This window comes from Paenibacillus mobilis (assembly GCF_058267595.1).
In genome coordinates this window covers 346,030-459,547 of sequence record NZ_JBZCMS010000002.1, presented here as the reverse complement: position 1 = coordinate 459,547, position 113,518 = coordinate 346,030, and the positions used below count along the sequence as shown (strand labels likewise).

Here is a 113,518-nt window from a genome sequence, read left to right as displayed (position 1 = left end):
TAAGCGCCCGGTCGCCAGAACGGGCAGGGGATCCCCAAACCAAAGGAGACGATAAAATGAATCCAACTTCATCCGAGCATTTGAAAGAGAAATGGATATCGACGGAGACGATTTTTGAAGGGAAGATAATCAAGGTTCAATTAGACACGGTCGAGCTGCCTGACGGAACAAAAGGGACACGCGAAATCGTCAGACATCCCGGCGCGGTTGCCGTCCTTGCCGTTCATGAGGGCAAGCTGCTGCTGGTCGACCAGTACCGCCAGGCGATGGGGCGCTGCGAGCTGGAAATTCCGGCGGGCAAGCTGGAGAAGGGGGAAGACCCCATGGAAGCCGCCAAACGCGAGCTTGAGGAAGAGACCGGCTTCCGCTGTGAGAACATCCGTCTGCTCCATTCGTTTTATACCTCCCCGGGTTTTGCCGATGAAATCATTCACCTGTACCTGGCGGAAGGCCTGACGGAGGGCCAAGTGTCGCCGGATGAAGATGAGTTCCTGGAAATTTACAAGGTTACGCTTGGGGAAGCCAAACAATTGATTGCTGAAGGCCGGATCGCGGACGCCAAAACACTTCTCGCCGTTTACCTGTGGCAGTTTGGCGCTGCGGGCGGAGCGGGCGAACGCTGATGGTACAAGAGCTTAAGCCGTTTTATGCGGATATGCATATTCATATCGGCCGCACGAACGGAGGACGTCCGGTCAAAATTTCCGGCAGCCGGGATTTGACGTTTGCGGGAATCGCGAGGGAAGCGGCGGAGCGGAAAGGCATTCAGCTTGTTGGCATTATCGACTGCCAGGCCCCCGGCGTGCAGGAGGACATCCAGGCCAGTCTGGCCAGCGGTGAAATGGAAGAGCTGGAGGGCGGAGGCATCCGTTATAGGGATACGACCCTTCTGCTGGGGAGCGAAATTGAAATCAGGGAGCCTGGACAAGGCGCCGCACATGTGCTTGTTTATTTGCCGCATCTGGAAGATATGATCTCTTTCAGCGAATGGTTGTCCAGACGCATGAAAAATATCACCCTGAGCACCCAGCGGCTCCACGCCCCGGCACAAAGCCTCCAAAAGGAGGTGTTTCACAGGGGCGGCATTCTGATTCCGGCCCATATTTTTACGCCGCATAAAAGCATTTACGGCAGTGCGGCTGACCGCATGGCGGACGTGCTGGACCTGTCGCTGATTGATGCCGTTGAGCTGGGGCTTAGCGCGGACTCGGAAATGGCCGGATGGATCAGCGAACTGGACGAGTTTACTTACCTGACCAATTCCGACGCTCATTCGCTCGGCAAAATCGGGCGGGAATACAACCAGCTGCTGATGCAGCGTCCGACTTTTAAAGAATTCAGGAAGGTGATCCGCCGGGAGGAGGGCAGGCAGGTGCTGGCCAATTACGGCCTGAATCCCCGCCTTGGCAAATACCACCGGACTTTCTGCGGCAGCTGCGGCGAAGTGGTGGACGAGCCGCTGGATGCGGTTCTTCGCTGTCCATATTGCGGCAGTCCCAAAATCGTCCGCGGCGTGCTCGATCGGATCCGTTCGATCGCCGACCGTGAAACGCCTTATTTGCCTGATTTCCGGCCGCCTTATCATTATCAGGTTCCGCTCGAGTTTATTCCGGGACTCGGCAAACGTAAGCTGGACGCGCTTATTGCCGCGTTCGGCAATGAAATGAATATTTTACACCGCATTCCTGAAGAAGAACTTGCAGCTGTTGCCGGCAGCGGGCCGGCGGAAATCATTGCGGAAGCCCGTGCAGGCAAGCTTCTGCTTCAGTCGGGCGGTGGAGGAACCTACGGCAAGGTGATCAGGACGCGGGAATAACCTAACTGCCCTAATCAGCACTGAAACGCTGCCAGCCCAGCAAAAAGGCGAATGGCCGGGCGTTAGGCGTTTGTTTTTCCAGCCGCAAAGTCACCTTTCTCCTAAACTTGGTCTACCTTTTCTTTCCCTCTCATAACCTTTTACTAGCAGAGTGTGGACAAAAGGAGGAGAAGGCAGATGTTTCAACTGATCTCTCGTACATTAAAGGACCAGACGCCGCTGTACGCCTTCGTTGCAGTGCTGCTGCTGATGGGCGTGGTGTTCGGCGCTTTGATGGTCAATGCGCTGACCCTGGACCAGCAGCAGGATATTTCCCGTTATTTGGGCAACTTTTTCGTCAATATCGATCCGACTTCCGTAGACGGCAAAACTTCTTTCTGGCCTATTGCCCTTCTGCAGCTGAAGTGGGTCGGTTTGATCTGGCTGTTTGGTTTGTCGGTGATCGGACTGCCCGGCATCCTGATTCTTGATTTTCTGAAAGGGGTTTTGATCGGGTTTACGGTCGGATGCATGGTCGGCCAATTCAGCTGGAAAGGGCTGGTGCTGGCCCTAGTTTCGGTTGCGCCGCATAATTTGATCGTGATTCCGGTTCTGCTGGTCAGCAGCGTGGCGGCGGTCAAATTCTCCGTCGGCATCATACGCAGCCGGGTGTTTCTGAGCCGGCCCGGCGGGATCACCGAACCCTTTCTTTCTTATACGGGCTTGATCGTTTCGATGTCGGTCATTCTGCTTGGCGTAGCCTGCTTCGAGACCTGGGTATCCCCGGTGATGATGAGCTGGGTATCCCCTATGCTTGGACAGGTTTAATCCCTCGCCCAAACATGCAAAATGTTTGACTTATCGCGTTATATCCCCCTATAATGAAAAGAGCGATCACTAAAAACATAGGTTCGGCTTTTCCGAGGGGGAGGGGTAATATGGAAGCACGGATCGACAAAATTAAACAGCAGCTGCAATCCCACGGATACAAGCTGACACCCCAGAGGGAAGCCACAGTTAGGGTTTTGCTGGAGAACGAGGAAGATCATCTGAGTGCCGAGGATGTCTTTATGCTGGTCAAGGACAAAGCGCCGGAAATCGGCCTGGCTACCGTGTACCGTACCCTTGAACTGCTCAGCGAACTTCATGTTGTGGAGAAAATCAACTTCGGTGACGGGGTAGCCCGCTACGACCTGCGTACGGACACTTCGAAACATCACCATCACCATTTGATATGCGTGCAATGCGGAGCCATGGATGAGATTCGGGAAGACTGGCTGGGGCCATTGGAAGAACGGCTGGAACGTGAATTCAACTTCACGGTGCTGGATCACCGTCTTGATTTCCACGGCATTTGTTATCGATGCAAGGCTAAAGAGAAGGATAAGCAGAACAACGACAACGACGGCAATTCATCCCAATCTTCATAATGGATAGCTGAAGCTCCAAGCTCTCACGGTTAAGGCCGGGAGGGCTTTTTTGACTCAATAGGTTTTGATCCCGGAAACTTTGAACCACCGTTTGCCTGACTCTCCTTCATACATAATCGTTCCGGACTGCTTGTATACTCTAATACAGCCTTTTCTATCAGGGAAGGGTAAATTGGGGTAAGAAAGAGGGAGAACATGGTCATATCCATTCGGAAATGGTTTCGGGCAGCGCGGTTCATCCTTATATTCTTTATGCTTGTATATGTATTCAGCAAACTGTTCGGCATTTTTGAACATTGGCTGAATCCGGCGGATCCTTACCGTTATCCCGAAGGCTCCGCGGTGAAAGCCGGCAGCATGCCGGTTCAGCAGCAAGAGCAGGAAGATATGCTGGAACGGCTGAAACTATTTTATAGGCTCGGGGAATAGGAAGCCTGAATGAGAGGAGCTAGGCACCGATGGAGGAACAGATCAAGGCGTTTATAAAGGATCTTGAGGAACGCAAGGGACTAACGGAAGCAACGTTGTCTTCTTACCGGCGGGATTTGGAGCAGTTTGCCGGCTATCTGGCGGAGCGGGGCATTGATCAACCTGAATCGGTAACGAGGACGGTTTTGTCGCTTTATTTTTCCGGGCTCAAAGAGCAGGGGAAAGCCTCGTCCACCGTCACGAGGGCTTCCGTCTCGCTGCGGGCTTTTTTTAAGCATCTGTTGAGGGAATCGCTGATCCGCCAGGATCCGTTTCTCCATCTGGAATCGCCTAAGGCTGTCCGAAAAACGCCTGCCCCCTTGTCGCTGCAGGAAACGATGGCGCTGCTCGACATGCCGGATACATCGGCGCTGCTGGGTCAGCGCGACAAAGCCATGCTGGAGCTGCTGTATGCGACGGGAATCCGCGTGTCGGAGCTGATCTGCCTGAATGTAAGCGATGTGGATACCCGGTTGCGGTTTGTCCGCTGCGCCGAAGGGACGAGCCATGAACGGATCGTTCCGTTTGCCGCCAGCACCGGGGAATGGCTGGAACGTTATTTGAAGGACACCAGGCCGGCGTTGCTGCAGGAGCCGGATGAAACGGCGTTGTTTCCGAACCGGCTGGGCGGTAGGATTACACGCCAGGGCTTTTGGAAGACGATCAAGAAATACGGACAAGCCGCCGGCATTCAGGCTGAAATTACGCCCCATACGCTGAGATCGTCATTCGCCTCCCATTTGCTGAATGGGGGGGCTGACCTGAGAACGGTTCAGGAGCTTATGGGACATACGGACATTTCTTCCACCCAGGCTTACCTCAACCGGTCAGGCACGAATATCAAAGCCGTTTATGACAAGTTCCATCCCCGTGCCGCGGGAGCCCAGGCGCAGCCGGAAGGCTGAATGGTTTGCCATCCGGCAGGGATAACTATAGCTAGATAATCGTATTTTGTATCCACCAGAAGGAGTGACGCAAGATGAGTCAAGAACATCAACCCCGTTTCAGAAAAATATCCGTGATCGTCATGGACAGCGTAGGCATTGGCGAATTGCCCGACGCCCCGAATTTCGGGGATGCCGGAGCGCATACGCTGGGTCATATTTTAAGCACCCACCCGGAAACACAGCTGCCTAATCTGGCCAAGCTCGGACTGGGCAACATTGCGCCGATTCCTCCGGTTGAACCCGCGGCTGAACCGCTGGGCTACTATGGTAAAATGGCCGAGGTTTCCGCAGGAAAAGACACGATGACCGGCCACTGGGAGCTGATGGGCCTGAAAATCGAAACCCCGTTCCAGACTTATCCGGACGGCTTCCCGCGCGATCTGATGGCCCGGTTCGAGCAGGAAACCGGTCGTAAGACGATCGGGAACAAACCGGCTTCCGGAACGGAAATTTTGGACGAGCTGGGCGAAGAGCATATGCGCACGGGCGCATTCATCGTTTATACTTCGGCGGACAGCGTATTTCAGATTGCCGCGCACGAAGAAGTGATTCCGCTTGAGGAGCTTTACCGCGCGTGCGAGATTGCCCGCCGGCTTACGCTTGAGCCGGAGCATACCGTGGGCCGCGTTATCGCGCGTCCGTTCGTCGGATCTCCGGGCAGCTGGAAACGTACGCCGAACCGTCACGATTACGCGGTAAGCCCGCCTGAACCTACCGTGCTGAACGGGTTGAAAAACGCCGGTTACGAGGTGGTTTCCGTCGGCAAAATCAATGACATCTTCTCCGGAGAAGGCATCAACCGTTCCTATCCGACGAAAAGCAACGAGCACGGCATCGAAGAAACGCTCAAGCTGCTGCCTGAGCCGTTTACGGGCATGATTTTTACGAACCTGGTCGATTTTGATTCACTGTACGGACACCGCCGCGATCCCAAAGGATATGCGGGTGCCCTTGAAGTGTTCGACCGCGCGCTGCCGGAGCTGATGGCCGCCACCGGCGAGCAGGATTTGCTTATCATTACGGCCGACCACGGCAATGATCCGATCCATGCCGGGACGGACCATACCCGGGAATATGTGCCGGTGCTGATTTTCGGTCCATCCTTAAAGAAAAACGGCACGATCGGCGTTCGCGCCACCTATTCCGACCTGGCCGCCACGATTGCCGACAACTTTGGCATTCAGGGAACCGGCCTTGGCGAAAGCTTTTTGAAAGAGTTGCAATAATCGCAGCAGAACAGGAGAGAAACTTTAATATGTTCACTTTGAATCAAGGCATGGTGCAGGAAGCCTGCGTTTATATTCGCAAAGAAACCGACCGCGTTCCGGAGCTTGGGCTGATTTTGGGCTCGGGTCTTGGCGTGTTGGCGGATTACATTGAAGATGCAGTAACCATTCAGTACGAAAACATCCCGCATTTCCCGCGCTCCACGGTCGAAGGCCATGCCGGAGAGCTGATGATCGGGACGGTCGGCGGCGTCAACGTCGTGCTGATGAAAGGCCGTTTCCATATGTACGAAGGTTATGGTCCGGAAATGACGGCGTTCCCGGTTCGCGTCATGAAGGAGCTTGGCGTGACCAAGCTGCTTGTGACTAACGCGGCGGGAGGCGTGAACACGTCCTACCAGCCTGGCGATCTGATGCTGATCTCCGACCACTTAAACCTGACCGGACGCAATCCGCTGATCGGGGCGAACGACGCGGCGTTTGGGCCGCGGTTCCCGGACATGTCCGAAGCTTACAGCCGCCGCCTGCGCGGTCTGGCGAAGACGGTAGCCGAAGAGAAGGGATTCCCGCTGCAGGAAGGCGTTTATGCCGGCCTGCTTGGCCCTAACTATGAAACGCCTGCCGAAATCCGGATGCTTCGCACGCTTGGGGCTGACGCCGTAGGCATGTCGACGGTTTCGGAAGTGATCGTAGCCCGTCATACGGGCATCGAAGTGCTCGGAATTTCCTGCATCAGCAACATGGCTGCGGGCATTTTGGACCAGCCGTTGTCCCATAACGAAGTGATGGAAACGACGGAAATGGTCAAAGAAAAGTTCCTCGGACTCGTGCTTGCCGTTATCCCGAAAATGTAATGCTATAAAACAGGCACAAGCCGTGCCGGTTAACGTCTTCTTGAAGGCGGAACCGGCACGGCTTTTTTTGTTTCCGTACATGCCAAACAAGGAATAATTTCCAGCCTTTCGGCGAATACTAGGTTAGAAGAATGAGAGTTGCCAATTTTAAAGGAGGAGTACCCTTGAAGAAAAGGTTGTTAATCAGTATGCTTGCGTTCTGCCTGTTCGCAGGAATGGCGCTCCCTGGCAGCGCGGCTCCCGCCGGATCGCCGACCCAGGATCCCGCAACGGCCGGATTGGGCGCCAATGCCGCTTCCGCCGTTTTGATGGATGCCGATACGGGCACGATTATTTATGAGAAGGACAGCCATAAAAAACTTCCCCCGGCCAGCATTACAAAAGTCATGACGATGCTGTTGGCGGCCGAAGCTTTGGATAAAGGCACTTTAAAGCTGACGGATAAGGTAAAAACGAGCGAAAACGCCGCTTCCATGGGCGGATCGCAAATTTTCCTCGAGCCCGGGGAAGAGATGACGGTCGACGATATGCTGAAGGGCATCGCGATGGCTTCGGGGAACGACGCTTCCGTTGCGCTTGCGGAGCATATCGGCGGGACCGAAGCCGGATTCGTCAAAATGATGAACGATAAAGCCCAGGAGCTGGGGATGAAGGACACCCATTTTGTGAATCCGAACGGTCTTCCGACGGCTGACCATTACTCCTCCGCTTATGACATTGCCATCATGAGCCGGGAACTGCTGAAGCACGATTATATCACTAAATATACCGGCGCTTATCAGGATTACTTGCGCAAGGACAGCCCAAAACCATTTTGGCTGGTGAACACCAATAAGCTGGTCCGTTTCTACAGCGGCGCCGACGGCTTAAAGACGGGTTACACATCGGAAGCCAGGTTTTGTCTGACCGCTACGGCCAAACGGGATGGACTTCGGCTAATTGCTGTCGTATTGGGCGAACCGAATACCAAAACGCGGAATGCCGAGGTTTCCTCCATGTTTGACTATGCATTCTCCCAATATGCCATGCAGCCGCTGTTCAAAAGCGGCGAAGTGATCGGGCGGGTGAAGGTGACCAAAGGGGAACAAGCCGTGATGGATATCCCTGCCGACAAGTCCTACAACATCCTCGTGAAAAAAGGGGCCTCCCCGGAAGGCATTACGCACAAGGTCGTCGTTCCGGATTCGATCAAAGCGCCGGTGAAAGCTGGACAGCCTGTCGGTAAGCTGGTGGTTTACCAAGGGGACAAGGTGCTGAAGGAATTCCAGCTGACCGCACCGTCGGATATCAAGAAGGCCGGCTGGTGGAAGCTGTTTAAACGTACGACGGCCCGCCTGTTTTTTGTAGATTGATCGGAGTTTTCTTCTAGTTTTGTCGGAGGGCAGGAATGCCCTTTCGCCTTGTAGAAATGAGTGTTCATGACAGGGAGGAGAGTGAACAGACATGAAGGTGAATGTGGAATTGGAACAACGCAGGGATACGCTGATCGTCAGGCTGAGCGGTGAATTGGATCACCATGCCGCCGACGGCGTCCGTCTGCAGCTTGATGAGGAAATCGCCCGCGGAAGATGCCGGCATCTCGTGCTCAGCCTGGAGTCCCTTCAGTTCATGGATAGCTCCGGTCTTGGCGTTATTCTAGGCCGATACAAGCTGATCAAACATAAGGGCGGCCAAATGGCCGTATGCCACGTGAATGCACCGGTTTACCGGCTGTTTGAAATGTCCGGCTTGTTTAAAATCATGCCGATTTACGCCACAGAAGAAGAAGCTCTTACGGAACTGGAGGTTGCGCTATGAGCGAAAGCGGCCGTAATTTTATGAAGCTGCAGTTTGCCGCCAAGTCTGAAAACGAATCCTTTGCCCGGGTAACCGTAGCTGCGTTTGTGTCCCAGCTCGATCCAACCATGGAGGAAATTACCGACCTTAAGACCGTTGTATCCGAAGCGGTGACCAACTGCATCATTCATGGATACGACAGTGATCCGAACGGCGTAATTACGATAACGGGAGAAATCGAAGAGGACACGATTCTGCTGACGATCGAAGACCAAGGACGTGGGATCGAGGATCTGGAACTGGCCCAGCAGCCTCTGTACACATCCAAGCCGGAGCTGGAGCGTTCAGGGATGGGATTTACCATCATGGAGAACTTTATGGACGAATTTGGCGTCACCAGCGAAACGGGAAAGGGTACCATGATCCGGATGAAGAAAAGGATCGAATCCAAGAAAGCTTTGTATAACTAAGGTGATGCTCTATGGATGCTGATGTGAAGCAAACGCCGAGGGAATATCTGGACGACTCCGAAGTGAAAAGACTGATCGCCCTGAGCCAGTCAGGCGACAGCCTGGCGCGCGATACGCTGGTGAACTGCAATATACGTCTTGTCTGGTCCGTAGTGCAGCGGTTTATGAACCGCGGCTATGAGCCGGAAGACTTATTCCAGATCGGCTGTATCGGGCTGCTGAAATCCGTAGACAAATTCGACCTCAGCTATGACGTGAAGTTTTCCACCTATGCGGTTCCGATGATCATCGGGGAGATTCAGCGTTTTCTGAGGGATGACGGGACGCTGAAGGTGAGCCGTTCCCTTAAGGAAATGGCCAACAAGGTCCGGAAAAAGAAAGATGAGCTTTCCAAAACGCTTGGCCGCCTGCCTACCATCAAAGAAGTGGCCCAGGAGCTTGGCGTATCCCCTGAGGACGTCGTTTTTGCCCAGGAAGCGAACAAACCGCCGACCTCCATTCACGAAACCGTCTTTGAGAACGAAGGCGACCCGATCACCCTGATCGACCAGATCGCCGACGACTCCCAAGAGCGCTGGTTTGACAAGCTGGCGCTGCATGAAGCGCTGGACGGACTTACCGAAAGGGAAAGGCTGATTGTTTACCTGAGGTATTACCGGGACCAGACCCAATCGGAGGTAGCCAGCAGGCTGGGGATTTCACAGGTTCAGGTTTCAAGGCTGGAGAAAAAGATTCTCCAGAGCATCAGGGATCAGATTGCGCAATAAAATAGCTTTCCATCAAGAGCTTGACGGCCGCAGCGCCGCTTGGGAACGGAATTTCCGAACCCGGGCGGCGCTGCTTTTTTTTGCTGGAGGAACTTATCGGTTTGAGTAAAGGAAGCGAAGGCTTGGCATACTAGGGACAATTAGGCAGGCAAGGGGTGAGGATGTTTGGATCCAGCGAAGGAGACGGGATTGGTCTATATCAGGCTGAGGAAACATGTCAAGCTGATGAACGGCACGCGGATTGCTCTGGGGGACATTGCTCAAATTCTGGCGCCGGCGTCCTGCGAGGAGGAACTGAAGCAGCTGGTCGTGAAACAGCCGGTCCAACAAGACGGCAACCGGATCGTCATCGATATGATGCAGGTGATCAAAGTAATCCGGGAGGTTTTTCCGGCGCTTACGATGGAGTATATCGGGGAACCGCATACACTGGTGGAAGTGATGGGCCGCGAAAAAAGGCCGTCAATCGTGCTTTTTGTTGTGGTATGGCTGCTGCTTTTTTTCGGCTCCATGCTGACGATCATGAACTTCCATGCGGATGTAAGCATGCCTGAGGTGATCGTGCATATCGTCGAGATGATTACCGGCCGGCATGACGACCATCCTTATTTGTTTCAGACCACTTATTCCCTTGGCATCGGCCTGGGCATGATCATCTTTTTTAATCACCTGTTCCGCAAAAAATGGAATGAAGAACCCACGCCGCTTGAAGTGGAGATGTTCCTTTACCAGGAAAACATGGACCACTACGTGATTACGGAAGAATACAAAAAAATCCATCGCAAAGAAACCAAGGAAGGGGATGCCACGTAATGGTGCCGAACATCGTTCAGACGGTTTGTCTTGCTTTTCTTGGATTGGCCGGCGGGACGGCCGTGGGGGCCGGCGTGGTGGCCCTGTTTGTGGTTCTGGACATCGTCCCCAGGCTGGCGCAGCTTACCCGTACCTTTCCCAGAGTTCACTGGTACGAAGGAGCGATGGTTACAGGATCCTTGTTCGGGACGTTTGCCGATTTCTGGAACTGGAAGTTTTATATTGCCTGGAAGCCGGCGGCCGCGTTGGTCGGGCTTTTTAACGGCATTTTTGTAGGCATGCTGGCGGCGGCTTTAACGGAGGTACTCAATGTGTTGCCTATACTGGCTAAAAGGGTCAGACTGCAGCGGTATCTGTTTTTGCTGCTGCTTGCCATGGTGTTCGGCAAAATCGCCGGTTCTTTTTACGATTGGTTTATTTATCACCCCTAGCGAAATTACACAAGACGAAAAGATGCTGGCAGGAGGGACCAAGCTATGACTGAACGATTTTCTGATACGGATTCATCCAGGCATACGGATCATGGGGAACGCGAATCCGTTCCCGATTTTGACCCGGGCCGTGACAGCTGGGCCGAATTTGGCATCAAGCAGGACGAGCCGGACGAAGAGAAGGTGGATGCCGACAAAAAAGCCAATGAGGCCTCCAATTCCATTAAAGAATCGGTTCTTTATTGGCAGGAAAACGATAAGATCAGCAAAAAGCTGAAAACGACCAGAAAAACGCTGGAGCAGGTCGTCGGGCTGGGCCAAAGCTTTGACGTGGATTACCGCGAAATGTCGTTTGGAGGCAAACGGGCCGCCTTTTTCATGATAACGACGTTTGTGAAGGACAATATCCTTGTTGAAATCATGAAGCGGCTCACTTATTTGACGCCTGAATCGGTAACCGGGAATGCGGTTACGGCGTTTTTTGAAGAATATATTCCTCATATGCAGGTGACGACCACTGAAAAATTGAGCGAATGCATCACCCAGGTCTTGTCCGGCATGTGTGTGCTGTTCCTGGAGGGGGAAGATACCGCGATCCTGATGGATACCCGCTCCTACCCGATGCGGAACCCGGAAGAACCTTCGCTTGAAAGGGTAGTCCGGGGGGCTCGGGATGGTTTCACCGAAACGCTGCTGACCAATGTCAGTTTGGTCCGCCGCCGTTTGCGCGATCCGGGCCTGACCTTTGAAATCATGAAGGTCGGCCGCCGGACGGAGACGGATGTGTCGATTGCCTATATTGATGATATCGTGGATAAGGTCCAGGTTGAAGAGCTGAAGAAAAAGATCAGCAGCGTGGATCTCGAGGGAATTCCCCTTGCGGATAAACAGCTTGAGGAAGCGATCCTCCACAAGGGCTGGAATCCTTACCCTCTGGTTCGTTATTCGGAGCGTCCCGATACGGTTGCTTCCCATCTGCTGGAAGGGCGGGTCGTACTGCTCGTAGATACGTCTCCGAGCGTAATGATCCTCCCGACCACCTTTTTTGATTTATGCCAGCACGCGGAAGAAAACCGGCAGACGGCGTTTATGGGGACTTATTTGAGATGGGTCCGTTTCTTCGGGATTTTGGCGTCCTTGTTCCTGCTGCCGCTTTGGCTGCTGATTGTCGTTCATCCGGAGATCAAACCGCCCGCCCTGTCATTTATCGGGCCCCAGGCCCAGGCGAAAATACCGCTGATCGCCCAATTTCTTATCGTAGAGTTCGGGGTCGACCTCATGCGTATGGCAGCCGTCCATACACCGACGCCGCTCGCATCCGCCATGGGCCTTATCGCCGCGATCCTGGTCGGCGACATCGCCGTGAAGACGGGGCTGTTCGTCAACGAAGTAGTGCTTTACATGGCGGTGGCGGCTATCGGGATGTTCGCCACGCCGAGTTATGAGCTGGGACTCGCCAACCGGCTTGTGCGCCTGGTCCTGCTTGTGTCTGTCGCTATTTTCGGCGTTCCGGGGTTTGTTGTGGGAATCACGCTGTTTATCGTTCTGTTGACCATGCGCCGTTCGTTCAACTCTTCGTACCTGTGGCCATTTATACCATTTAATGCAAAGGCTATGGCTTCAGTTATTCTGCGCATGCCGGTCATGTATGCCAAATCACGCCCGTCCTTCAACAAACCGCGTGACCGCAGCCGGATAGCACAGGAATAGAAGCCGGAAATGGCCTGTACCAAAAGTGTAAATGAAATGTGCAAAAATCCATTTTTCCAAATCGCCATTAACTGATATACTGATTGCAAATCGGAAAATCGGAGGCTGCCTGCATGTATTTACACGGTACCAGCAAAATCAATGCCAAAGGCCATCTTGAGATCGGCGGCTGTGACACAGTAGAACTTAAGGAAAAATACGGGACACCGTTATATATAATGGACGAAGCCCTCATCCGCAAACGTGCCAGAGAATATACAGAGGCTTTTCAGCAGTCGGGTCTTTCTTTCCAGGTGGCATATGCAAGCAAGGCTTTTTGCACCCTGGCGATGTGCCGGCTGGTGGAAGAAGAAGGCATGAGCCTGGATGTGGTGTCGGAGGGCGAGCTGTTTACGGCGCTTAAAGCCGGCTTCCCGGCGCAGCGCATTCATTTTCACGGGAACAACAAAACGCCTGCCGAAATTCAAATGGCCATCAGCGCCCGGATCGGGTGTTTTGTCGCCGACAACTTTGACGAACTGCACCTGCTGAACACGCTGGCCGCTGAAAACGGGGTGAAAGTAAACGTCCTGCTCCGGATTACGCCCGGCGTTGAAGCGCACACGCATGAATATATCTCGACGGGCCAAACCGATTCCAAATTCGGCTTTGACCTGGCGAACGGAGCTGCCTATGAGGCGGTAAAGACGGCAATCGGGTTGCCGCAGCTTCATCTGCTGGGTCTGCATTCCCATATCGGCTCGCAGATTTTCGAGGTGGAAGGGTTCCAGGTTGCCGCAGAACGGGTTTCCGAATTTGCGGTGAAAGTAAAACGTGAGCTCGACTTTGTTTTTAAGGTGATCAATCTTGGCGGAGGTTTCGGCATCCGTTATACTGACGAAGACGCACCGCTTCATGCCTCCGTTTATGTCAAGGCGATTACGGATGCGGTGAAACGGCATTTCTCCGGCGTTTATGACCAGCTTCCCGAGGTGTGGATCGAGCCGGGCCGCAGCATTGTCGGCGATGCCGGGACTACGCTTTATACCCTTGGGTCCAGCAAAAACATTCCGGGGATCCGCAAATACGTATCCGTTGACGGAGGCATGACCGATAACCCTCGTCCGGCTTTGTACGGTTCGAAATACGAAGCCATGCTGGCCAATCGGGCCGGCGAGGCGGCGGCCGAAACCGTTTCGGTTGCCGGGAAAGCCTGCGAAAGCGGCGATATGCTGATCTGGGACCTGGAATTGCCTGAAGTGAAAGCAGGCGACCTGCTGGCCGTAGCTTCAACGGGAGCTTACAACTACTCCATGGCAAGCAATTATAACCGGATTCCGCGCCCGGCGGTGGTATTCGTTAACGAGGGCGAAAGCGATTTGGTCGTAAAACGGGAATCGTTAAACGATATTGTCGCAAATGATGTTATTCCCGAGCGAATCAGCAAACAGCATTCGCTGAAATAAGGAAGAGGGCGGGGGAAACCCGTCTTTTCTTTTGTTTTTTTGAGCTGAAAAGTTTCCAGGAGGCCTCATAAAGCTCTGGTATGCGCTTTTGAGCATTCTCTCGCATTGAGGGTTTGTTTTGCACTCCCTTTCTTTTCATAGTAAACTGGACATGTTGTACATTGAAACATAATCTGGAAGGGGCTTGAACACTAATGGCAAAACAAGCAAAAATCAAACTTGCGAACGGCGGGGAAGTCATTCTTGACCTGTTCGATAAAGACGCTCCAAATACGGTGGCAAACTTTGAAAAACTGGCGAACTCCGGCTTCTACAACGGCCTTGTTTTTCACCGCGTGATTCCGGGTTTCGTAGCCCAAGGCGGCTGCCCGAACGGCACTGGCACCGGCGGACCTGGCTACACGATCAACTGCGAAATCAATCCGAACAAACATGAACGCGGATCGCTGGCTATGGCTCACGCTGGACGCAACACAGGCGGCAGCCAGTTCTACATCTGCTATGAAGCGCAGCCGCATTTGGACGGCCAGCACACGGTATTTGGCAAAGTGGTTAGCGGCATGGACCAAGTGGACGCTTTCCAAGGACGCGACCGTATGGAAACCGTCGAAGTATACGAAGTGTAATAACGGGGATTTAAGGTGAAAAAGAGGCCTGGCATAAATGCTGGGCCTCTTTTTTTTAAAGGTTCGTCGCAAAGGAAATGGCTGCGTTTCTGAAAACCGTGTGAATTTGCATATTGCATTAGCTGACAATAAGTGCTACTATTCAAAACAAGTTAGCAGCCGAAGATTCGAATCCAGGCTGCTAACCTAACAATTTCATATCGTATCCTTCGGGGCAGGGTGAAAATCCCGACCGACGGTGATGGCCGGTCTGATAAGATCAGATCTTGCGCCTCAGTCCGTGACCCGCAATTGTCCGTTTAACTGACGGAAATGCGGCTGAGCCGGTGAAATTCCGGGACCGACAGTATAGTCTGGATGGGAGAAGGAGATACGGAAGCTTGCTGCTTTTTGATAAGCGTTTTGTGCAGGTTTCTTTAATGATCGATGATGAGTCTGAAACGGATAAATCCATTCGTTTTGTTTGGTGACGCCGTAAGACTCGGCTGATGGTTTTCCGGCAGCTTTTTTCCGGGAATTCAGTTGACATCGTTTTATTTGGTATCGTATTAAACTCCTGTTGCCCCGGCCATTGGCCGGGGTTTTTGCATTTTTAAAACTCCGCAGGGTTCGAAATTTTACGTGAAAGGAGCATCAGGACAACATGCAATGGGCACCTACGGGGGACGTGAATCTGCAGCCTGTGAATGACGAATATTATATGTCGCTGGCGCTGGAGATGGCCAGGCATACGCAGGGACAGACGGGCATCAACCCGGTTGTCGGTTCTGTGGTTGTGCGGGATGGGGCGATCGTTGGCATGGGGGCGCATTTAAAACGGGGAGAAGGACATGCCGAGGTGCAGGCGCTGAATATGGCTGGCGATCGCGCGGCGGGTAGCACGGTTTACGTCACCCTGGAGCCCTGCAGCCATTACGGCGCTACGCCGCCATGCAGCAAAAGGCTGATTGAAGCCGGGGTAACCCGTGTGGTGGTGGCCTGTCAGGACCCGAATCCACAGGTTTCAGGCAGAGGCATTTCCATGCTGAGGGAAGCGGGGATTGAAGTAACTGCAGGGATCCTAGAAAAAGAAGCCGTGCAGTTAAACAAAAAATTTATCAAGTTTATTACAACGGGACTTCCTTTTGTCACTTTGAAAACAGCCAGCACGCTGGATGGGAAAATCGCTACGCGAACGGGCGACAGCAAATGGGTCACCGGCGAAGCCGCCCGAAACCTCGTACACACGATGCGTCATCAGCATGCGGCCATTTTGGTCGGGGTAAACACGGTTATCGCAGACAACCCGTCGCTGGATACGCGCCTGGCCGTACCTGGATTGTCGCCGGTTCGCGTCATTGTGGATTCCAAGCTGCGTATTCCCGAGGACGCGAGGGTGCTTGAAGCCGGCGGCCGGGCTCAGGGCGAAACGCTAATCCTGACAACGGAGGCCCATGGGCTACCGGATAAACAGCAGAGGCTCGAAGCCAGGGGAGCCCGTGTTCTAATCTGCGGAGGCGGCGAACGGGTCGATTTGAAATCGGGTCTGGAACAGCTCGCTCAAATCGGCGTTTCTTCCGTGCTTGTAGAAGGCGGGGGAGCAATCAGCGGTTCCTTTCTTGCGGAAAAACTCGCGGATGAAATTCAGCTGTTCCTTGCTCCCAAGCTGATTGGCAGCGGGGGACGCGACAGCTTTGGTTTTGCCGGACCCGACCTGATGAACCAGGCCGTAACCTTAACCGATGTTCAGGTCACTCCGGCAGGCAACGATCTATTGATTACGGGAACACCAAGTTGGGAGGGATAAACCTTGTTCACGGGACTGGTTGAGGAAGTGGGCCGTCTGAAATCCGTAAGCCGGAGCGGCGAAGCGATGCTGCTTGGCATCGAAGCCCACAAAATCATGGAGGACATGGCTCTGGGAGACAGCATCGCGGTCAACGGCGTCTGCCTGACCGTAACCAGCATGAGTACCTCATCTTTTACGGTTGACGTCATGCCTCAAACGTATAAGCACACCAATTTGTCGAAGCTGTCCAGCGGGCAAAAACTGAACCTGGAAAGGGCGATGTCGGCCGGGGGACGATTCGGCGGCCACATCGTTCAGGGACATGTGGACGGAACCGGCATTATTATAAACGTCAAACGGGATTACAATGCGGTGGTATATACGGTTAGGCCGGAACCTGCGGGGCTGCTCAAATACATTGTTGCGCAAGGCTCCATAACGATCGATGGAATAAGCTTGACCGTGGCGGAGCTGGAAAACGAACAATTTTCGGTCTCCATCATTCCGCATACATTGGCCCAAACGGCGCTCGGGACTAAAAAAGCCGGCGATTCGGTGAATCTGGAATGCGACATTCTCGGCAAATACGTGGAACGATTGTTGCTTTTCCAACATCCTTCCGCAGCGGATGCCGGGCAGGGACGTTCAAAAGGGCTGGATTTGAAGGTGCTGGCCGATAACGGATTTATTTGAGGAAAGAGTTAGAGTTAGAAGTTAGAGTTAGAGTTAGGTCAGGATAGGCATTTTGATCTGAAAGGAAAGAAAGGGGGCATCCATATGGAGCAATTCGAACTGGATTCCATAGAAAAAGCGCTTGAGGCTCTCAAGCAGGGCAAGCCGATTATCGTGGTGGACGATGAAGACCGCGAAAACGAAGGCGACCTGGTCGCGCTGGCGGAGATGGCTACGCCTGAAGTGATTAACTTTATGATTACGCAAGCCAGAGGGCTTGTCTGTGTGCCGATTACGCAGGAACGTGCGGATGAGCTGGAGCTCAGTCCCATGGTCGCCCATAATACGGACTACCATGGCACCAATTTTACGGTTTCGGTGGACTACATCGAAACCACGACAGGCATTTCGGCCTATGAGCGTTCCCTGACGGTCAAAGGCCTGATGAACCCGGCAGCCAAACCGGAGGATTTCCGCAAGCCGGGGCATATGTTCCCGCTGATCGCCAAAAAAGGCGGCGTACTCCGCCGGGCCGGACATACGGAAGCGGCGGTGGATCTTGCACTCCTTTGCGGCTCTTATCCGGCAGGCGTCATCTGTGAGATCATCAAAGAAAACGGGGAAATGGCGCGTCTGCCCGAGCTGAAGCAGTTTGCGGAGCAGCATGATCTTAAGCTGATTAGCGTGCGGGACCTAATCCGCTACCGGAACGACCGGGAAAAACTCGTCAACCGGGAGGTCGAAGTCCGCATGCCGACCGATTTCGGCGAATTCCGGGCAGTTGCCTACACGAATGACGTCGACCATAAAGAGCATTTGGCCCTCGTCAAAGGGGAAATTCATCCGGATGAACCGGTTCTTGTCCGCGTTCATTCCGAATGCCTGACCGGCGACGTGTTCCATTCGCACCGTTGCGACTGCGGTCCGCAATTTGCTGCCGCCCTCCGGCAAATCGAGGAGGAAGGCAAAGGAGTGCTGCTGTATATGCGTCAGGAAGGACGCGGCATCGGCCTAATCAACAAACTGAAGGCTTACAAACTTCAGGAGCAGGGACTGGATACGGTTGAAGCCAACCTCAAGCTGGGTTTTCAGGCTGATCTGAGAGAATATGGAATCGGGGCGCAAATCCTCAAGGACCTCGGAGTCAGACAAATCCGCCTGATGACCAACAATCCGCGAAAAATCAAAGGTCTTGAAGGTTACGGACTGGAGGTCGTGGAACGTGTTCCGATCCAGATCAAAGAGAACGAAGACAACACCGCTTATCTGCATACCAAACAAGCCAAACTTGGGCATATGCTGGTTTTTAACGAGGAACGGGAGATAGACGACATCGAGCAGGACGAGCACGAGCAGGGACCCAAAGCTACATTATAAAAAATACTAATTTATGGAGGTTTATCATGGGACAAATTTTTGAAGGCAATCTTGTATCATCCGGACTGAAATACGGCATCGTAGTGGGACGTTTCAACGAGTTCATTACAAGCAAGCTGCTGGGCGGGGCCTTGGACGCCCTGAAGCGCCACGGCGTAACCGATGAAGAGGTCGATGTGGCCTGGGTGCCGGGAGCTTTCGAAATACCGTTTGCGGCGCAGAAGCTGGCGGAAAGCGGCAAATACGATGCCGTTATTACACTTGGAACCGTAATCCGGGGATCCACTACCCATTACGATTACGTTTGCAATGAAGTGGCGAAAGGCGTAGCAGCCATAAGCCTTAAAACTGGGCTGCCGGTCATCTTCGGCGTATTGACCACGGAAAACATTGAGCAGGCCGTGGAGCGGGCCGGTACCAAAGCCGGAAATAAAGGCTGGGATGCTGCAATTGCGGCAATTGAAATGGCAAACTTGACGAATCAGCTAAAATAGTGCTTATTTAATGTAGTGCTTTTCTTCGGAAAGGCGCTACATTTTCTTTTGTACGGGTGGTGGATCATAGAGTGACGGTACTTTACAAGCTGGAGACCTTTGAAGGTCCCCTGGATCTGCTGCTTCACTTGATTGACAAAGCGGAGATTGAAATCGAGGAAATCTCCATTAGCGAAATTACAGACCAATATATGGATTACTTGCATTCCATGCAGGAGCTGGAACTGGAAATCACAAGCGAATTTCTGGTGATGGCGGCAACCCTGCTGTCGATAAAAAGCAAGAAACTTCTCCCCAAGCCTCCCGTCATCGAATGGGAGGACGAATATGATTTGTATGATCAAGAGGAAGAAAATCCGGAAGACGAGCTGATCCGCAAGCTGATCGAGTACCGAAAGTTCAAAGGCATCGCGGAGCTTCTGCACGACAAGGAATGGGAGCGCAGCCTTATTTTTTCCAAAGAGCCTGAAGACTTAACGCCTTTCATGCCTGAAACGGCAGAAAATCCGGTGGAGGGACTTCACGTTTCCGACCTGATCAGCGTTTTTCATAAAGCGCTCCGCAAGGCGGTGAAGCGAAATACGGTCGCGAGGATTCAGCGGGACGAAATCTCCGTGAAGGACCGGATCAGGGAAGTGGTCAGCGTGCTGGAGCTGGCGGGCCGGGGCGGCAGGGTGCTTTTCTCCAAGCTGCTGGACGAAGAGATGTCCCGGCACGAAGTGGTGGTGACGTTTCTCGCGATCCTGGAACTGATGAAGATGAAGCTTATTTTGTGTTACCAGAATCATTTATTTGATGACATTGTGATGGAGTGGAAAGGGGAAAAAGCCGGTAATGGATTTTCCGAAGTTGAAATCGATTATTGAAGGAATGCTCTTCCTGGCCGGTGAGGAAGGGTTGACCGTAAAACAGCTGTGCGAGGTGCTGGATCAGCGCCCTGAAATGATTAAAGAAGTGCTGGCGGAACTGCAATTGGACATGTCCAAGGAAGGACGGGGGCTTCAGCTTTTGGAGATTGCCGGGCATTTTCAGATGGCTACGCTGAAGGACCACGCCCCCTATTTTGAAAAACTGGCCTATTCGCCGTCCAGATCCTCCTTGTCCCAAGCGGCGCTGGAGACGTTGTCGATCATTGCTTACCGCCAGCCGATTACCCGGATCGAGATCGAGGAAATCCGCGGGGTCAAGGCGGAGCGGGCGATCCATACGCTGGTTAACAAGGACCTGATCGAAGAGGTGGGCAGGGCCGAGGCGATCGGACGGCCTATTTTATACGGAACGACTAAAGCCTTCCTTGATTATTTCGGGCTGGCCAGCCTTAAGGATCTGCCGGATCCCGAGCAGTTTGCGGAAGCCGATCCGCTGGAGGATGAAACCCACGATTTGTTCGACCGCATCCGGAACGAACAGCTCACCATTGACGACATGAAGCAGTCTTAGGAAGGACAAGACTTGTCCTTGAAGGCTTTTTAAGAATTGTCAGCTTAAATGCATAAGGTTAAGGTATTTAGCCAGAACGGCCGATAAGGGGTTGCCCTTTCGGCCGTTTTTATTTATACGGACCGGGTTCTCGGCCGCAGGAATGATATGTAAGCCGGCCAGGCATACTAGAAAATGGATTTTTACCAGGGACGGAGGGTGGATATGTGGGTTTGGATCTGGACGGGTTTGCTGGTTCTCGTAGTAGTGGTGCTGCCTCTTGTTATTTTGTTCTCAAAAATCACGATTACGGTCCATGCGAGCAAGCGGAATAAGGATGAGCATATTAAGGCCGAAATAAAAGCCTTGTTTGGTATGGTGCATTTTCATTACGAGGTGCCAAAAATTGTTTTTGACAATCTGAAAAAAGGGTTCAAGGTGCATTCCGCTTCGGGCAGCGACCTGCCGGCTATGGTATCTAGGAAGGAAAACGAGCAGCATATCGGAACGGAGAAAATCCAGCATTGGAAAGAGATGTATCACAAGCTTCTGGAGGCTACAGAAGGTCTGAAGCGCTGGCTCGAAGCCACGCTCAAACATTTGGACGTCCTCAAGCTGGAATGGGCTACGGATTTCTCCATGAAAGAAGCGGACCATACCGCCGTAGCCAGCGGTCTGCTGTGGAGCGTCAAAAATTTTATCATCGGCGGGCTTTCGTTCCGAGTCAACATGAGAAAACCTCCCGAACTTAAGGTAAAGCCAACCTTTGGCGCTGCGCCGCATTTTGAGACCCAAATGGATTGCATAGCGAAAATCGGTCTAGGATATGCTATATATGCTGGACTGACTCTTATTACTCGCGTGCTCAAAGTGAAGGGAGGAACTAAACAATGGCTGAACATCCTATTCAAGGCTTGATGCGCACCGCTATGGAGAACATCAAGGCGATGGTCGATGTAAACACAATTGTCGGAGCTCCGGTGGAAACCAAAGACGGAAGCGTGATTTTGCCAATCAGCCGCGTCGGGTTTGGTTTTGCGGCAGGCGGCAGCGATTTTAATCTGTCGGGCGAACATCAACATGGACATGCTGAAAACAGCGAAATCAACCGTCCGTTTGGCGGCGGCAGCGGCGGCGGCGTTTCCATTAACCCGATTGCGTTTCTAGTTGTCGGCCCTCAAGGCGTAAACGTAGTGCCGCTGGACAACCAGACCCACGTGATGGAGAAAATCATCGACACCGTGCCTGGCGTCATTAACCAGCTGCAACACATGTTTAACGGCACCGTCAATTCAACTATGGTCGTATCCGAAACGCCGACGTTCCAATCGCGCGTCTAACCTGAAATGTGCGGACACCATGGATTTCCCTTCCGAATCGTGGAAGGGTTTTTTTATCTTTGGAGCAAAGATGGACAAACGGGGTCTATCCAGGCCCTCTCTATGCATATATTTACTATTAGAATAACGCTAACAAGACCAATCAGCTAAGGAGTAGGTTATGAAACTTGATTTGAAAAAAATAAGCCGTAAAATACCAGGTCTAGGTTTATCGCTTTTAGCTTGTTTGGGTTTGCTGATGCAGCCTGCAGCGGCCAAGGAGCCGAATGACGGGGGCGGTCTTCCTCAACTCAGCACGCACGCCCAGGCGGCGGCACTGATTGACGTGGAGTCCGGCCGGCTGCTGTACAGCAAGCAGGGGGATGAAAGGCTGCCGATCGCCAGCCTGACAAAAATCATGACCGCCATTGTCGCTATAGAAAACGGCAGCGGTCTGGATAAAAAAGTGAAGGTCAGCGCCAAAGCCTTCGGCAAAGAAGGCTCTTCGATTTATTTGAAGCTGGGCGAAGAAATGACGCTGGAAAACATGCTCTACGGCTTGATGCTGCGTTCGGGAAATGATGCCGCTACGGCCATTGCGGAGCATGTCGGAGGTTCCGAGGAAGGTTTCGTACATTTGATGAACCAGAAAGCGGAAATCATCGGACTTAAGAACTCCCATTTCGTTAATCCGCATGGTCTGGACCATAAGGACCATTATTCCACGGCTAACGATTTGGCCAAGCTTACGGCGTACGCTCTGCACAATCCGGTATTCCGGCAGATCGTTTCCACTAAGCAAAAAAAAGCGCCGAACCCGAACGAGTCCTGGGATTACGATTGGCTGAACAAAAACAAAATGCTTCGGTTTTATGAAGGAGCGGACGGCGTCAAAACCGGTTTTACCAAAATCGCACGACGCTGCCTGGTCAGCTCGGCAACCCGCAATGGTCAGCAGCTGGCGGCCGTTACGCTGAATGACGGGGACGACTGGAACGATCACGCTAAGATGCTGGATTTCGGGTTTCAGCATTTTCCGCTGCACACCTTGATCAAAAAGCAGCAGAACGTTTTGGTCAGCGGGACAACCCTTATAGCGGGCAGGACCTTCCAATATCCGCTTTACTCATCCGAATCACCTGAAATGAGACAGGAAATCAAATTAAACACCGCTTCCGAACCAGGGGCGCCAAAGGGGAAAATCGTGCTGAAGCTGCACGATCAGATTATCGGCAGCGTCCCTTTGTATGAAAACCAAGAAACGACTCAGAAAGAAGCAGAGCAGAAAAAAGGCATTCACCCATAGAAAGTCTGCTGTAAAGGGGAGAGGGGAAACATGGTTAATAAGATTTGGCTCGGCATGCTGCTGATCGGATTTGGTTTTGCAGCCTACAAAGGCGATATCAATGTGATTACCAAAGCGGCCTTTGAAGGAGCCGAAACGGGGGTTACCGTTTGTTTCGGGTTGATCAGCGTGCTGGTCTTCTGGATGGGCGTCATGCGCCTTGCCGAAGATTCGGGACTAGTCGCCAAAATATCGAAGCTTCTTGGACCGGTTGTCCGGTTTCTGTTTCCGGATGTGCCAAAAAACGATCCCGCTATGGGGTACATACTTTCCAACATGAGCGCAAATTTGCTGGGTCTGGGGAACGCGGCAACGCCAATGGGAATCCGTGCCATGCAGGAGCTGCAGCGCCTCAATCCCGACAAAACCACCGCCTCGCCGGCCATGTGCACGCTTCTGGCTTTGAACACGGCCAGCATTACGCTTATTCCGACCACCTTGATCGCGATAAGAAACACCTATCATTCAGCCAATCCTGCCGAAATCGTAGGCAGCACGCTGCTCGCCACGGCTATCGCCACGTTGGCCGCCATCTTTGCGGACCGGTGGTACCGCCGCAGGTCGCCGTATCCGCCGCCGCCGTCCGGCGTCAACAAGCAGCCCCGGGCTCTTTCGGCCCCGGTCGGACGAGGTGAGGGCACTTGAACTGGATTCATCAAATTTCCGCCTGGGCGGTCCCTGTCATGATCGCTTTTATCCCGCTTTATGCGTTCTTCCGCAAGGTTCCGGTGTATGAGACCTTTGTGGAGGGCGCAAAAGGAGGATTCTCGACCGCGATCGGAATCATTCCTCATCTGGTGGGGATGATGGTGGCGATCAGCGTCTTCCGCGCCTCCGGCGCCATGGACTTTCTGATTGGACTAGCTTCGCCGGTGGTGCAGTGGCTGCATATTCCGGCGGAAGTGCTGCCGTTGGGTTTTTTAAGGCCGCTTACCGGCACCGGATCTTTGGCCTTTACTACCGACCTGATCAAAACTTATGGTCCCGATTCCATGATCGGGCGCATTGCCTCCACCATTCAGGGCAGCACGGATACTACGCTGTATGTGCTTACGGTTTATTTCGGGGCGGTGGGGATCCGCAACGGCCGTTATGCGCTTAAGGTCGGATTGTTTTCGGATATCGTAGGTTTTGCCGCCGCCATTTTTGTTTGCTTGCTTATCTTTGGCTGATCTGCTGCAGACGCTCTCCTTGTGAGAGCGTTTTTAGCTTTTCTATTGTGATTTTTTTGTCAACTGGGTATCATGAATGAGAGGTGACTTGAAGATATGGAAAGATTGCAGAAAATTTTGGCTCAAGCGGGAGTGGCCTCGCGCCGCAAATGCGAAGAGCTTATTTTGGCCGGACAGGTGCAGGTCAACGGCGAAACGGTGACCGTGCTCGGGACCAAAGCGGATCCCGCTACGGATACGATTACCGTAGCCGGCAAAAACATAGGGGCGGAACAAAAGCTGTATCTGCTGTTCAATAAACCCAAAGGGGTTATTACGAGCGCCAGCGATCCGCATGGAAGAAAGATTGTCACCGACTATCTGAAAGGGATCAAGGAAAGAGTATACCCGGTCGGACGGCTGGATTACGATACGGAAGGTTTGCTTTTGCTGACGAACGACGGTGAATTCGCCCATCTGCTGACGCATCCGAAACATCATGTGCCCAAGACGTATTTGGCTACGGTGAAGGGGGTCCCGCATGGAACCGAGCTGGACAAGCTCAAGAAAGGGATCATGCTCGATGATGGAATGACGGCTCCGGCTGAAGTCGAATACCATGACGTGGATCCGGACAACAAGCAGGCGACCATCTCCATTACCATTCATGAAGGCAGGAACCGTCAGGTCCGCCGGATGTTTGAAGCCATCGGTCATCCGGTGACGCGGCTCAAACGGATTTCGTTCGGCAACCTGTTTCTGGGAACCCTGAAACGCGGGGTTTACCGTCACCTGACCAAAAATGAAGTCGATAACCTTCGCCAAAGCGCTGTTGTAGGGAGCAAAAAATAGTCCTAAATCGATTTTAGCAGCAGCCGTCGGCCCGTTTTCGCTGTTATCCGGGGAACGGGCGGCGTTTTGCCAAAATGTTTTCTTATTTGTACATAAAGGAATAGCCCATGGCCGGATTTGATAGCCCTGACGTTCGGATGTACAATGATTCAATATAGATATGCCGCCGCCTGTATGGAACAGGCAATCAGATGGAGGAGTTGTTAGGATGGCAGATCAGGTCAACCGTATTTTGGTCGTGGATGACGAGGAAAGAATCCGTCGTCTGCTTAAGATGTATTTGGAAAAAGAAGGTTATGAAATCGATGAGGCGGAAGACGGGGAAACCGCGCTCCGAAAAGCGATCGATCAGGATTACGATTTGGTGCTTCTTGACGTCATGCTGCCCGGCATGGACGGCATCGAGGTGTGCAACCGGCTGAGACAGGCCAAAGCAACGCCGGTGCTGATGCTGACGGCCAAAGGCGAAGAGGTTAACCGTGTCCAAGGGTTTGAAGTCGGAGCGGACGATTATGTCGTGAAACCGTTTAGTCCGCGCGAAGTCATTTACCGTGTAAAAGCGATTCTGCGCCGTTCCTCGGCAACCGCGTTTCTTTCTCAGGAGAGCGGCACCAGCAGCACCATCGTGTTCCCGAGCCTGACGATCGAACATGATGCGCACAGAGTGACCGCCGGGGGCGAGGAAGTCAGCCTTACGCCTAAGGAATATGAGCTGCTTCACTATTTGGCGGTGTCTCCGGACAAGGTGTTTTCCCGCGAAGAGCTGCTTAAAGACGTTTGGAATTATGAATTTTTCGGGGATCTCCGCACCGTGGATACCCATGTCAAACGCCTGCGGGAGAAGCTGAACAAAGTATCGCCGGAAGCGGCCCTGATGATTACGACCGTTTGGGGAGTAGGCTATAAGCTGGAGGTTGGAAAATAAGTGGCGGGCTTCTGGAGGTCACTTGTCGGCAAGCTTTGGCTGACGATCAGCGCCTTGGTTGCCTGCGTCCTGCTGACGCTGGGTTTATTCCTGCTTCCTTACATCGATACAAATTTCACAAACCCAGGTGCAATCAAGACCCTTTTTGTTTGGGTTTCCATAGCGGGATTTGCTCTGACTACTTTTTTTGCCCTGTTTTTATTTACAAAAATCACGCAGCCGATGCGGAGGCTCATCCAGGCCGCCGATGAAATCAGGACCGGCCATTACGATACCCGCTTAACGCTGAAAACGAGCGACGAAATCGGCGATTTGGCGAGCACCTTTAACCATATGGCCGAGGAGCTGGAAAATACGATCCGCAGCCTGAACCTGGAGAAGGAGCATCTGGCCAGCGTGCTGCGAAGCATGAACGACGCCGTTCTTACCATCGACCAGGGCGGGGCTGTTATCCTCACCAATCCGCCTGCCGAAGAGCTGCTTCAGCAGTGGGGCAACATCGAGCATGAGGAAGAAAATGACACCAGGGCGGGACAGGGATTGATCCCTGCTTCGATGCGCCTTGTGCCGGACCCGCTGGTCGCGATGTTTAATCGCGTTATTGGGGAGAAAGAAGATCAGCGCGAGGATGTTCACGTCAAACAAACCGTATGGTCCGTTCATATGACCCCTTTGACCTCGGAGGGGGATATCCAGGGGGCGGTAGCGGTGCTTCGGGATGTAACGGAACAGGCGCAGCTGGAGAAGATGCGCAAAGATTTCGTAGCCAACGTGTCGCATGAAATCCGCACGCCGCTTTCCATGATGCAGGGATACAGCGAAGCGCTGCTGGACGGCATGGCTTCCACTCCCGAGGAAGAACGGGAATTAATTCAGGTCATTTATGACGAATCGCTCCGAATGGGCCGGCTGGTTCATGATCTGCTGGATTTGGCCCGGATGGAAGCGGGACACACCGAAATGGTGATGCATGAAACGGATCTGAGCGAACTTATGGGCAGGGTTTACCGGAAGTTTGCCGTGCGGGCCAAAGAACGCTCGATCCAGCTCAAGCTTTCTCTGCCTGAGGAAACGCTGAAGCTTCAGGAAGCAAGCGAAGACCGTCTGGAGCAGGTGCTGACGAATTTGCTGGACAATGCCTTCCGTCATACGCCGGAGCATCATGATGTTTCCCTTGCCGCCCGGAGAATCGCGGAGGGCAGCCGGCACGAGCCCTGGGTGGAAATTACCGTCAGCGACGAAGGTCACGGCATAGCCGAGGAAGATTTGCCTTATATCTTCGAACGGTTTTATAAAGCGGACAAAGCCCGTGTCCGGGGGGAATCTGCAGGGACAGGTTTGGGGTTATCGATTGTTAAAAATATCGTCGTAGCCCATCACGGAACGATCTCCGCCGAAAGCAAGGTAGGCCGCGGAACCGTGTTCCGCTTGAAGCTGCCTGTCGAAAAAATGAGCTAGGAGCAGGCATTCTGCTCCTTTAGCAGACTTTTTGTTGAATCGGGAAGATAAATCTTGTTCTACGTGGAACAGAGGGATAGAACAGCATGTTAGACCATAAAAAAAAGTGCCGGCCGCGGCAGCTTGGGCTTAGCGGACAGCACTTTTTCTTTATTAGATGAACTTGCCGACGCTGATCAACAAACAAATAAACTGACTTAGGAATTTAGGAAAGGACGATTTCCTGGGCAGTTTTCAGCTCCGGCAGCTTGATCAACTCATCCAGTACAGGTTCCGGAACTTCTTTATCGACCGTCAGCACCATGATGGCTTCGCCGCCGACGACCTGACGGCCCACCTGCATGGAGGCGATGTTAACGTCGTTACGTCCAAGGAGTGTGCCTACGCTGCCGATGATCCCCGGTTTGTCGGTGTGGGAGATAACGATTAAATGACCTTCCGGAGCGATGTCTACCGGGAATTTATCGATTTGCACGATCCGATCCCCGTACCCGTTCAGCAGCGTTCCGGAAATTCTGGTATCCGTGCCGCTCGATTGGATCGTTACGGTAATCAGGTTCATGAACCCTTTTTGGGCAGGGGCCGAGGAAACGGCTACGCGGACATCCCGGGTTTTGGCCAGGTGCATTGAATTGACGATATTGACGTCGCTGCCGAAGTGGCGGGCCAATACGCCTTTCAGGATATAGCGGGTTAGCGGCTGGGTATCCACCTCGGACAAATCTCCGGCATAGTCGATTTGAATGCCTTGGATAGCTCCTTGATTAATTTGGGCGGCGATGGAGCCGATTTTTTCCCCGAGTCCGAAATAAGGCTGAAGTTTGTTCATGACGCTGGCGGCAACCGGCGGCATGTTAACGGCATTTTTAAACGGTTCGTCCCGTAAAATATGAAGCACCTGCTCCGACACGTCGATCGCAACGTTTTCCTGAGCCTCTACGGTAGAAGCGCCTAGATGAGGCGTTACGATGATATTCGGATGATGCAGGAAAGGATGGTCCGGCTGAGGAGGCTCTTGCTCGAATACGTCAAAGGCGGCGCCGGCCACGATGCCCTGGTCGACCGCTTCGATCAGCGCTCTTTCGTCGATGATGCCTCCGCGGGCGCAGTTGATGATGCGCATGCCTTTTTTCATTACTTCAAACTGCGGAGTGGAAATCATGTGTTTCGTTTCCGGTGTAAGAGGGGTATGAACGGTAATAAAGTCGGCATGACGAACGACGTAATCAACGGTAGCCAATTGAACGCCCATCTTTTCGGCACGTTCTTCCGTCAGGAAAGGATCGTAACCCAAAACGTCCATGCCGAAGGCTTTGGCCCGTTTGGCGACCTCGCTGCCGATGCGTCCCATACCGAGAACGCCCAGCTTTTTGTTGCGCAGCTCGACGCCAAGGAATTTGCGGTCCCATTGTCCGCTGACCGTTTTGGCATAGGCTTGAGGGATATGACGGGCGAGCGCCATCATCATCGCAAAGGCATGCTCACATGTCGTAATCGTGTTGCCGTCCGGCGCGTTAATGACAATGATGCCGGATTGGGTAGCGGCTTCCAGATCGATGTTGTCCACGCCCACACCGGCGCGTCCGATCACTTTAAGGCGTGTACCGGCTTTCATGATGGCGGGAGTTACTTTGGTCTGACTGCGGACAAGCAGGGCATCGTACTGCGGAATAATGGCAATAAGTTCGGCTTCGCTCAGACCGGATACCCGGTCCACGGTTACATCCTCGGCATCCACAAGCTGCTGAATTCCCAAATCGCTGATCGGATCCGACACTAACACTTTAAACATGATTTGACCTCCTAAAAGTTTTGTATAGCATAAGCTTCCTGAAAAGCATCGACAAAACTGCTACGGAAGCATGAGCTTAAAGTTTTGTATAGCATAAGCTTCCTGAAAAGCATCGACAAAACTGCAACGGAAGCACCGCTTTAGAGTAGCGCTGAATTGCCGCACCAAAGAACGAAGGCGAGCACTTGCTCCGATTGAGGCAGAAGGGGATATAAACAGGCAATAAAAAAAGCCCCGATCCGCATACTACTACCGTAGTAAGGGACGAGAGCTGTCGTGGTGCCACCCTTATTCGCCGCACCTTCGCAGATGCAGCCTCAATTTGTCTTGCGACAGAAATGGTAACGGATTTCATCCGGCCCGCCTACTGAATTTCAGCGAAGCACTCTGGAGGGCTAGGCATGTAATTCCGAGCTGCCGGTTCTCAGCAACCACCGGCTCTCTGAAAGCTCAAAATCGGCCTTTCTCCATCAACGTGTTTTTTCGATTAATTTTTCATAATGTAACACGGCAAGTAAAGACTGTCAATACCGCAAATTGGGGATCTTTTAAAACTTGTAAAACCCGCTGGAACGCCGGATATGCTCCCAAAGGCGCCTTGAATAAGGGTGTCCGAATCGGTTATGATTTTATGAAGGACAGCTTTCGACTATTTCTGAAGAAATGCGGTAAATAAAGATGAGAAAAAAAATAGAAAAGATCAAAATCAGGCGAATAAAACCAGAGGAACTTAATGACAGGCTTTTGTTGATTAATTTGTATTTTACTCAAGGGTTAACCCTTGCTTTGAGCCTGATCATCATGCTGGTTCAATGGCGCAATCCGCTTCAGCTGCTCAGGCTGCCGGAGAACGCTGATTTTGTCTGGTGGGGCTTAGGATTAGCGGGGGCTGCATTTATTATTGATTTGGTTTTATCCAAAATTATTCCTGAAACCTCGATGGACGACGGGGGCATTAACGAACTGCTGTTCCGTAAAAGGCCGCTGTGGCACATTGTGCTGATTGCGCTAATGGTAGCCGTGTGTGAAGAAATGCTGTTTCGCGGAGCTATTCAGCACTCCTTAGGTCCTTACTGGACAAGCATTTTATTCGCCGTTATCCATGTACGCTACTTGAGGCACTGGATTCCTACGGCTTGGGTGTTTGCGAGCAGCTATGGACTAGGATACATTTATCTGGCATCGGGCTCGTTGTGGGCTCCGATTTTGTCCCACTTTCTGATCGACCTGATTTCCGGGCTCGTGATCCGGTACCGGAGGGAAGCATGAATCAAAAGTTAAGCAGAGTAGACCGATTGGGTAAAAGACATCCTGAAAAAACGGACAAGAAATTAAAAACGGCGATAAGTTCGCCATCCGAACCGTCGCCCGAAGAAATAATGCTGAACACGGCCGTATACCAAGCAGCGGCAGCCAGACAGCTGCCCGAGCCGGTAACTCCGTCCAGGCAGCGCAGGCGGGATCAAACGTTTACCGCAAGCGGGAGAGAACCCTCCCGGCGGCAGACTTTTTCCAGAAAAGCTCCGCCAGACACGGCGAAGGAACTGGCCTTGCAAAGTGAATTCGCAAAGGAACGTGAGGCATGGGAGAATCTGGAATTTGACGAAGACCTGCGTAAGCAGGAAACGTATCCGTCCCGAATGGAGCTTTATCCCTCCCAGAGGATCAAATGGACACGCTGGTTTTTTAATGTGCTGCTTGTCGTCTTTATCGGACTGACCGTATGGCTTCTTTGGTGGGGATTTCATTCTTCGCCATGGAGCATGAAGCAAGGGGGCTGAGGACGGGCAGAGGATTTTTAATGCGGGCAAGGCAAACTCATCCAAGTGTGATTTCCTGTATTTATGTCGCATGAGACCGGTGCGCAGCGGCAACAATACTTGTGATCTTAAACTTAAAGGAGGCATCCCGCAATGAAAACTTCCTCATTTTTAATGGGCGTAGCCTTAGGGGCTGTCGGCGTCGTTTGGGCGTCTAGAAAAAGAAGAGGGCTGTTGTCCGCCGCATCGGGCGCCGGTTCCATGATTGACTTCGCCAATCTGGCTAAAAGCAAAAGCAAAGGGAATTATAACGGCATGCATACCGACACCCGCAAAACCGAGGATCACGGCCTGAATTTGGCTCAAAAGGCTGAATTGAAAGAGTCTAACCTCAAAACGATCAAGGATTTTATTAAAGGCAACCCTGACGTGCGCCGTGAAGTTGAAATGATCATGAAAGAAACCAATACCATTATTCCGGGTTTGTAATTGAAGAGCGGAGGGAATCATTTTCTTCTGGCCCAGCCAGGAAAATGATTCTTTTTTTTGACTATTTTATTGCGTGCAATTGAGTGAAATAAATGATAACATAATTACATAGAACCATTTCCAGCACATATTGCTGAGTGCTTCATAATCTGTTGTAACACGGATTGGAGAGGAGGATCCTGTATGAAGATAGAACGTTTGGGCCAGGATAAGATACGGATTTTCCTCACTTTTGATGACCTTAGCGAACGCGGCATCCAGAAAGAGGATATGTGGCAGGAAATTCCCAAAGTCCAGGATCTATTTACGGAAATGATGGATCAAGCATATAATGAATTGGGCTTTGATGCTACAGGTCCGCTAGCTGTCGAAGTTTTTGCGCTCCCTGCTCAAGGGATGGTCGTCATCGTGACGCGGGGCAAATATGATCGGAGTCATCCGTTTGGTTCGATGAACGAAGACGAGATGGCGGACGACGTATATGAGATGGAAGTTACGCTTGAACTTAGCGACTCCATTGTATATGCCTTCAGCGACTTTGAAGTGCTTATCGAAGCTGCTCATGTACTAAACCAATCACTTACCGGAGCCGGAAGGCTGTATAACTATAAAGGGAAATGGGTTCTTTACCTGGAACCTGAAGACGTCGAGGAGTCCAAACAGCAGCTGTTGATTGCAGTTTTGGCTGAATATGGAGAAGCAACCTCCGTTACTCCGGCAGTTCTTGAAGAATACGGCAAGGTCGTTATGGAAGAGAATGCTATTCAAACAATCGTATCTCATTTCAAACGCCAGTCCTGACAACGGGCAGGTTCAGGGGTCCGCGTCTTCCGTTAAGGTGATGCGGACCTTTCTTATTTTGATTAACACCGCGGCGTGAACCGAAGGAGGAATGCCGTTTGCTATGGTTTTCAATTGGTACGGCTGCGCTTGCTCCGGGGATCGCGCTGCTGACCTATTTTTATTTAAAGGACAAATACGACACGGAACCGCTGCACATGGTCATCAAGATTTTCCTTTTGGGATTTCTGATCGTTTTTCCGATCATGATCTTGCAGCGGGGTCTGATCCTCTGGCTGGGGGACAATTCATTCGTTTATTCCTTTCTGATCTCTGCGGGGATTGAAGAACTGGTTAAATGGTTTGTTCTCTACCACATGATTTATAATCATACGGAATTCGACGAGCCTTATGACGGCATCGTATACGCAACCGCCGTTTCCCTAGGGTTCGCTACCATAGAAAACGTCCTTTTTGGACTGACGCACGAGGCTTCCGTAGGCTCGCTTCTGATCCGCGCGCTGCTGCCCGTTTCCGGACATGCGATGTTCGGGGTGATCATGGGTTATTATATGGGCCGGGCGAAGTTTTCAAGCGGGTATAAAACCGGCCGGTATTTGCTGTTTTCCCTGCTGCTCCCTATATTCTGGCACGGCATTTATGATTGGGTCCTCGGCAACATCACGGAATATTGGCTTTGGTACATCGCACCGTTGATGGCTTTTCTCTGGTATGGCGGACTGGGCAAAATCACCCGGGCCAACAGCCGGTCCCCTTTTCGGCCGATGGAGATCAGCTCGAGAGACTAAATTATCCAATTATTGGGCATCCTGAACGAAAGGTACCTTCACAGGTAATTTTCGGGAAAGGGTGTTTTTTTATGCGGATTAAAGTGGCGATCACATGCAAAAGCTGCGGCGAACGGTTCATTCTCAGAGCCAGAAAAGAAAGAGGCAAGCTGGAGACGGGTTTTAAACAATGCATCTGCGACAATACGGAAGCTTTTGATATCGAGGAAATTCCAGTCTAACGGCCTGCTTAAAAAACATGCATAAAGTCCCTTTCTTCTTGTCAAACTAATGGCAGTTAATTGAAGAAAGGAGAGCGCATAGTTAATGTACAGACGGTTAAGCGGCGTATTGTTTCCCGTCATGACTATACTGCTGATCGGAGCTCTGGTTTGGGGATATCAGGAGAACCGGGATAAAAACTCGGTGCTGCTCAAAGCGGAGAACCAATATCAGCGAGCATTTCATGACTTGTCTTACCACGTGGACCGCATCCACGGAGAGCTTGGCAACACCCTGGCGGTCAATTCGGATTCTTCTCAGATGCACCGCAAAGGGCTGATGAATGTATGGCGTATTACAAGCGAAGCGCAGGGAGAGATCAACCAGCTTCCCTTGACGCTTTTGCCTTTCAATCAAACAGAAGAATTGCTGTCCCGCGTGGGCCAGTTCTCTTATTCGACGGCGGCCAGGGATCTGACCAAACAGCCGTTAAATGACAAAGAGCTCGGCAATTTGAAGGAGCTGTACAAAAGTACAGGAGAAATTTCGAAAAATCTGCAGCAGGTTCAAAACAAGGTTATCTCCAATCGTCTCCGATGGATGGATGTAGAGTCCGCTTTGGCGACGGAGAAGGCAGCTGCCGATAATACCATCATCGACGGATTCAAAACGGTGGATAAAAAAGTCGGCGAGTATCCTGAGCTTGATCTAGGACCATCTGTAGCAAGCGTATATAAGAAACGCAGTGTGAAACAGTTGGATACCAAACCCGTGTCCCAGCAAGAAATCCGCGACAAAGCGGCGAAATTCCTGGGGACATCGCCTTCGGACATCAAGGTGACCGAAAACGGAACGGGGACCGAGTGGGCTTCCTATACGGCAACCGCAACAAAGGGAGGGAAAAATTCACATACCGTGGCCTCCTTGGATTTCACGCAAAAAGGCGGGGACATGGTCTCCTATAACCTTTCCAGAGAAGTGGGTTCCCGTTCGGTTCCGGCCTCTGCAGCCAGACAGAAAGCTACCGAGTTCCTCAAAAGCAAAGGTTTTGACGGGATGACACCCGTAACCTACGACGAATATGACAACATGGGCAGCATGACGTTTGTCCGTTCTAAAGACGGCGTCTTGATTTATCCGGAGAAAGCTACGGTTCGGGTTGCTTTGGATAATGGCGAGGTAACTGGTTTGCAGTGCAGCGATTATGTTTATGAAAGAAACAAGGACCAGAAAGACGAGCTTCCAAAAGCGAAAATGACGGTCGCTGCCGCCCGCAAACATTTGAACCCTGAATTTAAGGAAAAATACCACCGTCAGGCCGTGATCGAAAACGATGCCGGCGAACGGGTGGCAGCCTATGAATTCAGCGGGCATATCAACGGATCCGACTACAGAATTTATTTGAACGGCAACACCGGCGAAGAGGAGAAAGTGGAAGAATTCCGCCAATCCGGCACCAGCCGCTCTTAAATACACCATTAAGGCAGCCTTATCGGGGATAGGGCTGTCTTTTTATTATAGAAAAATTGCTCAATTTTAAAGAAAGGACGTGCTATAATTCGAGTAGAAAATCAGAATGAGTAGCGGCGGTGAAAAAAAGTGTATCCAAAGGTTAATGAGTTTGTATACCTTCAGGTTGTATCCGGAGACGAGAAAGAAGACAACAAACCGGAATACAAATCACGCATTTCGGATATCGAAGATGAGGCTTTTCTAATTGAAGTGCCGTTGGAAATCGGTCAAAACCGTCTTAAGAGGCTGTATATCGGCGAGGAATTATCCGGTTATTTTATGAGTGAGTCAGGCACCAAAAATTATTTCAATACATACGTTTTGGGCTTTACTAATGATGTCGTCCGCCAGGTGCGGATCCGCAAGCCTGACCCTGACTCCATTACCCAGATCCAGCGCCGAAATTATCTGCGGGTCCCGGCCGAGCTAGAACTGGCGGCAGCCATGAAAAATGGGGAGCGTTTTTTGGTCTTTACCGACGATGTCGGCGGGGGAGGCGTCTCGTATTACGCAGACGGTGGCCATAGTCAAAAGGTTGAAGACGGCGATCACTTGGATTGCTGGTTGCTTGTCCCTTACAAAAACAGCACCATCGAACATGTTCATTTTGAAGCGGAAGTGGTCAGAAAGAAAAAGCTTGAAAACGGTAAGGAGCAGGTCATGCTCAAATTTATTGGCATAACGGATTTTGAACGTCAAAAAATCATCCGGTATTGCTTCGAGCGGCAGTTCGATTTCCGAAACCGTTAATTTTTTAAAAAAGTTCTTTGCGCACATATTCTTCCAACTTTTGGGTATTCTATAATCAGTTTAATGAAAAAAGGTGGAAGCTATGTTCGAGAAATGCGAATCGGATGAATATACCAAACTTTTTATCCAGTTCAGCAACGGTGTACAGCGGGTTTTAAAAAAAATGCTGATCGTGCTGCTGGTGCTGTTGTGCTTATGTCAGGGGCTGCTCAGAATTCCGGCTGTCCGCAGCGTTTTATCCTCGGCTGAAAGGTGGGAAGGAGACGAGCCGAAAGCCTTTGTGCTTCCCGTCCCCTTGCCCGAAGAAAACTGACTTCTTTTGCATCCTTCTTTTTTATGTGGTATAATTTTCACGTCGCAGGCAATGCCTGCTTTTTTCTTGAGTTTTACAGTTTGAGGAGGAAAACCCTTGTCAGGTCAATCGAAGGGACACACCAACTGCAAAATCAACATCGCGATCGACGGACCCGCAGGGGCAGGCAAAAGCACAGTCGCACGTATGGTTGCCGGCAAACTCGGTTACGTCTATGTTGATACCGGTGCCATGTACCGCGCAGTTACTTTGCGGATGCTCGAACTGGGCATTCAGCCGGAAAATGAAGATCAAGTGCTTCAAGTTGCCCGGGACATGGTTATTGAATTAAAACCAGGTGAAGAAGGGCAGAAGGTGTTGATCGACGGGGAAGATGTCACAGAGCAGATTCGTTCTTTTGAAATCAATGCGAATGTGTCGCGATATGCGCAAATCGAGGGGCTGCGGGCATTAATGGTTTCCCTCCAGCGGCAAATGGCTTTGCGCAAGGGCGTCGTTATGGACGGACGCGATATCGGGACCACCGTGCTTCCCTCCGCCGAAGTCAAAGTGTTTATGACCGCCGCTGTTGAAGAGCGGGCTCGCCGCCGGTTTGAGGAGATTAAGAATCCGGAGAGCACGTCACTGGAACAGCTGACCCGCGATATTGCCGAGCGTGACCGGCTGGATGCGGAACGTGAGGTTTCCCCGCTTCGTCAAGCCGGCGATGCTGTTCTGCTTGACACTACCAAGATGACAATCTCTGAAGTATCTGAAGCCATCGTATCTATGTGTGAGGCTCATGGGATGGAGAGTAGTGTAGAATGATCTACAGCTTTGCCCGAGTAATTGTAAAAGCTATTTATAAACTGCTGTTCCGGTTCGAAGCAGTCGGTTTGGAACATGTTCCGCTTGAAGGCGGAGTCGTGTTATGTTCAAACCATATCAGCAATTTCGATCCGCCTGCAGTTGCGCTTCTTCTGAAGCGCAAGGTTCATTTTATGGCTAAAGCCGAATTGTTTGAAGTTCCGGTTTTCGGAACGCTGATCAAGGAACTGGGCGCTTTTCCGGTCAAGAGGGGCGGAGTCAGCAAGGATTCCATCAAAACCTCCCTTAAGCTTTTACGCGAAGGGCATGTCATGGGAATTTTCCCCGAAGGCACCCGGAAAGCCGCAGCCGATGCCGCGATCAAAAAAGGGGCCGCAAATTTTGCGCTCCGCAGCGGGGCGGTTGTTGTTCCAGTAGCTATTATTGGCAATTATAAACTTTTTAAAAAAGTAAAAGTAGTTTACGGACCGCCGGTGGATTTGGACGAGTTCCGAAGTGATCCTTCCGGAGAAGCAGTCGAAATAGCAACGGAGAGAATTATGGCTTCGATCCGTAAGCTTAAGCAAAAGGGCGCCTGACGCCAGCCGGATGGACCGCATTCCTGAATGTATGAACCATCTGGGGAATTGGCAAGCTATAGCAGATAACATCATGTTTTGAACTACGCCAAGAGCGAGTTTAAATAAATGGGCTTATTGAACTGAGGAGGTTATTGAAATGTCGGAAGAATTCAAAGATCAACAAGAAGTTGTGGAAGCGACAAATCAAGACGAGCTGGAGCAAATCGTATCCTTGAAAAAAGGGGACACCGTCAAAGGAACGATTGTCAAGGTTGAAGACAATCAGGCTTATGTAAGTCTTGGATATAAATATGACGGTATCATTCCTATTCGTGAATTGTCTTCGGTGCACCTTGATTCCGCTAATGACGTGGTTCAAGTAGGACAAGAAGTCGAAGCGAAAGTAGTCAGCATCAATGACGAGAAAGAAAGCCTGGTGCTTTCCAAACGTGCGATCGACAGCGAAAACGCTTGGGACGACCTGCAATCCAAATTCGATAACAAAGAAACGTTTGAAGTAGTTGTAGCAGACGTTGTTAAAGGCGGCATCGTAGCCGACGTTGGCGTGCGCGGGTTTATCCCGGCTTCCATGGTGGAGCGTCATTTCGTTGAAGATTTCAGCGACTACAAAGGACGTACGCTTCGCGTAAAAGTGAAAGAGCTTGACCGCGAAAACAGCAAAGTCATCCTGTCCCAAAAAGACGTTCTGGATGAAGAATTTGAAGCGAACAAACTGAAAGTAATGGCCGATCTCAAAGAGGGTTCCGTGATTGAAGGTACCGTTCAGCGTTTGACCCAATTCGGCGCTTTTGTAGATGTTGGCGGCGTGGACGGTTTGGTTCACGTATCCGAAATCGCCTGGAACCACGTTGATAAACCTTCTGACGTGCTTTCCGAAGGCGACCAGGTCAAAGTTAAAGTGCTTAAAGTGGATCCGGAAAAAGGGAAAATCAGCCTGAGCATCAAAGCGGCTACTCCAGGACCATGGGAAACAGCGGCTGATCAGTTCAAATCCGGCGATATCGTAACCGGCGAAGTTAAACGCCTTGTTCCTTTCGGCGCTTTCGTTGAAATTGCTCCGGGCGTTGAAGGTCTCGTTCATATCTCCCAAATTTCCCATAAACATATCGGCACACCACATGAAGTGCTGAAAGAAGGACAAGACGTTCAAGTTAAAATCCTTGAAGTGAATCCTTCCGAGAAACGCGTAAGCCTGAGCATCAAAGAAACGGAAGAAGCTCCTGCTGAATCCGCTAAACCGGAAAGATCTTCTGCTCCCAACCGTGAAAGAAGAGATAGCGTGAAAGCAGAGGACTTGGGCAATAACCCTAACGTTTCCTTGAGCAATCAAGGGCTCAGCATTACGCTTGGCGAACGCTTTGGCGATAAACTGAGCAAATTGAAATAAGAAACAACCATTGGAAAGTTGGCGGCGAACGGCGAACTCGGTAGAGGGTTCGCCGTTTTTTAGTACCAAAGAGTTTTGGGCATGGCACGGGTGAAGCGTAAATTTCAAGTGTTCGCCAATCGCCCTATTTTTTGCTATGATGTTGTACGGATAGACAGGGTGTGTAAGTACGAATTATAACCTCTAGAACAGAGGTCAGGCTTTAGGAGGAATGTGAATGGCAAGACCAGTAGTGGCTATTGTTGGCAGGCCAAATGTGGGCAAGTCCACGATTTTTAACCGCATCATCGGTGACCGCCTCGCCATCGTAGAAGATAAACCCGGCATCACCAGGGACCGGATTTACGGTACCTCGGAGTGGAATGGAAAACCGTTCAGCATCATCGATACAGGCGGGATTGAAATCGATGGGGACGATATGATCATGAAATCAATCCGCGCCCAGGCAGAGCTTGCGATTGAGGAAGCGGATGTCATTGTATTTATGTGCGACGCCAAGGCAGGAATTACCCAGTCCGACGAAGAGGTCGGCAATTTGCTTTACCGTTCGGGTAAACCTGTTTTGCTCGCCATAAACAAAGTGGACAACCTGGGCCGCATGGATCATATATATGAATTTTACAATCTGGGCTTTGGCGATCCGATTGGCGTTTCCGGCAGCCACGGCACCGGCATCGGCGATCTCCTTGACGCTATTGTTGAACATCTTCCGGAGCTTCTTGAGGAGGAATACGATGAGGACGTTATTCGGGTGGCCTTGATTGGACGGCCAAACGTCGGAAAATCTTCGCTTGTAAATGCGATTCTGGGCGAAGAACGGGTCATCGTGAGCGATGTGGCCGGAACGACGCGTGATGCTATTGATACCCCTTTTGAAAAAGATGGCCAGCGTTATGTGCTGATCGATACGGCCGGCATGAGAAAACGCGGCAAAGTCTATGAATCTACCGAGAAATACAGCGTAATGCGGGCGATGAAAGCCATTGAACGGGCGGATGTCGTGCTCGTCGTCATTAACGGCGAAGAAGGTATCATCGAGCAGGACAAACATGTCGCCGGTTATGCTTATGAAGCCGGTAAAGCGACCGTTTTTGTCGTGAATAAATGGGACGTCGTGGAGAAAAACGATAAAACGATGCATGAGTTTGAGAAAAAGATCCGCGATCACTTTTTGTTCATGACTTATGCTCCGGTTGTTTTCTTGTCCGCTTTAACCAAGCAGCGTCTTCATAAGCTGCTGCCGGTAGTGCAGCATGCGGCTGAACAGCACGCAAGACGGGTGGCGACTCATTTGCTTAACGATGTGGTTTCGGACGCTATTGCGATTAATCCTCCTCCTACCGATAAAGGTCGCCGGATGCGGATTAACTACGTAACCCAGGTTGCGGTCAAACCGCCAACCATCGTGGTGTTCGTCAATGATCCGGAACTGATGCATTTCTCCTACGAGCGTTATCTGGAGAATAAAATCAGGGCCGCCTTTAATTTTGAAGGAACACCGATCCGTATCTTTACGCGACGCAAATCAGATAAAGAAGATTAGGGGAGAGACAAGTGATTCTTTCTGTATTGGCCGTAATTATTTCCTATCTGCTCGGGTCCATCAGCTTCAGCGTTTTGATGGCCAAAGGGATGAAGGGCATCGACATCCGCCATCATGGAAGCGGCAATGCCGGAGCAACAAACACATTGCGGGTATTGGGCAAGGGTCCGGGGATCCTTGTCCTGATCCTGGATATTCTGAAAGGCGTTATTGCCGTTTTGCTTGGCCACTGGCTGGGCTCCGGCAATGAATGGATCCCCGCTTTATGCGGTCTTGCATCTATTGTCGGCCATAATTGGCCGGTTTATTTCCGATTCCGCGGCGGCAAAGGCATTGCCACCACCATTGGCGTAATGGCCTGCCTGGCTATCATTCCCGTATTATGCGCGGCTGTTGTTTTAATCATCGTAGTAGCAATTACCCGATACGTCTCTTTAGGATCTTTGCTGCTTGTCCTGCTTACGCCCGTTTTTATGCTGATTTTTGGTTCGAATGCGGCTGATTTCTGGCCGAACTTTTGGGCAAGCGTTCTGATCTGTATTTTTGCCTTCTGGAGACACCGGTCCAACATTGTTAAAATTGTTCAAGGAAGAGAGAACAAACTGGGTTCCAAAGGAGGAATGTGATTTGTTTCGGAAAGCGGCGGTTTTAGTAGCGGGAAGCTGGGGGACGGCGCTGGCCACTGTACTTGCCGATAAAGGCATCGAGGTGTCGCTCTGGACCCGAAATGCAGACCAGGCCAATGGGATCAACCGCGATCATCAGAATCATTATTTGCCCGGCGTTAAGCTGCCCTCCAATATTATAGCGACAACGGATATGAGCGAAGCTGTCAAGGACGCGGAAGCGATTGTAATCGTCTCCCCTTCTTCGGCTGTCCGTCAAGTCTCCAAAGAACTGAAAAAGCATTGGAAGCCGGAGCAGCTGGTTATCCATGCCGTAAAAGGTTTTGAAACGGAGACGTTAAAAAGAATGTCCACCGTGATCGCCGAGGAGCTTGGCTGCGAAGAAGGCCGTGTTGTCGTGCTGTCAGGACCCAGCCATGCGGAAGAAGTCGTCAAGCAGTGCCCGACTACGGTTGTGGTTGCCTCCCTGGACGAACAGGAAGCGCAGCGCGCGCAGGATTTGTTCATGAACAATTACTTCCGCGTTTATACGAACCGGGATCAGGTTGGCGTAGAGCTGGCGGGTGCCTTGAAAAATATCATCGCCCTCGGTGCCGGTATGTCAGACGGTCTGGGATATGGCGATAATGCTAAAGCGGCTCTGCTTACGCGCGGGCTTGCCGAAATTACCCGGGTTGGCGCTCAGTTGGGCGCAAATCCGCTTACTTTTGCAGGACTGGCCGGCGTGGGCGATTTGGTCGTTACCGCAACAAGCCGCCACAGCCGCAACTGGCGCGCGGGTTCGATGCTTGGGCAGGGGATGCCGCTGGATCAGGTGCTTGAAAAAATGAACATGGTTGTTGAAGGGGTGCGCACCACGAAAGCCGCCCACGAGATGGCCGAAAAATACGGCGTTCAGATGCCTATAGCCAATCAGCTGTACAACGTGCTTTTTAGAGGACTGGATGCCCGCACGGCTGTGGAAGCGCTGATGGGCCGGGACAAAAAGACGGAGATGGAAGTCATGTCCCTCGAAACCTGGGAACAGTGGCATACATAGAAACAAGATCGGTTCCATTGATCTGAACGGGGAAAAAGGTTAGGCTCACCATTTACGGGACTCCTTCATATAGTGACAAAGAGCACTGCCGGAGGAGGGATGAGCATGAGCAAAAATGTTTCCAAAGAAGCCCTGAACTTGATTAACAAGAAGGCGGGGAAAAACATTACGGAAGGCGCCGTCAAGAAATTGGCCAGTACGGTCAAACCTTCGACACTGCAAAATGAAGCGCAGCTCCGTCAATTAATCAAATCGGTGTCTGCCATGGCGAAAGTACCGGTTTCGGAAGCAACGATTACGGAAATCGTATCTGCCGTCAAGAAAAGCGGCATGAACCCGCAAAATATGGAATCTTTGATGAAACTGATGATGAAAAAATAAGGTTTGCCTCCAGGTTGACCCTGGAACCCGTCAAGGACCTCGGCTTATGCCGCAGGTTCTTTTTTGGTTTTTTACGTTTCATTGATTCGACGTGATGGTATAATAAGGGCCAGAATAAGGACATGAAGAGTAGAAAGGGTCATAAAGCGGATGACGAGATTCGCTGTTATTATGAACATTGGTGGTTCTCATGGTCAACATGGACAGGCTCGACCTGCTGGGCAGCTACATTAGACAAGTAAACGTTCAGCCGAACCCGGTTTTGGAAGAGGCATTGGCAGTCCTGACAGAACTGCTGGAGCCGGTGGGAGTGAAGTGGCTGGCAGGCGGAAGCGTAGGCTTATGGCTGCAGGGGGTTCCTTTGGCCGCTCTTCCAAGAGATATCGATATTTACGCCGAAGAAGAGGCGGCTGTTCATATTCATAAGGCGCTAAAGGGATACGTTTTGGACGATCCCCAATGGGACAGAAGCGGAATTTATTCTTCTCTGCTGAGCCATTATGCGATAAAGGGCTATAAGCTTGAACTTGTAGGGGAGTTCGAAGTCCACGCATCGCTGGCCCGATACAAAGTCGAAGTTGAATCGGTCCTGGACCCGGCCGCTTTGGAAGTGATTCCCGGGCTGAAAATCATGCCGCTGGCCCATGAGTATGTCTTTAACCTGCTGCGGGGAAGACCTGACCGTTATATGGCGGTTGCGGTTCAAATGAATCTTAAGCCGGAAGAACCGGTCCGTTTGCTGAAGCAAATCGCCTACCGCAACGGCTGGTCACACGAACAGCAGTCCCTAATGAACGGATTTGCTCATATAGAGGGGTGGCTCTAACCGTGGATACAACGATTACCTTTGAGCCTGCGGGCAAAACGTATAAGATACGCGCGGGAGCTACGGTGCTGCTGGCCGCTCAGCAAAACCGCATTCATATTCCGACCCGCTGCAGCGGGCTGGCCAGTTGTCTAATGTGCAAGGTCAAAGTCAAAGCGGAGCATGCTGCCGAGCTTACGCCGCCGACGCCGTCTGAAAAAAGGAAGCTGGGACCGCTGTTGCGGGAAGGGACGCGGCTGGCCTGTCAGGCCAAAATCAACGGACACGCCGTCGTGGAGGTGCCTGAAGATCCGCTCAAGGCCGCTGTGCGTAAGCAGCTCGAAGCCCGGAAACTTCAGGACGAAGACTCCTTGTGGTAGAGGGAGCTCCGCATGGAATCTTTAACCCTAAAAATGGGGAATAGGAACGTAGAAAACGGACTGGAATATATCCAGTCTTTTTTCTTTTTTTTGTTGTCATAACAGATGCTAGATTATCATAAACATTCAGTACAGCGCGGGAATGCCCGTTCCTTTGCGCGCAGGAAGCGCCCGGCCGTCCTCTTGAATTATGCCGAGAAAGTTCAGACGAATCGAGACATAATTCAAGATCCGGTACATAAGATGATACTAGTCCAAATGCATGTACGAGTTCACGCCGCTCACTTGAATGCGCAGCTTCTGATTGCACGGCGGTGGACGAGGGAATAGGGAGGCTGCTCTGCCGCCTGCAACAGCTTGAAAGGAAATAAAGCGGTTCCTACAGCAAGGGCGGATGCTCGCAGGGCATTTATCCTTCGGCGAAATTTGAGGAGGGGATATCATTGGTATTGGAGAAAGTCGACATTTTTAAGGACATTGCCGAACGCACCGGAGGAGATATTTATTTGGGGGTTGTCGGGGCGGTCCGCACAGGGAAATCCACTTTTATCAAACGTTTTATGGAGACCGTAGTTCTGCCGAATATCGCTAGCGAAGCTGACCGTGTCCGGGCGGTCGACGAGCTTCCGCAAAGCGCCGCTGGCAAAACGATCATGACCACCGAGCCTAAATTCGTACCTAACAATGCGGTCCAAATCAAGGTGGACGAAGGTCTGGAAGTGAATGTGCGCCTCGTGGACTGCGTCGGATACGCCGTAGACGGAGCCAAAGGATATGAGGATGAAAACGGTCCAAGAATGATTTCTACGCCTTGGTTCGAAGAACCGATTCCGTTCCAGGAAGCGGCTGAAATCGGCACCCGCAAGGTGATTCAGGAGCACTCGACTTTGGGCGTCGTAATTACGACAGACGGAACCGTCGCCGATATCCCGCGTTCCTCTTATGTGGAATCCGAGGAACGTGTCGTCGAGGAATTAAAGGAAGTTGGCAAACCGTTTGTACTGGTAATCAACTCCACCAGACCGCGCAGTGAGGAAGCTCTACAGCTCCGCAGCGAGCTGGCGGCCAAATATGATATACCGGTGATCACGCTTAGTGCGGCCACGATGACGGAAGAAGACGTTACCGGCGTGCTTCGCGAGGTGCTTTACGAATTCCCGGTACATGAAGTCAACGTCAATCTGCCTAGCTGGGTCATGGTGCTGAACGAAAACCACTGGCTGCGCAGCAATTATGAATCCTCCGTCCGCGAAAGCGTTAAGGATATCCGCAGACTGCGGGACGTGGACCGTGTGGTCAACAGCTTTCTGGAATACGATTTCATCGACCGCGCGGGCTTAAGCGGTCTTAACATGGGCCAGGGTGTTGCTGAAATCGACCTGTATGCGCCGGATGATTTGTACGACAGCATCCTGACGGAAGTGGTCGGGGTCGAAATCCGGGGCAAAGATCACCTGCTTCAGCTGATGCAGGAGTTTACGCACGCGAAACGCGAATACGACCGTTTTGCAGAAGCGCTTGAAATGGTGAAGACGACCGGGTACGGCATTGCGGCTCCTAGCCTTGCGGAAATGGCGCTTGACGAACCAGAGCTGATTCGTCAAGGCTCCAAATTCGGCGTTAGGCTGAAAGCCACCGCACCGTCGATTCACATGATTCGGGTTGACGTGGAATCCGAATTTGCGCCGATTATCGGGACGGAGAAGCAAAGCGAAGAGCTTGTGCGTTATTTGATGCAGGACTTCGAAAACGATCCGATCAAAATCTGGGAGTCCGACATTTTCGGCCGTTCCCTGCATTCAATCGTCCGCGAAGGGATTCAGGGCAAAATTGCCCTTATGCCGGATAACGCCCGCTACAAGCTGCAGGAAACGCTTGGACGTATCATCAATGAAGGATCGGGCGGACTGATCGCCATTATTTTGTAAACGCAGGATTAAAACGATGTAAAGCCCAGCCGGCCGGGAGTGTAAAACACACTCCCGGCTGGTTTTTGTTAGCGGAATCTAGCATTTTTAACTTGAAATTAGAGATTGGCTGTATTACTATAAGTTTGTTCTCGGCTTCAAAAGGTACGCAAAGTCCGCGATTTTCACGGATTATTTAAACCTTTATTTGCTTAATTCAGGAAATTCGCGTATAATTTCGATCAAAACGGAAACAAATTATACCAGAATGCTATTTTTGTTGGGGAGGTGAAATAATGAATAAGTCTGAACTGATTACTCAGGTTTCTGAAAGCACTGAGCTTTCCAAGAAAGACGTAACGAAAGCAGTTGACGCTGTATTCGAAGCGATTTCCGAAGCTCTGCAAAACGGAGACAAAGTACAATTGGTTGGATTCGGAAACTTCGAGGTTCGTGAACGTTCCGCCCGTAAAGGACGCAACCCGCAAACTGGTGAAGAAATCGAGATTCCTGCCAGCAAGATCCCTGCTTTCAAACCAGGCAAAGCGCTTAAAGACGGAATTAAATAAAGCTTTCTACATATTTTTCCGTAAGAAGGGACGTGGGCTAATGTTCACGGCCCTTTCTTTTTCCGTTCATAAGATATAGAATATAAGCAATTTAAAACAAGACTCCGGGAGGGAGGACTCTCGATATGGAACAATCAGGCGGAGGCACCGGCCAAAGCAGCGCAAGCGGAGATTATTTTGTCATTAAAGCCAAAGAACAGGGAGTTCAAGTCATCGGATTAACCCGTGGCAAGGATACCCGCTTTCATCATACTGAGAAGCTGGATAAAGGCGAGGTGCTGATTGCCCAGTTTACGGATCATACTTCCGCCGTTAAAGTGCGGGGCAAAGCGGTCATCATGACCAAGCTGGGTGTAATTGATACGGAAGAATAACAAGCTGCAGGCATAGCCTGCTTTTTTTCGTTGTAAAATGAGGTATGGACCTGCTATGAATACCCCCGTTTTGTGGGTAAGAAAGAAGGGAATACCTTTTGATGCGATGGAAAATGATGGTGCTGCTCGGTTTCTCTGTCCTGGCTGTCGTAGGGCTGTCGGCCAAACTCCTGCAGGAAACGGAAGAGGGACAGCTGCGCCTGGCGGCGGGACAAAACATCACTGAGGAGTCCGCGCTGCGGATCACGGAGGAGAATCTGGTAGATGTGCTGTCGGCTTTGCCGCTCCACCTGCAGATCACCCGGGTTGATCTGAGGGGAACTCTGCTTGCGGTTGATTTGAAGATCCGGAGCAGCAGCGAGGGGGCAGCGCCGATCTATGAGGACATGGCCGAGCTGGCAGAGCTTGCGTTTGTGAGGAGCGATAACATCGGGCAGCTTCGGATCAGAATGGTGGCCGAGGAAGCGTGGACGGGCAGCAGACATCTGCTGCTTGCGTCGGAGATGAGCCGGTCCGAATTAGCGGGCGATGCGGATCAGGTGCTAAAGGAGCTTAAAACAGCAGGGAACGCCCCGCTTGAGCCATCTTTAAAAACAAGGCTTCACATCGTGGAAACCGCTTTGTGGAAAAAATCCTACCCCAAGCCTGATAAATAGGTCCCGTGCACCAAAAACGGAAGCCTCGCATCGTGCGCAAGGTATTAAATTGTGATATAATATACAACATTGTGGCAAACCGTTAATGTCATACTAGTTCGGCTCGGAGGCAAAACATGAAATTGTATCGTGTACCTGACTTGGCAAAAAAATATGTCGATTACGACATGATCTCTGCACATACGGAATTGGCGGAATTCCCGGATTCCCGAGTCCGTTTGTTATACACTTTCCTCAAACATCAGCAGCCGGACAACGAAAGCCAGCTTGAGATATGCGCGCTGGCCGTTTACCTGCTGCAGCTCGGTTTGGATACGCACGATCTGATTGATCCGGAGCCGGTCCGGAAGGAAGAGCGGCTGATGCGCTCCCGGCAGCTGAAGGTGCTGGCCGGCGATTATTTCAGTAGCCTGTTCTATCAGCTGCTCGCCAAAACCAACCAGATTCAGCATATTTCCCTGCTGTCATCGGCCGTATGCGAAGTAAACCGGGTGAAGGCGCTCTTTTACACGAAAATGAAAGACTTTCTGCTCAGCGCAGAGGATTATGTGAAAGAATCCGCTTTACTAAAAATGCAGCTGTTTTCTTTTTTCACCCCTATGCTGGACAAGTCGGCCCAGCACTATTGGCGGCCGCTGCTGGCCGAGGTGAGCCGGTGCGAAGCGATTGTGACGGAAATGTCCCTTACAGCGGGAGAAACTCCGGGACATTTGGGTTTCGCTTATTTGCGGATTATGGAATCCGGCAGCGCGGAAGACAAAGCCCTGCTCAGCCGGAGCAAACTGAACACGAGGGACTGGTCCTCGCTGCTGCTGAAGTATAAAGTGCTGGAGCAGCTCGCAGACAAGCTGCATCAGTCGGTCGAGCAGCTCCAGCAGCTGTTGAAGGAGATGTCCGGGGAGCGGTTTTACAAAGAATTAGCAGGGATTGCCGAACCTTTCAAAGCGCTGCTAAGCAAACCGAACACAGCATGGAATGAAGGGTAAGGTGCATGATTGATGGCGAACAAATCGCAAGGGAAAGAACAATTTGTACACTCCGTATTTGAGAGCATCGCTCCCAAATATGACTTGATGAACGATATTTTAAGCTTCCGGCAGCATAAGGCGTGGAGAAAATTTACGATGGCCAAAATGAAGATGGAACCGGGAAATACGGCCATCGATTTATGCTGCGGCACCTGCGACTGGACGATCAGCATGGCTGAGACTAGCGGGGGGCCGATTACGGGCCTTGATTTCAGTCCCAACATGCTGGCTGTCGGCCAGACCAAGGTGAAGGAGAAAGGACTGGAGGAGCGGATCTCCCTGATTCAGGGCAACGCAATGGAGCTTCCTTTCGAAGACAACCTGTTTGATTACGCCACGATCGGATTCGGACTCCGAAACGTGCCTGACCTGCGCAAAGTGCTGAGCGAGATGCTGCGGGTCGTCAAACCCGGAGGCATGGTCGTCTGCCTTGAATTATCGAAGCCGACCTGGCAGCCTTTCAAAGGCATTTATTATTTATATTTCAAACGGATTCTGCCTTTTTTGGGGAAGCTGTTCGCAAAAAGGTATGAGCAATACAAGTGGCTTCCGGATTCGCTGGTTCAATTTCCCGGCAGGCACGAGCTTGCGGATATTTTTCGGGAAACGGGCTTGACTGAAGTGAAGGCCTACCCTCTGACGGGCGGGATAGCCGCTTTACATATTGGAGTGAAGGAGAAACATCATGTTTAGAAAGCTAGGCGTTTTCCTGCAAATGATCAAATTCGAGCACACCCTGTTTGCGCTACCATTTGCTTTTATGGGGTCGCTGCTGGGGGCGGTTGCCATGCAGGATTCTTTTCCGACTTGGGCCCAGATCGGCTGGGTGCTTCTGGCCATGTTTGGGGCGCGCAGCGCTGCAATGGGTCTTAACCGGTTGATAGACCGGGTAAGCGACGGCAAGAACCCTCGCACGAAAGGCAGAGCCATACCGGCGGGGCTGCTTCGCATTTCTGAAGTCCTCATTTTTATTATCGTTTCTTTTGTCCTGTTGTTCTGGGCGGCTTCCGAACTGAATCCGCTCGCTCTGAAGCTGCTGCCGATCGCGGTGGTTATGCTGGTGCTTTATTCTTATACCAAACGTTTTACATGGTTGTGCCATGTCGTCCTCGGTTTTACCATTGCCCTTGCTCCGCTTGGCGGCTGGGTGGCCGTAACCGGTAAAGTGGACTTGACGGCTTTTGTGCTGTTTGTCACTATTGCGTTTTGGGTAGCGGGTTTTGATGTCATTTATGCCTGCCAGGACGTTGAATTTGATAAAAACGAAGGTTTATACTCCATTCCGTCCCGCTTCGGGGTACGTCGTTCTTTGCTTATCGCAAAGGCCTTCCACATCATCACTGCTATCGGTTTTGTAGCGCTGCTTCTGCTGGCCCACCTCGGCTGGTGGTATACCGGCGGCATCGTCATTGCCTTAATTATTTTATTTTATGAGCACACCATCGTTACTCCTAAAGATTTGAGCCGGCTGCAAACGGCGTTTTTTACGATGAATGGAGCACTCAGCATTGTAGTGTTCTTCTTCACCCTGATTGACCTGGCGGTGAACGTATACCGATGAGCGAAGCGATCAAACGTCCTTTGGTAGTTGGTATTACGGGAGCGAGCGGTTCCGTTTACGGCATCCGGCTCGTTTCCGTGCTGCTTGAGCTTAATTACGACGTCCATCTGGTAATCACCCAAGCCGGCTGGAGAGTGATTAAAGAGGAGCTGGGCTGGGAGGTATCCGACCGGGAAAAAGCGCTTGCCGATGCATTCGGTCGTTATCCGGGCAAACTTGTTTACCACGTGATCGGCGACATCGGGGCTTCGATTGCCAGCGGATCGTTCCGGGTGGACGGCATGATCGTGATGCCTTGCTCCATGGGGTCGCTTTCCGCGATTGCCCATGGGACCTCAGACAATTTGCTGGCCCGTGCTGCAGACGTTATGCTTAAGGAAGGCAGAGAACTTGTCCTTGTCCCGAGAGAAACGCCTTTGCATGCGATCCATCTGGAGAACATGCTGAAGCTGGCGCGGCTTGGAGTCAAAATCATCCCGGCCATGCCCGCATTTTATTTCGGGCCGGCAACGATGGACGATCTGGTAGACTTTATGGTTGGAAAAGTGCTGGACAGTCTGCGCATTGAACACCGGCTGTTCAAGAGATGGGGGGAGCAACATGAGCCATACACCAATTAAACCGACCCGTATGGGCATCATCGATTACACGAATGTTTGGCCAATCACGCACTATTTTGACGAAAAAAAACTTAGCCGGCCGATTGAAATCATTACCAAAGTACCGGCCGTATTGAACCGGGCAATGATCGCTGGAGACCTCGATCTTTCCCCGGTTTCTTCTTTTGCCTATGGCTCTGCCAGCCGTAAGCTTACCCTGCTGCCAGGTTTGTCGGTCAGCTCGGAGGGACCGGTTAATTCCATCCTCGTTTTCTCCAAGAAACCTTTGGAAGAGGCGGTTAACGGCACGATTGCTCTAACGAACACTTCGGCTACGTCCGTAAATCTTTTGAAGATCATCATCGAAAAGCATTATAAAGGCCGGCCGGTGTACTGGGACAGCGAACCCGATCTGGACGCGATGATGGCGCAAAGCGACGCCGCCCTGCTGATCGGCGACCATGCCATCAAAGCTTCCTGGCGGGACCACGGTTATCAGGTCACGGATTTGGGCAAAGTGTGGAAAGAGTGGACCGGGTTCGGCATGACATTTGCGGTATTTGCGGTTCAGCAATCGTTTGCGGCCGCCCATGAAGCCTGGCTGAGCGAAATTACCGAGGCTTTTCATGAAAGCCGGAGGCGGAGCGGGCAGGATCTGCGCCCTTTGGTCGTGAAAGCTTGCGAACAACTCGGCGGTACCGAGGCTTATTGGAATCATTATTTCCAAAATTTATGTTATGATTTTACGAAAGAAAGACAGCAGGGGCTTCAGCTCTATTTTGATTATGGTTATGAGCTTGGTTTGCTGGAACAGCCCGTACAGATGTCCTTCTGGAACGAGATTACGCGGACTCAGGTGAAAGGATGAAAATGTTGGATCTGTTTGGCCCCATGAAAAAAGATATGGATTTCATCGAAAAGCAGCTGTATAAGAGCATTGAGGGTGAAGAGGGCCTGCTAAGCGAAACGTCAAGCCATCTCCTCAAGGCCGGCGGAAAAAGGCTGCGGCCCGTTTTTGTCTTGCTCGGCGGCAAGTTTGGCAGCTACGATCTGGAAAAGCTCCAGTATGTGGCCGTACCGCTGGAATTGATTCACTCGGCCTCGCTGGTTCATGACGATGTCATTGACGATGCCGATACAAGGCGCGGCAAACCAACGGTAAAATCGCAGTGGGATAACCGGATTGCGATGTATACCGGCGATTATATCTACGGGAAAGCTTTGACTTTGGCAACACGGCTCGAAGATCCGAAAATTCATCAGATTCTGGCGAAAGCGATGGTCCAGATGTCCGTGGGCGAAATGGAGCAAATCCGGGATTTCTTTAATACCGAGCAGTCGGTTCGCAACTATTTGCTGAGAATCCGGCGGAAGACAGCGCTTCTGATCGCGATCAGCTGTCAGCTTGGTGCTATAGCTGCCGGAGCAGATGAACGGGTCAGCCATCTGCTCTACCGCTACGGCTACAATGTGGGCATGGCCTTCCAAATCCGGGATGACCTGCTTGATTTGTTCGGCACCGAAAAGCAGATCGGCAAACCCCCGGGCAGCGATATGCGTCAAGGCAACATTACGTTGCCGGTGCTGTTCGCTTTGCAGGAAACCCGCCTTCGGGAGCCTTTGCTTCAGGAAATCCGCGAAATTCACAAAATGGACGGGCGTAAGGACGCGTCAGGCGCCATTCAAATGATCCGGCAAAGCTCCGGTGTGAAGACGGCGGAAGAGCTTGCCGACCGTTTCATCGAGAAAGCATTGGACGCGCTTTCCCGCCTTCCCGAAAATAAAGCGAGAAAAAATTTGCAGGATATTGCGCATTTTGTGAATAGAAGAACATATTAGTCTTTCATTCGTTCCTCCTTTTCTGCTAAAATACGATTGAAAACGTATTATTTTGCGCTTTGCACAGCAGGGCGGTACAACCCGGGAGGTAATTCTTATGGAACGGACGTTTATGATGGTCAAGCCTGATGGTGTTCAGCGCGGCCTTATCGGCCGGATCGTCAGTCGATTGGAAGACAAAGGGTTCAAATTGGTTGCCGGAAAGTTTATGCAAATTTCTGAAACTCAAGCCAAAAGGCATTATGCCGAACATGAAGGAAAACCTTTTTTTGATGACCTGGTCGGATTTATTACTTCGGGTCCCGTATTTGCTATGGTTTGGGAAGGCGACGATATCGTCACGCTTTCACGAACGATGATGGGCAAAACCAAAGTAACGGAGGCCCTTCCGGGTACCATTCGGGGCGATTTTGCGGCACATACCCCGTTTAATCTGATTCACGGCTCGGACAGTCCGGAAAGCGCGGCGCGTGAAATCGCTAATTTTTTTGAAGAAGATGAACTATTAACTTATAAGAAATCAATTGCTGACTGGATTTGATAAGATGCACGACAAAGAAAACCTGACGGCCGTCCAGGAACAGGATCCTGATTATCTCGGCTTTATTCAAAGCGTAAAGCAAAGCACGGGGATCGACCTGGCGCTCTATAAGGAAGCGCAGATGAAACGGCGTTTAACCACTTTGCGAAATAAAAATGGTTACGATACGTTTGCCGCTTTCTTTACGGCCATGAACGCGGATAAAAAGCTTTTTTATGAATTTTTGGACCGGATGACGATTAACGTATCCGAATTCTGGCGCAACCCAAACCGGTGGGAGGTGCTGCGCGATTCCGTGCTTCCGGAGCTCTTGCAGAAAAATAACCGGCTTAAGATTTGGAGCGCGGCCTGCTCGACCGGAGAGGAGCCCTATACCATCGCCATGATCCTCGCGGACCTGGGCCTGCTTTCCACAACATCCCTTACTGCCAGCGATATCGATGAGGGAGCGCTGCAAAAGGCGGCTGAAGGCCTCTATGTGGATCGTTCGATTAAAGATGTCCCTCCGGAAGTGGCTTCGCGTTACTTTACGAAAGAAGGACTCATGCTGCGGGTAAGCGATCGGCTCAAGCAAGTGGTCCATTTCAAAAAGCAGAACCTGCTGCTCGACCCGTTTGAGGCAAATCATGATTTGATCGTCTGCCGCAATGTGATGATTTATTTTACAGAAGAAGCGAAACATGATCTTTACCTTAAATTTTCGAAAGCTTTACGTCCCGGAGGGATGTTGTTCGTAGGCAGCACGGAACAGATTTTTTCTCCGGGAAGATACGGTCTTGAAGCCGCGGAAACTTTCTTTTACCGTAAACTATAGGATTTTGAAGGGTTCGGATCAGGCATCGTACATAAAACAAAATGAAAATGTTGCGTCTTGGCCGAAAGGTCAGGGCGCTTTTTTTGTCCCGGAAGGGAAAAAAGCCCTCCGGCAGAGGGATTTGCCGGCGGGCCAAGGATTTAAGGGAGGGCATGGATCACAGAAGCGTGATAAGGATGGTTTTAAATTTATGGATTTTATGATAGCCGGACCCGGTTCTTGAGCAGCAAAGTCCGTAGAGCGGTTGAACTCTTCCCAGCGTTCGGTTTCGGCGAGTTTTTCCCAGTCCACCTGTTTGGCGATTTGGACGGCATCGCTGCCGAGCAGCAGACGAAGGGGAGGCGCGGCCACCTCCGTAACCGCAATAATCGCTTGGGCCGCTCATCCAGGGGATATTTGTCTACAAAATAACCTTTTAGGATCGAGGAGATAATACCATGGACCATTTGGTGGCAAAGCGGAATATCCATGGCTCTAAGCAGGCCCTGCTGCTGGCCTTCGCTAAATAGCGAAAAAGCAGCGTCCACCGAGGGATGGCTCATATGCCGCAGTTCAGGAGAAATGTAGGGGGGATAAGAGTAGCTGTCAATAAACAGATATTCTTTCGGAAACTTCATGCCGAATTCAAGCCGGTTCAGCTGCAAACGCTTAAATCGTTCGTAAATGCCAAGCTCGGGATCATGGCCCTTCAGCAGCACTTCGCCCATATGAAGCCGTGCGGCCCTGTAGACCTCGTTTACAAGTTCTTCTTTGCTGCTAAAATAGTTAAAACCGTTCCGGATCCAACCTTGGCTTTTTTGAATATTTTCGCAAAGGTGAAGGACTGCAGTCCTTCCTCATGGATCAAATCTAAGGTTGCCTTCATAATATCCGTGCGTTTGCTCAATTTCTACACCTCACTGATATTTAGATTAGTCTTGCCTCAGATTCGTGTTAAGCCGGATGGGGCTGAGTTTTAGGGAGCAAATTTGAATCCCTGCGTGACAGAACGTATACTCAAATATTATAATGGGGCAAGAATGTTCATTTTAGCTCTTTACAGTTTAACAGTTTAAAGGGGGAACGCAGCATGAGTTTGCGTTATTTGACAGCAGGGGAGACACACGGTCCTCAGCTTACGGCCATCATAGAAGGATTGCCCAGCAATTTGAAGCTGGATTTTGAAGCTTTGAACTTTCAGCTGCTTAGACGGCAAAAAGGCTACGGCCGAGGCCGCCGCATGCAGATCGAAAAGGATACCGCTAAAATTGCGGGCGGCGTGCGCCATGGATATACGACTGGAGCGCCTGTTGCTTTAATCGTCGAAAACAATGACTGGAAACACTGGCAGAACATCATGAATATCGAACCGATCGAAGGCACCGACGAAGAGAAACGTCGGGTGCACCGCCCGCGTCCGGGACATGCTGATCTGAACGGTGGTTTGAAATACGACCTGAAGGATTTGCGCAACGTGCTGGAGCGCTCGAGCGCCAGGGAAACGGCGATCCGGGTAGCCTGCGGAGCGGTTGCGCGCCAGCTGCTGGAGCATTTCGGCATCAAGGTGGCGGGACAGGTGATCCGCATCGGCGAAATTGAAGCGCCGGCAAACAACCTGCCGCTGGATGAGCTGGCCCGTCTGACCGAGGAATCTTCGGTTCGGGTGGTCGACAAGGAAACGGAAGCCAAAATGGAAGCATACATCGATCAGATCAAGCAGGAGGGCGACTCGATCGGCGGCGTAGTGGAATGTATCATTGAAGGCGTCCCTGTCGGACTGGGCAGCCATGTCCAATATGACCGCAAGCTGGACGGACGGATCGCCCAGGCCGTTATGTCCATCAATGCTTTTAAAGGCGTTGAAATCGGAATCGGCTTTGAAGCGGGAGAGCTGCGCGGCTCCCAGGTGCATGATGAAATTCTGTACAGCGAGGAAAAAGGATACTACCGGGCCAGCAACCGCCTCGGCGGGTTCGAGGGCGGCATGACCAACGGAATGCCTATCGTGGTGCGCGGCGTGATGAAGCCGATCCCGACCCTGTACAAGCCGCTGCAAAGCGTCGATATCGACACGAAAGAGCCGTTTACGGCCCAGGTGGAGCGTTCCGATGCCTGCGCGGTGCCGGCGGCAAGCGTGGTGCTCGAAAGCGTGGTGGCCTGGGAAGTGGCGAAGGCGTTCCTCGAGAAATTCGGCGGCGATTCTTTAGGCGAAATCGAACGCAATTACGAGGCCTATAAGCAGCAGCTGGAGCGTTACTAATGAGAACGGTACAAGTCGAATTGGGCGAACGCTCTTATCCGATATATATCGGGGAAGGGCTGCTGGAGCAGGCGGGCATTTTATTCGCAAAACACGGGTTATCGAAAAAAAGCCCCCTGCTGGTCGTGACGGATGACCAAATTGCGCCGATTTATTTAGCGGAACTGGAAGACCGTCTGCAGGCTGAAGGTTACCGGACGAAGTCCCATATTGTGTCTAACGGGGAGGCCTCGAAATCTCTTCAGGTATATGAAGAGGTGATGACGACGGCGATCCAGGCCGGACTTGACCGCAGCTCATCCGTCATTGCGCTTGGCGGGGGAGTGGTCGGCGACCTGGCGGGTTTTGTGGCGGCTACTTATATGAGAGGCGTCGATTTCGTACAGATTCCGACTACGATTCTGGCTCATGACAGCAGCGTCGGGGGCAAGGTGGCCGTAAACCATCCACTGGCCAAAAACATGATCGGCGCTTTTCACCAGCCGAAGCTTGTCCTGTACGATTTGAATACGCTGCTGTCCTTGCCGCCGCGCGAAGTTCGTTCCGGGCTTGCCGAAGTGGTCAAACACGGGCTGATCTGGGACGAAGCTTTTGCGGACTGGTGCGACGAGCATGCCTCCGAGCTGCTCGCCTTAAACCTGCCTGCACTAGGTTATGCGCTTGAGAAGGGCTGCTCGATCAAAGCCCAGGTCGTATCCGGGGATGAGCGCGAGAACGGCCAGCGCGCGATTCTGAACTTGGGCCATACGATCGGCCATGCGCTCGAAGCCGTAGGCGGCTATGGAACGCTGCTTCACGGCGAAGCGATTGCGATCGGCATGGTGGGTTCGGCCATGCTGGCTGTGGGCCGCGGCAAACCGGCGGATATTTTACCGAGAACCAAAACGCTGCTTGAGAAATTTGAATTGCCCACGGCTATACCGGCTGACTGGAAGGAAGACGCCATCATCAGCGCCATGATGCACGACAAAAAGTTCAGGGAAGACCAAATGGTATTTGTGCTGCCTGATGAAATCGGGAAAGTCAGCATTGTTAAAGATATGACGATTTCCGAAGTTCAGGAAGTTCTAAGACAGCTTAAGGAGGAGAAAACACATGTTTAATCGCGGGATCCGCGGGGCGACGACGGTACAGCGGAACGATGAGCAGGAAATTTTGCTGGCCACAGAGGAACTGCTGAAGGAAATCATTGACCGTAATGAACTCGATCCCGAAGCTGTCGGCAGCGTGTGGATTACGATGACTACCGATTTGGACGCCGCATTTCCGGCTCGGGCGGTCAGAGCTTTGGAAGGCTGGGATTTTGTGCCATTGATGTGTGCGACCGAGATCCCGGTCCAGGGCAGTCTGCCGCTTTGCATCCGGATTATGGTTCAGGCAAATACGGAGAAAAGCCAGCGTGAAATGAGACATGTTTATCTGCGCGGAGCACGTGTTTTACGTCCGGATTTAACGAAGTAGGCGAGTCTCTTTTTTTCGGAAAAGGGTTGCCAAAAAGCGTTCCATTGGTTATATTGGCAATAGGTTAAATGAACGCTTCGATATTCAATCGGGCGTGACGAATGAAAGGCCTTGGAGGAACCGGAGAGCCGGTTTCGGGCGCATGCAAGAACTGGATAAGAGTTTAGAAGAGTAGAGCTGAGATGAGCAGAGCTGAGAATAGTGGATAAATCCGATGATATTGGGAGCGGATGTTCCGGCAGGCAGGGAGAACTCCTCGGACCTTGTTGGTTTACAAATCGCTTTTCATATTTAACGGAATTTGTCTTCATCTGCGATCAAGGGTTAAGCCTCTACTTCGGTAGAGGCTTTTTTTGTTGCCTTTCCCGGATTGGCCGCCCAAAAGCAAAGTCGCCTGAAGTTTTCCGCGGTTTGCTCATCCTCCGCTTAATCCAACAAGGAGTGAAAAATGTGACGACAACCCCGAATGTTGAACAGGTGCTTGCCCTCGCAGGCGAATACAATCTGATTCCGATTATGAGGCCGCTGCTTGCCGACCTGGAGACGCCGATCCGGCTGTTTCAAAGGTTTGCTTCCAAGGACCGGGCTTTCCTGCTGGAAAGCGTGGAGGGCGGCGTGAAATGGGCGCGTTATTCCTTTATCGGCACGGATCCTTTTCTCATGATTTACGGAAAACACGGGCAGATGGTCATGGAGCGGAAGGGCCAAAAAACATCTCTTTCCGGCAAACCCGTCGAGGAATTAAAAGCAATGCTGCGAAAATACCGGAGTCCGAGAACGGAACAGATGCCGCCGTTTACAGGCGGGGCGATCGGCTTTTTCGGATACGATCTGCTCCAATATTACGAGAAGCTCCCTGCTCATGCGGTGGATGACCTGGGGATGCAGGATATTCAGTTTATGTTTTGCGATCAAGTGATCGTGTTCGACCATGTCAAGCAGCGTATTTTGCTGGTTGCTAACGTGCACATCGAGCCGGGAGCCAGCGACAGCCAAATCCGCTCGGCGTACGAAGATGCCTGCAGCAAGCTGGATGAAGCGGCCGAAATGCTGGAGAAGCCCGACGGAGGCGAAGGCCTGAACCGCAGGCCGGTACCGGAGCAGATCGAGCTTGGGGACATCAAATCGAATCTGACCAAAGCGGAATACTTGCAAAATGTGGAGCGGGCGAAAGAGTATATCCGGGCCGGGGATATTTTTCAGGTCGTATTGTCGCAGCGCTTTGAGGTGGAAACCCGGGTTTCGCCGATGCACGTTTACCGGCTGCTGCGCACGATGAACCCGTCGCCTTATATGTATTATCTGAAGCTGGATGACGAGATCATCGTCGGCACATCGCCAGAAGCGCTTGTGAAGGTCGATGAAGGCAAGGTGGAGACGCGGCCGATCGCGGGCACCCGCCCAAGGGGAGCGACGCCGGAGGAAGATGAGCGGCTGGAGGCGGAGCTGCTGGCCGATGAGAAGGAGCGGGCCGAACATCTGATGCTGGTTGATTTGGGGAGAAACGATCTGGGCCGGGTTTCGGAATTTGGGTCGGTAAAATGCGATACGCTGATGGCCATCGAAAAATATTCCCACGTCATGCACATCGTTTCCGGCGTTTCAGGCCGGATGAGGCCCGACAAGGATTTCTTCGACGCCTTCCTGTCCTGCCTGCCGGCCGGCACCGTGTCGGGAGCGCCAAAGCTGAGGGCGATGGAAATTATCGCCGAGCTGGAGCGGGAAGCGCGGGGAACCTACGCAGGGGCGATCGGATACCTCGGCTTCTCGGGCAACATGGACTCCTGCATCACGATCCGCACGATCGTGTTCAAGAACGGCAAAGCTTACGTACAGGCCGGAGCTGGAATCGTATGGGATTCGGTGCCGGAGAAGGAATACGAAGAAACGGTCAACAAAGCAACCGCGCTGCTGAAGGCGATCCGGACGGCCGAGCAGATGTTTCCGCCGGAACAGTCGCCTGCGGAAGAGCATGAAATCAACCAGGATTATTTGTATCCATACCACAATCCGGTTCAGGTCCGATAGGAAGAGGGAGGCGAAACGAGATGAGCGAATACAGCAAAATGCAGGCGGGACTATCCAAAGTCGTGGGGGCACAGCATTTAAGCCGCACGGAGGCACGGGACATGATGAATCTCATTATGGAGGGCCAGGCAACGCCGGCCCAGATCGGAGGCCTGCTGGCAGCCCTTCGTTTCAAAGGGGAAACGGTGGAGGAAATCACCGGTTTCGCCGAAGCGATGCGCAGCAAAGCAGCGGGCGTCGGCGTACAAACCTCGCAGCTCCTCGATACCTGCGGCACCGGAGGGTCAGGGATTCAGAAATTTAACATTTCTACGGCTTCGGCCGTGATTGCCGCTTCGGCTTCCGTCAGAATTGCCAAACACGGCAACCGTTCCGCATCCAGCCGCGCCGGCAGCGCGGATGTGCTGGAGGCGCTGGGCGTCAATATCCATTTGAACGGGGAGCAGGCCAAACGTTGTCTGGATGAAATCGGGCTTTGCTTCCTGTTTGCGCAGGTCTATCATCCTTCCATGAAACATGCGGCGGTGCCTCGCAAGGAACTTGGCATGCGGACGGTCTTTAATCTGCTGGGCCCTTTGACAAACCCGGCGGGAGCCGACCGGCAGCTGCTCGGGATATACGATCCCCAAATGACGGAAACGATCGCGAAGGTGCTCAGAGAGCTGGGTTCGGTGCGGGCTCTTGTGGTCAGCAGCGGGGAAGGACTGGATGAGATCAGCTTGTCATCCCCGACCCGCGTATCCGAGCTTAAAGACGGCGAAGTAACAACGTATGAAATTACCCCTGAGGATTTGGGGTTGACTGCCTGCCCGATTGAGGATATTTTAGGCGGGGACGCTATTAAAAACGCGCAGATGATTCGGGATATTCTGAACGGCCGCAAAGGGCCGGCACGCGATATTGTATTGGCCAATGCGGGCGCGTGCATTTATTTGGCCGGGCATGCGGGCAGCATCGCCGAAGGCGTAGCCGCAGCGGCCGGAGAGGTAGACAGCGGCCGGGCCGCAGGCAAGCTGCAGCAACTAATCGAAATTACGGGGGCGTTAAGTTATGTATCTTGATCGCATTGTAGTGACCAAAAAGCAGGAATTGGAACAGCTCAAAATCGAGCTAACGGTAAAAGAGGCGGAAAAAGCGATTGCCGAGCTGCCGCCGACGCGCGGATTTGCCGCAGCATTGACCAGCGGCAAGCAGCGGGGAATGGGGCTTATTGCCGAAGTGAAAAAAGCATCACCTTCTAAAGGTCTGATCCGGCCTGATTTTGATCCCGCAGCGATTGCCCGCGCTTACGAACAAGCCGGTGCCGACTGCATTTCCGTCCTGACGGATGTGCCGTATTTCCAGGGTTCTCCGGATTATCTGGGCCTGATTCGCGCTGAAGTCGGTTTGCCGCTGCTGCGCAAGGATTTTATCATCGATGAGCTTCAGATTTATGAAGCCCGCCTGCTTGGCGCGGACGCGGTCCTGCTGATCGCGGCAATTCTGGATGATCGGCAGCTGGACGGTTTTTATCGGCTGGCGGCTGACCTCGGCATGGACGCCTTGGTGGAGGTTCACGATCGGGCCGAACTGGAAAGAGCCAATCGGCTGGACGGAGTAAAGCTCATCGGGGTGAACAACCGAGATTTAACCACGTTTGAAACGACGCTGCAAACGACCGAACGTCTTGCGCCTTACGTGAGGCCGGGAGCCGCTCTGATCAGTGAAAGCGGGATTGCCCGTGCGGAAGATATCGCTTATTTAACCGGATGCGGCGCAAAAGGTGTCCTTATCGGGGAGACGTTCATGCGCAGGGATTCAGTGGAACAGGCAGTGCTGGACGTGATGGGTCCCCGAATTTCCAAGCCGGGTGGTGTCCGTTAATGGCGGAAACGGCCATAAAAATTTGTGGACTGCAAAGCGTTGAAGTGGTAAAATCGGTGTTACCGTTGCAGGTAGAAATGATCGGATTTGTATTTGCCAAAAGCCGCAGACAAGTATCTCCGCGGGCAGCAGGGGAAATGCTGGATGCTGTCCGGGAATGGGGGGGCCGGGAACCCGGCTCCAGTATTCCAAAAAGTGTGGGCGTATTCGTTAATCCATCAATGGAAGAACTGGAACAGGTGCTGAGCGAGGCCCGGTTGGATGCCGTCCAGCTGCATGGGCAGGAAACGCCCGAATTTTGCCGCCGGGTGAAGGAGCGTTTTGCGGTCGAAGTGTTTAAAGTAATTTCCCTGGCAAGCTCCAAATCGCGGAAAGAGGAAGAGGGACACAGGGAATTACCATTGCCCGGTTCCCCGACCCCGGAAATTCTGCTCGAGCCGTATGGCGGTTCTGTGGATGCCATTTTGCTGGATACTTATGATCCGGTGTACGGCGGAGGGTCGGGCGTCGCTTTTGACTGGAATTTAATCGGACCTTATCAGACTTGGGCAAAAGCTCGCGGCCTGCCGCTGTTGATTGCCGGAGGGCTTAAGGATAGCAACGTCAGCAGCCTCGTCTCGGCCTTTCGGCCTGACGGGGTGGATGTTTCAAGTGGAGTCGAACGCGAAGGCGTTAAAGATATCGGATTAATTCAAGCATTTGTGGAAAGGGTGCGGGGACAATGACAGAACAGCAGACAACCGGACAGGCAACCATGCCGGATGAAAGGGGGCGCTTTGGCGGGTTCGGGGGACGATATGTTCCGGAAACGCTGATGAATGCACTGCTCGAATTGGAAGAGGCCTACAAGAAACACGCCGAAGATCCTACGTTCCAGGAAGAAATCGATTACCTGCTCACCCAATATTCCGGGCGCAAAACTCCCTTGTATTATGCGGAGCGCCTGACTCGCGAGCTTGGGGGCGCAAAGATCTATCTGAAACGCGAGGATTTGAACCATACCGGCGCCCACAAAATCAATAATGCGATCGGGCAGGGCGTACTGGCAAAGCGGATGGGCAAAACCAAAATCATCGCCGAGACGGGCGCTGGCCAGCATGGCGTGGCCAGCGCGACGGTTGCGGCTCTGCTTGGCCTGGAATGCAAGGTGTTTATGGGCGAAGAAGACATGAAACGGCAGCAGCTGAACGTGTTCCGGATGAAGCTTTTAGGCGCGGAGGTCGTGCCGGTGCTGTCGGGGACACGGACCTTGAAAGACGCTTGTAATGAAACGCTGCGCTACTGGGTTAGCCACGTAGATGACACCTTCTACATTTTGGGCTCAGCAACGGGCCCGCATCCTTATCCGATGATGGTGCGCAACTTTCAGCGGGTTATCGGGGACGAAACGAGAGAGCAGATTCTGGAGGCCGAAGGACGCCTGCCCGACCAGATCATCGCCGCGGTGGGCGGAGGCAGCAACTCGATCGGCATGTTTTACCCGTTTATCCAGGACACCTCGGTCGGGCTGATCGGCGTCGAGGCAGCCGGCAAAGGCGTTGACACGGCTTTCCATGCAGCAACGATGACGATGGGCAGCAAAGGCGTGTTCCAGGGCTCAATGAGTTATCTGCTTCAGGACGAGCATGGACAGGTGCAGCCTGCCCATTCCATTTCCGCGGGACTGGACTATCCGGGAGTCGGGCCTGAACATGCCTATCTGAAGGATCTTGAACGAGCGAAATATGTGCCGATTACCGATCAGGAAGCGATCGACGCGCTGCAGCTCCTGAGCCGGACGGAGGGCATCATTCCGGCCTTGGAATCCGCGCATGCGGTTGCCCATGCGGCCAAACTAGCCCCGCAGCTGCCGGAGGAGCAAATCGTGGTTATCTGCTTGTCGGGCCGCGGAGATAAGGACGTCGATTCCATTATGGCTTATCTGGAGCAAGGAGGAACTGAGCAATGAGCACGCCAACGGGCACAGTGACCAACCTGATTGATGTTACCTTCCAAAAGCTGAAACAGGAGGAGCGTACGGCCCTCATCCCGTTTTTGACGGTAGGGGATCCGGATCCTCAGACGACGGTGGACTTAATCGTTGAGATTGAACGGGCGGGCGCGGATATTTTAGAGCTTGGCGTTCCCTATTCGGATCCGCTGGCCGACGGTCCCGTCATCCAGCGCGCATCGGAACGCGCGCTGGAGCATGGCGTTACGATAGTGAGCTGCTTTGAAGCAGCGAACCAGGCGCGGGAGCGCGGCGTTACCATGCCGTTTGTTCTTTTTACCTACTATAATCCAGTCCTGCAGATGGGCCTTGAGGCTTTCATGTCCGCCGCTTCTGACAACGGCATCAGCGGATTGATCATCCCGGATTTGCCGGTGGAGGAATGTGCCGAAGTCCTGGAGCTGGCCGACCGGGCCGGGATCTATTTGATTCCGCTGGTCGCCCCGACTTCCGAAGGCCGGATTCAGACGATACTGGAGAATGCCCGCGGATTTGTCTACTGCGTATCCTCTTTGGGCGTAACGGGCGTACGGGCTTCCTTCCATGACGGAGTTGACGGCTTTCTGCAGTCGGTCAAACAAGCTACCTCTCTTCCTGTCGCCGTCGGATTCGGCATTTCAAGCCGCGAGCAGGTGGATCGATTTTCCGCTTTGTGCGACGGCGTTGTCATCGGCAGCGCCATCGTCCGTGAAATTGAAGCCAAGGCCGGCCTTCTGGAGAAGGCGGAGACCCGGGAAGAGGCTCTATTGCAAATTTGCAGTTTTGTGTCACAATTAAAAGGATAATATGTCGCTTATTTAAATTAAGAAAGGCAGGGAACGTATAATATGCAACCCAAACCGCAGATCGTAGACCTCCCGGTTTACCAGCCCGGCAAACCCATCGAGGAAGTGAAAAGGGAATTAGGTCTTGAAGAGGTAATCAAGCTGGCCTCCAATGAAAATCCCTTCGGAAGCTCTCCGAAAGTGCTCGAAGCCATTCAGGCGGAGCTGGCGAACATGAGCTTGTATCCGGACGGCAGTTCAGCTGAACTGGCACAGGCTTTGGCGGCGCATTTGGGCGTTAACAAGGACCAGCTTATTTTCGGCTGCGGCTCTGATGAGGTAATCTGCCTGATTGCCCGAGCGTTCCTGCTGCCCGGGGATGAAACGATTATGGCGGACCAGACGTTCTCCGTATATAAAAGCAACGCCGACATTGAAGGAGCCGTAAGCATCGAAGTTCCATTGGTCAACGGAGTTCATGATCTGGACGCCATGCTTGCCGCCGTAACGGACCGGACAAAAATCATTTGGATCTGCAATCCGAACAATCCGACCGGTACTCTTATTTCTTCACACGAATTAAACGCCTTTTTGACTAAAGTTCCTGAACATATCATGGTTGTTCTGGACGAGGCCTACTCCGAATTTGTTACTGATGAAACCTATCCGGACAGCATTCCGCTGATCAGCCAATATAAAAATGTGGTCGTGCTTCGCACGTTTTCCAAAATCTACGGCCTGGCTTCCCTGCGGATCGGCTATGGGGTCGGCGAAGCTTCCGTCATCAGACTCGTCAACCAGGTGCGTGAACCTTTCAATACCTCCCGTTTGGCCCAAGTCGCAGCCTTGGCGGCTCTTGACGACCAAAAGTTTATCTCCGATTGCCGGGAGAAGAACAGGGAAGGCATTGTTTACCTGAACCAGGAATTCGACCGTCTCGGCCTGGAATATTTCCCGGCTCACGGTAATTTCATCATGGTGGAGGTCCGCAGTTCGGCTGTAGAAATGTTCAAAGCCCTGCTTCAGCTCGGCATCATCGTGCGCAGCGGCTTCGGCAAATATCCGAACCATATCCGCGTATCGGTAGGAACGATGGAACAAAACCGGAAGTTTATTGCGGCGCTTGAGCAAGTTTTGAAAGAGCAGCCGGCAGCGGTCTAATCGAATCATCTTTGTACGTGAGGTCGGAGCCCGGGCCTAAAACCCAGTGGTTCCGCTTTGCTTTGTTTTTCTGTCACAAATAGATCTTGGGAATTGAGTGGTACTCATATGCAAACAAAAATCGCAATCATCGGCGTCGGCTTGATCGGCGGTTCTTTAGCGCTTTGTTTTAAGGGCAAACCCGGAATAAACGTAGTTGGTTACAGCCACCGCCAGGATATCAAAGAGCGCATCGAGTCGCGCGGAGTCGCGGATCAGGTTACGATGTCGCTGGAGGAAGCGGCACACGACGCTGATTTTATCTTTTTAAGCGTACCGGTCGGGATATTAAACGATTACCTGCAGAAATTAAGCCGGCTGCCGCTGAAGCCGGGATGCATTATCACGGACGTCGGCAGCACGAAGGCTTCTATAGCCGCAGCGGCGGATGTTTTATCCCTGCATGATGTTCATTTCATCGGCGGCCATCCGATGGCAGGCTCCGAACGTTCCGGCGTGGAAGCGGCTTCGACGCTGCTGTTCGAAAACGCGTATTACGTGCTGACGCCTTCCCAAAACGCGACGGAGGATGCCTATAAGGCGTTGGAAAGGCTGCTCGCCTATACGAAATCCCATGTCATCCGCGTTGAACCCAAGCTGCACGACGATATCGTCGGGGCGATCAGCCACCTGCCGCACATTATCGCTGTAGCGCTCGTCAATCAGGTGAGGAACTATAACGAGTCCAATGATTTGTACCGCCAGCTTGCAGCGGGGGGCTTCCGCGATATTACCCGGATCGCTTCAAGCGCGCCCGACGTATGGCGCGATATTTTGCTAAGCAACCGAGAGGTGCTGCTGCGGCTGCTGGACGATTGGCGGGGTTACGTGGATCAGTTTGCCGAAATGCTTCAGCTTGAGAATGGGGAAGGAATCGAGCGGGCCTTCCGAGCGGCGGGAGCTTTCAGGGACGAATTGCCGGAGCGGCGCAAAGGCGCCATTCAGCCGCTTTACGACATCTATATCGACGTTCCCGACGTGCCGGGTGTGATCGGACAGGTGGCGACGGTGCTGGGGGTTCGTCAGATCAACCTGAGCAACATGCAGATCATCGAAAGCCGGGAGGACGTGCCGGGTACACTGCGTTTGTCTTTCCGGGACGAGAAGGAAATGGAAAAGGCCAAAACTCTGCTTGCGAAGCTCGAATATACGGTTTATGTGTAAGGAGTTCCTCTGGAATTTTTTCCAGAGGAATGAAATGTAAGCGTATTTAAATTTAGGGTTGACAGAATGAAAACGTATACATATAATAAAAGTACAGTATGGTTTCTCTCCACTCCTATCCAATAATGACCGTCCTGTAAATGGATGGTGACCGCCGGAATCGGCGGTCTTTTTTTTGTCTTTTTTGATTTTGAGGCTAACCAATAAAAGAAACTGAAATGTTTTTCACAAGACATACATATTTATCAAAGGGGTGCCGATATAGGTATAAAAATGGAGCAAAAAGGAAATCCTAATCGTTTGTTTTTTGCCGTCCTGGGTTATGGTATAATATTGGAGTCTTTGGAAAGTGGGGACCAATTATAGAAAATTTAAAACTTTTAGGCGAAATGGCCGAAACTTTTTTATCCTTGATCGGTATAAACATGCAGAGATGGATCGGGATGAAGACAGGGTGGGCGAGGAGGATCGCATGTCAATGACGGATTCCCAGTTGATTAAAGAGATTAAGGAAGGCAATACTGATTTATATTCGCAGTTAATGCGCCGATATCAGCGAAAGATTTTGACATTCGTCTACCATATGCTTAAAAGTGCCAATCTTGAGCTGCTTGCTGAAGATATATGTTCTGAAACCTTTTATAAAGCTTTCCGCAGTCTGCATTCATTCAGAGAAGTGGACGCTTCGTTTTCGACATGGCTGTATACCATTGCGCGAAATACGGTGCTCAGCGAGCTGCGCAAGAACCGCAGCGCCCAAGTGCCGCTGGAGGAAAGCGGCTACGTCCCGGTTGCCTCGCAGGATATCATTCCCGAGCATGCGATTCTCCGCAACGAGAAAGTCAGCAAAGTCCGGGATGCGATTAATAACCTGCCTGAGAAACAAAGATCCGCTTTAATTTTACGTGAATACGACCAGCTTGATTATCATGAGATTTCGGTGATTTTAGGGCAAAGCATCAGCGCTGTAAAGTCCTTGCTGTTTCGGGCCAGGAGCAGCGTAAAGAATCAGCTTGAACCTTATCTTTACGAGCCGTTGTTTGAGCAATTCGAAGGGATGAAGAGCAGATGAACTGTAGAGAGGCCCAAGAAGTGTTTGGTTGGACTGCGGATTTGCCAAAATCCCATCCGGACCGTATACGTTTAGAAAGCCACCTGCTGGAGTGCGCAGAGTGCTCGGCAGAATTCGAAATATGGCAGGAAAGCCTTGGTTTGGTACATAGTTTGCCATTTGAAATCAGCGAAGAACGAGCAGAAGCGGTAAACCGCAGGGTCATGGAGCGCATTTATGCGGAGTCTCCCTGGCTGGCGGAAGGCAAACGGACGGCTTCCGAGCGAATATTTCGAAGCAGGCTGAAGATTTGGGCCGCTAGTTTTATGGTGATTTTTCTGGTAAGCATCGCTTTGTTTGCGTTCTCCAATCCGTTTATGGCTAACAAAAGCCAGGTTGCCGATTCCGGCGTCATCCCGACGGCTGTAGCCGGTGCCGAAAGCGTCTCCGGCACGTATGGAAGTTATGATTTGACCCATGTATCCAGCGGAATCGTGGATCCTTTTACCGCAGGCATCAGCCCGATATATCCGCAATACTGGATCGTGTTGTCCATGGTGGCTATGGGGCTGGCTCTTATAGCCTGGAGAGGTTTCCGCAGGGTTCGAACCCATTAGACAAATGCCGATCCGGCATTTGTTTTTTTGAAAGATGAGAACATATCCGTTTCCGGGATTCCGCAAAACAGCGAAAAGGAATCTGCGGGCAAGCCCCACTTTGTGGGGTTATTTTATATCAAAAGATTATAAATTCAAGGGGGATTCTCATGATTGTCGGCTTGATTCGCCACGGACTCACAGACTGGAACGCCAAAGGCAAAATTCAGGGCAGAAGCGATATTCCGCTCAACGAAGAAGGAAGGCAGCAGGCCAGGCTGTTGGCCGAACGGCTTGCGTCCGAACCGCAGAAGTGGGATTTTGTCATTACGAGCGGTTTGTCCAGAGCGCAGGAGACGGGAGAAATCATCGCCCAAAAGCTGTCTATTCCGGTTTATGATCCGGATTCCCGGCTGCTGGAGCGTTCTTTCGGCAAAGCGGAAGGACTGACGGCCGAAGAGCGGGAGACGCTGTGGGGAAAGGAATGGGATACTCGGCAGATCGGACAGGAAAGCGTAGAAGAGGTGCAGAAGCGGGCGCTGGCTTTTATGGAGGATTTAAGCGAACGTTTCCCGGACAAAAATGTGCTTGTCGTTTCCCATGGCGGGCTGCTGGCACAGCTTTACCGGGTTCTTTACGAAGACAAGTACAAGGAACGGATCGGCAACCTTTCGCTTACCGTCCTTGAGAAGAAAGACGACAACTGGGATCTTGTTTTGTATAATTGCACGCGTCATCTGGGTTCGCCGGCGGGTAAAACGCTGGATTAAGCCGTCTATTAAGCTCAATTTATTTCATAGGACCCCTAAAGCCTTTCGTTACCTGTATTCTGCAGGAAAGCGGCGGCTTTTTTTATTTTCGCAAAAAGATTATACGGTAATCCTTGCCGGAGTACGGGGAGTGTCCCGAATATATTTTTTTCCATGAAGGGGAATAAAAGCTGAAGGATTTCCCATAATGGTATTAAAACGGTGAGGCGATGTTCTATGAACCTGGCAGAAATGCTGACTTATGCCGATATCGAGATGCTCTCGAAAATTGCCGCACACTATGAATGCAACTGCAACGCCCACTCGAAAAAGGAGCTTATCCAGAGCATTCTGAACAAGATGGGCAACCGCAATTTTATTCAAGAGCATGTAGATCAAATGGGCATTGAAGATTTGCGATTTCTCAACACCTTGTTATTCGACAAAAGAAACCGGTTAAGTCTTGAAGAGCTGCTCGCAAGCGCCGGGCAGGCCAAATTTGCCGAAGATCAGAAACAAGAGGGTTCAGTACGGGACATCATCGCCAGGTTTAGGCAAAGAGGCTGGCTTTTCAACGGATCTACGCCGGATACGCGTTATTTGTTCGGCGTCCCCGAGGATCTGAAATCCAGATTCCGAAGCGTGCTTGAGCAGCAGCTGGATGAGCAGGTGCTCCATGTGAATGAGCCGGAGGTTTACCGGGAGGAGCAGGAGCAGGCCCAAGAAGATTTGTATCTGCTGCTCCACTACGTGCAGCGGCATGAGGTCCCTCTGAACGCGGAAGGCGTGATGCATAAACGCTGCCAGCTCCAGTTGATGGAGAAGTTTCACGTCCCTGAAACGCTTATTAGCCGGGCGGGCTGGCGTTTTGGATACGGCAGACGGTTTAAGGATTATCCGGACAGATTGGCGCTGTTGTACGATTATGCCTGCCACAGGGGATACCTCCGGGAAAAAGGGAATGAGCTCGTGCTGACGGAGCTGGGACACAAGGCGGTTGAGGAAGAGATCAGGGAACCTTTGCTTGATTTGATCCGGTTTTGGTTAAGACTTTATAAAAGCCCCATCCCAAACTTGCTTTCCCTGATTTATTGGATTAGCCACGGGAGCGAGAACTGGAGCAGCGCTGCTTCTGTATTCGGTACGGTCCAGCGGTTTATCAAGCCGTTTTATTACGACACGGCCGAATCTATCTACCAGGAGAGAATCATTAAAATGATGCTTCATCTCGGCATGATAAAGGTGGGCGAGGACGCCGGCCTGGGAACGGTCATCCGGATGACTCCGGCCGGAACAAAAATCGTGAAAAGCCTGGTTGCCGGCACGGCCGGTCTTCACGGGCATAAACCCGGGAACATGACGGATATCAGCGTTTAAAAGGGTTTGAGCTCGGGAACATTCATTTTTTATTCAAATACTTATATCTGTTGGAGGTGCATCCTAATGGATAAAATGAAGGCTACTTATGAAGTAATGCTGGCTCTGGCCGCGGAAATGGCTCTGGATGATGTATTGCGCAAAAGTCGGGAGGAGAAGCTGTACGGTGCAATCGACAGCGCCTTGGCAGAAGGCGATGAAGTGGCCTTCCGGCTTCTGACGGATGAACTGAAGACCTTGCAAAGATGAAGAAATGCCTCGGCATTTCTTCTTTTTTTGTCCAGCTGGCGGAGCCCTTGCAAAATACAACCGGGAGGGGGCTTGTTTTGTGCAGGCGCTCAGGATCGGATATGATAGTAGAGAGCTAGCAAATCAGACCTGTTTAAGGGAGAGAGGGATAAAAAGACGCATGAATGCAAGTGTGGTATGGAGCAAGCGTTTTTTGACCAGTCCGGTCATCTTGTGGTTATTGTTCGTCTGCAATGTCCTGGGAACGATTTACGGGTATATCTGGTATGGTTCACAGCTTGAATATACAGCCCAGACCGGTCCGGCCTGGCTGTTAATCTTTGTGCCGGATAGCCCGACAGCCAGCCTTTTTTTCACGATCGCTCTCTTGTTTCTGCTGTTTGAGCACCGATTGGGGGCCAAATGGCTGTCTCTCCGGATGCTGATTGAAGCATTGGCAGTAGTTACAAGCATAAAATATGGCATTTGGGCCGTAACGATGATTTTTGCAGGAGCCTATCAGGGGGATACGCTGGTTTGGCAGGATTATATGCTGACGGCTTCTCATCTGGCCATGGCCGCCGAAGCGCTGCTCTTCATCCGGTTTTTCCGCTGCGGGACGATGATGATCACGCTTGCCGGGATCTGGACCCTGCTGAATGATACGGTAGATTATACATACGGAGTTTTTCCTTGGCTGCCTCGTCAGCTGATGGATGATTTGTTGGGGGTTCAGAATTTCACCTTTCTGCTGACTCTGCTGAGCATCGCCGTTTCCTGGTTCGGAGTCCGCCGCTCGGGCAGGCCTTAGGCTGCTCAGTTTGGCGTTCTAAGTTAAGACAACCTGCCATAAATTGTGGTAGGGAGGGATGTCCGGTGAAAGGAAGATATGGAGCGGTATTAGTGAAGGTTTTGCTGTTGACGCTGGTTGTGGCGGCAGGGGCCGGGTGGCATGCGGAAAAAGGGCTCGCAGCCCCGCAAAGCCCGGGGGAGCCTGCGAAGGCCGCCCAAGCTCAAAAGCTTCTTGAGCTGGAACAAACTTCGGAAGCTTTATATCAAGCCATGCAAAATGGAAAAGCCGAGCAGGCCCAGCTTGAGATTGAACGCATGACCTCCCTGATCGGCACGATTTCCTATGAAGGATTGACCGGCGTGGACGGCATCCACGAGCTGACGGCCTGCGTAATGGACGCAAGGACTGCCGTGTTGAAGGCGGAGCCTTCGCCCGAGGTCTGGAAAACGGCGTCTGCCCGCCTGCGGCTTGCGGTGGACAGCCTTACCCACTCGAAAGGAGCCTTGTGGCTTCAGTATTATAAAGTGCTGATGGAAGATACGGAGGAACTGAACAAAGCGGCTATCGAAAATAACGGGCAGGCCGTTCAGGCTTCCTTTGCGGAACTGAAGGAGCATTATGAAATGATCCGTCCCGCGGCCATGATCCGGAAGGATCCTTCCGAAATCACCGCTTTGGACTCCTGGATGTCTTATATAGCCGGTCTAAGCGGGGGAAGCCGGCAGGATCTGCAGTCGCTGCAGACCGCCCTTCCGGGGGGACAGGGGCTTCTACAAAATTTGTTCGGCAAACCGAAGGAAGAACCGGTACTGCTTCCCATTGCCGGCTACAGCAATCCGTGGCACTGGAGTTTTCTGATCGGCTTATGGATTCTGCTTGCGCTTGGTTATACGGCTTACAGAAAATATACGGCTGAACAGGAAGTGCGGCCGGTTCTGCCCTATGGGGAGAAGCGGTCCGGAAAACGGACCTGGTGACACTCCAAAAAAAACCTCTCCGGTTTAACCGGGGAGGTTTTTTTACAATAATATATAGCTAACGTTGGGGACCGCTTCGGGAAGCGCGTCAGCCTTCGCGGAACCCTTCGCCCTGCACGTCATGCACATCGTTGATCACCATGAAGGCACGGGGATCCACCGATTTGACGATCAGGCTGAGCCGCCGGATTTCCTGTCTCGACACGACGCAATAAATGACGTTTTTGCCTTGTTTCGAATAGGCGCCGATGGCCGGAATAAGCGTCACTCCGCGGTCCATGTCCCTGGTGATCAGATCGGCGATCGTCTCGGCATGATCGGTGATGATCATAAAGGCTCTGGCCGCATAAGCGCCTTCCTGAATAAAGTCGATGACCTTTGAGGCGATAAAAACCGCTACCAGCGTGTAAAGGACTTTTTCAATCGGAATAAACAGCAGCGAAAGACCAATGATCAGCACGTCGATCATCAGGATCACCTGTCCCATGCTCCAGCCGAATTTACGGTTCAGGATACGGGCGATAATATCGGAGCCGCCGGTTGTTCCGCCATAACGGAAAACGACGCCCAGTCCCGCGCCGAGAGTTACGCCCGCATAAAGCGAAGCCAAGATATAATCCTGCTGCGTCCGGAAAGGCACGATCCAGCCCCGGTTGATCATCAGCTCGAACAGCCACAGGAAAAAGGTGAGCGAAGCGATGCCTACGCCGGTGTAGACGATCTGTTTGCCTCCGAGCATTTTCCAGCCGAGCAGGAACAGCGGAATGTTCAGCAAAAGGGTAGTGAGGGAAGGAGAAATGCCGAAGCCGTATTTCAGCAGGACCGTAATGCCGGTCACTCCGCCTTCCGTCAGCTTGTTGGGAATAATAAAATACAGGAGTCCGAACGCATAAATGGCGGTGCCCAGCAAAATGGGCATCGTTGTTTTCATGAAACCGGACAATTTGGTGGTGTTCATCGAATCCCTCTCTTTAAACAGCTTAATAAACAGGAAGAACATTCCTAGTATACCTTTTTAGCTCCGGATTAAAAAAGGATTTGTTTTCAATTCTCCTTTAAGATAACATAAGGGGGATAAAGCCATGCAGAAAAGAGGGATGAACAATGGCTGACAGGCCGCTTTCGGAGCTGCAGCGGGAAGTGGATCAATACATATCGCAATTTAAAGAGGGGTATTTCAGTCCGCTTGCCATGCTGGCCCGGATGAGCGAAGAGGTTGGAGAACTGGCCCGCGAGGTGAATCACCGTTTCGGGGAGAAGCCCAAAAAAGCGTCCGAGGATGAAAATTCCATCGAGCTGGAGCTTGGGGATATTTTGTTTATCACCATCTGTTTCGCCAACTCGCTCGGCATTGATCTGACGGAAGCCCATGATAAAGTTATGAACAAATTTAATACAAGGGATGCAAATCGCTGGACACGAAAGGACACCGAATAGGCACCTGTTTCATATGCTGTACTATAGCCCGAGTCAGAGGGAGGGACAGCATGATGAAAGCGGATGATCTTTTGAAAAAGGCTTACAAATGTATCCTTGACAATGATTTTGAAGGGGCGATCGGCTGGTTTGAGCAGGCTATGGCCATTGAACCGGACCGGGCCGACATTCGGTACCGCAGCTCCATTACTTACGCCCGCAGCGATAAGTTGGATCAGGCCTTGCGGAATGCCGAGGAAGCGATTAAACGGGATCCCGAAGAACCGACTTACAAACTTCATTACCAGCGTCTGCAGGCTAAAGATTTAATGCGGCAGGCGGTGAAGAAACTTCAGTTCAGACAGGATAACGATTACCTGGAAGCGGCGGAGGCGGCCTCCTTGCTTGAGGAAGCGGCCAAACTGGATCCCCTGTCGGCGGAAACCCAGATTTGGCTTGCTTTGTCATATGGGGAAACGAAGGATTACCGCAAAGCCCTGAAGGCGATCTGGGAAGCTTCGGCTTTAAGGCAAGACGATTCCGTAGCCGAACATTTGAAAAAGCTTGAGCAGCGTTTTAAGACTTATATCGATCACTCATCAAACTAGCTAACAGGAGGACTTCAAAATGGCTGATCAAATCAAAGTAGCAGTCGCAGGGGCAGCCGGCAGAATGGGCCGGGAAGTCGTTAAGATGGTTCTGCAGGACGAAGCGCTGCAGCTGGTTAGCGCGGTGAATAGATCCCAAACCGGAGTGGACGCTGGAACGCTGGCAGGCCTGCCAGCTTCCGGCATCCTGATCGAAAACGATCTGGAAAGGGCGCTGAAGTCTTCGGGCGCAGATGTGCTAGTGGATTTTACGACCCCTCATACGGTTTATGCCAACACGGAGCTGGCTATTTCCCTTGGCGTCCGTCCGGTTGTAGGGGCGACAGGTTTTACTCCGGAGCAGATTGAGGAGCTGGACAAGCAGTGCCAGATGCAGGGCATCGGCGGCCTGATCGCCCCCAATTTTTCGATCGGAGCTATTTTAATGATGCAGTTTGCCGCACAGGCGTCCAAATATTTCCCGAACCTTGAAATTATCGAATATCACGGGGACCAGAAACTTGACGCTCCGTCAGGCACGGCAGTTAAAACCGCGGAATGGATCGCGGAGAACCGCAAGGAAATCCGCCAGGGCAACCCGCAGGAACATGAAACGATTGATGGGTCGAGAGGCGGCTATTTTAACGGATTCCGCATCCACAGCGTACGTCTTCCGGGCGTTTTTGCCCAGCAGGAGGTGATCTTCGGGGCTCACGGGGAAAGCCTCAAGATCCGGCATGATTCTTATGAACGTTCCGCTTACATGCCCGGCGTCAACCATGCAGTCAAACGGGTTATGGACTATAAAGGCTTGCTTTACGGCTTTGAGCATTTAATGGAGTAGAGGGAGGAATTTCGGATATGCTAAATATTGCGTTTATTGCCCATGATCGTAAAAAAGAGGACATCGTCAATCTAGCGGTTGCCTATGAACACGTTTTTAAGGATAAAAAACTTTATTCTACGGGAACTACAGGACAGCGGATTATGGAAGCAACCGAGCTGAAAATTCACCGTTTTCTCTCCGGCCCGCTCGGCGGCGACCAGCAGATCGGCGCTTTGATCGCCCAAAACGAGATGGATCTGGTCATCTTTATGAGAGACCCGCTGATGGCGCAGCCTCATGAACCTGATATTACCGCATTGCTCCGTCTTTGCGACGTACACGGCATTCCGGTTGCCACGAACATGGCTTCGGCCGAAATATTGATCAAGGCGCTTGATCGCGGGGACTTCGGCTGGCGTGAGCTCGTAGAGCTCCATAAGCCAAAGGCGGAATAATGGAACAGCTTGATATCCTTATCTTCGGGGCGCATGCCGATGATGCCGAAATCGGCATGGCCGGCACGATTGCCAAACATACGTCTGCAGGGCTTAAGGTAGGCATTTGCGATTTGACCTTATCCGATATGTCTTCGAACGGGAATGTGGAACGCAGACGGGGGGAGGCCGCGGAAGCCGCTGATCTGCTTGGCCTGCAAGTCCGCAGCAACCTGGGTTTACCGGACAGGGGGCTTTTTATTACACCCGAGCACATTGCGGCTGTTACCGAAGAAATCCGAAAATATTCGCCCCGCATCGTTTTTGCTCCTTATTGGGAGGACCGTCATCCGGATCACGTGGCCTGCAGCAAACTCGTGGAAGAGGCCGTTTTTAACGCCAAGCTGCGCAAATATATGCCGGACAAGCCTGCCGTGACTGTAGAAGATCTGTTTTTTTATTTCATTAATGACTGGCGTACTCCCGATCTTATCGTCGACGTCACGGGTTTTTACGAAACCAAGCTGAATTCGCTGCGCTGCTACCGTTCGCAATTTGAGCGGCCGGCTGGCGAAGATACGGTGTTTACCCCGCTAAACCAAGGTTACGTCGAGAATGTCAGAGCCAGGGACGCCCTGCTGGGACAAAAGAAGCTTATCCCCTATGCGGAGGGATTTGCCGTGAAGTCGCCTTTCCGCGTTGACCGTTTCTTATAAAGGAACTATAAAGGTTTGATCTACGGGTATACGGTTTAAAGCAGTTCATGGAGTAAATTTGGGCGTTATAGCCGAAAATTAAATTATCGAATTTTTACGGAATAGAGGGGGTGCTGACTTGAGCCAAACGCTGAAAATCGGCATAACGTGCTACCCGTCGCTCGGAGGATCGGGAGTCGTGGCTACTGAACTCGGCAAGCTGCTTGCCGAAAAAGGCCACGAGGTTCATTTTATTTCCCACAGTGTTCCGTTCCGGCTGGGAGCTTTTCATAAAAACATTTATTATCACGAGGTGGAGGTTAACGATTATTACGTTTTTCGTTATCCGCCTTATGACCTGTCGCTAGCAACCAAAATGGCACAGGTCGTCAAGCAGGAGAAGCTGGACGTGCTTCATGTCCATTATGCGGTGCCGCATGCGGTCTGCGCTTTTTTGGCCAAGCAGATGGTCGGGGACAACCTGAAGGTGGTAACGACGCTGCATGGTACGGATATCACCGTGCTTGCCCAGGACGAGTCGCTGAAGGATCTGATCCGTCTGGCAATTAACGAAAGCGATGCCGTCACCTCGGTATCCAGGGATTTGACCCGGGAAACGAAGGAACTGCTCGACATTACCCGTGAAATCGATTTAACGTACAATTTTGTGGATGAACGCGTCTATTATCCGCGTGAGGTGGCCGAGCTGCGCAGCGAATTTGCCGCACCGGACGAAAAAATCATGATGCACATTTCCAATTTCCGTCCGGTTAAACGCGTCAAAGACGTAGTAGACGTATTTGCCCGCGTCAGCAAGGAGATTCCGGCCAGGCTGTTGTTTGTCGGCGAAGGGCCGGACCTGCCGAAAATCCAGTGCCAGATCCGCGAAATGGGGCTGGAGGACAACGTCCGTTTTCTGGGCAAGCAGGATGAAATCGCGCAAATTATTTCGCTGGCCGATGTGCTCCTGCTCCCTTCGGAAAAAGAAAGCTTCGGGCTTGTTGCCCTCGAAGCGATGGCTTGCGGCGTTCCTACCATAGGTTCGCAGGCCGGCGGCATTCCGGAGCTGGTGAGGCACGGGGAAACCGGCTTTTTGGCACCAATCGGCGATACTGCGGCGATGGCGAAATATGCCCTGCAGCTGCTGAGCGACGATACTTTGGCTGCGAAGATAAAAGAGACCTGTATCCACCGGGCGCAGTTTGAATTCAACAGTGAAAAAATCACGAAGCAATATGAGCAAATTTACTACCGTGTGCTGGAGGCGGGCAAACCGAAGATGACAGCAGCCTGCGGTGTGCCTAAGGTTTAAAGAAAACGGAAAGGCATACGGTGTTTGTTGAAACGAGGGATGAAGCTTGGGAATGAAGTGGTTACAAGCTGAGCCCGGCATGGCGGCAGCAGGAGACGGCGTGCTGCGCCGTCTGGAAGCGGCCGGCCATCAGGCCTTTTACGTCGGCGGATGCGTCAGGGACGAATTAATGGGGCGCGCCGTACACGATATGGATATCGCCACCTCGGCTGAGCCGCAGCAGGTCATGGACCTGTTTGAAAGAACCGTGCCCACCGGACTCGCTCACGGAACGGTAACGGTTCTGCTGGAGGATTGGTCTTTCGAGGTCACCACCTTCCGCAGGGAGACCGGGTATACCGATCACCGCAGGCCGGAGGAAGTGGAATTTGTCAAAGCGATCGGCGAGGATCTGAAGAGGCGCGATTTCACGATGAACGCGATCGCCCGGAGTTTGGACGGGCGGCTGTTTGACCCTTACGGAGGGCGCGGAGATATCGAACGCGCCTGGATCCGCTGCGTCGGGAAGCCCGAAGAACGGTTCGAAGAGGACGCGCTGCGCATGCTGCGCGCGGTCCGGTTCGCCTCGGTCTTCGGCTTCAAGCCGCTCAAAAGCCTCTGGCGCGGGCTTTTGCAGTGCCGCGATGGCATGGCTTACATCGCGGTGGAACGGATCCGCGCAGAGCTTGAGCGGATCTTGCTCGGGCCGCGGCCGCTGCGCGGCCTTGAGCTGCTGCGGCGCAGCGGCCTGCTGGCGCCGGCCAAAGCGCCGCTGCCCGCCGGGCCCGGCCAGGCAGGCCCGGCTGCGCCCGAATGGGCAGCGCTGGCGGCGCTGCCGCCGGACCGGCCCGCAGAGCGCTGGTCGCTGCTGCTGCAGGCTTTGCGGGTCACCGCGGAGGAAGCGGAGCCGCTGCTGCGCAGCTGGACCTTTCCGGGCGCGCTGACCCGGCAGATCACGGCGCTTCTTCAAATCGAAGAAGCGGTAAAGACGCTGCTTGAAAGTCCCGCCGATGAATCCGGCTATGAGCAGGAGGACTTTCGCGCGCAGGAAGAAGGCCGTGCCTTTGCCCTTGATGAAGATCAAGGAAATGACGGCCGTGCCTCTTCTGACAGCAGCGGCCCAAATGACGTCCGCCTTGAGTCATGGCGGCGGTATTGGGTTTATCTTCAGCTCACCTGCGGGAAAGAAGCCGCGGAGCTGTGGCTGAAGCGGGAAGACGCAAGGCTGTCTGCCGGCCTTTTGACAGACGGGCGGCGTTCTTTTTTCCTGAAGTGGGCTTGGAAGTGGCACCAATCCGTACCGGTACATAAAGTGGCCGATCTGGCGCTGAGCGCCGGAGAGGTGATGGCCAGCAGCGGCCGCCGAGGGGGGCCGTGGCTCGGGGAACTGATGAAAGAGCTGCTAGAGCGGGTGGCTGCCGGGGATTTAGAGAACAGCAAACCGGCTTTGCTGGAAGCTGTGAAGGAGCGTTTGAACGATGGAAGAAGTTAATCAGAAGAACTCTTTCCCGCCGGAACAGCTGCTCCTGCGTATGTTCAAGGAACAGGCGGGGGAATATATATCCGGAGAGGAAATCAGCCGCAAGCTCGGCATCAGCCGGACAGCGGTCTGGAAACAAATCAACAAGCTGCGCGAAACGGGTTATGACTTCGAAGCGGTCTCCCGCAAGGGATACCGCTTGACCGGAGAACCCTCCCGGCTTGTTGCGTCGGACCTGTTGCTGGCTGCCCGCACCGCTGTCATGGGACGGAACCTTAAGCTGCTCGAGAGCACCGGCTCCACGCAGGATGAAGCCAGGCTGCTGGCGGAACAGGGCGCCCCGGAAGGAACGCTGGTCGTTGCCGAGGAGCAGACGAAGGGCAAGGGACGGATGGGGCGGAGCTGGTATTCCCCGCCGGGTAACGGACTTTGGATGAGCCTGCTGCTGCGCCCCAATCTGCCGCTCGGGGCAGCTTCGCAGCTGACGCTGCTTTCCGCGGTAGCGGTCTGCCGGGCCATCCGCAGCGTAGCCAAAGTGGATGCGGGCATCAAATGGCCCAATGACATCCTGATCGGCGGACGCAAGACGTGCGGCATTTTGCTAGAGTCCGCAGGCGAAGACGAGCGGATCCGCTACTGCATAGTAGGCATAGGGATTGACGTGAACATGGCGGCTGCCGATCTTCCGGAGGATTTGAAATCCATTATGACCTCGCTCCGGATCGAATCCGGCCAATCCATTAACCGCTCCCAGCTTGCCGGAGCCATCATGAACGAAATGGAGCAGCTTTACGGGTTTTATTCCTCCGAAGGTTTTGCTCCGATTGTGGGATTATGGGAGGCTTTGTCGGTCAGTCTGGATAAGGCGGTAACCGTTCAGACGCCTGCCGGGGAACTCAAAGGCATCGCGGAATCGCTGGATCCATCGGGCGCTTTGGTCCTTCGTCTTGAAAACGGGGAGACCCAAAAAATCATTTCAGGCGACGTAACGATTGACCCATCAAAAAAATGATGGATGAAAAAGTTGACGCCATTTGTTATACTGTCCTTAAGAGGCGGTATCGGCCTGACCGAACAGCACTCTTGGGGCAGTATTTTTATTTTCCGCCGCACAGCGGATGCATGAATTATTATAACCGTCATTTTTGGTATTGCCGGTTACGCCTGGATTCTGCTCTGAGCCGAAAGGACCGAGACAGAAGGGACGATCGCCAAGTGACTCTTCTTTGGACTTTCGGGCCTTTTTAGTGAAAACTAAAGGCTTTTTTGTCGTGGTTTGAAAAAGGCTGAACAGTTGCTCGGCGGGTACGTCAACTAGGAGAGGGGATATGATTTTATGGCAACCAAACAGGCATTAAACATTGTGAAATTGAAAAAGATGAAGCGGGACGGCGAGCCGATCGCTATGGTTACCGCTTATGACTATCCATCGGCCAGGCTGGCCGAAGAAGCGGGCGTAGACATGCTCCTGGTCGGGGATTCCCTCGGCAACGTGGTGCTGGGCTACAACTCGACTATTCCCGTTACGCTTGACGATATGGTCTACCATTCCAGATCGGTGGCAAGAGGGGCGGAGCGCACGTTTATCGTTGCGGATATGCCGTTTATGACTTACCACGGAAGCCTGGACGAAACGCTGCGCGGGGTCAGAAGACTAATGCAGGAAGGCCATGTGCACGCCGTTAAAATGGAAGGCGGCGCCGAAATTGCGGATACGGTTGCGGCCGTAGTTCGCGCCGGCGTGCCCGTATTGGGCCACATCGGTTTGACTCCGCAATCCGTAAATCAGCTGGGCGGATACCGTATTCAGGGCAAAGACGCCAAGGATGCCCGCCGGCTGCTCGAAGATGCCAAAGCACTGCAGGAAGCAGGCGCATTTGGCATCGTGCTTGAACTCGTCACGGAAGAGGTGGCGGCCGAAATTACGAAATTGCTTGAAATTCCGACGATTGGAATCGGAGCCGGCCGGGGCTGCAGCGGCCAGGTGCTTGTGTTCCATGACTTGCTTAAATATACGGATAATTATCGTGAAAAAAGATTCGTCAAAACCTTTGCCGATATCGGAGCCCAGGTCAAAGCGGGCATCGCGGATTATGTGCAGGAAGTGAAAGGCGGCCTTTTTCCGGGCGAACAGCATGTGTTCGGCGCGGAAGAAGGGGTCGTGGACGGTTTGTATGGCAGCACGGAGAAGCCTGAACAAACCGAACCTGCCGGCAAGGCTGAACAAGCGGAAAGAAAGGTTGGCGTTACCCCATGATCCTTATTAAAGAACCTGAAGAACTGCAGCAGGAGCTGAAACGCCGGCGTTTTGAAGCCGCGAAGCAAGGGAAGGAGCTGACGGTCGGGCTTGTGCCGACCATGGGTTTTTTGCATGAAGGGCATGCAAGTCTCCTTCGGAAAGCCAGAGCCAACGACGTAGTGGTGCTGAGCATTTTCGTCAATCCGATCCAATTTGGACCGAACGAGGACCTGGACCGCTATCCGCGTGATGCAGTCCGGGATTTGGCGCTGGCGGAGAAAGAACAGGTGGACATCGTCTTCATGCCGGAAGTGGAAAATATGTACCCTCAGCCTACTAAAACCCACATTAAGGTTGACGGGCTGACTTCCAGGCTGTGCGGCGCTTCCCGTCCGGGGCATTTTGACGGCGTGACTACCGTTGTTGCCAAACTTTTTCATATTGCCAACCCCGATTTTGCTTATTTTGGCATGAAGGACGCCCAGCAGGTCGCGGTGCTCAGCCAAATGGTGCGGGATCTGAATATGGCCGTACAGCTGGTGCCTTGTCCGATTGTGCGTGAAAGCGACGGCCTGGCGCTCAGCTCCCGGAACGTTTATTTGTCCGAAGAGCAGCACAGTCAGGCGCTGGTCCTGTCGGCCTCGCTAAGAGAAGCCGAAGGGCTGGCAACCGAAGGCAAGCTGGCGACGGCGGCCGAATTGCGCGAATATTTGGTCAGCCGGATCAATACCCAGCCTCTTGCCGAAATTGATTATGTGGAAGTGCTGACTTTCCCTGATTTGGAGCCGCTGGGCGAACAGACCCGGCTTGAAGAGGTTCAAGGCGGCCTGATTACCGCTTTGGCCGTCAAATTTGGCAGCACGCGCTTGATTGACAATATGTTACTTCAGAAAAAGGACGTGGCTCTTCATGTATAGAACAATGATGAAATCCAAAATCCACCGTGCTACCGTCACCGAAGCGAACCTGAACTATGTCGGCAGCATTACCATCGATGAAGATTTGATGGAAGCCGCCGATTTGCTTGAAAATGAAAAAGTCCAGATCGTCAACAACAACAACGGTGCGCGACTGGAGACTTATGTAATTACCGGCCCGCGCGGCAGCGGCGTAATTTGTCTGAACGGTGCGGCGGCCCGCCTGGTGCAGCCCGGCGACAATGTTATTATTATCTCTTATGCCCAGCTTTCTTCCGAGGAGTTGAAAATGCACAAGCCGACCGTCGTGTTCGTGGATGAAAACAACCGGCCGGCTGAATCCGCAGACCGTGAGCTGCACGCCACGATCCGTTAAATCGAGGGAGCCTCTGGTCTTTGCCAGAGAAAGCTTGGTCCGGTTATGTAATAAATGGGCCGTGGAATGAAAAAGCCTTCTTGAACAAAAAATGAAGATAAGCCTGAATCAATTTCCCCATGCAGCAAACCTGAAATTGGTTCAGTTTCGCACTGATTTCATTTTGTTCAGGATGAGGTGAGATAATGTTTGAACATATCTTTGCGGAAATGAACAGCACGCTGGATGAAATCGCCAGCCGTTATCCCGATGCGGAAGGCGATCTGAAGGAAGCGCTGGGCATGAAATGGAAACTTTTGAAGCAAATGAGTGACGGCATTATCGAGGAATGGATGTCTTTCGAGGAAAAAATGGGGGAGATCCGCCGGAAATGCGGGGATTTCGAATCGCCGAACCACCTGAAAATCGTGGAAATGGAAGGCGGCCCCTTCGTAAAAGGGCAGGGGTATTTTTCGCTTCAGATGTACGAACAAGCATCAAAGCAGTTTGAACACGCTTCTTCGCTATATCCGGATAATCCTCTGCCCTTATTGTTTCTGGCCGTTTGCTGCGTGCACCTGGATGACCGGAAAAACGCGGCAGGTTACTTCAGCCATATTTTTACGCACGGCAAAGACAAAAAGCTAAAAGCGATCTGCTGTAATGCCCTTGGCTGCATCGCGGCCATGGACAACCGGATAGAGAAAGCGCGGGGCTTTTTTCTGACCGCCTACAAGCTGGATCCGAGCCTGCCCGAGCCGCTGGCCAATCTGGAGGCATGCATGGCCAACCGGGGGACGTACCAATTTGAAAGCCAGCTGCACGCCTTTATGTGAATCCGGCTCTGGAACGATGCGTTTGATAACGCATCGTTTTTTTGACCGGTTATTCCGGCCTAAAGCAAGTGCTTATTTTCCCAAAAGCGGATTTCGTTTAATTTTCAAACGTTGTTTTTTTTGATATGCTAGGTGATAGACCCGAAAGAAAGGGATTTTGCAACCAATGAAGTATGCCGTACTCGATTTTGAAACTACGGGTAATCAGTCCACCGACGAAATTATTCAGGTAGGGCTTGCCATCATAGATCATGATTCCACCATCTCGCAGGTCTATTCTTCTTATGTCAAACCGGGAGTGCCCATCCCTCCCTTTATTACAGGCTTAACAGGCATTACGGAAGAGGACGTCGCCGAAGCGCCCTCCATCGACGAAGTGATGATGGAGATGGTGCCGCTATTGGATGACGTCGTTTTGGTGGGTCATAATGTAGCATTTGATTTTCATTTTTTGCAGCAGGCTTTGGACAGCTGTGGGTATCTGCCTTTTACGGGACGGATTCTCGATACGATGGATTTTTTGAAGATATGTTTTCCTTCATTAAATTCTTATCAGCTTGGGCTGGTGAGCGCCGAATTTGGACTCAGCCATGACCGGCCGCATCAGGCGGACAGCGATGCCACGGCAACCGCGCTTATTTTTCTGAAATGTTTGGATGAACTTGCGGAGCTGCCGCTGATCACTATCCAGCGTCTGACGGATTTGTTTGCCGCCGAGGACAGCGATTTGGGCTGGTTTTTCGACGCTTTGCTGACGGAGCGGGAAAGCCAGGCAGATCAGACGGATGACGCGGGTTTTATTTATTACCGCCAGTTTGCGATGCGCAATGAGGACTGGATGGATATTTTGCCGGCCCGCCATGAATTTGACGACAATCCGCTGTCCCAGGTCAGTTTTGAGCAATTTTTAGAGGAAGTTCAGGGAAACCTGAAGGAGAAGCTGCCGTTTTATGAGGAACGGGAAGCGCAAAAGATTATGCTCAGTCAGGTGGAGCAGGCTTTTGACGAGGATAAGCATCTTCTGGTGGAGGCCGGAACCGGAACGGGCAAATCGCTCGGCTATCTGCTGCCCGCCATTTATTCCGCGGTAAAAACCGGGGAGAAGGTCATGGTGAGCACCCATACCATCAACCTGCAGGAGCAGCTACGGGAAAGGGATATTCCTTTGCTGACGGAAGCGGTGCCTTTTCCGTTTCGCGCGGCGGTATTTAAAGGCAGACAGCATTATTTGTGCCTGCGTAAATTCGAGCACAAGCTGAGCCGGCGCGATTTTGCAAGTCCGAAGGAAGACAGCATCACGGCGGCCCAAATGATCATCTGGCTCAGCCAAACCGAAACCGGTGACGACGAGGAACTGAATTTGGGACGCGGCGGTGATTTCTGGGAAACGGTTGCCAGCGAATCGGATTCCTGTTTAGGACGCTCCTGCCCCTTTTTCAGGAAGTGTTTTTATCATCGGGCCAAACACGAAGCCAGCGTAGCGGATGTTATAATTACCAACCACTCCAAGCTTTTTACCGACATTCAGGCCGGCCATCAGCTGCTGCCTTCTTATGAACGTCTGGTCATCGACGAGGCGCATCATTTGGAGGACGTGGCGGGCAAACATCTGGGTTTGCATATGAAATATTTTTCGATCATTCATACTTTAACCCGTTTGTTTAAGGACAGCCGCACCGGACAGTTTCCGAATCTCCGGACGCAGCTTGCTTCCTCCGGATCGGAAAAGGCTCTCGGCTGGACAGAAACAATCGATTCGTTTTATCCGGCTCTGCTTGAAGTGAAGGAAAGCTGGGACAAGTTAAGCGAGCTTCTGTTCGGTCTGATGACGGAGAGGAGCGACGCGGCGCCGGGAGAGCCGGGGCAATTCGTCAAACGGCTGCTTCCCGCCCAAAGGCCTGACCAATGGGACACCTTTAACCGGCTGGAGCATCAGATCCATGTCTCCATCAGCGAAGTGCTGCGGAAAGGCGAACGTATGGTGGCCGAGATCAAAGAGGAGCAGGAGGATTACGGGGTTGAAGGCCTGCTTACGGATATCAGCGGACTCCTGAAGGATTTGGGCAGCGAACGGGATTCCCTGCGCTTCTTCATGAAGCTGGACAGCGAGGAGACGGTTTATTGGCTGGAAGGCAACGGCCATTACCGCAGCAAATCGCTGCAGCTTTACGCGGTTCCGATCGATGTCAGCGAACAGCTCAAAACTTATTTCTTTGACAAGAAAAAAAGCGTGGTCATGACCTCGGCGACCTTGACGGTCGATAAGTCCTTCCAGTACATGATCGAACAGCTCGGGCTCCAGGAAGCAGGCGAACAGGACCGGCTTTTGACCGCCATTTTGCCTTCCCCGTTTAATTACAGGGAGCAGGCGCTGCTGGTCATTCCGCGCGACTTTCCGAGCGTCAAAGGCAGCGTAGGGGATGCCCATTTTGTGAATACGCTTGTAGATTCCCTTGCGGAGTCGGCCGTAGCGACCAAAGGCAGAATGCTGGTGCTGTTCACCTCATACCGCATGCTGAAGCAGGTCTATGAACCGCTTAAAGAGCAGCTGTCGGCGCATAATATAACGGTAATCGGCCAAGGCATGGACAGCGGAAGCCGCACCAAGCTGACCCGGCGTTTTCAGAACAAAGACGCTTCCGTCCTGCTCGGCACAAGCAGCTTTTGGGAAGGCGTCGATATTCCCGGAGATGCACTGACCAGCCTTGCTATTGTCCGGCTGCCTTTTCAGCCGCCAAACCATCCGCTGGTCGAAGCGAAAAGCGAACGGCTGCAGCAGCAAAAGAAAAATCCGTTTACCAAGCTGTCGGTTCCTCAGGCGGTTATCCGCTTTAAGCAGGGTTTTGGCCGACTGGTACGCTCTTCAAGAGATAAAGGTATCGTCATTGTGTACGATACGCGTATTCTGGACTCCTATTACGGCAAATATTTTCTTTATTCCCTGCCGGGACCCAAAATGGAGCATATGCCGCTGAGCCAGATGGTTCCCCGGATCACGGAGTGGCTGGAACCTACGGAAAATGGCGCCGAATCAGGCGCAGCAAAGGGTGAATAACATGAAATCGGAAAAAATATCGGATGCCGTCGTCCGGCGTATGCCGGTTTACCTGCGGTATTTAAACGAACTGCAAAACCGTGACGTCATGACGGTATCCTCGCAAGAGCTCGGACAAAACCTGGATCTTAATCCGGCCCAAATCCGTAAGGATCTCGCCTATTTCGGAGATTTCGGGCGCAAAGGCATCGGCTACGATGTGGGTTACCTGATTGAAAAAATCCGCCAGATCCTGAACCTGGATCAGGAGATCAGCGTAGCGCTGGTAGGTGCCGGTAATCTCGGCCAGGCCCTCTCCAACTACAATATGTATCTGAAAGACAATATGAAGATTGTGGCGGTCTTCGATGCTGCGGAAGCCAAAATCGGCAGCCAGATCAATTATTTGACGGTACAGCCTATTTCGGAGCTGACAGAAACCGTCAAAAACCTCGGGATCCGTATCGGGATCATTACGGTTCCTCACTGGGAAGCCCAGCGCGTCGCGGATCAGCTCGTAGAGGCGGGCATTCAGGCCATTCTGAACTTTGCGCCGGTCATTTTGAAGGTACCGGCCGGGGTCCGCGTGCATGCGGCGGATTTTACCACCGATCTGCTCAGCTTGGCTTATTATTTGGATCAGGGAAAGGAAATTTCAAATGAGTCGTAAATGGTTGATTAAAAACGGAACTTTCGCGGTTATGAACCCGGATAAACCGGTGCTTACCGGTTATATGCTGGTGGAGGACGACCGTATTCAATACATCGGGGAAACGCTGCCGGAAGGCGAAGAGATGACGGAAAGCTTTGACGGATCGGGCCTTCTGTTCCTGCCAGGCCTGGTTAATACTCACGGGCATGCGGCAATGTCTCTGCTGCGCGGTTATGGCGACGATCTGGCCCTCCAGGTGTGGCTGCAGGAAAAAATGTGGCCGATGGAAGCCAAATTTACCAGCGAGGACGTTTACAAAGGTACGGCGCTTTCCGTTCTTGAAATGCTGAAAGGCGGAACTACCACTTTCCTGGATATGTACGATCATATGGACCAGGTAGGTAAAGTTGCGGAACAAAGCGGCATCCGTGCTGTCCTGACACGGGGCGTCATCGGTCTTTGCCCGCCGGAAGTGCAGACGGCCAAACTTCAGGACGCGGTCAGTTTTGCGAAGCGGTGGCATGGAGCGGCAGACGGACGCATTACGGCGATGATGTCTCCGCATGCCCCTTATACTTGTCCGCCCGATTATATCGAAAAGATCGTACAAGCTGCGCATGATCTGGATCTCCCTTTGCACACGCACATGTCGGAAACGATAACCGAGGTGGAGCAGAACGTCAGGGATTACGGCGTGCGTCCGGTCGAGCATCTGCTGAAAATAGGTTTGTTCTCCAGACCTTCGCTTGTTGCTCATGCGGTTCATCTGCTGGATGAAGAAATTCAAATCCTTGCCGAAAATAACGTAGGAGTTTCTCACAATCCCGGCAGCAACTTGAAGCTGGCCAGCGGGGTAGCGAGAGTTGTGGACCTGCTGAAAGCAGGCGTCACGGTTTCCTTGGGAACGGACGGCCCTGCCAGCAATAACAACCTAGACATGCTGGAGGAAATCCGTCTGGCAGCTTTAATTCATAAAGGGGTATCCGGTGATCCTACCGCGGTTCCGGCGCTTGAGGCGCTGAAAATGGGGACGGAATACGGTGCTAAGTCACTGTTCCTTCAGGAAACAGGCAAATTGGCGTCCGGTATGAAAGCCGATTTTATCGCTTTGAATACTGAGCAAGCTCATTTCCTGCCAAAAACCGATTATATTTCGCATGTCGTTTACTCTGCCGGTGCGAAGGACGTAGAGCATGTATGGGTCGACGGACGGCAAGTGGTCAAACACGGCGAATGCCTGACTTTGGACGAACAGCGTATTCGCTTTGAAGCTCAACAGGCATTTGAAGGTCTCCTTGCCCGCTGATCCCATTCCCGGCTTCAGAGCAAGCGGAGGCAAGGAGAGAGGTGAAAAACAGGTTTGAAAACAAAAACAAAATGGATTCTCGCCGTAATCGTCATTGCGGCGGCTTTGGCTTTTGGGATGTACCGTTATTATGTATACATTATGCAGGACACCTGGAAGCAGGAGGATGCGGCCATTCTCCGGGCCAAACAGGAAGCTGGGCTGGTCAAAACGATCGGGGTCAGCAAATCGGTGTGGGACGGGGTCTGCTGGGTCGTTGAAGGCACCAACGGTTCGGGAGAACCTATCATGGTGTGGCTTCAGGACGGTCAGCCTGCGCATACGGAGCAGGTCTCCGCGAGCTCAACCAAAAAGGCGATCCAGGCCAAAATTAAAGCATTAATGCCTGAGGCGGATATCAAACGACTTGTACCCGGCGTATATAATAGCCAGTATGTCTGGCAGCTTTATTATAAAGAGAAAGATCACTATTATTACAGGTTCTTCAGTTTTTCTAACGGAGAAGCGCTGACCGAGGAATTTACGCTGCCAAACCGTTAGTTTGGCACCTTTGCAGAGAATACGGAAATATTTAGAAAGTCCGTATGGATTAGATCCGGCAAACTCCTTTCAAATGCCCAGCGGGGCAGAGAGGGGGTTGCCGGTTTTTTTGTAGAATGGATGGCAATAGAGATGAAGTAGATAAAGGTGGAGGAAAAACAAAATTGAATGGTATTTTCTTGTATTACCGCAATAAAGCGAAGAAAGAAATAAATTAAGCGCTTTCTTGCCGGAATCCCGGTATTGTCATATTTTATGACATTAAAATATAATCCTCTCAAGTTAATGAACATTAGGTTATGAAACCTGACATTCAGTTAACAAATTATTAGGTGGAGGATGATAGGATGAAGAGGGGAAAAGTAAAAAGTTTGAGGGTGCTGCTTGCGACGGGATTAGCTGTGTCATTTTTTCTGCCCCACTTGTATTTATCACCTGTATCTGCGGCTGCTGAGACGGCGGCCGTTACTTCTACAACCGGCATAGTTAAGAAGCTGCCCAAAGTGGAAGTGATCGCGACCGGAGGAACGATGGCCGGTAAATCGACGGATGAAACAAGCTTCGATACATACCGGGCAGGTTCTCTGCCTATTGAAGACTTGGTGAAATCCCTGCCGAACAAAGACCAGATCGCTGAGGTCAGCACTTATCAGTTCGGTAACTCGGGCTCAAGCGCATATTCCATGGAGCAGCTTTACGATTTGTCCCTGAAGGTCGACGAGGCCCTTAAAACCCAGGACGGTGTCGTAGTGACGAGCGGAACGGATACGATGGAGGAAATCGCTTATTTCCTGGATTTGACTGTGCAAAGTCCAAAACCGGTAGTTGTCACCGGTTCCATGAGACCCTGGACGGTTATCGGCACAGATGCTCCCGCCAATCTTTACAACGCAATCAAGCTGGCGGCCAGCGGCAAAACCAAATATTTCGGAACTGTCGTGATGTTGAATGACGAATTCCATGCCGCACGTGAAGTGACCAAAACAAATTCCTACCGGACCGATACGTTTGTTACGCCGGAGATAGGGGCGCTTGGTTATATCGATGAGACAAACATTCGCGTGTACCGCGCCCCCTTCCGCGCGCTCAAATCTTCCAGCGAATGGGCGACGCCGTTTGATTTAACCCAAATCTCAAAGCAGGCTTTAGCGAAAGTCGAAATTGCCTATTCCTATCAGGATGCCGGCCCCGGAGCCATCAGCGGTTTTGTGGCCGCCGGAGCTAAAGGCATCGTAACCGCGGGGACCGGCTCGGGTGGTATTTCCAAAGCCATGAGCGAAGAACGCGCCGAAGCAATCAAGAAGGGCGTTATCTTCGTCATGACGACCCGCACCGGGTCGGGCAGCAACTATTCGAATGGGGACGGCGTTATCGCCGGAGACAATCTGAATGCGGCTCATGCCCGGGTTTTGCTGCTGCTCTGCCTGTCTTTCTCCAACGACTTTGATACGGTGAAAAATTGGTTTACTACGATCGGGTACGGGCAGATTGAACTGCCGGCCAAATAAATAAGAAAAATAAGCACGAGGAAACGGCCTTGGTCCCATGAATCGGGAACACCAAGGCCGTTTCCTTCTGTTTGGAAATACTTGCAGCTTAAAGAGAAAAAGAAGTTATCTATTGGAGGTAGAAAGATAAAATTGGGAGCCTTCACTTTTTTTGCCCAAAAATCCTTGAAATTTTAGTGAAATTCAAAATTTAATAATAAAATGATATATATTCTGTGATATACTAGAGTCTGTATTCAAGAGATGCAAAATAATACGCGAAATTATATCGCGCATTTGATGGATGACTTATATAGATTTATATACAGAGGAGGATAAAAAATTGAAACTGCGTATTTTTCCTATTGTTGCTACTGTGGTTGTTTCAGCCCTCCTGCTGTTTGGCGGGTGGTACGGTTATCGTCAGATAGCGCTCCAGAGTCCGCTTGAGAAAATGGTGAAAGATTATAATGGCGTCAACAGCGCTCAATTTGATATTAACCACAATACGGTCACTTTGAAACTCGACCTGAAGCCTGAAACGGATTTGAGAGAGCTGGTCCAGCAAATCAAGGACAAAGGCGGTTCTTTGATCGGCGGTAAAGAGCTTAAGGTAGAAGTTAAAGATCATTCCAACGCAGCCTTGGACAAGTGGTGGTCCGAAGCTTTATTCCCAATCGCCGAAGCGATGGAGAACAAGAAGTACACTGAAATCACGAGCACGCTCGAGAAGCTGGGCACGGAAGTGCCAGGTTTGAAAGCGACGGCTGAAATGGACGATACAAACGTATATATTTCGCTGACGGACGGACAAGCCAGCAAGTTTATTATTCTTCCGCGGAAGGCGGAACAGATCGGGGTGTGGAACAATGCCTAATTGGACTAAAGAAATTTTGATTGGTTTTGTTCCGGTCCTGCTCATTTTTCTTGGGTTTATCGGAGTTAACGTTTTGCCGATTGTTGTGGCAGTCATCATGCTTGGCGCTTTGTATGCCTTGACCGTGATGAGGGGCGGACTGGCAGTTGGGGCTTCTCAGGAGCGGAAGCGCAAGAAGGCAGGACCGGCTAAGCTGACGTTCGAAGAAATCGGCGGCCAGGACAGCGCGAAGCAGGAGCTGCGCGAGGCGCTTGATTTTATGGTGCGGCATGATGAAATTCAAAAATTCGGCATCCGTCCGATTAAAGGGATTCTGCTTACGGGCCCTCCGGGAACGGGGAAAACGCTGATGGCCAAAGCGGCAGCCCATTATACGAATTCCGTGTTTGTGGCTTCCTCGGGCAGTGAATTCGTGGAAATGTATGTCGGGGTCGGCGCAAGCCGGGTCCGCGATTTGTTTAAAGAAGCCCGCAACCGGGCTGCTAAGGAAAACAAGCAAAACGCGATTATTTTTATTGATGAAATCGATGTGATCGGCGGTAAAAGGGAAGGCGGCCAGCAGCGCGAATACGACCAGACCTTAAACCAGCTGCTGACGGAAATGGACGGCATCTATACGTCCGATTCTCCGCGGATTCTGCTGATCGCGGCTACAAACCGCAAGGAAATGCTGGACAGCGCGCTGACGCGTCCCGGACGTTTCGACCGGCACATTCAGGTAGACCTGCCGGACAAGAAAGGCCGGATGATGATTTTGGACATCCATGCCAAAAACAAACCGATCCATGAATCCGTAAGCCTGGAACGGGTTGCCGAGGAGTCTTACGGTTTTTCCGGCGCCCAGCTTGAGAGCGTCATGAACGAAGCCGCCATTTATGCGATGCGCGGCGATGAGCCGCATATCCGGCAGCAGCATTTGTCCATGGCGGTTGATAAGGTGATGCTCGGCGAGAAGACGGACAGGGAATCGACTCAGGACGAGAAACGGCGTGTGGCGATCCACGAGCTGGGCCATGCGATCCTGGCCGAAATCGTGTCGCCTGGCAGCGTAAACCAGGTGGTGCTCAGCCCGCGGGGACAAGCGTTAGGATATGTTCGCCACAACCCGCAGGAAGAGAAATATTTGTATACGAAAGCTTACCTGGAAGGACAGATCATGGTGGCGCTTGCCGGTGCGGCAGCCGAAGAGATTTATTACGGGGGCCGCAGTACGGGTTCGCGCAACGATTTTGAGCAGGCCTTAAATCTGGTTCAGACCATGATGACTTCCGGACTTACATCTTTGGGGATCGTGAACATGGAAATGGTTACGACCGAAGTGCTGATGAAAGAAAACCAGACAATTCTGGATGCTTTGGCCGCTAAAACCAAACAGCTGCTTGAGGAACATGCGGAAATTTTCGACAGATCCCTGGATATTCTGTTCAAAGAAGAACGGATGTCGGGTGACGAATTCAGATGTCTATTTCGTGACAATGCATTACAACCGGCGTGATTTTGCATGCCGGTTATTTTTTTTTACTTTTTGTCCGTGCTAAGATATTATTAGATGTTGGGTGTAGAAAGATGTATTCTTCGACATCAGGGGTATAATATGTAGAAGGATAAGACGAAAGGATGGAGTAAGAGGACCATGAATTTTAAAAAAATAGGAGTCATCGGCGGCGGTACGATGGGTCAAGGCATATGCGAAATGCTTGCCGGCAAAGGGCTGGACGTTTTGCTGGTCGAGGAGAACGAAGCCAAGCTGAATTACGCATACGACATGATCGAAACCAGTCTGGACAAACAGCTTGAGAAATGGGCGATTACGAAGGCTGAGAAAAAGCTGATTTTGTCGAAAATTCATAAAGTGACACACCTGGCGGATCTGGGACAAGCCGATATGGTGGTCGAAACGATCTCTGAAGATCTGGAAGCTAAAAAGAAAGTGTTCCAAAAGCTTGACCAGGTATGTCCAAGCAACATCATTTTGGCGAGCAATACTTCCACTTTAAGTTTGACGGAAATCGCGGGTTCCACGAAATATCCGGAACGCGTTATTGGCATGCACTTTATTTATCCTGTATCCAAAATTAATCTGGTGGAAATCATCCGTGGTCTGAAAACCTCCGATCAAACCTTTGAAGAGACCAAAACGTTCGTTGAAGAAGTGCTCGACAAACGCGGCATCATGGTGAATGAATCCCCCGGTTTCGTTACCTCCCGGATTATCTGCCTGATGATTAACGAAGCTTTGCACGTGCTTGGAGAAGGCGTTGCTTCCGCTGAAGATATTGACGATGCGATGCGCGTGGGCTATCAGTTCCAATACGGACCGCTTGAAATGGCCGACCGTTTCGGACTGGATTCCGTTCTTGCCGCGCTTGAGCGCATGTTCCGTGATTTCGGGGAACTGAAATACCGGCCTTCTTTCGTATTGAAGAAAATGGTTCGCGCAGGCAACCTGGGCGTTAAGACTGGCGAAGGCTTTTTCAAATACGACAAGGATGGTGACCGGCTGTGAAGGTACTCGTAATCAATGCGGGAAGTTCTTCCCTCAAATATCAGCTTTATGACATGAATGACGAATCGGTACTGGCCAAAGGACTCGTGGAAAGAATCGGCATGGATTCCTCCATTCTGACTCATAAACCGACAGGGAAAGAGGAAGTTACGGAAGTTAGCGAAATTCTGGAGCATACTACGGCGATCCGCAAAGTGCTGGATAAGCTGGTGGACAAGGAACACGGCGTACTGAACTCGGTAGAAGAGATTCAAGCCGTGGGTCACCGCGTCGTACACGGCGGCGAAGTGTTTAAAAACTCCGCGCTTGTGACGCCTGAAGCCAAAGCGGAAATCCGCCGTCTGTTTGACCTGGCGCCTCTTCATAACCCGCCGGCTATTTCCGGGATCACGGCTGCAGAGAAGAATATGCCTGGCGTTCCGCAGGTGGTTGTATTCGATACGGCTTTCCATCAGACGATGGAGGAGAAAGTATTTTTGTACCCGATTCCGAAAGTGCTTTACAAGAAGCACCACGTTCGTCGTTACGGCATGCACGGCACTTCCCATTATTATGTAAGCAAAGTGGCTGCCGAATTCCTGAATCGTCCGCTTGAGGAGCTGAAAATGATTACCTGCCACATCGGCAACGGCGGCAGCTTGACGGCCATCAAGGACGGGAAATCGTTTGACACCTCCATGGGTCTGACTCCGCTGGAAGGTTTGATGATGGGTACGCGCAGCGGCGATCTGGATCCGGCAGTGGTAACGTTTGTTATGAACAAGGAAGAGCTGACTATCAGCGAAGTGAACTCGATGCTTAACAAACACAGCGGACTTTTGGCGATTTCCGGCAGCAGCAGCGACATGCGCGATATTACGGACGGCCTTGAAGCTGGCGAACCGAATGCAACCCTGGCATTTGAGATGTACGAATACCGCCTTCGCAAGTACATCGGTTCCTATGCAGCCGCTTTAAACGGCGTCGACGTTATCATCTTTACAGCAGGCGTAGGCGAAAACTCCGCTATCGTACGTGAAAAGGTATGTGAAAACCTGACTTACCTGGGCGTAGAAATCGATCCGGAATTAAACAAAATCCGTTCAGGCGAACCGCGCCGCATCTCTTCCCCGAACTCCAAAGTGGAGGTTTTGGTCGTTCCGACCAACGAGGAACTGGTTATTGCGCGAGATACCTTGCGGATCGTAGAAGAAACCCGTTAAAATTAAAATTATTGCAATGTTAGAGGAGAGAATAAAATGGCGATCAAAACCGTAATACGACAGGTCAAGGACCATGTCGGGGAGACCGTCGTTATCGGCAGCTGGATCAACAACAAACGTTCCAGCGGCAAAATTCAATTTTTGCAGCTTCGTGACGGTACCGGCTATATCCAAGGCGTAGTCGTAAAAAATGAAGTTTCGGAAGAAATCTGGAACCTGGCCAAAAGCCTGACTCAGGAAAGCTCCGTTTATGTAACAGGCGTAATCCGCGAGGAGCCGAGAAGCAAATCGGGCTTTGAAATGACCGTAACGGGTCTTGAACTGATCCAGCTGACCGAAAACTATCCGATCACGCCTAAAGAGCATGGCGTGGATTTCCTGATGGACCATCGTCATCTTTGGCTCCGTTCGACCAAACAGCGCGCTGTTTTGGTGATCCGTGCGGAAATCATACGTGCGGTGCAGGAGTTTTTTGATACAAACGGCTTCACCCTGGTGGATCCGCCGATTTTGACGCCAACTTCGGCAGAAGGAACAACCAACCTGTTCCATACCAAATATTTTGAGGAAGACGCTTATTTGACGCAAAGCGGCCAGCTTTATATGGAAGCTGCGGCTATGGCGCTGGGCAAGGTTTATTCCTTTGGCCCAACGTTCCGTGCCGAAAAATCCAAAACGCGCCGCCACCTGATCGAATTCTGGATGATCGAGCCGGAAATGGCTTTCACCGATCACGAAGAAAGCTTGCGCGTTCAGGAAAACTTTATTTCGCACGTCGTTCAGTCCGTGCTTAAAAATTGCCGTCCTGAGCTCGAAACGCTCGAACGAGATATTTCGAAGCTGGAGAACATCAAGGCTCCGTTCCCGCGCATTTCTTATGATGATGCCATCGAATTCCTGAATAAGCAGGGCTTCGAAATTCCTTGGGGCGAAGATTTTGGCGCGCCGCATGAAACCGCAATTGCAGAAGCTTATGACAAGCCGGTATTTATTACTCATTATCCGGCCAGCATTAAAGCGTTCTATATGAAACCGGATCCTAATCGTCCGGAAGTCGTAATGTGCGCAGACATGATCGCACCGGAAGGTTACGGCGAAATTATCGGCGGATCCCAGCGGATTGACGATCCAGAGCTGATGGAGGAACGTTTCAAAGAGCATGAATTGTCTCCGGAATCCTATCAATGGTACCTGGATCTCCGTAAATACGGTACGGTTCCTCACTCCGGTTTCGGTTTGGGTCTCGAAAGAACCGTAGCCTGGATTTGCGGACTGGATCATGTCAGAGAAACGATACCGTTCCCTCGTACCTTGTACCGTCTGTATCCATGATCGGGCGAAGAGGTGAGCTGAAGTGGCCATGAATGAAGGCTGGAAAGTGTGGGCGAACGGCATCGCTTACGGGATGGAAAACGGAACCGTAAATGTGCCTGCCGCATTGCTTGCCTATTATCGCCGTTTAAAGCTGAACGATATGGAGGCTATGCTGCTCATTCACCTGCTGCATTTCCGGCAAAGCCGCGGAAGCGAATTTCCGCCGCTTTCCGAAATCGAACAGGTGATGAGCGCGGCCCCCGGAACCGTAGCTTCCGCGATCCGGAAGCTGATCAAGGACGGCTGGTTGACCATTGATCCGGTGACGGATGAACAAACCGGTGTCCAATCCGAACATTATCATCTGAACGGGATGTACAAGAAATTGAGTTTATGTCTGGCGGAAAGTTTTGCCGCAGAGCGCAGGGAAACCCAGCTTTACCGCGAACAGCAGGAGGACGAGAGCTTGGCGGCGGATTCTGCCGAACGGAATTTGTTTATCGTTTTTGAGCAGGAGTTTGCCCGCCCGCTTTCGCCGATGGAATGCGAAACCATTTCAGGCTGGCTCGATCAGGACGGTTATCCGGAGGAGCTGATCCGGATGGCTTTAAAGGAAGCCGTATTCGCCGGCAAAATTCATTTCCGTTACATTGACCGGATTTTGCTGGAATGGAGCCGAAACCGGGTGCGCAGTGCTGAAGAGGCAAGAGCGTATACGCAGCGGTTTAGAGGTACGGGAAATCCGAACAGGAGTTAGTTGAATTTAAAATCAGAGGTTGTCTCAAAAGGTCTGCAAATGATCTTTTGAGACAACCTCTTTTTTTATTTGAGCCGCTTGTCTGGAGGGGGACTCCGCTAGCGCAGTCTCAATCGCGGTTTGTTAGTTGGGGAGATGGGACAGATCAACCGCTTCCTCAAATGGAACGGCAGAACTGATGGTTCCGAGGTCTTCCTGGGAAGCAACCACCGCGTCTGTACCTTCTTTTGTAATGAGCATATCGGCAGGAACACCGGTTAACCAACGCTCCAAGGCTTGTTCCAGCACATCCTCGCCGACATTTTGGTAGTTGGAAATCACTTCTTTGGCTGCAGCCTGCGGATCGTCTTCAATTTGCTGGCGGATTTGCTTGAGCGCGGCCAGAAATTGATTAAAGGCTTCGGCATGCTGGTTGACCCAATCACTTTTGGCCATGGCTACCAATCCGACATAAGGAAACTCGGGATTAAAGAGGATTCGATAATCGCCGGAAGCGATCATTTGGGAAGCGTTTGGTTCGCCGACCATGCCGGCCTTAACCTTACCGCTTTCCAGCGCGGCCAGCATAGTCGAACCGGTACCGGCGTTGACGATTTGCACATCCCTGTTCGGATCGATATTTTCCTGTTTCAGGATCAGACGCAGGCCGGTATCGGACAAGGTGCCTGTTTTGGTGACTCCGATCGCGGCTCCCTTCAGGTCAGCCACGTTTTTTAGTTGGGAATCGGTTTTGACCATCAGGTAGTAGCCCATCGTATTGTTGAAGTTCCCATAGGCCTTTACGTCCAAATGATTCGCCCGCTGTCTCAGCACATGTTCGTAGGAACCGAAGTTGACATCCAGGCTGCCGCCTACCAGGGCTTGCACGGAGTCCGTTCCGGAATCGAAGCAATTACGTTCCACCTTGAGCCCGGCTTTTTCAAATATTCCTTGATCGAGACCGATCAGCACGGGGATTTGATTAAGCCCGCCGCAGACCAGACCGACCCGTATGGTAATAGGTTTGGCCGCAGCGTTAGCCGTTTCGGTTCCTGGCTGAGCCTGATTGCCTGAATTCTCCGCACTTCCGCCGCCGTTTCCGCAAGCGGCTAGAAACAGCATGAAGACAAGAATAAAAGGATAATACGATTTTCTGATCACTTCATCATCACCTGACTTCCTTCAGTATTTAATTTAAAGCGTCAAAGCGTCAGTATAAAATACTGATAAAACCTAGCTAAATTATATGGATTAGTGTATATTTACTTTCGAGAATTTGTCAACGAAAAAAAAAGAAGGCAGCAACTGATTTCAAAGGAGGAAGAAGAGATGGTAAGAGCATGGTTTGAACGGCTGGAGAGCAGTCAGGATGAAATGATATCGTGGAGAAGACATTTGCACCGGCATCCGGAATTGTCTTTTCATGAGAAGCAAACCGTTCAATTTATTGCCGGACAGTTGCGTTCTTTTGGCATTGAACCGGAGCTGGGCGTCGGCGGCGGCGGCGTCATCGGCATGATCCGGGGGCGATTGCCCGGGAAAACGATTGCCCTGAGAGCGGATTTTGACGCTCTGCCGATTCAAGATGAGAAAGAAGGGGTATCTTATCGTTCGACGGTTGATGGGGTTATGCATGCGTGCGGACATGACGGGCACACGGCAACCTTGCTTGGCGTCGCCAAGGTTCTCGCCACAGAAGCGGAACATCTGAGGGGAAATGTGCTGCTGTTGTTTCAGCATGCCGAAGAGCTGATGCCGGGAGGCGCGCAAGCCGTTCTTGCTTCAGGAGCAATCGACCAGGCGGATGTGATTTTCGGAGCGCACCTGACTACACAGCTGCCGCTTGGAACCGTCGGACTCCGAGCAGGCGGGCATATGGCCGCTGCGGATAAGTTTGAAATCCGGGTGCAGGGAAAAGGCGGACATGGCGCAAGACCTCATCAAACAGTAGACGCACTTGTTACGGGCTCGCAAATTGTGGCTCTATTACAGCAGGTGGTCAGCCGCCGGATTGACCCGCTGCAGCCGGCAGTCCTGTCGATCGGTGAATTTCATGCCGGCACCGCTTTTAATGTAATTGCCGACTCGGCAGTCATTCATGGAACGGTCCGAACCTTTGACCCGGAGGTCCGCGAGAAGGTGAAGGAAGAGCTTGAATCGATCGTAAAGGGGGTTTGCCTGTCCGCCCATGCGGAATACGAACTTATCTATACCAAAGGTTACCCGCCGCTGATTAACCACGAAGAAGAAGTGGCTGCCCTTCATCGGGCAGTTGCCGAGCATTTGCCCGAGCTCCACGTGGAAGAAACCAAACCGAAAATGAGCGCTGAAGATTTCGCTTATTATTTGCAAGCCAAGCCGGGAGCTTTTTACAATATTGGTGCGAGAACCGACGATCCGGCGACTCATTATACGAATCACCATCCCCGGTTCGACTTTGACGAGCAGGCGCTGCTGGTGTCTGGAAAAGTTTTTTTAAGCCTGGTCGATTATTATCTGCTGAAAGACTAACGAAAAGCTTAAATTGGATTGAATCTAAAAAATAAAGGTTGACTTTCAGGTCTTTACTATAATATATTTAATTACGAAAAGTAATTAACAATGATTTTTTTATTCGTGTTTATTAACCAAATCCAAGGAGGAGTCTAAAGAAGATGAGCAAAATTTTAGAAGCTTTGAAAACGAGACGTTCCTATTACGGTATCAGCAATGAATCCCCAATCAGTGATGATCAAATTGTAGAAATTGTTCAAGAGGCTGTTAAACATACGCCTACTTCTTTTAATTCTCAAACTTCCCGTGCAGTAGTGCTGATCGGAGAACAGCATCACAAACTGTGGAACATCACCAAAGAAGAACTCCGCAAGATCAGCAAAAGCGAAGAAGCTTTCGTCAGCACTTCCGAAAAAATGGCTTCGTTCTATAACGGCTATGGAACCGTTTTGTTTTTTGAAGACGAACAAGTGATCAAAGGTTTGCAGGAGCAGTTTGCAGCCTATGCCGACAACTTCCCGATTTGGGCCAACCAGTCGAGCGGCATGCTTCAGCTGGTTGTCTGGTCGGCTTTGGAAGAAGCCGGTCTGGGTGCATCCCTGCAGCACTATAACCCGCTGATCGACCAAGAGGTTCAATCCGCTTGGAACATTCCGTCCCATTGGAAGCTGGTTGCCCAAATGCCTTTTGGCAAACCTACCATGCAGCCTGGGGAGAAACAATACCAGCCGGTTGAAGACCGAGTGAAAGTATTTAAATAATAAACCAGAATATATTTTATTAGATTTAGAGGTTTAGAGGACCTAAAGCGATGATGCGCTTTGGGTCTTCTTTTTTTTGTGGAAATTGAAGATGAAGTTCAGACAAGATATGGGAAATATTAAACCGGTTTAACGAACAAAAGTTCGATATATTGAAGGTTTTGGGAAGGATTTTAAGCTGAATTAATCTTTTTACTGGATTGAAGGTACGTTTTTACATAAAAGTTGAAGAATGAAAAAACGATTCTTACAAAACCGGTTTAATATAAATTTCGTACTAGTACAACTGAAAGGAAGATTAGCGTGGCAACGATAGAAGATGTGGCCAAAGCGGCCGGCGTTTCCAAAGGGACGGTTTCCAACGTATTCAGCAAAAAACGTCCCATCAGCAAAGAAGTTTCCGAGCAGGTCATGAAAGTGGCCAAAGAGCTGAACTACAGGCCAAATTATTGGGCGCGGAGCCTGGTGAACAAAACAACCCGGATCATCGGCTTGAATATGAGAGGCGAAAAGCTGAAGCTAAGCCAGTTTCAATATTCGCTGCTGAATGGCGTTATGCCGGTTTGTTATGAGCGGGGTTACCGGCTGCTGCTTAATACGTTGTCGCCGAATTATTTAAACCAGGTAGAGCATATGACGTCCGACCCGGTCGACGGGGAAATTATTTTGGACGCCGTGATCGGAGATAGCCGGATTGAAGACCGTCTGCAGCGGAATGTACCGGTTGTCGTCATCGGGCGGCCTTCCGGAGAAGACGAGGCACGTGTATCTTACGTCAATAACGACAACATCGGTATCGCGGCAAAAGTGACCCACTATCTGATGTCGCTCGGACACACGCAGATTTTGTTTCTGAACGGTCAAGAAAACCGGACTGTGACCGTGGACCGGGATGCCGGTTACGTTCAGGCTTTTGCCGAACAAGGCCTTAATCCTCCTGCGGACATGATTGTCCATCATGACCCTTCGAAGGCGACAACTTCTTTGACTTATGGTTATGAAACGGCATTAAAACGCCTGAAGGAAAATCCAAACCTTACAGCGGTGCTGACGGATACGGAATCCATAGCGCTGGGCGTATACAGAGCAGCTGCCGAGTTGAATTTGCAAATACCGGAACAGCTATCCGTATTGTGTTTCGGTTATGACGGAACTTTGGCCCAGGAATTTAACCCGCCGCTGACAGGCGTCCATCTTCATGCGGATAAGCTGGGTGCCGAAGCGATTCTGCTGCTGTTGGAACAGTTGAATTCGGCGGACAAGCTTGCCAAACGCACGATCATTCCTGCCGATCTTGTCGTACGGGGTTCCTGTGCGAATCCAAAACCGGAGGCAGAGAAACCGGACGAAACGATCAGCGAAGACATTTAAGCAGCAAAGCCCAAACAAGCAAGTCAAGCCCAAGCCAAACCAAGCCATGGATTACATGGACCATATGAATCAGAGGGGCTACATAAACCTCTACAAGATTCGGATCATTTTTTGAGGCACATAACAAGGAGGATCTAAAAGTGAATTTCAAGCTGAAAATGAATGCGGCATCCAAACAAATCAAACGCAAAGGCCGTTCCAGAATTACCCTGCTCCTCTCATTGCTTACCATGGGTTCCCTGCTATTGTCCGCCTGCGGCACGCCTTCTTCCAACGCTTCCAATGCTTCTTCTGCCTCCGGCAACGGCGGTTCGGCTGCCGCTTCGAACACGGAAACCTCTTCCGCTCCTGCAGGGGACATGAAGCTGCGTATCCTTTCGAGCAACGTCGGCGGGAAAACGCCTGAGGAAATGAAGAAATTCGAAGAGGAAATTAAACGGCTGACCGGCATTGACGTCACTATTGAGAAGCCGGCGAGCGATTATGACCAGAAGGTGCTGACGGCGCTGGGCTCGGGCGAGAAATACGACCTGATCGAAGGCAGTGATCTCGGCAAGCTGAACACGTTTATCGACCAAGGCGTGACCACGGATTTGACCGATTTTGTCCAAGGTTCCAAGGAGCTGTCTGATCCCACCGTCGTACCGACCGCAGAATGGGATCAATTAAAGGGCAAAGACGGCCACATTTATGCCGTGTTCAGCAAATTCCAGGGTGGCACGATGCCGATCTTGCGCAAGGACTGGCTGGACAAGCTGCATCTGCAGGAGCCTAAAACGCTGGATGACTATTACAACGTGCTGAAAGCTTTTACCGAAGAGGACCCAGACGGAAACGGCAAAAAAGATACCTACGGCCTATCCACTTCCGGTCTCTACGATATTCAAGGATTTATGTCTGCTGCGGGCCTGAAATACCGCTACGTGATCCAGGACGGCAAACGGACGATTCCTTATGCGTCGGATGCGGCGATCCCGATGTACGAATGGTTTGCCAAACTTACGAAGGAAGGCATCCTCGACCCTAACTTTGTCACCAACGATACCGCCAAAATGCGCAACCTTTTCCTGACGGACCGCGTTGGCATGATCACTTATTGGGACGCCTGGGTCGGCATGCTGAACAGTACGCGCAAAGATGAAGATCCGAATACGCCGTTCCTGGCTGAAGGGATTGCCGGTGCGGAAGGACCGGACGGCAAAATCATGCTCAGACGCGGAGATCCCGACTACTGGATGGTGCCGGCCAACGCGGAACATGTGGAGGCCGCCGAGAAATTCCTGGAATTCTGGCATTCGGAGCCGGGCATCATCTTGGGCAGTCTTGGCATCGAAGGCGAAGACTACACGAAAGACAACGGAACTTATACGCTGACCGAAACGGGAAAAGAGCACAACATGGATCACGGAGTTCCATTCTGGTACAACGAAAACGTCAAAGCCCCGTTCGGCAAGCTGCCGGGCGTTCAAGAAGCCCAGGATCTGGTTAAGCAGTACGCGACCCTGGAAGTGTCCCTCCCGGAATGGAGCGATGCAGAGAAAATCGTGACCAATTACGCGCTAAAAGCGATGTCCGGCAGCATGCCGGCTGCCGATGCCGTCAAGCAGATGCAGAAAGAACTTAAGGCAGCTAATTTGATCGACGAATAAACGGAATAGAAAGCGACTTGTGCAAACGCGATTAGGCAGACCGCAGAACAGGGGCGGGGGCTGTGGAGGTTATCCTCCAAGCTGAGCCCCTCTTTCTGCCATTCGTTTTAGCTGCCGAATAAAGGATGTGAGAGATTGTGCTGAAAACATGGCGTAAATACGGAGCGCTTTATTTGATGATGGTCCCGGTGATCGCCTACTTTGCGCTTTACGGCTATTACCCGCTGGCCAGAGGTTTACAGATCAGCTTCCAGGATTACCGGTTAATCGGAAACCGGCCGTATATCGGCTTTGATAACTATGCGACGGTTTGGCATGATCCGAACTTCTGGAAATCGCTGACCAATACGTTTGTCATTGGCGGAGGTTCGCTCGTTTGCGGGTTTTTGGCTCCGCTGATCATTGCTTTGTCCTTAAATGAAGTGCTCCGGTCGTGGTTCAAGAAAACCGCGCAGATGATTTTATACGTTCCGCATTTGTTATCCTGGGTTGTCGTCGGCGGCATGTGGATCTATTTGCTATCGCCGGACACCGGCCTGGTCAACCTGCTGCAGCAGCGGGTGCTGGACATTCCTCCCGTCCATTATTTGGCCGAATCGGCCTGGGCGAGAACCGTGATGATTCTGGTTGCGACCTGGAAGGATATGGGGTATAACTGCATTTTATTTTTGGCGGGGATTGTAGCCATCAACCCCTCCTTGTACGAAGCGGCGAAGCTGGACGGCGCCACAAGATGGCAGCAGGTCCGGTATGTCACGCTGCCGCAGCTCCAGGGCACGATGAAAGTGGTTTTTTTGCTGAACACGCTTGGGGTGCTCCGCATTTTCGATCAGGTGTTTGTGCTGCGGAACAATTCGACGGCCCCGGATGTAGATGTGCTCATGTATTACACGTACCAGAAGGGCATTCTCGACTTTCATGTCGGCGTCGCGGCGGCGGGCAGCATGCTGGTTCTTGTCTTTACGCTGATTTTGACGCTGGTTGTAAGAAAATTAACCAGATTTGACGAGGTGTGAATAGATGGGGATAGAACGATTTGAACGGGCAGGCTGGGGAAACCGGCTGTTTGACGCCATCAACCTGCTATTTCTGCTGCTGCTGATGCTCACCATGATCATCCCATTCCTGAACGTTGTTTCCTTATCCTTGTCGTCAGGGGGTGCTTCCATGCAGCCCGACATTATATTGCTGCCCAAGGATTTCAGCTTTGAAGGTTACAAAATCATCTGGACAAGCCTGGATTTATGGCGGCCGTTTGCAAACAGCATTACCGTAACGGTAACGGGAACGCTGCTGCACGTGCTGTTGTCCTCGCTGGCCGGTTATGTACTGGTCCATCCTTATGTCCCGGGGAAAAAGCTGATGATCACCTTCATCCTGATTACGATGATGATTCCGCAGGAAGCGGTGCTTATTCCTTTGTACGTCGTCAACAAGGACCTGCATCTGATCAACACGCTCAGCGTGCTGGTTTTGTCGGGTCTGGTGTCCGGGTTCTCCATTCTCCTTATGCGGAATTTCTTTCTCAGCATTCCGTATGAAATCGCCGAATCCGCCAAAATCGACGGGGCCGGGGAATTCTGGGTTTTTGGCGCCATTTATATACGGCTTGCGACGGCCGGCTTGGCCACCGTTACCCTATTCGAGTTCGTAAGGCGCTGGAACATGTTTACAGAGCCCTTGATTTTTATCAATGACGGGACGAAATACACCCTGCAGCTGGCCCTGAAATCCATGATCGTGGATACCAGCGCCACTTCAAGCACTTATATGGTGACGACCAACGTAAAAATGGCAGGCATTATCATCGCGATTTTGCCGTTGATTGTGATTTATCCTTTTGTACAGCGGTTTTTCATGAAAGGGATTTTGCTCGGCGCAAGCAAAGAATAGGCAATAGGGCAGGGACAGCAACGGGAATAGCAGTTTATCGGAGAGGAAGTCATAAAGATGGAGGCACTGGAAAAGAATCGGACAGCTCCGTTTACGGTAAGGATGGAACAGGAGCTTTATATTTCACGCGATATGGAAAAAAAATATCCCGAGATCGCCTTTCAGGTTCCGGATCATGTGGAAAAAATAGAAGTCAGCTATCGTTATGCCAAAAACGAGCAGACAGTGGTGGATATCGGCCTGCGTTCGCCTGAACGTTTGATCGGCTGGAGCGGCGGGGCCAGGGAGCGTTTCTTCGTCGGTTTGGAGAAAGCCACTCCCGGATATCTGGCGGGTCCCTTGCAGTCGGGGGAATGGGCCGTCCTGCTTGGCGCTTACCGGATTCCGCAAGAAGGCTGCCGGGTAAGCGTAGAAATCGTTTTAACGCTCAAGCATGAACGCTGGCTGAAAGGCGATCTCCATGCCCATACCCGGCACAGCGACGGCAGCTACACACCTGAGCAGGGCATGGAGCTCAGCCTCAGGAAAGGGCTCGATTATTTAGCTTTGACGGATCATAATACGGCTTCGCAAAATCGTTTTGCCCATACGGGGCATGAAGAGCTGCTGCTGATTCCGGGCGTAGAGCTGACCAGCTACAAAGGGCATGCCAATTTGCTCGGACATCCGGACAGCCTGGAAGACTTCCGGGTGCTTACCCGCGAGCAGGCGGCTGCCGAGCTGGGGAAAGCGCGGGTAAAAGGCGCGTTGGTTTCGCTGAACCATCCGTTTGATGACAACTGTCCCTGGGAATTCGGGTTTGACGTTCCTTATGACGCCGTTGAGGTCTGGAACGGGCCTTGGCGGGAACTGAACGAAACGGCGGTCAGATGGTGGCAGGAGCAGCTCGCTAAGGGGAAAAAAATCGTGGCGGTCGGCGGCAGCGATGTGCACCGCACGGAGCCTTATATCAGCCACGGAACACCAACCGCCTACGTGCTGGCCGGCTCCGAAACGGCAGGGGCTGTAATAGAAGGGATCCGCAGGGGCGCGGTAGTGCTTTCCATGGACGCAAATGAAACGTTTATGGATATCAGGGCGGGACAAACCCGGATCGGGGGGACTTTTTCCGCTGCTGAGGGTGAAAAGGTAACCCTTGAAATTCAAATACGCGGAGCTGCGCAGGATCGCATTGCGTTATGGTCGGACCGGGGGCTGGAGCAGGAGTGGAACGTGGAGCACAAACAGGATACCGTGCTGGAATTGCCCGGCGACCGTTTGTTTTATAGATTGGAAGCCCGCCGGTTCCTGCAGGAACATAACGTCGAGGTTGTGAGCTGCCTTACGAATCCTATCTATCTGGTCCGGCAAGGGGAACACTCCTGACGTGAACGTTTTGCAAGCCAAATCCGGGCATCGCCGCCGCGCTCTTCCCCGTTCAGCCAGGCTCCTGCTGGCGGTGAATGCCTGCAATGCGCTGGGAACCAGCCTGTCGAGCATTTTTATTAACGTCTATTGGTACAAGCTGACGCAGGATATGTCCCAAACGCTTCTTTTTAACCTGATTACTTATTTGGCGTGGCTGCCTGCGTTTGCGACTGCGGGTTGGCTCAGCAAAAAAGCCAGCCGCACTAAAGCTTTATGGATCGGAAGCGCGGTCCAGGTTCTTTTTTACATCAGTGTGTTGGGCCTGGGCACCGAGTCGTCCAAATGGCTGGTCGCTTTGGGCATTCTAAACGGAATTGGACAGGGCTTCTACTGGATGTCAGTGAATGTGCTCAGCGTGGATGTCACGAGTCCGGACAACCGGGACTGGTTTAACGGGATCAACGGAATCGCGGGAGCGGTTTCCGGAGTGATCGGCCCGCTGGTTGCGGGAACGATGGTAGGCGTTATGCCGCAGATGGCCGGTTATACGGTCGTGTTTATGCTCAGTTTTGCCTGCTTTCTGGTTTCGCTGCTGACGGCGCTGCTGCTGCCCAAAGACCGGCCGGAAGGCGCATTTGATTGGCGAAGACTGTTTAAAACACTGAAAAACAAAGAATGGCGTTCGCTCAGCTTTGCTTTTGTCGGCACGGCTTTCCGCGACGGAGTGCTGTCGGTTGCCGTCTGGCTGTGGTTGTATATCGCTACGGGCAGCGAAAGCTCCACGGGGCAATATGCTTTTTTGACTACGCTGTTATCGGTTGCGGGCTTCTATTTGGCCGGACGTTTCGGCAAGGAACGGCTGCGCTGGAGGTTTATGGTGTTTGGCGCCGTTCTGATCACTGTATCCATGCTGGGCATTACGCTGCTCACCGCCTGGAGCCTGATTTTGTATGCGGTTGTCAGCGCGGCCTGCCGTCCGTTTTTTGACGCGCCGTTTAATACGACGACCTTTAACGCCATCAGCCGGCTTGATCGGAACGGAACGACACGCATTGAGCTGGTAGTCTGGAGGGAAACGGCGCTTAGCGTAGGCCGGATCTCCAGCGTTGCTTTGCTTTACGGGATTTACCATACGCAGGCCGCACATATGGAGATGCAATTAAATTTGTTTCTGGGAGCCATGATGGTTATGGGCCTTCTACCGCTGTATTTTATCCGCCAGTCGTTTCTCGCGGTCCGGAAAAAAGAGACTGTACCGGCATTCCCTTTGCCACTGGACAAAAAAGAAGAGGAATCCGCTTAAGGCCGCGATGAAGCCTTCGGCAGCAAGCCGGATTCCTGCAAATAGCAAAACAGGATCAGCGGTGCAGATAGGTTTTCTCTGCTGATTTTGGCATAACCAGACAGCCGGGAAAACGCCCGGCTGTTTTTTCACCCCTATATCATTGATTACATATATAAATTGTGCTATAATTTGCACATATTAATACCGGAGAAGGAGGTATGGGTATGGCGCAGGTAAAACGGCTCGGCTTCGGCCTGCAGGCGCTTCGTTTACTGGCGATGGCAAACCGTTTTATGACCAGCGCGGAAATCGCTGAAAGTTTGGGCTGCGAACCTACCGCTTTGCGGAAAGTGATGGCCCAGCTGGCCGAATGCAAGCTGCTGGAAGTGCGGCAGGGACGAACCGGCGGATACAAGCTCGGCCGAAGTCCCGAACAAATCCCTTTATCGAAGGTTTACGAGGCGGTAAGGGATGATGAAGCGGAATGGCAGGGCATGCTGGACACGGTGCATGGCAGCGCGGAGGGAAACAAGGTTCAAACGACGTTCCGCCGGATTTTGAAGGATATTAACGGGGTACTGGAAAAGACGCTCGGCAATTATACGATAGCGGATCTGCTTGAGGATGACGCATAGGGGATGCCGGATCTGAAAATGTGCATTTTTTTGCACACTAAATGTTCACTTAAATCAGGACCACATTTTGAAGCGAATTAACAGGGAGGATGTATAATGATCATCAAATGGTTTGGACAATCCAGTTATTTGATTACTGCGGAGTCAGGCCTTAAAGTGCTGATTGACCCTCTGGGCAAAATGCTCGGCTACCGGATGCCGCGGCTCACGGCCGACATTGTAGCGGTTACGCATGACCACCGCGATCACAATCAGGTTCAGATCGTTGACGGGGACTACGTGCTGGTCAATGAAGCGAAAGCTTATGAGATCCAAGGAATTAAGATCAAAGGAATCAAAACCTTCCACGACAATGTGGGCGGAGCCAAGCGGGGAGACAATATCGTATTTGTGTTTGAGATCGACGGATTAACAATCGCCCATTGCGGCGACCTCGGTCATCTGCTCAGCGAGGAACAGGTGCGTGCCATCGGTCCCGTCGATATTATGATGGTGCCGGTCGGCGGGAAAATGACGCTGGACGGCCAAGGCGCTTACGCCGTTGTCGAACAATTGAAGCCGTCTTTAGCCATTCCGATGCATTACCGGACGAAAGCGCTTGGACTGCCCGGGGTTTTCTTTTTTGAAAAAGCGGATAAATTTTTGAATTTGGTCGGTTCCGTGCGGCATGAGCGGGAGCTGAGCGTTGAGCCGCACGCCTTGCAGAGCGGGGTGACGGCCGTAACGCTGGAATATAAATAAAGCTGATGGCTTAAAAGGAGTTTGGAGCATGAAAACATCGACCCTGCAAACCTGGAGGCTGCCGGGGCAGCTGCTGACTTTGGCCACGGCGCTTCTAGGCGGATTTTTGTTTCAATGGGCGGGCCTGCCGATTCCCTGGCTGCTCGGTCCCATGATAGCCGTATTGATCGGATCTTTGATCTTCAAAAAAAAGTATGCCTGGTCCGGTAAAACCCGGAATGGAGGCATGATTCTGGTGGGCTATACCATCGGCTTGTCCTTAACGGGGACGGCGCTGAAATCGATGTCCCACCAGCTTCCGTCCATGGCGGCGATGACGGCGCTGCTGCTGCTCATGTGCGCGGGCTTCGCATACTTGATTTCGAAATTATCGGGCATTGATTTTATTACCCTGCTGATGGGCAGCATTCCCGGCGGATTAACGCAGGTGATTATGCTGGCGGAAGAAACGGAAGGGGCCGATATCACGATTGTCACCGTATATCAGGTGATTCGGCTGATGATGATCATCATCCTGGTGCCGCTGCTGATCTTCAGTCCTTTGTTTGGGTACCAGCATTCGGGCAGCGTGCAGAGCGAAGACGCACAGCAGGCCGCCGTGGCTGCAGCACAGGGCCCGGGCATTACCTGGGAGCTGCTTGTTTTTCTAGCTGTGGCAGCTGTATTCGGTCTGCTTGCAAATCGGATCAAATTCCCGACCGCCTTTCTGCTGGGTCCGGCGATTTCAACGGCGGTATTTCAGGGAGTTTGGCATACAGGGCCTTCTTTGCCCAATGTGCTTGTCGATGCCGCCCAATTGGTCATCGGCGCGAATGTAGGTCTGATGTTGAAACCCGGCGCGCTGCAGAACAAAATCAAAACCTTTGCCTGCGCGCTGCTGAGCGGGGTTTTACTGATCGCGGGCGCTTTTATATTCGCTTTGATCCTGAAATGGACGGAGTCGCTTTCGATGGCGACCGCCCTGCTCAGCATGGCTCCGGGCGGGATGGATCAAATGAGTATCATGGCGCATGAAATCAATGCCGAGCTTTCGGTGGTGGCCGGGTACCAGCTGTTCCGGACCTTCTTTATCTTCTTGGCGGTACCGCCGTTGTTCCGGCTGTTTTACAAGTATTACAGCGGTCGCAAAGCGGCTTCGGAGCAAGCTTAGCTTTTCTTGGCTTTAAAAAAAGAACAGCCCCCGTTTGGCTCAGGCATAACCTGACCGGGCGGGGGCTGTTTGTTTTTCCTTAACTGCAGGCGCAATTCAGAACCGGTTTGCGGGCTGCGCCGGTTTCATCCAGCCGGGTTACCGGCGTAGTGTAAGGCGCGTTCAGCAGCAGCTCCGGATATTCTTTCGCCTCCTGGGCGATTTGGATCATCGTATCGATGAAATCGTCCAGCGTTTCTTTGCTTTCGGTTTCGGTCGGCTCGATCATGATGCATTCTTCCACGTTCAGCGGGAAGTAGATGGTAGGCGGATGGTAGCCGAAATCGAGCAGCCGTTTGGCAACATCGAGCGTATGGATGCCGTAGGGCTTAAGACCGCTGCCGGACATGACGAATTCGTGTTTGCAGATCCGGTCATACGGCATTTCAAAATAAGGCGCCAATCTTGCCCGCATGTAGTTGGCGTTCAGTACGGCATGTTCGGATACGGTTCGCAGGCCTTCCGGACCGTAAGTATGGATGTAGGCGTAAGCGCGGACGAGAATGCCGAAGTTGCCGTAATAGGCTTTTACGCGGCCGATCGAGCGGTCCTGCTTTTCGCTGAAGGCGAAGGAGCCGTCTTCGTTTTTCACGACAATAGGTCCCGGCAGGTAAGGGAGCAGGATGTTTTTTACGCCAACAGGACCCGCGCCGGGGCCTCCGCCGCCGTGAGGGGTGCTCATCGTTTTGTGCAGGTTCAAGTGCACAACGTCAAAGCCCATGTCGCCAGGGCGGGTGATGCCCATGATGGCATTGGAGTTGGCGCCGTCATAATAGACCAGACCGCCCGCCTCATGCACGATTTCGGCGATTTCTACGATTTGTTCCTCAAACAAGCCAAGCGTGTTCGGATTCGTCAGCATTAAAGCGGCCGTATCTTCGCCAACCGCCCCCCGCAGGGCATCCAGATCCACGAGTCCGTTTGCTTTGGAAGGAATCGTGACGGTCTGGAAACCGGCAACGGAAGCGCTGGCCGGGTTGGTTCCGTGCGAGGAGTCAGGCACGATCACCTTCACGCGGTTGTGCTCGCCGCGTTCCTCATGGTAGGCGCGGATCATCATCAGTCCCGTCCATTCGCCATGGGCGCCGGCCGCAGGCTGCAGGGTAACGGCGTCCATGCCGGTCAGCCCGGCCAGGTCGTTTTGCAGCGTGTGCATCAGCTCAAGCGCGCCCTGTACGCTTTCTTCCGGCTGATAGGGATGAATTTTGGCAAAGCCGGCGTAACGGGCTACGTCTTCGTTGATTTTCGGATTGTATTTCATCGTGCAGGAGCCCAGCGGATAGAAACCGTTATCCACGCCGAAGTTGCGGCGGGACAATTCCGTATAGTGGCGAATCACGTCCACTTCGTAAATCTCGGGCAAAGCGGCTTCTTCCTTGCGCAGGAACTGCGCCGGAATCAGCTCCTCCACAGGCTGGACCGGCACGTCGATTTCCGGCAGGGAATAAGCGACACGGCCCGGGGTGCTCAGTTCAAAGATCAGCGCTTTATCTTTCAAGTCTTTGGTGCTTACGCTCATAGGGATCCCTCCAGAATAACCGAAAACCGGTCGATTTCTTCTTTGCTGCGGCGTTCCGTAACGGCAATCAGCATATGGCCTGCAAGTTCCGGATACGTTTTGCCGAGATCATAACCGCCAATATAACCTTCCGCCAGCAGTTTGCTTTGCAGGGCAGCCATGTCCGTGCCTTCCGGCAGCTTGATCACAAATTCATTAAAGGTAGGCGAAGAGAAGGCGACAGTCACGCCTTTTACGGCAGCCAGTTTTTGTTTGGCATAATGGCTTTTTTGCAGGTTGAGCCGGGACACCTCCTTAAGCCCCTGTCTGCCCATCAGCGACAGATAAACGGAAGCGCACAGCGCCAGCAGCGCCTGATTGGAGCAGATGTTGGACGTTGCTTTCTCGCGGCGGATATGCTGCTCGCGGGCCTGCAGCGTCAGTACGAAACCACGTTTGCCGTTCCGGTCGGTCGTCTGGCCGACGATCCGGCCCGGCATGCGGCGCATATGCGCTTCGGATACGGCAAAAAATCCGCACGTAGGGCCGCCGTAGGAACCGGAGATTCCGAGCGGCTGGGCGTCGCCGATCACGATGTCGGCGCCTTGTCTGCCCGGCGCTTCGATCAGTCCGAGCGCCAGCGGGTTGGTGCTGACGATCAGCAGCGCTTTGCTTGCATGGGCCAGCTCTCCAAATGCCTGTACGTCTTCAACAGCTCCGAAGAAATTCGGGCTCTGCACGATCACGGCGGCCGTATCCGGCGTTACCGCCTGAGCCAGCGCGTCGGCATCGGTCACGCCGCCCAAGGTGCCGACTTCGACGATTTCCAGATTGAGGCCGTGGGCGTAGGTGTCAAGAACACCGCGGGCTTCCGGATGAACGGCCCGGGATACAACGATCCGTTTACGGCGTGTTGCGCTCGCTGCCAGGTTCGCGGCTTCCGCGAGTGCGGTCGCCCCGTCGTACATACTCGCATTGGCAACTGCCATGCCGGTCAATTCGCAAATGTAAGACTGAAATTCAAAAATGGCCTGCAGCTCGCCTTGGCTGATTTCCGGCTGATAAGGGGTATAGGCCGTATAAAATTCCGAACGGGATACGACGTGATTAATGACGGAAGGTACGTGATGATCGTAAATGCCTGCGCCAAGGAAACTGACGTAACGGTCGCTGTCGGCGTTTTTGCCGGCCAGCGCGCCCATATGGCGGGTCAGGGCGTATTCATCCAGACGGGAGGATATCGGCAGCTCGCCTTTGAAGCGAATGCTGGCAGGAATGTCGGCGAACAGATCTTCCACGGATTCTACGCCGATCGTGGCCAGCATTTCCTTTTTGTTGTCTTCGGTAATCGGCAGATAACGGTGTTTCATGGATTATTCAGCTCCTTTGGCGGGCTTTGCGGTTTTTTTGTAAAATGGAGCCTTCACGACTTCGGCTTTCAGCTTTTTGCCGCGAATCTCGACTTCGATGACGGTGCCGATGGCGGCGTATTTGCTGTCCACCAGCGCGAGCCCCAAATTGCGTTTCAAAGAAGGCGATTGGGTGCCTGTGGTGACTTCCCCGATCTTCACGCCGTCTCCGTAAACGAGGTAGTGGGAACGGGGAATCCCGCGGTCGATCATCTCGATGCCGACCAGCTTGCGCGGCAGGCCGGCCGCTTTTTGCGCTTCCAAAGCGCTGCGCCCGATAAAATCGCCTTTGTCCCATTTCACGAAAAAACCTACGCCGGCTTCCAGCGGCGAAATCGTCGCGGACAGCTCCTGTCCGTACAGAGGCAGCTTGGCTTCGAAACGCAGCGTGTCGCGTGCGCCGAGTCCGGCAGGTATTAGACCGTGCGGCGCACCCGCAGCCAGCAGCCCTTTCCAGATGGCCGGGGCCTGTTCAGCTGGCGCATAAACTTCAAATCCGTCTTCTCCGGTATAACCGGTACGGGAGAGAATCGCTTTGGCGCCAAACAATTCAACATCGGCGGCAAACGTAAAGGAGGAGAGTCCGGCAGCCGCCGTAATGCCGGCTTCGGTCAGAATTTGTTCGGCTAACGGTCCCTGCAGGGCAATCAGCGCGG

121 protein-coding genes, 1 riboswitch and 1 other annotated feature (1 of these 123 cut by a window edge) are annotated in these 113,518 nt (G+C 52.0%); of the genes, 113 read left to right on the top strand and 8 right to left on the bottom strand.

Annotated features, from left to right (window positions below):
- Positions 1-56 precede the first annotated feature (56 nt).
- From AC3ZPD_RS05365 to AC3ZPD_RS05215, 31 genes are all read left to right on the top strand, one after another.
- Positions 57-623: an NUDIX hydrolase gene (locus AC3ZPD_RS05365; protein ID WP_490983235.1), complete on the top strand. Its 567-nt coding sequence runs from the start codon at positions 57-59 to the stop codon at positions 621-623.
- On the top strand, positions 623-1,816 hold the full coding sequence (locus tag AC3ZPD_RS05360; protein ID WP_490983234.1) for an endonuclease Q family protein: 1,194 nt from the start codon (positions 623-625) through the stop codon (positions 1,814-1,816). Before AC3ZPD_RS05365 ends, AC3ZPD_RS05360 begins: the two co-directional genes overlap by 1 nt.
- Positions 1,817-1,993: 177 nt before the next feature.
- Complete coding sequence (gene spoIIM / locus AC3ZPD_RS05355) at positions 1,994-2,623, top strand: stage II sporulation protein M (RefSeq protein WP_490983233.1); 630 nt, start codon at positions 1,994-1,996, stop codon at positions 2,621-2,623.
- 110 nt (positions 2,624-2,733) lie between these two features.
- Positions 2,734-3,225, top strand: coding sequence for a ferric iron uptake transcriptional regulator (gene fur / locus AC3ZPD_RS05350; protein WP_490983232.1), 492 nt, complete (start codon positions 2,734-2,736; stop codon positions 3,223-3,225).
- A 195-nt stretch (positions 3,226-3,420) separates the two neighbouring features.
- Complete coding sequence (locus tag AC3ZPD_RS05345) at positions 3,421-3,654, top strand: DUF4227 family protein (RefSeq protein ID WP_490983231.1); 234 nt, start codon at positions 3,421-3,423, stop codon at positions 3,652-3,654.
- A gap of 29 nt (positions 3,655-3,683) precedes the next feature.
- Positions 3,684-4,598 carry a site-specific tyrosine recombinase gene (locus AC3ZPD_RS05340; protein WP_490983230.1) on the top strand — a complete coding sequence of 305 codons (915 nt, stop codon included), beginning with the start codon at positions 3,684-3,686 and terminating at the stop codon, positions 4,596-4,598.
- Positions 4,599-4,672: 74 nt separating this feature from the next.
- Positions 4,673-5,866 (top strand): phosphopentomutase, encoded by a 1,194-nt coding sequence (locus tag AC3ZPD_RS05335; protein ID WP_490983229.1) that lies wholly within the window; start codon positions 4,673-4,675, stop codon positions 5,864-5,866.
- A 29-nt stretch (positions 5,867-5,895) separates the two neighbouring features.
- Complete coding sequence (locus AC3ZPD_RS05330) at positions 5,896-6,720, top strand: purine-nucleoside phosphorylase (protein WP_490983228.1); 825 nt, start codon at positions 5,896-5,898, stop codon at positions 6,718-6,720.
- 164 nt (positions 6,721-6,884) lie between these two features.
- Positions 6,885-8,072: a D-alanyl-D-alanine carboxypeptidase family protein gene (locus AC3ZPD_RS05325; protein WP_490983227.1), complete on the top strand. Its 1,188-nt coding sequence runs from the start codon at positions 6,885-6,887 to the stop codon at positions 8,070-8,072.
- A gap of 91 nt (positions 8,073-8,163) precedes the next feature.
- Entirely contained in the window at positions 8,164-8,517 is a 354-nt protein-coding gene (spoIIAA, locus tag AC3ZPD_RS05320; RefSeq protein WP_490983226.1) for an anti-sigma F factor antagonist, read from the top strand.
- Positions 8,514-8,966, top strand: a complete 453-nt coding sequence (gene spoIIAB, locus AC3ZPD_RS05315) for an anti-sigma F factor (protein WP_490983225.1) — start codon at positions 8,514-8,516, stop codon at positions 8,964-8,966. Before spoIIAA ends, spoIIAB begins: the two co-directional genes overlap by 4 nt.
- Before the next feature lie 11 nt (positions 8,967-8,977).
- Positions 8,978-9,733, top strand: coding sequence for an RNA polymerase sporulation sigma factor SigF (gene sigF / locus AC3ZPD_RS05310; protein WP_490983224.1), 756 nt, complete (start codon positions 8,978-8,980; stop codon positions 9,731-9,733).
- Positions 9,734-9,898: 165 nt separating this feature from the next.
- Complete coding sequence (locus AC3ZPD_RS05305) at positions 9,899-10,546, top strand: stage V sporulation protein AA (protein WP_490983223.1); 648 nt, start codon at positions 9,899-9,901, stop codon at positions 10,544-10,546.
- Positions 10,546-10,977, top strand: coding sequence for a stage V sporulation protein AB (locus AC3ZPD_RS05300; protein WP_490983222.1), 432 nt, complete (start codon positions 10,546-10,548; stop codon positions 10,975-10,977). Before AC3ZPD_RS05305 ends, AC3ZPD_RS05300 begins: the two co-directional genes overlap by 1 nt.
- A gap of 45 nt (positions 10,978-11,022) precedes the next feature.
- Entirely contained in the window at positions 11,023-12,687 is a 1,665-nt protein-coding gene (locus AC3ZPD_RS05295) for a spore germination protein (protein ID WP_490983221.1), read from the top strand.
- Positions 12,688-12,800: 113 nt separating this feature from the next.
- Positions 12,801-14,132 carry a diaminopimelate decarboxylase gene (gene lysA, locus AC3ZPD_RS05290; RefSeq protein ID WP_490983220.1) on the top strand — a complete coding sequence of 444 codons (1,332 nt, stop codon included), beginning with the start codon at positions 12,801-12,803 and terminating at the stop codon, positions 14,130-14,132.
- A gap of 194 nt (positions 14,133-14,326) precedes the next feature.
- A complete protein-coding gene (locus AC3ZPD_RS05285; RefSeq protein ID WP_490983219.1) occupies positions 14,327-14,758 on the top strand; it encodes a peptidylprolyl isomerase in 432 nt (143 codons plus the stop codon).
- A gap of 201 nt (positions 14,759-14,959) precedes the next feature.
- Positions 14,960-15,131, top strand: a riboswitch (FMN riboswitch).
- A 270-nt stretch (positions 15,132-15,401) separates the two neighbouring features.
- Positions 15,402-16,544 (top strand): bifunctional diaminohydroxyphosphoribosylaminopyrimidine deaminase/5-amino-6-(5-phosphoribosylamino)uracil reductase RibD, encoded by a 1,143-nt coding sequence (gene ribD, locus AC3ZPD_RS05280; RefSeq protein WP_490983218.1) that lies wholly within the window; start codon positions 15,402-15,404, stop codon positions 16,542-16,544.
- Between the two features lie 3 nt (positions 16,545-16,547).
- Entirely contained in the window at positions 16,548-17,219 is a 672-nt protein-coding gene (locus tag AC3ZPD_RS05275) for a riboflavin synthase (protein ID WP_490983217.1), read from the top strand.
- Between the two features lie 84 nt (positions 17,220-17,303).
- Positions 17,304-18,575 (top strand): bifunctional 3,4-dihydroxy-2-butanone-4-phosphate synthase/GTP cyclohydrolase II, encoded by a 1,272-nt coding sequence (locus AC3ZPD_RS05270; protein ID WP_490983216.1) that lies wholly within the window; start codon positions 17,304-17,306, stop codon positions 18,573-18,575.
- A 26-nt stretch (positions 18,576-18,601) separates the two neighbouring features.
- Positions 18,602-19,069, top strand: coding sequence for a 6,7-dimethyl-8-ribityllumazine synthase (ribH, locus tag AC3ZPD_RS05265; protein WP_490983215.1), 468 nt, complete (start codon positions 18,602-18,604; stop codon positions 19,067-19,069).
- 71 nt (positions 19,070-19,140) lie between these two features.
- Positions 19,141-19,935 carry a segregation and condensation protein A gene (locus AC3ZPD_RS05260; RefSeq protein WP_490983214.1) on the top strand — a complete coding sequence of 265 codons (795 nt, stop codon included), beginning with the start codon at positions 19,141-19,143 and terminating at the stop codon, positions 19,933-19,935.
- The gene (gene scpB / locus AC3ZPD_RS05255) at positions 19,904-20,509 is read left to right on the top strand and encodes an SMC-Scp complex subunit ScpB (protein ID WP_490983213.1); all 606 of its coding nucleotides are present in this window, start codon (positions 19,904-19,906) and stop codon (positions 20,507-20,509) included. Before AC3ZPD_RS05260 ends, scpB begins: the two co-directional genes overlap by 32 nt.
- A 204-nt stretch (positions 20,510-20,713) precedes the next feature.
- A complete protein-coding gene (locus AC3ZPD_RS05250) occupies positions 20,714-21,406 on the top strand; it encodes a DUF2953 domain-containing protein (RefSeq protein ID WP_490983212.1) in 693 nt (230 codons plus the stop codon).
- Positions 21,379-21,828, top strand: coding sequence for a GerW family sporulation protein (gene ytfJ, locus AC3ZPD_RS05245; RefSeq protein ID WP_490983211.1), 450 nt, complete (start codon positions 21,379-21,381; stop codon positions 21,826-21,828). Before AC3ZPD_RS05250 ends, ytfJ begins: the two co-directional genes overlap by 28 nt.
- A 238-nt stretch (positions 21,829-22,066) precedes the next feature.
- Positions 22,067-23,113, top strand: a complete 1,047-nt coding sequence (locus AC3ZPD_RS05240; RefSeq protein WP_490983437.1) for a D-alanyl-D-alanine carboxypeptidase family protein — start codon at positions 22,067-22,069, stop codon at positions 23,111-23,113.
- Between the two features lie 30 nt (positions 23,114-23,143).
- Entirely contained in the window at positions 23,144-23,797 is a 654-nt protein-coding gene (locus AC3ZPD_RS05235) for a nucleoside recognition domain-containing protein (RefSeq protein ID WP_490983210.1), read from the top strand.
- A 38-nt stretch (positions 23,798-23,835) separates the two neighbouring features.
- Positions 23,836-24,324 (top strand): spore maturation protein, encoded by a 489-nt coding sequence (locus tag AC3ZPD_RS05230; protein ID WP_490983436.1) that lies wholly within the window; start codon positions 23,836-23,838, stop codon positions 24,322-24,324.
- A 96-nt stretch (positions 24,325-24,420) separates the two neighbouring features.
- Positions 24,421-25,155, top strand: a complete 735-nt coding sequence (locus tag AC3ZPD_RS05225; protein ID WP_490983209.1) for a pseudouridine synthase — start codon at positions 24,421-24,423, stop codon at positions 25,153-25,155.
- Positions 25,156-25,363: 208 nt separating this feature from the next.
- Positions 25,364-26,080, top strand: a complete 717-nt coding sequence (locus AC3ZPD_RS05220; RefSeq protein WP_490983208.1) for a response regulator transcription factor — start codon at positions 25,364-25,366, stop codon at positions 26,078-26,080.
- Positions 26,081-27,538: a HAMP domain-containing sensor histidine kinase gene (locus AC3ZPD_RS05215; RefSeq protein ID WP_490983207.1), complete on the top strand. Its 1,458-nt coding sequence runs from the start codon at positions 26,081-26,083 to the stop codon at positions 27,536-27,538.
- A 205-nt stretch (positions 27,539-27,743) separates the two neighbouring features.
- Here the strand turns inward: AC3ZPD_RS05215 and serA are convergent, their stop codons facing one another.
- A complete protein-coding gene (serA, locus tag AC3ZPD_RS05210; protein ID WP_490983206.1) occupies positions 27,744-29,330 on the bottom strand; it encodes a phosphoglycerate dehydrogenase in 1,587 nt (528 codons plus the stop codon).
- Between the two features lie 257 nt (positions 29,331-29,587).
- Positions 29,588-29,813, bottom strand: a binding site (T-box leader).
- A gap of 195 nt (positions 29,814-30,008) precedes the next feature.
- Between serA and AC3ZPD_RS05205 the strand changes: the two genes are divergently transcribed.
- The 30 genes from AC3ZPD_RS05205 (at position 30,009) to AC3ZPD_RS05060 (ending at position 53,381) form a co-directional block, all read left to right on the top strand.
- Complete coding sequence (locus tag AC3ZPD_RS05205; protein ID WP_490983205.1) at positions 30,009-30,599, top strand: CPBP family intramembrane glutamic endopeptidase; 591 nt, start codon at positions 30,009-30,011, stop codon at positions 30,597-30,599.
- The gene (locus AC3ZPD_RS05200) at positions 30,596-31,111 is read left to right on the top strand and encodes a hypothetical protein (protein ID WP_490983204.1); all 516 of its coding nucleotides are present in this window, start codon (positions 30,596-30,598) and stop codon (positions 31,109-31,111) included. The genes AC3ZPD_RS05205 and AC3ZPD_RS05200 overlap by 4 nt, the downstream gene beginning before the upstream one ends.
- A gap of 132 nt (positions 31,112-31,243) precedes the next feature.
- Entirely contained in the window at positions 31,244-31,579 is a 336-nt protein-coding gene (locus AC3ZPD_RS05195; RefSeq protein WP_490983203.1) for a hypothetical protein, read from the top strand.
- Positions 31,580-31,762: 183 nt separating this feature from the next.
- Positions 31,763-32,380, top strand: a complete 618-nt coding sequence (locus AC3ZPD_RS05190) for a genetic competence negative regulator (protein WP_490983202.1) — start codon at positions 31,763-31,765, stop codon at positions 32,378-32,380.
- Positions 32,381-32,478: 98 nt separating this feature from the next.
- Positions 32,479-33,168, top strand: a complete 690-nt coding sequence (gene prsW / locus AC3ZPD_RS05185) for a glutamic-type intramembrane protease PrsW (protein WP_490983201.1) — start codon at positions 32,479-32,481, stop codon at positions 33,166-33,168.
- Between the two features lie 71 nt (positions 33,169-33,239).
- Entirely contained in the window at positions 33,240-33,389 is a 150-nt protein-coding gene (locus AC3ZPD_RS05180) for a hypothetical protein (RefSeq protein WP_490983200.1), read from the top strand.
- An 85-nt stretch (positions 33,390-33,474) separates the two neighbouring features.
- On the top strand, positions 33,475-34,839 hold the full coding sequence (gene ypeB / locus AC3ZPD_RS05175; RefSeq protein ID WP_490983199.1) for a germination protein YpeB: 1,365 nt from the start codon (positions 33,475-33,477) through the stop codon (positions 34,837-34,839).
- A 129-nt stretch (positions 34,840-34,968) separates the two neighbouring features.
- On the top strand, positions 34,969-35,631 hold the full coding sequence (locus AC3ZPD_RS05170) for a flagellar brake protein (RefSeq protein WP_490983198.1): 663 nt from the start codon (positions 34,969-34,971) through the stop codon (positions 35,629-35,631).
- An 82-nt stretch (positions 35,632-35,713) separates the two neighbouring features.
- Positions 35,714-35,944, top strand: coding sequence for a hypothetical protein (locus AC3ZPD_RS05165; RefSeq protein ID WP_490983197.1), 231 nt, complete (start codon positions 35,714-35,716; stop codon positions 35,942-35,944).
- A 96-nt stretch (positions 35,945-36,040) separates the two neighbouring features.
- Positions 36,041-36,751 (top strand): (d)CMP kinase, encoded by a 711-nt coding sequence (cmk, locus tag AC3ZPD_RS05160; protein WP_490983196.1) that lies wholly within the window; start codon positions 36,041-36,043, stop codon positions 36,749-36,751.
- Positions 36,748-37,329, top strand: a complete 582-nt coding sequence (locus AC3ZPD_RS05155) for a lysophospholipid acyltransferase family protein (RefSeq protein WP_490983195.1) — start codon at positions 36,748-36,750, stop codon at positions 37,327-37,329. Before cmk ends, AC3ZPD_RS05155 begins: the two co-directional genes overlap by 4 nt.
- Before the next feature lie 139 nt (positions 37,330-37,468).
- The gene (gene rpsA / locus AC3ZPD_RS05150; protein ID WP_490983194.1) at positions 37,469-38,719 is read left to right on the top strand and encodes a 30S ribosomal protein S1; all 1,251 of its coding nucleotides are present in this window, start codon (positions 37,469-37,471) and stop codon (positions 38,717-38,719) included.
- Positions 38,720-38,936: 217 nt separating this feature from the next.
- A complete protein-coding gene (gene der, locus AC3ZPD_RS05145; RefSeq protein ID WP_490983193.1) occupies positions 38,937-40,262 on the top strand; it encodes a ribosome biogenesis GTPase Der in 1,326 nt (441 codons plus the stop codon).
- 11 nt (positions 40,263-40,273) lie between these two features.
- On the top strand, positions 40,274-40,888 hold the full coding sequence (plsY, locus tag AC3ZPD_RS05140) for a glycerol-3-phosphate 1-O-acyltransferase PlsY (protein ID WP_490983192.1): 615 nt from the start codon (positions 40,274-40,276) through the stop codon (positions 40,886-40,888).
- A gap of 1 nt (position 40,889) precedes the next feature.
- On the top strand, positions 40,890-41,927 hold the full coding sequence (locus tag AC3ZPD_RS05135; protein ID WP_490983191.1) for an NAD(P)H-dependent glycerol-3-phosphate dehydrogenase: 1,038 nt from the start codon (positions 40,890-40,892) through the stop codon (positions 41,925-41,927).
- Positions 41,928-42,032: 105 nt separating this feature from the next.
- A complete protein-coding gene (locus tag AC3ZPD_RS05130; protein WP_490983190.1) occupies positions 42,033-42,308 on the top strand; it encodes a stage VI sporulation protein F in 276 nt (91 codons plus the stop codon).
- A 190-nt stretch (positions 42,309-42,498) separates the two neighbouring features.
- Complete coding sequence (locus AC3ZPD_RS05125; RefSeq protein ID WP_490983189.1) at positions 42,499-43,134, top strand: nucleotidyltransferase family protein; 636 nt, start codon at positions 42,499-42,501, stop codon at positions 43,132-43,134.
- Positions 43,135-43,136: 2 nt separating this feature from the next.
- Positions 43,137-43,493, top strand: coding sequence for a 2Fe-2S iron-sulfur cluster-binding protein (locus AC3ZPD_RS05120; RefSeq protein WP_490983188.1), 357 nt, complete (start codon positions 43,137-43,139; stop codon positions 43,491-43,493).
- A 449-nt stretch (positions 43,494-43,942) separates the two neighbouring features.
- Complete coding sequence (gene spoIVA, locus AC3ZPD_RS05115) at positions 43,943-45,421, top strand: stage IV sporulation protein A (RefSeq protein WP_490983435.1); 1,479 nt, start codon at positions 43,943-43,945, stop codon at positions 45,419-45,421.
- Between the two features lie 275 nt (positions 45,422-45,696).
- Positions 45,697-45,969 (top strand): HU family DNA-binding protein, encoded by a 273-nt coding sequence (locus tag AC3ZPD_RS05110; protein WP_094093334.1) that lies wholly within the window; start codon positions 45,697-45,699, stop codon positions 45,967-45,969.
- A gap of 125 nt (positions 45,970-46,094) precedes the next feature.
- Positions 46,095-46,343, top strand: a complete 249-nt coding sequence (gene mtrB, locus AC3ZPD_RS05105) for a trp RNA-binding attenuation protein MtrB (RefSeq protein ID WP_490983187.1) — start codon at positions 46,095-46,097, stop codon at positions 46,341-46,343.
- A 98-nt stretch (positions 46,344-46,441) separates the two neighbouring features.
- The gene (locus tag AC3ZPD_RS05100) at positions 46,442-46,999 is read left to right on the top strand and encodes a hypothetical protein (protein WP_490983186.1); all 558 of its coding nucleotides are present in this window, start codon (positions 46,442-46,444) and stop codon (positions 46,997-46,999) included.
- A 116-nt stretch (positions 47,000-47,115) separates the two neighbouring features.
- Positions 47,116-47,985 (top strand): heptaprenyl diphosphate synthase component 1, encoded by an 870-nt coding sequence (locus AC3ZPD_RS05095; RefSeq protein ID WP_490983185.1) that lies wholly within the window; start codon positions 47,116-47,118, stop codon positions 47,983-47,985.
- 12 nt (positions 47,986-47,997) lie between these two features.
- Positions 47,998-48,720, top strand: coding sequence for a demethylmenaquinone methyltransferase (locus tag AC3ZPD_RS05090; protein WP_490983184.1), 723 nt, complete (start codon positions 47,998-48,000; stop codon positions 48,718-48,720).
- Positions 48,713-49,588: a UbiA-like polyprenyltransferase gene (locus AC3ZPD_RS05085; RefSeq protein WP_490983183.1), complete on the top strand. Its 876-nt coding sequence runs from the start codon at positions 48,713-48,715 to the stop codon at positions 49,586-49,588. Before AC3ZPD_RS05090 ends, AC3ZPD_RS05085 begins: the two co-directional genes overlap by 8 nt.
- Positions 49,585-50,208: a UbiX family flavin prenyltransferase gene (locus AC3ZPD_RS05080; protein ID WP_490983182.1), complete on the top strand. Its 624-nt coding sequence runs from the start codon at positions 49,585-49,587 to the stop codon at positions 50,206-50,208. Before AC3ZPD_RS05085 ends, AC3ZPD_RS05080 begins: the two co-directional genes overlap by 4 nt.
- A complete protein-coding gene (locus AC3ZPD_RS05075; RefSeq protein ID WP_490983181.1) occupies positions 50,189-51,055 on the top strand; it encodes a menaquinone biosynthetic enzyme MqnA/MqnD family protein in 867 nt (288 codons plus the stop codon). The genes AC3ZPD_RS05080 and AC3ZPD_RS05075 overlap by 20 nt, the downstream gene beginning before the upstream one ends.
- Positions 51,052-52,026: a polyprenyl synthetase family protein gene (locus tag AC3ZPD_RS05070; RefSeq protein ID WP_490983180.1), complete on the top strand. Its 975-nt coding sequence runs from the start codon at positions 51,052-51,054 to the stop codon at positions 52,024-52,026. The genes AC3ZPD_RS05075 and AC3ZPD_RS05070 overlap by 4 nt, the downstream gene beginning before the upstream one ends.
- 97 nt (positions 52,027-52,123) lie before the next feature.
- Complete coding sequence (gene ndk / locus AC3ZPD_RS05065) at positions 52,124-52,567, top strand: nucleoside-diphosphate kinase (protein WP_490983179.1); 444 nt, start codon at positions 52,124-52,126, stop codon at positions 52,565-52,567.
- 4 nt (positions 52,568-52,571) lie between these two features.
- The gene (locus AC3ZPD_RS05060) at positions 52,572-53,381 is read left to right on the top strand and encodes a CheR family methyltransferase (RefSeq protein ID WP_490983178.1); all 810 of its coding nucleotides are present in this window, start codon (positions 52,572-52,574) and stop codon (positions 53,379-53,381) included.
- Between the two features lie 197 nt (positions 53,382-53,578).
- Here AC3ZPD_RS05060 and AC3ZPD_RS05055 read toward each other — a convergent pair whose 3' ends face one another.
- On the bottom strand, positions 53,579-54,088 hold the full coding sequence (locus tag AC3ZPD_RS05055) for a hypothetical protein (protein WP_490983177.1): 510 nt from the start codon (positions 54,086-54,088) through the stop codon (positions 53,579-53,581).
- 29 nt (positions 54,089-54,117) lie between these two features.
- On the bottom strand, positions 54,118-54,267 hold the full coding sequence (locus AC3ZPD_RS05050) for a hypothetical protein (RefSeq protein ID WP_490983176.1): 150 nt from the start codon (positions 54,265-54,267) through the stop codon (positions 54,118-54,120).
- 183 nt (positions 54,268-54,450) lie between these two features.
- Between AC3ZPD_RS05050 and aroC the strand changes: the two genes are divergently transcribed.
- From aroC to AC3ZPD_RS04960, 18 genes are all read left to right on the top strand, one after another.
- A complete protein-coding gene (aroC, locus tag AC3ZPD_RS05045) occupies positions 54,451-55,620 on the top strand; it encodes a chorismate synthase (protein ID WP_490983175.1) in 1,170 nt (389 codons plus the stop codon).
- Positions 55,620-56,723 (top strand): 3-dehydroquinate synthase, encoded by a 1,104-nt coding sequence (gene aroB / locus AC3ZPD_RS05040; RefSeq protein ID WP_490983174.1) that lies wholly within the window; start codon positions 55,620-55,622, stop codon positions 56,721-56,723. The genes aroC and aroB overlap by 1 nt, the downstream gene beginning before the upstream one ends.
- Positions 56,716-57,081: a chorismate mutase gene (gene aroH / locus AC3ZPD_RS05035; protein ID WP_490983173.1), complete on the top strand. Its 366-nt coding sequence runs from the start codon at positions 56,716-56,718 to the stop codon at positions 57,079-57,081. The genes aroB and aroH overlap by 8 nt, the downstream gene beginning before the upstream one ends.
- A gap of 516 nt (positions 57,082-57,597) precedes the next feature.
- Complete coding sequence (gene trpE / locus AC3ZPD_RS05030) at positions 57,598-59,109, top strand: anthranilate synthase component I (RefSeq protein WP_490983434.1); 1,512 nt, start codon at positions 57,598-57,600, stop codon at positions 59,107-59,109.
- A gap of 20 nt (positions 59,110-59,129) precedes the next feature.
- Positions 59,130-60,170, top strand: a complete 1,041-nt coding sequence (gene trpD / locus AC3ZPD_RS05025) for an anthranilate phosphoribosyltransferase (protein WP_490983172.1) — start codon at positions 59,130-59,132, stop codon at positions 60,168-60,170.
- On the top strand, positions 60,160-60,972 hold the full coding sequence (trpC, locus tag AC3ZPD_RS05020; protein WP_490983171.1) for an indole-3-glycerol phosphate synthase TrpC: 813 nt from the start codon (positions 60,160-60,162) through the stop codon (positions 60,970-60,972). The genes trpD and trpC overlap by 11 nt, the downstream gene beginning before the upstream one ends.
- Positions 60,972-61,697: a phosphoribosylanthranilate isomerase gene (locus tag AC3ZPD_RS05015; RefSeq protein ID WP_490983170.1), complete on the top strand. Its 726-nt coding sequence runs from the start codon at positions 60,972-60,974 to the stop codon at positions 61,695-61,697. Before trpC ends, AC3ZPD_RS05015 begins: the two co-directional genes overlap by 1 nt.
- Positions 61,694-62,920, top strand: a complete 1,227-nt coding sequence (gene trpB / locus AC3ZPD_RS05010) for a tryptophan synthase subunit beta (protein WP_490983169.1) — start codon at positions 61,694-61,696, stop codon at positions 62,918-62,920. The genes AC3ZPD_RS05015 and trpB overlap by 4 nt, the downstream gene beginning before the upstream one ends.
- On the top strand, positions 62,917-63,747 hold the full coding sequence (gene trpA, locus AC3ZPD_RS05005) for a tryptophan synthase subunit alpha (protein ID WP_490983168.1): 831 nt from the start codon (positions 62,917-62,919) through the stop codon (positions 63,745-63,747). Before trpB ends, trpA begins: the two co-directional genes overlap by 4 nt.
- Positions 63,748-63,789: 42 nt before the next feature.
- Positions 63,790-64,887, top strand: coding sequence for a histidinol-phosphate transaminase (gene hisC / locus AC3ZPD_RS05000; protein WP_490983167.1), 1,098 nt, complete (start codon positions 63,790-63,792; stop codon positions 64,885-64,887).
- Between the two features lie 108 nt (positions 64,888-64,995).
- Complete coding sequence (locus AC3ZPD_RS04995; protein WP_490983166.1) at positions 64,996-66,090, top strand: prephenate dehydrogenase; 1,095 nt, start codon at positions 64,996-64,998, stop codon at positions 66,088-66,090.
- 478 nt (positions 66,091-66,568) lie between these two features.
- On the top strand, positions 66,569-67,162 hold the full coding sequence (locus AC3ZPD_RS04990; protein WP_490983433.1) for an RNA polymerase sigma factor: 594 nt from the start codon (positions 66,569-66,571) through the stop codon (positions 67,160-67,162).
- Entirely contained in the window at positions 67,159-67,758 is a 600-nt protein-coding gene (locus tag AC3ZPD_RS04985; protein ID WP_490983165.1) for an anti-sigma factor family protein, read from the top strand. The genes AC3ZPD_RS04990 and AC3ZPD_RS04985 overlap by 4 nt, the downstream gene beginning before the upstream one ends.
- 149 nt (positions 67,759-67,907) lie before the next feature.
- Positions 67,908-68,507, top strand: a complete 600-nt coding sequence (locus AC3ZPD_RS04980) for a histidine phosphatase family protein (protein ID WP_490983164.1) — start codon at positions 67,908-67,910, stop codon at positions 68,505-68,507.
- A gap of 216 nt (positions 68,508-68,723) precedes the next feature.
- Positions 68,724-69,863, top strand: a complete 1,140-nt coding sequence (locus tag AC3ZPD_RS04975) for a hypothetical protein (protein ID WP_490983163.1) — start codon at positions 68,724-68,726, stop codon at positions 69,861-69,863.
- Positions 69,864-69,929: 66 nt separating this feature from the next.
- Positions 69,930-70,112 carry an IDEAL domain-containing protein gene (locus AC3ZPD_RS04970; protein WP_490983162.1) on the top strand — a complete coding sequence of 61 codons (183 nt, stop codon included), beginning with the start codon at positions 69,930-69,932 and terminating at the stop codon, positions 70,110-70,112.
- 160 nt (positions 70,113-70,272) lie between these two features.
- Complete coding sequence (locus tag AC3ZPD_RS04965) at positions 70,273-70,902, top strand: DUF1405 domain-containing protein (protein ID WP_490983161.1); 630 nt, start codon at positions 70,273-70,275, stop codon at positions 70,900-70,902.
- 65 nt (positions 70,903-70,967) lie between these two features.
- A complete protein-coding gene (locus tag AC3ZPD_RS04960) occupies positions 70,968-71,861 on the top strand; it encodes a sporulation protein YpjB (protein WP_490983160.1) in 894 nt (297 codons plus the stop codon).
- An 88-nt stretch (positions 71,862-71,949) separates the two neighbouring features.
- Here AC3ZPD_RS04960 and AC3ZPD_RS04955 read toward each other — a convergent pair whose 3' ends face one another.
- Positions 71,950-72,819 (bottom strand): YitT family protein, encoded by an 870-nt coding sequence (locus AC3ZPD_RS04955; protein WP_490983159.1) that lies wholly within the window; start codon positions 72,817-72,819, stop codon positions 71,950-71,952.
- 146 nt (positions 72,820-72,965) lie between these two features.
- On the opposite strand from AC3ZPD_RS04955, the gene AC3ZPD_RS04950 reads away from it, so the two are divergent.
- The 23 genes from AC3ZPD_RS04950 (at position 72,966) to AC3ZPD_RS04840 (ending at position 96,612) form a co-directional block, all read left to right on the top strand.
- Positions 72,966-73,298: a nucleotide pyrophosphohydrolase gene (locus AC3ZPD_RS04950; protein ID WP_490983158.1), complete on the top strand. Its 333-nt coding sequence runs from the start codon at positions 72,966-72,968 to the stop codon at positions 73,296-73,298.
- 50 nt (positions 73,299-73,348) lie between these two features.
- Positions 73,349-73,885, top strand: a complete 537-nt coding sequence (locus AC3ZPD_RS04945) for a tetratricopeptide repeat protein (RefSeq protein WP_490983157.1) — start codon at positions 73,349-73,351, stop codon at positions 73,883-73,885.
- 19 nt (positions 73,886-73,904) lie between these two features.
- Entirely contained in the window at positions 73,905-74,708 is an 804-nt protein-coding gene (dapB, locus tag AC3ZPD_RS04940; protein ID WP_490983156.1) for a 4-hydroxy-tetrahydrodipicolinate reductase, read from the top strand.
- Between the two features lie 17 nt (positions 74,709-74,725).
- Positions 74,726-75,145, top strand: coding sequence for a methylglyoxal synthase (gene mgsA, locus AC3ZPD_RS04935; protein ID WP_490983155.1), 420 nt, complete (start codon positions 74,726-74,728; stop codon positions 75,143-75,145).
- On the top strand, positions 75,145-75,840 hold the full coding sequence (bshB1, locus tag AC3ZPD_RS04930) for a bacillithiol biosynthesis deacetylase BshB1 (RefSeq protein WP_490983154.1): 696 nt from the start codon (positions 75,145-75,147) through the stop codon (positions 75,838-75,840). Before mgsA ends, bshB1 begins: the two co-directional genes overlap by 1 nt.
- A gap of 118 nt (positions 75,841-75,958) precedes the next feature.
- A complete protein-coding gene (bshA, locus tag AC3ZPD_RS04925; RefSeq protein ID WP_490983153.1) occupies positions 75,959-77,131 on the top strand; it encodes an N-acetyl-alpha-D-glucosaminyl L-malate synthase BshA in 1,173 nt (390 codons plus the stop codon).
- Between the two features lie 52 nt (positions 77,132-77,183).
- Positions 77,184-78,602: a CCA tRNA nucleotidyltransferase gene (locus AC3ZPD_RS04920; RefSeq protein WP_490983152.1), complete on the top strand. Its 1,419-nt coding sequence runs from the start codon at positions 77,184-77,186 to the stop codon at positions 78,600-78,602.
- On the top strand, positions 78,589-79,602 hold the full coding sequence (locus AC3ZPD_RS04915) for a biotin--[acetyl-CoA-carboxylase] ligase (RefSeq protein ID WP_490983151.1): 1,014 nt from the start codon (positions 78,589-78,591) through the stop codon (positions 79,600-79,602). Before AC3ZPD_RS04920 ends, AC3ZPD_RS04915 begins: the two co-directional genes overlap by 14 nt.
- 324 nt (positions 79,603-79,926) lie before the next feature.
- On the top strand, positions 79,927-80,847 hold the full coding sequence (panB, locus tag AC3ZPD_RS04910) for a 3-methyl-2-oxobutanoate hydroxymethyltransferase (RefSeq protein ID WP_490983150.1): 921 nt from the start codon (positions 79,927-79,929) through the stop codon (positions 80,845-80,847).
- Positions 80,844-81,746: a pantoate--beta-alanine ligase gene (gene panC, locus AC3ZPD_RS04905; protein ID WP_490983149.1), complete on the top strand. Its 903-nt coding sequence runs from the start codon at positions 80,844-80,846 to the stop codon at positions 81,744-81,746. Before panB ends, panC begins: the two co-directional genes overlap by 4 nt.
- Entirely contained in the window at positions 81,739-82,122 is a 384-nt protein-coding gene (panD, locus tag AC3ZPD_RS04900) for an aspartate 1-decarboxylase (protein WP_490983148.1), read from the top strand. The genes panC and panD overlap by 8 nt, the downstream gene beginning before the upstream one ends.
- Before the next feature lie 185 nt (positions 82,123-82,307).
- Positions 82,308-82,937: a hypothetical protein gene (locus AC3ZPD_RS04895; RefSeq protein ID WP_490983147.1), complete on the top strand. Its 630-nt coding sequence runs from the start codon at positions 82,308-82,310 to the stop codon at positions 82,935-82,937.
- A 166-nt stretch (positions 82,938-83,103) separates the two neighbouring features.
- Complete coding sequence (gene dinG, locus AC3ZPD_RS04890; protein WP_490983146.1) at positions 83,104-85,992, top strand: ATP-dependent DNA helicase DinG; 2,889 nt, start codon at positions 83,104-83,106, stop codon at positions 85,990-85,992.
- A 1-nt stretch (position 85,993) separates the two neighbouring features.
- The gene (locus AC3ZPD_RS04885) at positions 85,994-86,641 is read left to right on the top strand and encodes a redox-sensing transcriptional repressor Rex (RefSeq protein ID WP_490983145.1); all 648 of its coding nucleotides are present in this window, start codon (positions 85,994-85,996) and stop codon (positions 86,639-86,641) included.
- Complete coding sequence (locus AC3ZPD_RS04880) at positions 86,631-87,929, top strand: amidohydrolase (protein WP_490983144.1); 1,299 nt, start codon at positions 86,631-86,633, stop codon at positions 87,927-87,929. The genes AC3ZPD_RS04885 and AC3ZPD_RS04880 overlap by 11 nt, the downstream gene beginning before the upstream one ends.
- Positions 87,930-87,983: 54 nt before the next feature.
- On the top strand, positions 87,984-88,469 hold the full coding sequence (locus AC3ZPD_RS04875; RefSeq protein ID WP_490983143.1) for a cell wall elongation regulator TseB-like domain-containing protein: 486 nt from the start codon (positions 87,984-87,986) through the stop codon (positions 88,467-88,469).
- Between the two features lie 347 nt (positions 88,470-88,816).
- Positions 88,817-89,977 (top strand): asparaginase, encoded by a 1,161-nt coding sequence (locus AC3ZPD_RS04870; protein WP_490983142.1) that lies wholly within the window; start codon positions 88,817-88,819, stop codon positions 89,975-89,977.
- Between the two features lie 322 nt (positions 89,978-90,299).
- Entirely contained in the window at positions 90,300-90,833 is a 534-nt protein-coding gene (locus AC3ZPD_RS04865) for a hypothetical protein (RefSeq protein ID WP_490983141.1), read from the top strand.
- Positions 90,826-92,328, top strand: coding sequence for an AAA family ATPase (locus AC3ZPD_RS04860; protein WP_490983140.1), 1,503 nt, complete (start codon positions 90,826-90,828; stop codon positions 92,326-92,328). Before AC3ZPD_RS04865 ends, AC3ZPD_RS04860 begins: the two co-directional genes overlap by 8 nt.
- Before the next feature lie 138 nt (positions 92,329-92,466).
- On the top strand, positions 92,467-93,339 hold the full coding sequence (locus AC3ZPD_RS04855; RefSeq protein ID WP_490983139.1) for a 3-hydroxyacyl-CoA dehydrogenase family protein: 873 nt from the start codon (positions 92,467-92,469) through the stop codon (positions 93,337-93,339).
- Complete coding sequence (locus AC3ZPD_RS04850) at positions 93,336-94,541, top strand: acetate kinase (protein WP_490983138.1); 1,206 nt, start codon at positions 93,336-93,338, stop codon at positions 94,539-94,541. Before AC3ZPD_RS04855 ends, AC3ZPD_RS04850 begins: the two co-directional genes overlap by 4 nt.
- Positions 94,542-94,577: 36 nt before the next feature.
- Entirely contained in the window at positions 94,578-95,873 is a 1,296-nt protein-coding gene (gene asnS, locus AC3ZPD_RS04845; RefSeq protein ID WP_490983137.1) for an asparagine--tRNA ligase, read from the top strand.
- Between the two features lie 28 nt (positions 95,874-95,901).
- Positions 95,902-96,612: a DnaD domain protein gene (locus AC3ZPD_RS04840; RefSeq protein WP_490983432.1), complete on the top strand. Its 711-nt coding sequence runs from the start codon at positions 95,902-95,904 to the stop codon at positions 96,610-96,612.
- A gap of 123 nt (positions 96,613-96,735) precedes the next feature.
- On the opposite strand, the gene AC3ZPD_RS04835 is transcribed toward AC3ZPD_RS04840, so the two are convergent.
- Positions 96,736-97,752: an ABC transporter substrate-binding protein gene (locus AC3ZPD_RS04835; protein ID WP_490983136.1), complete on the bottom strand. Its 1,017-nt coding sequence runs from the start codon at positions 97,750-97,752 to the stop codon at positions 96,736-96,738.
- 168 nt (positions 97,753-97,920) lie between these two features.
- On the opposite strand from AC3ZPD_RS04835, the gene AC3ZPD_RS04830 reads away from it, so the two are divergent.
- The 11 genes from AC3ZPD_RS04830 (at position 97,921) to AC3ZPD_RS04780 (ending at position 109,916) form a co-directional block, all read left to right on the top strand.
- On the top strand, positions 97,921-99,102 hold the full coding sequence (locus AC3ZPD_RS04830; RefSeq protein WP_490983135.1) for a M20 metallopeptidase family protein: 1,182 nt from the start codon (positions 97,921-97,923) through the stop codon (positions 99,100-99,102).
- 143 nt (positions 99,103-99,245) lie between these two features.
- Positions 99,246-99,845, top strand: a complete 600-nt coding sequence (locus AC3ZPD_RS04825) for a nitroreductase family protein (protein ID WP_490983134.1) — start codon at positions 99,246-99,248, stop codon at positions 99,843-99,845.
- 303 nt (positions 99,846-100,148) lie between these two features.
- A complete protein-coding gene (locus AC3ZPD_RS04820) occupies positions 100,149-101,216 on the top strand; it encodes a LacI family DNA-binding transcriptional regulator (protein WP_490983133.1) in 1,068 nt (355 codons plus the stop codon).
- A gap of 140 nt (positions 101,217-101,356) precedes the next feature.
- Positions 101,357-102,865, top strand: a complete 1,509-nt coding sequence (locus tag AC3ZPD_RS04815) for an extracellular solute-binding protein (RefSeq protein WP_490983132.1) — start codon at positions 101,357-101,359, stop codon at positions 102,863-102,865.
- 137 nt (positions 102,866-103,002) lie between these two features.
- Positions 103,003-103,881 carry an ABC transporter permease subunit gene (locus AC3ZPD_RS04810; protein ID WP_490983131.1) on the top strand — a complete coding sequence of 293 codons (879 nt, stop codon included), beginning with the start codon at positions 103,003-103,005 and terminating at the stop codon, positions 103,879-103,881.
- 4 nt (positions 103,882-103,885) lie between these two features.
- A complete protein-coding gene (locus tag AC3ZPD_RS04805) occupies positions 103,886-104,758 on the top strand; it encodes a carbohydrate ABC transporter permease (protein ID WP_490983130.1) in 873 nt (290 codons plus the stop codon).
- A 57-nt stretch (positions 104,759-104,815) separates the two neighbouring features.
- Complete coding sequence (locus AC3ZPD_RS04800; RefSeq protein ID WP_490983129.1) at positions 104,816-106,123, top strand: CehA/McbA family metallohydrolase; 1,308 nt, start codon at positions 104,816-104,818, stop codon at positions 106,121-106,123.
- 1 nt (position 106,124) lies between these two features.
- The gene (locus AC3ZPD_RS04795) at positions 106,125-107,408 is read left to right on the top strand and encodes an MFS transporter (RefSeq protein WP_490983128.1); all 1,284 of its coding nucleotides are present in this window, start codon (positions 106,125-106,127) and stop codon (positions 107,406-107,408) included.
- A 206-nt stretch (positions 107,409-107,614) separates the two neighbouring features.
- Positions 107,615-108,025, top strand: coding sequence for an RrF2 family transcriptional regulator (locus AC3ZPD_RS04790; RefSeq protein WP_490983127.1), 411 nt, complete (start codon positions 107,615-107,617; stop codon positions 108,023-108,025).
- Positions 108,026-108,121: 96 nt separating this feature from the next.
- A complete protein-coding gene (locus AC3ZPD_RS04785) occupies positions 108,122-108,766 on the top strand; it encodes an MBL fold metallo-hydrolase (protein ID WP_490983126.1) in 645 nt (214 codons plus the stop codon).
- A gap of 28 nt (positions 108,767-108,794) precedes the next feature.
- Positions 108,795-109,916, top strand: a complete 1,122-nt coding sequence (locus AC3ZPD_RS04780; protein ID WP_490983125.1) for an AbrB family transcriptional regulator — start codon at positions 108,795-108,797, stop codon at positions 109,914-109,916.
- Positions 109,917-109,995: 79 nt separating this feature from the next.
- Here the strand turns inward: AC3ZPD_RS04780 and gcvPB are convergent, their stop codons facing one another.
- The 3 genes in view from gcvPB to gcvT are tightly spaced (at most 3 nt apart) and all read right to left on the bottom strand, a layout consistent with a single transcriptional unit that may run on beyond the window.
- The gene (gcvPB, locus tag AC3ZPD_RS04775) at positions 109,996-111,474 is read right to left on the bottom strand and encodes an aminomethyl-transferring glycine dehydrogenase subunit GcvPB (RefSeq protein WP_490983124.1); all 1,479 of its coding nucleotides are present in this window, start codon (positions 111,472-111,474) and stop codon (positions 109,996-109,998) included.
- Positions 111,471-112,823, bottom strand: a complete 1,353-nt coding sequence (gcvPA, locus tag AC3ZPD_RS04770; protein ID WP_490983123.1) for an aminomethyl-transferring glycine dehydrogenase subunit GcvPA — start codon at positions 112,821-112,823, stop codon at positions 111,471-111,473. The genes gcvPB and gcvPA overlap by 4 nt, the downstream gene beginning before the upstream one ends.
- Before the next feature lie 3 nt (positions 112,824-112,826).
- Positions 112,827-113,518 carry the 3' portion of a glycine cleavage system aminomethyltransferase GcvT gene (gene gcvT / locus AC3ZPD_RS04765; RefSeq protein ID WP_490983122.1) on the bottom strand. 430 nt of this gene lie beyond the right edge of the window, so the window shows 692 of its 1,122 coding nt (coding positions 431-1,122); its start codon lies off the right edge, out of view — the gene reads right to left on this strand; its stop codon occupies positions 112,827-112,829.

What these genes read in the sequence shown, in the direction of transcription:
- AC3ZPD_RS05365 (WP_490983235.1), top strand. Translation starts at nt 57, where the DNA reads ATGAATCCAACTTCATCCGAGCATTTGAAAGAGAAATGGATATCGACG.
- AC3ZPD_RS05360 (WP_490983234.1), top strand. Translation starts at nt 623, where the DNA reads ATGGTACAAGAGCTTAAGCCGTTTTATGCGGATATGCATATTCATATC.
- spoIIM (WP_490983233.1), top strand. Translation starts at nt 1,994, where the DNA reads ATGTTTCAACTGATCTCTCGTACATTAAAGGACCAGACGCCGCTGTAC.
- fur (WP_490983232.1), top strand. Translation starts at nt 2,734, where the DNA reads ATGGAAGCACGGATCGACAAAATTAAACAGCAGCTGCAATCCCACGGA.
- AC3ZPD_RS05345 (WP_490983231.1), top strand. Translation starts at nt 3,421, where the DNA reads ATGGTCATATCCATTCGGAAATGGTTTCGGGCAGCGCGGTTCATCCTT.
- AC3ZPD_RS05340 (WP_490983230.1), top strand. Translation starts at nt 3,684, where the DNA reads ATGGAGGAACAGATCAAGGCGTTTATAAAGGATCTTGAGGAACGCAAG.
- AC3ZPD_RS05335 (WP_490983229.1), top strand. Translation starts at nt 4,673, where the DNA reads ATGAGTCAAGAACATCAACCCCGTTTCAGAAAAATATCCGTGATCGTC.
- AC3ZPD_RS05330 (WP_490983228.1), top strand. Translation starts at nt 5,896, where the DNA reads ATGTTCACTTTGAATCAAGGCATGGTGCAGGAAGCCTGCGTTTATATT.
- spoIIAA (WP_490983226.1), top strand. Translation starts at nt 8,164, where the DNA reads ATGAAGGTGAATGTGGAATTGGAACAACGCAGGGATACGCTGATCGTC.
- spoIIAB (WP_490983225.1), top strand. Translation starts at nt 8,514, where the DNA reads ATGAGCGAAAGCGGCCGTAATTTTATGAAGCTGCAGTTTGCCGCCAAG.
- sigF (WP_490983224.1), top strand. Translation starts at nt 8,978, where the DNA reads ATGGATGCTGATGTGAAGCAAACGCCGAGGGAATATCTGGACGACTCC.
- AC3ZPD_RS05300 (WP_490983222.1), top strand. Translation starts at nt 10,546, where the DNA reads ATGGTGCCGAACATCGTTCAGACGGTTTGTCTTGCTTTTCTTGGATTG.
- AC3ZPD_RS05295 (WP_490983221.1), top strand. Translation starts at nt 11,023, where the DNA reads ATGACTGAACGATTTTCTGATACGGATTCATCCAGGCATACGGATCAT.
- lysA (WP_490983220.1), top strand. Translation starts at nt 12,801, where the DNA reads ATGTATTTACACGGTACCAGCAAAATCAATGCCAAAGGCCATCTTGAG.
- AC3ZPD_RS05285 (WP_490983219.1), top strand. Translation starts at nt 14,327, where the DNA reads ATGGCAAAACAAGCAAAAATCAAACTTGCGAACGGCGGGGAAGTCATT.
- ribD (WP_490983218.1), top strand. Translation starts at nt 15,402, where the DNA reads ATGCAATGGGCACCTACGGGGGACGTGAATCTGCAGCCTGTGAATGAC.
- AC3ZPD_RS05270 (WP_490983216.1), top strand. Translation starts at nt 17,304, where the DNA reads ATGGAGCAATTCGAACTGGATTCCATAGAAAAAGCGCTTGAGGCTCTC.
- ribH (WP_490983215.1), top strand. Translation starts at nt 18,602, where the DNA reads ATGGGACAAATTTTTGAAGGCAATCTTGTATCATCCGGACTGAAATAC.
- scpB (WP_490983213.1), top strand. Translation starts at nt 19,904, where the DNA reads ATGGATTTTCCGAAGTTGAAATCGATTATTGAAGGAATGCTCTTCCTG.
- AC3ZPD_RS05250 (WP_490983212.1), top strand. Translation starts at nt 20,714, where the DNA reads ATGTGGGTTTGGATCTGGACGGGTTTGCTGGTTCTCGTAGTAGTGGTG.
- ytfJ (WP_490983211.1), top strand. Translation starts at nt 21,379, where the DNA reads ATGGCTGAACATCCTATTCAAGGCTTGATGCGCACCGCTATGGAGAAC.
- AC3ZPD_RS05240 (WP_490983437.1), top strand. Translation starts at nt 22,067, where the DNA reads ATGCAGCCTGCAGCGGCCAAGGAGCCGAATGACGGGGGCGGTCTTCCT.
- AC3ZPD_RS05235 (WP_490983210.1), top strand. Translation starts at nt 23,144, where the DNA reads ATGGTTAATAAGATTTGGCTCGGCATGCTGCTGATCGGATTTGGTTTT.
- AC3ZPD_RS05230 (WP_490983436.1), top strand. Translation starts at nt 23,836, where the DNA reads ATGATCGCTTTTATCCCGCTTTATGCGTTCTTCCGCAAGGTTCCGGTG.
- AC3ZPD_RS05225 (WP_490983209.1), top strand. Translation starts at nt 24,421, where the DNA reads ATGGAAAGATTGCAGAAAATTTTGGCTCAAGCGGGAGTGGCCTCGCGC.
- AC3ZPD_RS05220 (WP_490983208.1), top strand. Translation starts at nt 25,364, where the DNA reads ATGGCAGATCAGGTCAACCGTATTTTGGTCGTGGATGACGAGGAAAGA.
- serA (WP_490983206.1), bottom strand. Translation starts at nt 29,330, where the DNA reads ATGTTTAAAGTGTTAGTGTCGGATCCGATCAGCGATTTGGGAATTCAG.
- AC3ZPD_RS05205 (WP_490983205.1), top strand. Translation starts at nt 30,009, where the DNA reads ATGAGAAAAAAAATAGAAAAGATCAAAATCAGGCGAATAAAACCAGAG.
- AC3ZPD_RS05200 (WP_490983204.1), top strand. Translation starts at nt 30,596, where the DNA reads ATGAATCAAAAGTTAAGCAGAGTAGACCGATTGGGTAAAAGACATCCT.
- AC3ZPD_RS05195 (WP_490983203.1), top strand. Translation starts at nt 31,244, where the DNA reads ATGAAAACTTCCTCATTTTTAATGGGCGTAGCCTTAGGGGCTGTCGGC.
- AC3ZPD_RS05190 (WP_490983202.1), top strand. Translation starts at nt 31,763, where the DNA reads ATGAAGATAGAACGTTTGGGCCAGGATAAGATACGGATTTTCCTCACT.
- AC3ZPD_RS05180 (WP_490983200.1), top strand. Translation starts at nt 33,240, where the DNA reads ATGCGGATTAAAGTGGCGATCACATGCAAAAGCTGCGGCGAACGGTTC.
- ypeB (WP_490983199.1), top strand. Translation starts at nt 33,475, where the DNA reads ATGTACAGACGGTTAAGCGGCGTATTGTTTCCCGTCATGACTATACTG.
- AC3ZPD_RS05165 (WP_490983197.1), top strand. Translation starts at nt 35,714, where the DNA reads ATGTTCGAGAAATGCGAATCGGATGAATATACCAAACTTTTTATCCAG.
- AC3ZPD_RS05155 (WP_490983195.1), top strand. Translation starts at nt 36,748, where the DNA reads ATGATCTACAGCTTTGCCCGAGTAATTGTAAAAGCTATTTATAAACTG.
- rpsA (WP_490983194.1), top strand. Translation starts at nt 37,469, where the DNA reads ATGTCGGAAGAATTCAAAGATCAACAAGAAGTTGTGGAAGCGACAAAT.
- der (WP_490983193.1), top strand. Translation starts at nt 38,937, where the DNA reads ATGGCAAGACCAGTAGTGGCTATTGTTGGCAGGCCAAATGTGGGCAAG.
- AC3ZPD_RS05130 (WP_490983190.1), top strand. Translation starts at nt 42,033, where the DNA reads ATGAGCAAAAATGTTTCCAAAGAAGCCCTGAACTTGATTAACAAGAAG.
- AC3ZPD_RS05125 (WP_490983189.1), top strand. Translation starts at nt 42,499, where the DNA reads ATGGTCAACATGGACAGGCTCGACCTGCTGGGCAGCTACATTAGACAA.
- AC3ZPD_RS05110 (WP_094093334.1), top strand. Translation starts at nt 45,697, where the DNA reads ATGAATAAGTCTGAACTGATTACTCAGGTTTCTGAAAGCACTGAGCTT.
- mtrB (WP_490983187.1), top strand. Translation starts at nt 46,095, where the DNA reads ATGGAACAATCAGGCGGAGGCACCGGCCAAAGCAGCGCAAGCGGAGAT.
- AC3ZPD_RS05095 (WP_490983185.1), top strand. Translation starts at nt 47,116, where the DNA reads ATGAAATTGTATCGTGTACCTGACTTGGCAAAAAAATATGTCGATTAC.
- AC3ZPD_RS05090 (WP_490983184.1), top strand. Translation starts at nt 47,998, where the DNA reads ATGGCGAACAAATCGCAAGGGAAAGAACAATTTGTACACTCCGTATTT.
- AC3ZPD_RS05085 (WP_490983183.1), top strand. Translation starts at nt 48,713, where the DNA reads ATGTTTAGAAAGCTAGGCGTTTTCCTGCAAATGATCAAATTCGAGCAC.
- AC3ZPD_RS05080 (WP_490983182.1), top strand. Translation starts at nt 49,585, where the DNA reads ATGAGCGAAGCGATCAAACGTCCTTTGGTAGTTGGTATTACGGGAGCG.
- AC3ZPD_RS05075 (WP_490983181.1), top strand. Translation starts at nt 50,189, where the DNA reads ATGAGCCATACACCAATTAAACCGACCCGTATGGGCATCATCGATTAC.
- AC3ZPD_RS05070 (WP_490983180.1), top strand. Translation starts at nt 51,052, where the DNA reads ATGAAAATGTTGGATCTGTTTGGCCCCATGAAAAAAGATATGGATTTC.
- ndk (WP_490983179.1), top strand. Translation starts at nt 52,124, where the DNA reads ATGGAACGGACGTTTATGATGGTCAAGCCTGATGGTGTTCAGCGCGGC.
- AC3ZPD_RS05060 (WP_490983178.1), top strand. Translation starts at nt 52,572, where the DNA reads ATGCACGACAAAGAAAACCTGACGGCCGTCCAGGAACAGGATCCTGAT.
- AC3ZPD_RS05055 (WP_490983177.1), bottom strand. Translation starts at nt 54,088, where the DNA reads ATGGGCGAAGTGCTGCTGAAGGGCCATGATCCCGAGCTTGGCATTTAC.
- aroC (WP_490983175.1), top strand. Translation starts at nt 54,451, where the DNA reads ATGAGTTTGCGTTATTTGACAGCAGGGGAGACACACGGTCCTCAGCTT.
- aroB (WP_490983174.1), top strand. Translation starts at nt 55,620, where the DNA reads ATGAGAACGGTACAAGTCGAATTGGGCGAACGCTCTTATCCGATATAT.
- aroH (WP_490983173.1), top strand. Translation starts at nt 56,716, where the DNA reads ATGTTTAATCGCGGGATCCGCGGGGCGACGACGGTACAGCGGAACGAT.
- trpE (WP_490983434.1), top strand. Translation starts at nt 57,598, where the DNA reads ATGAGGCCGCTGCTTGCCGACCTGGAGACGCCGATCCGGCTGTTTCAA.
- trpD (WP_490983172.1), top strand. Translation starts at nt 59,130, where the DNA reads ATGAGCGAATACAGCAAAATGCAGGCGGGACTATCCAAAGTCGTGGGG.
- trpC (WP_490983171.1), top strand. Translation starts at nt 60,160, where the DNA reads ATGTATCTTGATCGCATTGTAGTGACCAAAAAGCAGGAATTGGAACAG.
- AC3ZPD_RS05015 (WP_490983170.1), top strand. Translation starts at nt 60,972, where the DNA reads ATGGCGGAAACGGCCATAAAAATTTGTGGACTGCAAAGCGTTGAAGTG.
- trpB (WP_490983169.1), top strand. Translation starts at nt 61,694, where the DNA reads ATGACAGAACAGCAGACAACCGGACAGGCAACCATGCCGGATGAAAGG.
- trpA (WP_490983168.1), top strand. Translation starts at nt 62,917, where the DNA reads ATGAGCACGCCAACGGGCACAGTGACCAACCTGATTGATGTTACCTTC.
- hisC (WP_490983167.1), top strand. Translation starts at nt 63,790, where the DNA reads ATGCAACCCAAACCGCAGATCGTAGACCTCCCGGTTTACCAGCCCGGC.
- AC3ZPD_RS04995 (WP_490983166.1), top strand. Translation starts at nt 64,996, where the DNA reads ATGCAAACAAAAATCGCAATCATCGGCGTCGGCTTGATCGGCGGTTCT.
- AC3ZPD_RS04990 (WP_490983433.1), top strand. Translation starts at nt 66,569, where the DNA reads ATGACGGATTCCCAGTTGATTAAAGAGATTAAGGAAGGCAATACTGAT.
- AC3ZPD_RS04985 (WP_490983165.1), top strand. Translation starts at nt 67,159, where the DNA reads ATGAACTGTAGAGAGGCCCAAGAAGTGTTTGGTTGGACTGCGGATTTG.
- AC3ZPD_RS04980 (WP_490983164.1), top strand. Translation starts at nt 67,908, where the DNA reads ATGATTGTCGGCTTGATTCGCCACGGACTCACAGACTGGAACGCCAAA.
- AC3ZPD_RS04975 (WP_490983163.1), top strand. Translation starts at nt 68,724, where the DNA reads ATGAACCTGGCAGAAATGCTGACTTATGCCGATATCGAGATGCTCTCG.
- AC3ZPD_RS04970 (WP_490983162.1), top strand. Translation starts at nt 69,930, where the DNA reads ATGGATAAAATGAAGGCTACTTATGAAGTAATGCTGGCTCTGGCCGCG.
- AC3ZPD_RS04965 (WP_490983161.1), top strand. Translation starts at nt 70,273, where the DNA reads ATGAATGCAAGTGTGGTATGGAGCAAGCGTTTTTTGACCAGTCCGGTC.
- AC3ZPD_RS04955 (WP_490983159.1), bottom strand. Translation starts at nt 72,819, where the DNA reads ATGAACACCACCAAATTGTCCGGTTTCATGAAAACAACGATGCCCATT.
- AC3ZPD_RS04950 (WP_490983158.1), top strand. Translation starts at nt 72,966, where the DNA reads ATGGCTGACAGGCCGCTTTCGGAGCTGCAGCGGGAAGTGGATCAATAC.
- AC3ZPD_RS04945 (WP_490983157.1), top strand. Translation starts at nt 73,349, where the DNA reads ATGATGAAAGCGGATGATCTTTTGAAAAAGGCTTACAAATGTATCCTT.
- dapB (WP_490983156.1), top strand. Translation starts at nt 73,905, where the DNA reads ATGGCTGATCAAATCAAAGTAGCAGTCGCAGGGGCAGCCGGCAGAATG.
- mgsA (WP_490983155.1), top strand. Translation starts at nt 74,726, where the DNA reads ATGCTAAATATTGCGTTTATTGCCCATGATCGTAAAAAAGAGGACATC.
- bshB1 (WP_490983154.1), top strand. Translation starts at nt 75,145, where the DNA reads ATGGAACAGCTTGATATCCTTATCTTCGGGGCGCATGCCGATGATGCC.
- AC3ZPD_RS04920 (WP_490983152.1), top strand. Translation starts at nt 77,184, where the DNA reads ATGAAGTGGTTACAAGCTGAGCCCGGCATGGCGGCAGCAGGAGACGGC.
- AC3ZPD_RS04915 (WP_490983151.1), top strand. Translation starts at nt 78,589, where the DNA reads ATGGAAGAAGTTAATCAGAAGAACTCTTTCCCGCCGGAACAGCTGCTC.
- panB (WP_490983150.1), top strand. Translation starts at nt 79,927, where the DNA reads ATGGCAACCAAACAGGCATTAAACATTGTGAAATTGAAAAAGATGAAG.
- panC (WP_490983149.1), top strand. Translation starts at nt 80,844, where the DNA reads ATGATCCTTATTAAAGAACCTGAAGAACTGCAGCAGGAGCTGAAACGC.
- panD (WP_490983148.1), top strand. Translation starts at nt 81,739, where the DNA reads ATGTATAGAACAATGATGAAATCCAAAATCCACCGTGCTACCGTCACC.
- AC3ZPD_RS04895 (WP_490983147.1), top strand. Translation starts at nt 82,308, where the DNA reads ATGTTTGAACATATCTTTGCGGAAATGAACAGCACGCTGGATGAAATC.
- dinG (WP_490983146.1), top strand. Translation starts at nt 83,104, where the DNA reads ATGAAGTATGCCGTACTCGATTTTGAAACTACGGGTAATCAGTCCACC.
- AC3ZPD_RS04885 (WP_490983145.1), top strand. Translation starts at nt 85,994, where the DNA reads ATGAAATCGGAAAAAATATCGGATGCCGTCGTCCGGCGTATGCCGGTT.
- AC3ZPD_RS04880 (WP_490983144.1), top strand. Translation starts at nt 86,631, where the DNA reads ATGAGTCGTAAATGGTTGATTAAAAACGGAACTTTCGCGGTTATGAAC.
- AC3ZPD_RS04870 (WP_490983142.1), top strand. Translation starts at nt 88,817, where the DNA reads ATGAAGAGGGGAAAAGTAAAAAGTTTGAGGGTGCTGCTTGCGACGGGA.
- AC3ZPD_RS04860 (WP_490983140.1), top strand. Translation starts at nt 90,826, where the DNA reads ATGCCTAATTGGACTAAAGAAATTTTGATTGGTTTTGTTCCGGTCCTG.
- AC3ZPD_RS04855 (WP_490983139.1), top strand. Translation starts at nt 92,467, where the DNA reads ATGAATTTTAAAAAAATAGGAGTCATCGGCGGCGGTACGATGGGTCAA.
- asnS (WP_490983137.1), top strand. Translation starts at nt 94,578, where the DNA reads ATGGCGATCAAAACCGTAATACGACAGGTCAAGGACCATGTCGGGGAG.
- AC3ZPD_RS04840 (WP_490983432.1), top strand. Translation starts at nt 95,902, where the DNA reads ATGAATGAAGGCTGGAAAGTGTGGGCGAACGGCATCGCTTACGGGATG.
- AC3ZPD_RS04830 (WP_490983135.1), top strand. Translation starts at nt 97,921, where the DNA reads ATGGTAAGAGCATGGTTTGAACGGCTGGAGAGCAGTCAGGATGAAATG.
- AC3ZPD_RS04825 (WP_490983134.1), top strand. Translation starts at nt 99,246, where the DNA reads ATGAGCAAAATTTTAGAAGCTTTGAAAACGAGACGTTCCTATTACGGT.
- AC3ZPD_RS04805 (WP_490983130.1), top strand. Translation starts at nt 103,886, where the DNA reads ATGGGGATAGAACGATTTGAACGGGCAGGCTGGGGAAACCGGCTGTTT.
- AC3ZPD_RS04800 (WP_490983129.1), top strand. Translation starts at nt 104,816, where the DNA reads ATGGAGGCACTGGAAAAGAATCGGACAGCTCCGTTTACGGTAAGGATG.
- AC3ZPD_RS04790 (WP_490983127.1), top strand. Translation starts at nt 107,615, where the DNA reads ATGGCGCAGGTAAAACGGCTCGGCTTCGGCCTGCAGGCGCTTCGTTTA.
- AC3ZPD_RS04785 (WP_490983126.1), top strand. Translation starts at nt 108,122, where the DNA reads ATGATCATCAAATGGTTTGGACAATCCAGTTATTTGATTACTGCGGAG.
- AC3ZPD_RS04780 (WP_490983125.1), top strand. Translation starts at nt 108,795, where the DNA reads ATGAAAACATCGACCCTGCAAACCTGGAGGCTGCCGGGGCAGCTGCTG.
- gcvPB (WP_490983124.1), bottom strand. Translation starts at nt 111,474, where the DNA reads ATGAGCGTAAGCACCAAAGACTTGAAAGATAAAGCGCTGATCTTTGAA.
- gcvPA (WP_490983123.1), bottom strand. Translation starts at nt 112,823, where the DNA reads ATGAAACACCGTTATCTGCCGATTACCGAAGACAACAAAAAGGAAATG.